General features: G+C 62.8%; 101 protein-coding genes and 1 pseudogene. 54 read left to right on the top strand and 48 right to left on the bottom strand.

The window, feature by feature from the left end:
• Window positions 1–119 (bottom strand): annotated as a pseudogene (locus tag WBF69_RS07330) (acetyl-CoA carboxylase biotin carboxyl carrier protein); the annotation flags it as partial.
• Between the two features lie 263 nt (window positions 120–382).
• Window positions 383–883, bottom strand: a complete 501-nt coding sequence (locus WBF69_RS07325) for a redoxin domain-containing protein (RefSeq protein WP_424262715.1) — start codon at window positions 881–883, stop codon at window positions 383–385.
• A 73-nt stretch (window positions 884–956) separates the two neighbouring features.
• Between WBF69_RS07325 and mpl the strand changes: the two genes are divergently transcribed.
• Genes mpl through WBF69_RS07295 form a run of 6 tightly spaced genes read left to right on the top strand, consistent with a single transcriptional unit; the run spans window position 957 to window position 7,905 of the window.
• Entirely contained in the window at window positions 957–2,366 is a 1,410-nt protein-coding gene (mpl, locus tag WBF69_RS07320; RefSeq protein WP_424262713.1) for a UDP-N-acetylmuramate:L-alanyl-gamma-D-glutamyl-meso-diaminopimelate ligase, read from the top strand.
• A gap of 16 nt (window positions 2,367–2,382) precedes the next feature.
• Complete coding sequence (locus WBF69_RS07315; protein WP_424262711.1) at window positions 2,383–4,263, top strand: ribonuclease catalytic domain-containing protein; 1,881 nt, start codon at window positions 2,383–2,385, stop codon at window positions 4,261–4,263.
• A 5-nt stretch (window positions 4,264–4,268) separates the two neighbouring features.
• Window positions 4,269–5,159, top strand: coding sequence for an energy transducer TonB (locus WBF69_RS07310; RefSeq protein ID WP_424262709.1), 891 nt, complete (start codon window positions 4,269–4,271; stop codon window positions 5,157–5,159).
• Window positions 5,156–5,860, top strand: a complete 705-nt coding sequence (mtgA, locus tag WBF69_RS07305; RefSeq protein ID WP_424262707.1) for a monofunctional biosynthetic peptidoglycan transglycosylase — start codon at window positions 5,156–5,158, stop codon at window positions 5,858–5,860. The genes WBF69_RS07310 and mtgA overlap by 4 nt, the downstream gene beginning before the upstream one ends.
• Before the next feature lie 54 nt (window positions 5,861–5,914).
• Window positions 5,915–7,090 carry an LPS export ABC transporter permease LptG gene (gene lptG, locus WBF69_RS07300; protein ID WP_424262705.1) on the top strand — a complete coding sequence of 392 codons (1,176 nt, stop codon included), beginning with the start codon at window positions 5,915–5,917 and terminating at the stop codon, window positions 7,088–7,090.
• A complete protein-coding gene (locus tag WBF69_RS07295; protein WP_424262703.1) occupies window positions 7,087–7,905 on the top strand; it encodes a symmetrical bis(5'-nucleosyl)-tetraphosphatase in 819 nt (272 codons plus the stop codon). Before lptG ends, WBF69_RS07295 begins: the two co-directional genes overlap by 4 nt.
• Here the strand turns inward: WBF69_RS07295 and WBF69_RS07290 are convergent.
• Genes WBF69_RS07290 through WBF69_RS07275 form a run of 4 tightly spaced genes read right to left on the bottom strand, consistent with a single transcriptional unit; the run spans window position 7,902 to window position 9,880 of the window.
• Window positions 7,902–8,645, bottom strand: a complete 744-nt coding sequence (locus WBF69_RS07290; protein ID WP_424262727.1) for a lysophospholipid acyltransferase family protein — start codon at window positions 8,643–8,645, stop codon at window positions 7,902–7,904. The genes WBF69_RS07295 and WBF69_RS07290 overlap by 4 nt on opposite strands.
• Window positions 8,646–8,685: 40 nt before the next feature.
• A complete protein-coding gene (gene ruvX / locus WBF69_RS07285; protein ID WP_424262701.1) occupies window positions 8,686–9,081 on the bottom strand; it encodes a Holliday junction resolvase RuvX in 396 nt (131 codons plus the stop codon).
• A complete protein-coding gene (locus WBF69_RS07280; protein WP_424262699.1) occupies window positions 9,074–9,670 on the bottom strand; it encodes a YqgE/AlgH family protein in 597 nt (198 codons plus the stop codon). Before WBF69_RS07280 ends, ruvX begins: the two co-directional genes overlap by 8 nt.
• 45 nt (window positions 9,671–9,715) lie before the next feature.
• Window positions 9,716–9,880 carry a rubredoxin gene (locus WBF69_RS07275; RefSeq protein ID WP_043685094.1) on the bottom strand — a complete coding sequence of 55 codons (165 nt, stop codon included), beginning with the start codon at window positions 9,878–9,880 and terminating at the stop codon, window positions 9,716–9,718.
• A gap of 113 nt (window positions 9,881–9,993) precedes the next feature.
• On the opposite strand from WBF69_RS07275, the gene thiD reads away from it, so the two are divergent.
• The 9 genes from thiD to proB all read left to right on the top strand — a co-directional run bounded on the left by thiD (window position 9,994) and on the right by proB (window position 17,943).
• On the top strand, window positions 9,994–10,803 hold the full coding sequence (gene thiD / locus WBF69_RS07270; protein ID WP_424262697.1) for a bifunctional hydroxymethylpyrimidine kinase/phosphomethylpyrimidine kinase: 810 nt from the start codon (window positions 9,994–9,996) through the stop codon (window positions 10,801–10,803).
• Window positions 10,800–11,441 carry a thiamine phosphate synthase gene (gene thiE / locus WBF69_RS07265; RefSeq protein WP_424262695.1) on the top strand — a complete coding sequence of 214 codons (642 nt, stop codon included), beginning with the start codon at window positions 10,800–10,802 and terminating at the stop codon, window positions 11,439–11,441. The genes thiD and thiE overlap by 4 nt, the downstream gene beginning before the upstream one ends.
• A 23-nt stretch (window positions 11,442–11,464) precedes the next feature.
• Window positions 11,465–12,751 (top strand): glutamate-1-semialdehyde 2,1-aminomutase, encoded by a 1,287-nt coding sequence (gene hemL, locus WBF69_RS07260; protein ID WP_424262693.1) that lies wholly within the window; start codon window positions 11,465–11,467, stop codon window positions 12,749–12,751.
• A gap of 107 nt (window positions 12,752–12,858) precedes the next feature.
• Window positions 12,859–13,389: a MarR family winged helix-turn-helix transcriptional regulator gene (locus tag WBF69_RS07255; RefSeq protein ID WP_424262691.1), complete on the top strand. Its 531-nt coding sequence runs from the start codon at window positions 12,859–12,861 to the stop codon at window positions 13,387–13,389.
• Window positions 13,390–13,492: 103 nt separating this feature from the next.
• Window positions 13,493–14,719 carry a bifunctional glutamate N-acetyltransferase/amino-acid acetyltransferase ArgJ gene (gene argJ / locus WBF69_RS07250; protein WP_424262689.1) on the top strand — a complete coding sequence of 409 codons (1,227 nt, stop codon included), beginning with the start codon at window positions 13,493–13,495 and terminating at the stop codon, window positions 14,717–14,719.
• A 185-nt stretch (window positions 14,720–14,904) separates the two neighbouring features.
• Window positions 14,905–15,216: a 50S ribosomal protein L21 gene (rplU, locus tag WBF69_RS07245; protein ID WP_424262687.1), complete on the top strand. Its 312-nt coding sequence runs from the start codon at window positions 14,905–14,907 to the stop codon at window positions 15,214–15,216.
• Window positions 15,217–15,236: 20 nt separating this feature from the next.
• The gene (rpmA, locus tag WBF69_RS07240) at window positions 15,237–15,497 is read left to right on the top strand and encodes a 50S ribosomal protein L27 (protein WP_298014471.1); all 261 of its coding nucleotides are present in this window, start codon (window positions 15,237–15,239) and stop codon (window positions 15,495–15,497) included.
• 68 nt (window positions 15,498–15,565) lie between these two features.
• Complete coding sequence (gene obgE, locus WBF69_RS07235; protein ID WP_424262685.1) at window positions 15,566–16,678, top strand: GTPase ObgE; 1,113 nt, start codon at window positions 15,566–15,568, stop codon at window positions 16,676–16,678.
• A gap of 98 nt (window positions 16,679–16,776) precedes the next feature.
• Window positions 16,777–17,943 (top strand): glutamate 5-kinase, encoded by a 1,167-nt coding sequence (gene proB / locus WBF69_RS07230; RefSeq protein ID WP_424262683.1) that lies wholly within the window; start codon window positions 16,777–16,779, stop codon window positions 17,941–17,943.
• Here proB and WBF69_RS07225 read toward each other — a convergent pair.
• The gene (locus WBF69_RS07225) at window positions 17,924–18,412 is read right to left on the bottom strand and encodes an Lrp/AsnC ligand binding domain-containing protein (protein WP_424262681.1); all 489 of its coding nucleotides are present in this window, start codon (window positions 18,410–18,412) and stop codon (window positions 17,924–17,926) included. The genes proB and WBF69_RS07225 overlap by 20 nt on opposite strands.
• A 276-nt stretch (window positions 18,413–18,688) precedes the next feature.
• Between WBF69_RS07225 and WBF69_RS07220 the strand changes: the two genes are divergently transcribed.
• Entirely contained in the window at window positions 18,689–19,942 is a 1,254-nt protein-coding gene (locus WBF69_RS07220; RefSeq protein WP_424262679.1) for a D-amino acid dehydrogenase, read from the top strand.
• Between the two features lie 47 nt (window positions 19,943–19,989).
• On the opposite strand, the gene WBF69_RS07215 is transcribed toward WBF69_RS07220, so the two are convergent.
• On the bottom strand, window positions 19,990–20,724 hold the full coding sequence (locus WBF69_RS07215) for a helix-turn-helix domain-containing protein (protein WP_424262677.1): 735 nt from the start codon (window positions 20,722–20,724) through the stop codon (window positions 19,990–19,992).
• 162 nt (window positions 20,725–20,886) lie between these two features.
• Between WBF69_RS07215 and WBF69_RS07210 the strand changes: the two genes are divergently transcribed.
• On the top strand, window positions 20,887–21,258 hold the full coding sequence (locus tag WBF69_RS07210) for a helix-turn-helix domain-containing protein (protein WP_424262675.1): 372 nt from the start codon (window positions 20,887–20,889) through the stop codon (window positions 21,256–21,258).
• A 226-nt stretch (window positions 21,259–21,484) separates the two neighbouring features.
• The gene (thiC, locus tag WBF69_RS07205; RefSeq protein WP_424262673.1) at window positions 21,485–23,398 is read left to right on the top strand and encodes a phosphomethylpyrimidine synthase ThiC; all 1,914 of its coding nucleotides are present in this window, start codon (window positions 21,485–21,487) and stop codon (window positions 23,396–23,398) included.
• Window positions 23,399–23,482: 84 nt separating this feature from the next.
• Here thiC and WBF69_RS07200 read toward each other — a convergent pair whose 3' ends face one another.
• Window positions 23,483–24,091, bottom strand: coding sequence for an OmpA family protein (locus tag WBF69_RS07200; RefSeq protein ID WP_424262671.1), 609 nt, complete (start codon window positions 24,089–24,091; stop codon window positions 23,483–23,485).
• A gap of 219 nt (window positions 24,092–24,310) precedes the next feature.
• Here WBF69_RS07200 and WBF69_RS07195 point away from each other — a divergent pair, with 219 nt between their 5' ends.
• From WBF69_RS07195 to mutY, 3 genes are read left to right on the top strand one after another with little or no spacing between them, the layout of a single operon-like run.
• On the top strand, window positions 24,311–24,982 hold the full coding sequence (locus WBF69_RS07195) for a cell division ATP-binding protein FtsE (protein ID WP_424262669.1): 672 nt from the start codon (window positions 24,311–24,313) through the stop codon (window positions 24,980–24,982).
• The gene (locus WBF69_RS07190; RefSeq protein WP_424262667.1) at window positions 24,979–25,887 is read left to right on the top strand and encodes a cell division protein FtsX; all 909 of its coding nucleotides are present in this window, start codon (window positions 24,979–24,981) and stop codon (window positions 25,885–25,887) included. Before WBF69_RS07195 ends, WBF69_RS07190 begins: the two co-directional genes overlap by 4 nt.
• Window positions 25,887–27,023, top strand: coding sequence for an A/G-specific adenine glycosylase (gene mutY / locus WBF69_RS07185; RefSeq protein WP_424262665.1), 1,137 nt, complete (start codon window positions 25,887–25,889; stop codon window positions 27,021–27,023). The genes WBF69_RS07190 and mutY overlap by 1 nt, the downstream gene beginning before the upstream one ends.
• Before the next feature lie 27 nt (window positions 27,024–27,050).
• Here mutY and rodA read toward each other — a convergent pair whose 3' ends face one another.
• From rodA to WBF69_RS07160, 5 genes are read right to left on the bottom strand one after another with little or no spacing between them, the layout of a single operon-like run.
• Window positions 27,051–28,193 (bottom strand): rod shape-determining protein RodA, encoded by a 1,143-nt coding sequence (rodA, locus tag WBF69_RS07180; protein ID WP_424262663.1) that lies wholly within the window; start codon window positions 28,191–28,193, stop codon window positions 27,051–27,053.
• Window positions 28,190–30,226 (bottom strand): penicillin-binding protein 2, encoded by a 2,037-nt coding sequence (mrdA, locus tag WBF69_RS07175; RefSeq protein ID WP_424262661.1) that lies wholly within the window; start codon window positions 30,224–30,226, stop codon window positions 28,190–28,192. The genes rodA and mrdA overlap by 4 nt, the downstream gene beginning before the upstream one ends.
• A 9-nt stretch (window positions 30,227–30,235) precedes the next feature.
• The gene (mreD, locus tag WBF69_RS07170; protein ID WP_424262659.1) at window positions 30,236–30,802 is read right to left on the bottom strand and encodes a rod shape-determining protein MreD; all 567 of its coding nucleotides are present in this window, start codon (window positions 30,800–30,802) and stop codon (window positions 30,236–30,238) included.
• A complete protein-coding gene (mreC, locus tag WBF69_RS07165) occupies window positions 30,783–31,667 on the bottom strand; it encodes a rod shape-determining protein MreC (RefSeq protein WP_424262725.1) in 885 nt (294 codons plus the stop codon). Before mreC ends, mreD begins: the two co-directional genes overlap by 20 nt.
• A 27-nt stretch (window positions 31,668–31,694) precedes the next feature.
• Window positions 31,695–32,738 carry a rod shape-determining protein gene (locus WBF69_RS07160; RefSeq protein WP_043685149.1) on the bottom strand — a complete coding sequence of 348 codons (1,044 nt, stop codon included), beginning with the start codon at window positions 32,736–32,738 and terminating at the stop codon, window positions 31,695–31,697.
• A gap of 254 nt (window positions 32,739–32,992) precedes the next feature.
• On the opposite strand from WBF69_RS07160, the gene gatC reads away from it, so the two are divergent.
• The 5 genes from gatC (at window position 32,993) to WBF69_RS07135 (ending at window position 38,381) form a co-directional block, all read left to right on the top strand.
• Window positions 32,993–33,301 carry an Asp-tRNA(Asn)/Glu-tRNA(Gln) amidotransferase subunit GatC gene (gene gatC / locus WBF69_RS07155; protein ID WP_424262657.1) on the top strand — a complete coding sequence of 103 codons (309 nt, stop codon included), beginning with the start codon at window positions 32,993–32,995 and terminating at the stop codon, window positions 33,299–33,301.
• Between the two features lie 4 nt (window positions 33,302–33,305).
• Window positions 33,306–34,829, top strand: a complete 1,524-nt coding sequence (gene gatA, locus WBF69_RS07150; RefSeq protein ID WP_424262655.1) for an Asp-tRNA(Asn)/Glu-tRNA(Gln) amidotransferase subunit GatA — start codon at window positions 33,306–33,308, stop codon at window positions 34,827–34,829.
• The gene (gene gatB / locus WBF69_RS07145; protein ID WP_424262653.1) at window positions 34,829–36,286 is read left to right on the top strand and encodes an Asp-tRNA(Asn)/Glu-tRNA(Gln) amidotransferase subunit GatB; all 1,458 of its coding nucleotides are present in this window, start codon (window positions 34,829–34,831) and stop codon (window positions 36,284–36,286) included. Before gatA ends, gatB begins: the two co-directional genes overlap by 1 nt.
• 366 nt (window positions 36,287–36,652) lie before the next feature.
• The gene (locus tag WBF69_RS07140) at window positions 36,653–37,405 is read left to right on the top strand and encodes a TSUP family transporter (protein WP_424262651.1); all 753 of its coding nucleotides are present in this window, start codon (window positions 36,653–36,655) and stop codon (window positions 37,403–37,405) included.
• A 112-nt stretch (window positions 37,406–37,517) separates the two neighbouring features.
• Complete coding sequence (locus WBF69_RS07135) at window positions 37,518–38,381, top strand: aldo/keto reductase (protein ID WP_424262649.1); 864 nt, start codon at window positions 37,518–37,520, stop codon at window positions 38,379–38,381.
• A gap of 62 nt (window positions 38,382–38,443) precedes the next feature.
• Here WBF69_RS07135 and WBF69_RS07130 read toward each other — a convergent pair whose 3' ends face one another.
• The 6 genes from WBF69_RS07130 to xdhA all read right to left on the bottom strand — a co-directional run bounded on the left by WBF69_RS07130 (window position 38,444) and on the right by xdhA (window position 46,871).
• On the bottom strand, window positions 38,444–38,992 hold the full coding sequence (locus tag WBF69_RS07130; RefSeq protein WP_424262647.1) for a YaeQ family protein: 549 nt from the start codon (window positions 38,990–38,992) through the stop codon (window positions 38,444–38,446).
• A 20-nt stretch (window positions 38,993–39,012) separates the two neighbouring features.
• A complete protein-coding gene (locus WBF69_RS07125; RefSeq protein WP_424262645.1) occupies window positions 39,013–40,497 on the bottom strand; it encodes an AMP nucleosidase in 1,485 nt (494 codons plus the stop codon).
• Window positions 40,498–40,558: 61 nt separating this feature from the next.
• Window positions 40,559–41,884 (bottom strand): guanine deaminase, encoded by a 1,326-nt coding sequence (guaD, locus tag WBF69_RS07120; RefSeq protein WP_424262643.1) that lies wholly within the window; start codon window positions 41,882–41,884, stop codon window positions 40,559–40,561.
• 56 nt (window positions 41,885–41,940) lie between these two features.
• Window positions 41,941–42,984 (bottom strand): xanthine dehydrogenase accessory protein XdhC, encoded by a 1,044-nt coding sequence (gene xdhC / locus WBF69_RS07115; protein WP_424262641.1) that lies wholly within the window; start codon window positions 42,982–42,984, stop codon window positions 41,941–41,943.
• Window positions 42,985–42,994: 10 nt separating this feature from the next.
• The gene (xdhB, locus tag WBF69_RS07110) at window positions 42,995–45,370 is read right to left on the bottom strand and encodes a xanthine dehydrogenase molybdopterin binding subunit (protein WP_424262723.1); all 2,376 of its coding nucleotides are present in this window, start codon (window positions 45,368–45,370) and stop codon (window positions 42,995–42,997) included.
• Between the two features lie 16 nt (window positions 45,371–45,386).
• A complete protein-coding gene (gene xdhA, locus WBF69_RS07105) occupies window positions 45,387–46,871 on the bottom strand; it encodes a xanthine dehydrogenase small subunit (protein ID WP_424262639.1) in 1,485 nt (494 codons plus the stop codon).
• Window positions 46,872–47,014: 143 nt separating this feature from the next.
• On the opposite strand from xdhA, the gene WBF69_RS07100 reads away from it, so the two are divergent.
• Both WBF69_RS07100 and WBF69_RS07095 read left to right on the top strand, forming a co-directional pair.
• Window positions 47,015–47,962, top strand: a complete 948-nt coding sequence (locus WBF69_RS07100) for a LysR family transcriptional regulator (protein WP_424262637.1) — start codon at window positions 47,015–47,017, stop codon at window positions 47,960–47,962.
• 196 nt (window positions 47,963–48,158) lie between these two features.
• On the top strand, window positions 48,159–49,544 hold the full coding sequence (locus WBF69_RS07095) for an NCS2 family permease (protein WP_424262635.1): 1,386 nt from the start codon (window positions 48,159–48,161) through the stop codon (window positions 49,542–49,544).
• Window positions 49,545–49,574: 30 nt separating this feature from the next.
• On the opposite strand, the gene WBF69_RS07090 is transcribed toward WBF69_RS07095, so the two are convergent.
• The gene (locus WBF69_RS07090; RefSeq protein WP_424262633.1) at window positions 49,575–50,510 is read right to left on the bottom strand and encodes a LysR family transcriptional regulator; all 936 of its coding nucleotides are present in this window, start codon (window positions 50,508–50,510) and stop codon (window positions 49,575–49,577) included.
• Between the two features lie 98 nt (window positions 50,511–50,608).
• Between WBF69_RS07090 and uraD the strand changes: the two genes are divergently transcribed.
• Complete coding sequence (gene uraD / locus WBF69_RS07085; RefSeq protein WP_424262631.1) at window positions 50,609–51,136, top strand: 2-oxo-4-hydroxy-4-carboxy-5-ureidoimidazoline decarboxylase; 528 nt, start codon at window positions 50,609–50,611, stop codon at window positions 51,134–51,136.
• Between the two features lie 18 nt (window positions 51,137–51,154).
• On the top strand, window positions 51,155–51,667 hold the full coding sequence (locus WBF69_RS07080) for an ureidoglycolate lyase (RefSeq protein ID WP_424262629.1): 513 nt from the start codon (window positions 51,155–51,157) through the stop codon (window positions 51,665–51,667).
• A gap of 56 nt (window positions 51,668–51,723) precedes the next feature.
• Here WBF69_RS07080 and WBF69_RS07075 read toward each other — a convergent pair whose 3' ends face one another.
• From WBF69_RS07075 to WBF69_RS07045, 7 genes are all read right to left on the bottom strand, one after another.
• Window positions 51,724–52,437, bottom strand: coding sequence for an ABC transporter ATP-binding protein (locus WBF69_RS07075; RefSeq protein WP_424262627.1), 714 nt, complete (start codon window positions 52,435–52,437; stop codon window positions 51,724–51,726).
• The gene (locus tag WBF69_RS07070) at window positions 52,434–53,195 is read right to left on the bottom strand and encodes an ABC transporter ATP-binding protein (RefSeq protein ID WP_424262625.1); all 762 of its coding nucleotides are present in this window, start codon (window positions 53,193–53,195) and stop codon (window positions 52,434–52,436) included. Before WBF69_RS07070 ends, WBF69_RS07075 begins: the two co-directional genes overlap by 4 nt.
• A gap of 1 nt (window position 53,196) precedes the next feature.
• Entirely contained in the window at window positions 53,197–54,177 is a 981-nt protein-coding gene (locus WBF69_RS07065) for a branched-chain amino acid ABC transporter permease (RefSeq protein ID WP_424262623.1), read from the bottom strand.
• 13 nt (window positions 54,178–54,190) lie between these two features.
• Entirely contained in the window at window positions 54,191–55,111 is a 921-nt protein-coding gene (locus WBF69_RS07060) for a branched-chain amino acid ABC transporter permease (RefSeq protein WP_424262621.1), read from the bottom strand.
• Between the two features lie 59 nt (window positions 55,112–55,170).
• The gene (locus WBF69_RS07055; protein ID WP_424262619.1) at window positions 55,171–56,340 is read right to left on the bottom strand and encodes an ABC transporter substrate-binding protein; all 1,170 of its coding nucleotides are present in this window, start codon (window positions 56,338–56,340) and stop codon (window positions 55,171–55,173) included.
• 99 nt (window positions 56,341–56,439) lie between these two features.
• A complete protein-coding gene (locus WBF69_RS07050) occupies window positions 56,440–57,333 on the bottom strand; it encodes a DMT family transporter (protein WP_424262617.1) in 894 nt (297 codons plus the stop codon).
• Window positions 57,330–58,247: a LysR family transcriptional regulator gene (locus tag WBF69_RS07045; RefSeq protein WP_424262615.1), complete on the bottom strand. Its 918-nt coding sequence runs from the start codon at window positions 58,245–58,247 to the stop codon at window positions 57,330–57,332. The genes WBF69_RS07050 and WBF69_RS07045 overlap by 4 nt, the downstream gene beginning before the upstream one ends.
• Before the next feature lie 166 nt (window positions 58,248–58,413).
• Here WBF69_RS07045 and gcl point away from each other — a divergent pair, with 166 nt between their 5' ends.
• From gcl to WBF69_RS07010, 7 genes are all read left to right on the top strand, one after another.
• A complete protein-coding gene (gcl, locus tag WBF69_RS07040) occupies window positions 58,414–60,195 on the top strand; it encodes a glyoxylate carboligase (RefSeq protein WP_424262613.1) in 1,782 nt (593 codons plus the stop codon).
• A 61-nt stretch (window positions 60,196–60,256) separates the two neighbouring features.
• Window positions 60,257–61,033: a hydroxypyruvate isomerase gene (hyi, locus tag WBF69_RS07035; RefSeq protein ID WP_424262611.1), complete on the top strand. Its 777-nt coding sequence runs from the start codon at window positions 60,257–60,259 to the stop codon at window positions 61,031–61,033.
• Window positions 61,034–61,062: 29 nt separating this feature from the next.
• Complete coding sequence (gene glxR, locus WBF69_RS07030; protein WP_424262609.1) at window positions 61,063–61,947, top strand: 2-hydroxy-3-oxopropionate reductase; 885 nt, start codon at window positions 61,063–61,065, stop codon at window positions 61,945–61,947.
• A 54-nt stretch (window positions 61,948–62,001) separates the two neighbouring features.
• A complete protein-coding gene (locus WBF69_RS07025) occupies window positions 62,002–63,261 on the top strand; it encodes a glycerate kinase type-2 family protein (RefSeq protein WP_424262607.1) in 1,260 nt (419 codons plus the stop codon).
• 28 nt (window positions 63,262–63,289) lie between these two features.
• Window positions 63,290–63,721: a GlcG/HbpS family heme-binding protein gene (locus WBF69_RS07020; protein ID WP_424262605.1), complete on the top strand. Its 432-nt coding sequence runs from the start codon at window positions 63,290–63,292 to the stop codon at window positions 63,719–63,721.
• Window positions 63,718–65,142, top strand: coding sequence for a pyruvate kinase (gene pyk, locus WBF69_RS07015; RefSeq protein WP_424262604.1), 1,425 nt, complete (start codon window positions 63,718–63,720; stop codon window positions 65,140–65,142). Before WBF69_RS07020 ends, pyk begins: the two co-directional genes overlap by 4 nt.
• A gap of 177 nt (window positions 65,143–65,319) precedes the next feature.
• Entirely contained in the window at window positions 65,320–67,494 is a 2,175-nt protein-coding gene (locus WBF69_RS07010; protein WP_424262603.1) for a malate synthase G, read from the top strand.
• Window positions 67,495–67,592: 98 nt separating this feature from the next.
• On the opposite strand, the gene WBF69_RS07005 is transcribed toward WBF69_RS07010, so the two are convergent.
• Together WBF69_RS07005 and WBF69_RS07000 are read right to left on the bottom strand one after the other, a co-directional pair.
• Window positions 67,593–68,783, bottom strand: a complete 1,191-nt coding sequence (locus tag WBF69_RS07005; protein ID WP_424262601.1) for an acetylornithine transaminase — start codon at window positions 68,781–68,783, stop codon at window positions 67,593–67,595.
• A gap of 66 nt (window positions 68,784–68,849) precedes the next feature.
• Window positions 68,850–69,734: an EamA family transporter gene (locus WBF69_RS07000; RefSeq protein ID WP_424262599.1), complete on the bottom strand. Its 885-nt coding sequence runs from the start codon at window positions 69,732–69,734 to the stop codon at window positions 68,850–68,852.
• 121 nt (window positions 69,735–69,855) lie between these two features.
• Between WBF69_RS07000 and WBF69_RS06995 the strand changes: the two genes are divergently transcribed.
• Window positions 69,856–70,728 (top strand): MOSC domain-containing protein, encoded by an 873-nt coding sequence (locus tag WBF69_RS06995; protein WP_424262597.1) that lies wholly within the window; start codon window positions 69,856–69,858, stop codon window positions 70,726–70,728.
• Here the strand turns inward: WBF69_RS06995 and WBF69_RS06990 are convergent.
• From WBF69_RS06990 to dinB, 6 genes are all read right to left on the bottom strand, one after another.
• Complete coding sequence (locus WBF69_RS06990) at window positions 70,680–71,642, bottom strand: NAD(P)-dependent oxidoreductase (protein WP_424262595.1); 963 nt, start codon at window positions 71,640–71,642, stop codon at window positions 70,680–70,682. The genes WBF69_RS06995 and WBF69_RS06990 overlap by 49 nt on opposite strands.
• The gene (gene cobA, locus WBF69_RS06985; protein ID WP_424262593.1) at window positions 71,639–72,466 is read right to left on the bottom strand and encodes a uroporphyrinogen-III C-methyltransferase; all 828 of its coding nucleotides are present in this window, start codon (window positions 72,464–72,466) and stop codon (window positions 71,639–71,641) included. The genes WBF69_RS06990 and cobA overlap by 4 nt, the downstream gene beginning before the upstream one ends.
• The gene (gene nirD / locus WBF69_RS06980; RefSeq protein WP_424262591.1) at window positions 72,456–72,860 is read right to left on the bottom strand and encodes a nitrite reductase small subunit NirD; all 405 of its coding nucleotides are present in this window, start codon (window positions 72,858–72,860) and stop codon (window positions 72,456–72,458) included. Before nirD ends, cobA begins: the two co-directional genes overlap by 11 nt.
• Before the next feature lie 7 nt (window positions 72,861–72,867).
• A complete protein-coding gene (gene nirB, locus WBF69_RS06975; protein WP_424262589.1) occupies window positions 72,868–75,441 on the bottom strand; it encodes a nitrite reductase large subunit NirB in 2,574 nt (857 codons plus the stop codon).
• Entirely contained in the window at window positions 75,438–76,247 is an 810-nt protein-coding gene (locus tag WBF69_RS06970; RefSeq protein ID WP_424262587.1) for a formate/nitrite transporter family protein, read from the bottom strand. The genes nirB and WBF69_RS06970 overlap by 4 nt, the downstream gene beginning before the upstream one ends.
• 161 nt (window positions 76,248–76,408) lie before the next feature.
• Entirely contained in the window at window positions 76,409–77,542 is a 1,134-nt protein-coding gene (gene dinB, locus WBF69_RS06965; protein ID WP_424262585.1) for a DNA polymerase IV, read from the bottom strand.
• Between the two features lie 122 nt (window positions 77,543–77,664).
• On the opposite strand from dinB, the gene WBF69_RS06960 reads away from it, so the two are divergent.
• The gene (locus tag WBF69_RS06960; RefSeq protein WP_424262583.1) at window positions 77,665–77,949 is read left to right on the top strand and encodes a heavy-metal-associated domain-containing protein; all 285 of its coding nucleotides are present in this window, start codon (window positions 77,665–77,667) and stop codon (window positions 77,947–77,949) included.
• A 156-nt stretch (window positions 77,950–78,105) separates the two neighbouring features.
• On the opposite strand, the gene WBF69_RS06955 is transcribed toward WBF69_RS06960, so the two are convergent.
• From WBF69_RS06955 to WBF69_RS06945, 3 genes are all read right to left on the bottom strand, one after another.
• Entirely contained in the window at window positions 78,106–79,377 is a 1,272-nt protein-coding gene (locus WBF69_RS06955) for an MFS transporter (RefSeq protein ID WP_424262581.1), read from the bottom strand.
• A 195-nt stretch (window positions 79,378–79,572) separates the two neighbouring features.
• Window positions 79,573–79,998 carry an organic hydroperoxide resistance protein gene (locus tag WBF69_RS06950; protein WP_424262579.1) on the bottom strand — a complete coding sequence of 142 codons (426 nt, stop codon included), beginning with the start codon at window positions 79,996–79,998 and terminating at the stop codon, window positions 79,573–79,575.
• A gap of 119 nt (window positions 79,999–80,117) precedes the next feature.
• Window positions 80,118–80,582 carry a MarR family winged helix-turn-helix transcriptional regulator gene (locus tag WBF69_RS06945; RefSeq protein ID WP_424262577.1) on the bottom strand — a complete coding sequence of 155 codons (465 nt, stop codon included), beginning with the start codon at window positions 80,580–80,582 and terminating at the stop codon, window positions 80,118–80,120.
• A gap of 193 nt (window positions 80,583–80,775) precedes the next feature.
• Between WBF69_RS06945 and WBF69_RS06940 the strand changes: the two genes are divergently transcribed.
• Complete coding sequence (locus tag WBF69_RS06940) at window positions 80,776–81,900, top strand: NAD(P)/FAD-dependent oxidoreductase (RefSeq protein ID WP_424262576.1); 1,125 nt, start codon at window positions 80,776–80,778, stop codon at window positions 81,898–81,900.
• A gap of 104 nt (window positions 81,901–82,004) precedes the next feature.
• Window positions 82,005–82,301: an antibiotic biosynthesis monooxygenase family protein gene (locus WBF69_RS06935; protein WP_424262574.1), complete on the top strand. Its 297-nt coding sequence runs from the start codon at window positions 82,005–82,007 to the stop codon at window positions 82,299–82,301.
• A gap of 7 nt (window positions 82,302–82,308) precedes the next feature.
• Here the strand turns inward: WBF69_RS06935 and mnmE are convergent, their stop codons facing one another.
• The 5 genes from mnmE to rpmH all read right to left on the bottom strand — a co-directional run bounded on the left by mnmE (window position 82,309) and on the right by rpmH (window position 86,700).
• Window positions 82,309–83,700 (bottom strand): tRNA uridine-5-carboxymethylaminomethyl(34) synthesis GTPase MnmE, encoded by a 1,392-nt coding sequence (gene mnmE, locus WBF69_RS06930; RefSeq protein ID WP_424262572.1) that lies wholly within the window; start codon window positions 83,698–83,700, stop codon window positions 82,309–82,311.
• Window positions 83,701–84,094: 394 nt separating this feature from the next.
• Window positions 84,095–85,822, bottom strand: a complete 1,728-nt coding sequence (gene yidC, locus WBF69_RS06925; protein WP_424262570.1) for a membrane protein insertase YidC — start codon at window positions 85,820–85,822, stop codon at window positions 84,095–84,097.
• A gap of 97 nt (window positions 85,823–85,919) precedes the next feature.
• Window positions 85,920–86,153, bottom strand: coding sequence for a membrane protein insertion efficiency factor YidD (gene yidD, locus WBF69_RS06920; protein ID WP_424262721.1), 234 nt, complete (start codon window positions 86,151–86,153; stop codon window positions 85,920–85,922).
• Window positions 86,154–86,155: 2 nt separating this feature from the next.
• The gene (locus tag WBF69_RS06915; protein WP_424262568.1) at window positions 86,156–86,515 is read right to left on the bottom strand and encodes a ribonuclease P protein component; all 360 of its coding nucleotides are present in this window, start codon (window positions 86,513–86,515) and stop codon (window positions 86,156–86,158) included.
• 50 nt (window positions 86,516–86,565) lie between these two features.
• Complete coding sequence (rpmH, locus tag WBF69_RS06910; RefSeq protein WP_043679136.1) at window positions 86,566–86,700, bottom strand: 50S ribosomal protein L34; 135 nt, start codon at window positions 86,698–86,700, stop codon at window positions 86,566–86,568.
• A 183-nt stretch (window positions 86,701–86,883) separates the two neighbouring features.
• Between rpmH and dnaA the strand changes: the two genes are divergently transcribed.
• From dnaA to WBF69_RS06880, 6 genes are all read left to right on the top strand, one after another.
• Window positions 86,884–88,290: a chromosomal replication initiator protein DnaA gene (dnaA, locus tag WBF69_RS06905; RefSeq protein ID WP_424262566.1), complete on the top strand. Its 1,407-nt coding sequence runs from the start codon at window positions 86,884–86,886 to the stop codon at window positions 88,288–88,290.
• A gap of 4 nt (window positions 88,291–88,294) precedes the next feature.
• Window positions 88,295–89,404: a DNA polymerase III subunit beta gene (gene dnaN, locus WBF69_RS06900; RefSeq protein WP_424262564.1), complete on the top strand. Its 1,110-nt coding sequence runs from the start codon at window positions 88,295–88,297 to the stop codon at window positions 89,402–89,404.
• A gap of 39 nt (window positions 89,405–89,443) precedes the next feature.
• Complete coding sequence (gene gyrB, locus WBF69_RS06895; protein WP_424262562.1) at window positions 89,444–91,897, top strand: DNA topoisomerase (ATP-hydrolyzing) subunit B; 2,454 nt, start codon at window positions 89,444–89,446, stop codon at window positions 91,895–91,897.
• Between the two features lie 61 nt (window positions 91,898–91,958).
• Window positions 91,959–92,528 (top strand): PIN domain-containing protein, encoded by a 570-nt coding sequence (locus WBF69_RS06890; RefSeq protein ID WP_424262719.1) that lies wholly within the window; start codon window positions 91,959–91,961, stop codon window positions 92,526–92,528.
• Window positions 92,513–93,178: a response regulator gene (locus WBF69_RS06885; RefSeq protein ID WP_424262560.1), complete on the top strand. Its 666-nt coding sequence runs from the start codon at window positions 92,513–92,515 to the stop codon at window positions 93,176–93,178. Before WBF69_RS06890 ends, WBF69_RS06885 begins: the two co-directional genes overlap by 16 nt.
• Complete coding sequence (locus tag WBF69_RS06880) at window positions 93,154–94,515, top strand: sensor histidine kinase (RefSeq protein WP_424262558.1); 1,362 nt, start codon at window positions 93,154–93,156, stop codon at window positions 94,513–94,515. Before WBF69_RS06885 ends, WBF69_RS06880 begins: the two co-directional genes overlap by 25 nt.
• Here WBF69_RS06880 and WBF69_RS06875 read toward each other — a convergent pair.
• The gene (locus WBF69_RS06875; RefSeq protein ID WP_424262717.1) at window positions 94,481–95,080 is read right to left on the bottom strand and encodes a class I SAM-dependent methyltransferase; all 600 of its coding nucleotides are present in this window, start codon (window positions 95,078–95,080) and stop codon (window positions 94,481–94,483) included. The genes WBF69_RS06880 and WBF69_RS06875 overlap by 35 nt on opposite strands.
• 137 nt (window positions 95,081–95,217) lie before the next feature.
• A complete protein-coding gene (locus tag WBF69_RS06870) occupies window positions 95,218–95,898 on the bottom strand; it encodes a methyltransferase family protein (RefSeq protein ID WP_424262557.1) in 681 nt (226 codons plus the stop codon).
• A gap of 237 nt (window positions 95,899–96,135) precedes the next feature.
• Between WBF69_RS06870 and WBF69_RS06865 the strand changes: the two genes are divergently transcribed.
• Entirely contained in the window at window positions 96,136–96,330 is a 195-nt protein-coding gene (locus tag WBF69_RS06865) for a hypothetical protein (RefSeq protein ID WP_424262555.1), read from the top strand.
• On the opposite strand, the gene WBF69_RS06860 is transcribed toward WBF69_RS06865, so the two are convergent.
• Entirely contained in the window at window positions 96,301–97,023 is a 723-nt protein-coding gene (locus tag WBF69_RS06860; RefSeq protein WP_424262553.1) for a Fic/DOC family protein, read from the bottom strand. The genes WBF69_RS06865 and WBF69_RS06860 overlap by 30 nt on opposite strands.
• Between WBF69_RS06860 and WBF69_RS06855 the strand changes: the two genes are divergently transcribed.
• Window positions 97,022–98,071, top strand: coding sequence for a metallophosphoesterase family protein (locus tag WBF69_RS06855; protein ID WP_424262551.1), 1,050 nt, complete (start codon window positions 97,022–97,024; stop codon window positions 98,069–98,071). The genes WBF69_RS06860 and WBF69_RS06855 overlap by 2 nt on opposite strands.
• A gap of 326 nt (window positions 98,072–98,397) precedes the next feature.
• Here WBF69_RS06855 and WBF69_RS06850 read toward each other — a convergent pair whose 3' ends face one another.
• Window positions 98,398–99,570: a methionine aminotransferase gene (locus WBF69_RS06850; protein WP_424262549.1), complete on the bottom strand. Its 1,173-nt coding sequence runs from the start codon at window positions 99,568–99,570 to the stop codon at window positions 98,398–98,400.
• Window positions 99,571–99,840: 270 nt separating this feature from the next.
• Here WBF69_RS06850 and WBF69_RS06845 point away from each other — a divergent pair, with 270 nt between their 5' ends.
• The 5 genes from WBF69_RS06845 to WBF69_RS06825 all read left to right on the top strand — a co-directional run bounded on the left by WBF69_RS06845 (window position 99,841) and on the right by WBF69_RS06825 (window position 104,717).
• A complete protein-coding gene (locus WBF69_RS06845; RefSeq protein WP_323018703.1) occupies window positions 99,841–100,047 on the top strand; it encodes a cold-shock protein in 207 nt (68 codons plus the stop codon).
• Window positions 100,048–100,359: 312 nt separating this feature from the next.
• Entirely contained in the window at window positions 100,360–102,276 is a 1,917-nt protein-coding gene (mnmG, locus tag WBF69_RS06840) for a tRNA uridine-5-carboxymethylaminomethyl(34) synthesis enzyme MnmG (protein WP_424262547.1), read from the top strand.
• Window positions 102,273–102,950 (top strand): 16S rRNA (guanine(527)-N(7))-methyltransferase RsmG, encoded by a 678-nt coding sequence (gene rsmG, locus WBF69_RS06835; protein WP_424262546.1) that lies wholly within the window; start codon window positions 102,273–102,275, stop codon window positions 102,948–102,950. Before mnmG ends, rsmG begins: the two co-directional genes overlap by 4 nt.
• Window positions 102,937–103,746 (top strand): ParA family protein, encoded by an 810-nt coding sequence (locus WBF69_RS06830; RefSeq protein ID WP_424262544.1) that lies wholly within the window; start codon window positions 102,937–102,939, stop codon window positions 103,744–103,746. The genes rsmG and WBF69_RS06830 overlap by 14 nt, the downstream gene beginning before the upstream one ends.
• Before the next feature lie 29 nt (window positions 103,747–103,775).
• Window positions 103,776–104,717: a ParB/RepB/Spo0J family partition protein gene (locus WBF69_RS06825; protein ID WP_424262542.1), complete on the top strand. Its 942-nt coding sequence runs from the start codon at window positions 103,776–103,778 to the stop codon at window positions 104,715–104,717.
• Window positions 104,718–104,781: the final 64 nt, after the last annotated feature.

The raw sequence follows: 104,781 nt of genomic DNA, 5'->3' as shown, positions 1-104,781 counted from the left end.
ACCGGCGTCTGGGAAAACTTCACGATACGGACCTTGCCCTCGCCCTCGGTGATTTCGAGTTCGGCAATCCCCGAATCGGCCACCAGGTCGATCAATGTTTTCAGCTTTCTGAGATCCATGAGAAATGATTCCTGTATGCAGGCCTGAATCGGCAGGCCATTCATGATGAAAAGCGGGCAGCAGAAACAAATATGCCGTCGGTCTGCCCTGCCCAACACAGGGAGAATCTACGACGGCCGCATCTGACGTGACATCCAGGGGTCTGCCGGAAATGCAGCCACAGCCTGAACGCATCAGCCCTTAAAGCGCCTTTTTACGCTAAAACCATCGATTTGTCCATTAAATAAGGGCCGGACAGGCCTGACGACAAGAAGTTTGAAACCTATCGTATCCGGGCGACCTGCGCCTGCAGATCATCGTGTTTCAGTTCGCCCAGGACGGTCGCGTCTGCGCGCCCCCGGCGATCAAAAAAGACCGTAAAAGGCAGACCGCCGCCCTTATTGCCCAGTTCACGCATCAAAGGAATGCCCTGTGTGCCCGTCAGCAGCAGGGGATAGGACACCTGGACCTTATCCAGAAACCGCAGCACATTGGCGCGGGTATCCACGGCCAGCCCCAATATGGTCAAATCGGGATGCTGTTGATGCAGGGATTCGAGCAGCGGCATTTCACGCACACAAGGCGCGCACCAGCTGGCCCAGAAATTCATCATCAAAGGACGCCCCACATACGCGGATAAGGCTTGTGCAGTCCCCTGCAAATCGTCGAAGGAACGCCCGAATACCGGATCTGCCGGCAACATGGCGGCCCCAGCCTGCCCCACCCCTGTCGTGATGCTCAGCGCAGCCCCCGAGGCCGCCCGTAGAAATGAGCGTCTGTTCATGAAATCATCCACTACGTAAATCCTTGCCGGACCATCATAGCATTGCGCCCTACAATACAGCCCGGAGGATACGATGCACGTACACATACTGGGAATCTGCGGCACGTTCATGGGCGGCCTGGCGCTGATCGCCCGATCAGCGGGGCATCAGGTCACCGGCTGCGACGCCGGCGTCTATCCCCCCATGAGCACGCAGTTGCGAGAACAGGGTATCGACCTGGTCGAAGGCTTCGATGCCGACCAGACAGGGTTGGGTGCAGACCTGTACATCATCGGCAATGTCGTCAGCCGGGGCAATCCGCTGATGGAAGCCATTTTGGACCAAGGCCTGCCCTATATCTCCGGCCCGCAATGGCTGGCTGAACACATCCTGCCCGGCCAGCATGTGCTGGCCGTGGCCGGCACCCACGGCAAGACCACCACCAGCGCCTTGCTGGCCTGGATTTTCGAGCATGCAGGCCAACCGGCCAATTTCCTGATCGGCGGCGTCGCTCCGGATCTGCAGGTCTCGGCACGCTATCAGGCGCAGCGCCGCCATTTCGTCATCGAGGCGGATGAATATGACACGGCCTTTTTCGACAAGCGGTCCAAGTTCGTCCACTACCGCCCTCGCACGGCGATTCTGAACAACCTGGAATTCGATCATGCCGACATCTTTCCGGACCTGAGCGCCATCGAAACCCAGTTCCATCACCTGGTGCGCACGATCCCCGCCACCGGCAGGATCATCCGCCCCGTCACCAACGAGGCGCTGGACCGGGTGCTGGCCAAAGGCTGCTGGACGCCAGTCGAAACCTTCGGGTCGGGCGGCCTCTGGCAGGCTCAGGCAGACACCGATGACGACCGACGCTGCCAGATCCTGCGCGATGGGCAGCCGCAAGGCTGGCTGGACTGGTCGATGACAGGCCTGCATAACCAGTTCAACGCGCTGGCCGCCGTGGCCGCCGCCCGCCACGCAGGCATCCCGGTGCCTGCCGCACTGGCCGCTTTGAACGCCTTTCAAGGTGTGCGCCGACGGCTGGAACTGCGCGGCACCGTGGACGGAATCGCCGTCTATGACGATTTCGCCCACCATCCCAGCGCCATCGCCACCACCATCGACGGCCTGAGGCGGCGCATCGGCGCCGGGCCGCGCATTCTGGCGGTCCTGGAACCCAGGTCGAACACCATGAAACTGGGCGCCATGGCGGCCCGGCTGCCGGACGCCCTGGCGCAGGCCGATCAGGTGTACTGCTATGGCGAAGCCACCGGCAAACAAGCGCTGGGCTGGGATGCCGCTCAAGTCCTGGCGCCCCTAGGCAGCCGTCTGGCCTGGACAGGCAGCGATCTGCCCGCCCTGATCGACACCCTGAGCCGCCAGGCGCGGGCGGGCGATCAAATTCTCATCATGAGCAACGGCGGCTTTGGCGGCATCCACCTGAAATTGCTGGATGCATTGGCACGGCGCGCCTCGGATGTCTCACCGAACCAGCACCCTCACTGATCACACTCATTCTTTTATGCACGTTCTCTACGAAGACGCCGGCAAGCTCAAGGCCGAAACGATTTTTTCCGAAGCCGATACGTCCCTGCAAGTGGAATCGGCCTCTGGCAAGCGCAGCAAGATCAAGCGCAACAATGTGCTGTTCACCTTCGAGCAGCCCGCTCCCGACACCCTGCTGCCTAGCGCAGAAACGCTGGCCGCCACGCTGGAACCTGATTTTTTGTGGGAATTCGCGCCCCAGCAGGAGTTCGAGGCGGCGGCCCTGGCGGAAGACTATTTCGGCCACGCGCCGAACGCCGTGGAAAAGACGGCCCTGATCCTGGCCCTGTCGGCTGCGCCGGCCTACTTCCATCGGCGCGGGCGCGGCCTCTTTCGCCCCGCCCCGCCCGACATTCTGCAAGCCGCCCTGGCAGCGATTGAAAAGAAACGCCTGCAAGCCGAACAGCAGCAGCAATGGACCGAGGCGCTGGTCGCCGGCCAATTGCCCGACGCGCTGCGCGCCGTCGCCCAGACGTTCCTGGATCAGCCGGATAAAAACACGCTGGAATGGAAGGCCTTTGACGCCGCCGTGCAGCAATTGGGCATCAGCCCGGAAAAACTGCTGCTGTCGCTGCAGGTCTGGCCCAATCCCCTGGCGATGATGCGCCAGCGGTTTCTGGCAACGCATTTCCCCAAAGGCACCGACTGGCCGCCCGTGGCTGTCGAGCCCTGGGGCGCCGAGCTGCCGGAAGCCGAGATCGAGGCCTATTCGGTGGACGATTCCAGCACGACGGAAATCGACGACGCCCTGTCCATCACGCAGCCGGATGCCGAGACCATCCGGGTCGGCATCCATATCGCCGTGCCCGCCCTCGCCATCCCGCGCGGCAGCGCTTTTGACGACATGGCCCGCAGCCGCATGTCCACTGTCTACATGCCGGGCGATAAAATCCCCATGTTGCCGCAAGAATTGATCTCTGCCTTTTCTCTGGACGAAGGCCAATGGCGCCCGGCTCTGTCGCTGTATGTGACGGCGCGGCCACAGGACGGCGAAATCCTGGCGACCGAGACCCGCCTGGAACGCATTCGCGTGACGGCCAATCTGCGCCATGACATGATCGGCGACGGCATCACGACCGAGGCCCTGGCCGACCCGGACAGCGATATCCCCTACGGCCACTGGCTGCGGCCCCTATGGCAGTTCGCCCTGCAGCTGTGCGCCGCCCGGGATCGCGTGCGCGGCAAGCCCGAAAACAACGACCGCATCGAATACAGCTTCGAGATCGACGGGCCGCCTGATTCGCCGGATTCCACGATCCGCCTGATCCCCCGTCAGCGCAACGCCCCGCTGGAGCGGCTGGTGGCGGAATACATGATCCTGACCAACACTCAATGGGGCGGCTTGCTAGCCAAGCACGGAGTGCCGGGCATCTATCGCTCGCAGCAGATGGGACGCACACGCATGTCCACCCAGGCCCTGCCGCACGAATCCATCGCGGTGCCGCAATACATCTGGTCGACTTCGCCGCTGCGCCGCTATGTGGACCTGATCAACCAGGGGCAGATCCTGGCCGCCGCCGAACACGGGGTGTCCGCGCGGCTGGTCGCCCCCTTCAAGCCCAAAGACGCCGACCTGTATGCCCTGATCGGCGCCTTCGACTCGCAATACACGCTGTGGGGCGACTTCCAATCGTCGCTGGAACGCTACTGGTGCATCCGCTGGCTGCAGCAACAGGGCCTGAAAGAGGTCCGCGCCCATGTGTTGCGCGAAAATCTGGTGCGGCTGGCCTGCGCGCCCCTGGTGACCCGCATCAACGGCCTGCCCGCCTTCGAACGCGGCCAGGAGATCATGTTGGACATTCTGGGCTACGATGAGCTGGGACTGGAAATCGAGTGCCGCCTGCGCGAGGCGCTCTGAACGACATGACACAGCCGGAGAGCCCGCTGCCGCTGCAGTTGCTGGAACCCCGCCGCGAGAGCCGCAGCCGCATGGCGCTGGCTGTACTCCTGTCGCTGTGCGCGCACGCGCTGCTGCTGGCCTGGCAGGTGCACACACCGACCACCAGTCCTCTGGACTCTCCGCTGGAAATCACCCTGGTCAATAGCCGCAGCGAACAGGCTCCGCTGGCGCCTCAGGCGCTGGCCCAGCAAAATCTGGATGGCGGCGGCGAACAACAGCAGGGCATGGCGGCCTCGCCCTTGCCGCGCACCAGCGACGGCAACGCAGACGAGATCGTCCTGGAAGCCCTGCGCCGCCGACAGGCGGAACTGGAAGCCGAACAGCGCCGCCTGCTGACGCTGCTGGATTCCGCCGATACCGTCCCCGCCGCCACGCCCGCCCCCCAGCTGCTGGGACAAAGCACAGAACCAGGCGACGACGACCGCCAGCAGGACAGCGTGGTGCTCGCCGCCCGCATCGCGGCTTTAAAGGCCCGGATCGAGCACTACAACGCATTGCCCCGGCAGACCTTCGTCGCGCCGTCGACACAGGCCGCCGATTACGCTCAATACGTCGAAGCCTGGCGTCAGCGTATCGAATTGATCGGTACGCAGCACTATCCGCCCGAAGCCCGCGGACGCATCTATGGCGACCTGCAACTGACTGTCTACATCCGCCGCGATGGCCAGCTGGACCACCTGACCTTTGACCGGCCATCCAGCCAAGCGGTCCTGAACAGCGCAGCCCGCCGCATCGTCGAGCTGGCGGCGCCCTTTCCCCCCCTGCCCGCCCAATTGGCGGAGCGTACCGATATCCTGGCCATCACGCGGACTTGGCACTTTACCCATGCAGGGCTGGACACGGACTCCCCATGAGCCTGCGCCGCCTGATCGCCACGATCGCCCTCGCGGCGCTATGTGCCGGCTTTCTCTATCAGATCGGCCTGCTGGGCATGGTGGTCTGGTTCAATTTCCGCGACCCCGCCAATACGCCGGTCATGCAGGACACGCTCAACGGGCTGCGCGCACATGACGCCGATGCCCGTCTGGCCTATGAGTGGGTGCCCTACGACCGCATCAGCGCCAACCTGAAACGGGCCGTGATCGCCTCCGAGGATTCCGGCTTTATGGAACACGACGGGGTGGAATGGGATGCCATCCGCAAAGCCTGGCGCTACAACCAGCGCCAGGAATCCCTGGGCCACAGCCGCCGACGCGGCGGATCGACGATCACTCAGCAACTGGCGAAGAATCTGTTTCTGTCGAACTCACGCAATTACTTCCGCAAGGGACAGGAACTGATTCTGACCTATATGATCGAGGGCGTCATGAGCAAACGCCGGATCCTGGAGCTCTATCTGAACATCGCCCAATGGGGCGCCGGCACATTCGGGGCGCAGGCGGCCGCCCGCCACTATTTCAAGACCGATGCGGCGCGCCTGTCCAGCGCCCAGGCCGCGCAGCTGGCCGCCATGCTGCCCAACCCGGCGTATTACGATACGCGAGGCGTCACGCAATACCTGAGGTCCCGCGCCGCAACCGTGCACGCCCGCATGCGCCACGTCGCGCCGCCCTGATTCGGCCCCCAAACGGATCGGGGTACTATTGAGGTTTTCCCCGCAGTCCAAGCCATGCGCACGGCCCGACACTATCTTGCCCGCGAAATCTACCGCTCGACGACCATCGTGCTGGTGGCGCTCGTGGGTCTGTTCATGTTCTTTGCCCTGATCGAAGGCCTGGACAAGGTGGGCGAGCGGCTATCGTTGCTGAATCTGTTCTACCTGCAAGCCCTGGACCTGCCCAACCACCTATACGAACTGCTGCCGATCGGACTGCTGATCGGCGCCGTCCTGGCCCTGGCCAGTCTGGCTCAGCGCAATGAATTGACCATCCTGCGGGCATCGGGCGTCAGCGGCCTGAAACTCTTGACCACGCTGTGGTTGATCACCATCCCCATGGTCCTGGGGGCCTACATTCTGTCAGAATACATCACACCGGCTGCTGAACTTCGCGGCAGCGAGTCCCGTCTGTCGCTGCTGGGGCGCACCGACGGCGGTCGCCTATCCAGCGGCTACTGGTTCAAGGAATCCGATGCTGGCGGCGGCACACGCATCATCAACATCCACCAATTGAGCGGTCAGGGCCAGGTAGAGGGCGTCACCCTGTATGAATTCCGCCCGGACGATACGCTCCAAGCCTACGTCCAGGCCAAGACCGGGCAATTCGAGCAGGGCACGCTGACCCTGCAGGATGTGACGGAAACCCGGACACTGCCCCAATCGACTAGCGCGCTGGCCGATGCCCGCATTCCCAAATCGCCGGTGGCCGAAGTCCTGCACCTGGAACGCCGCAGCATCCCCACATCGCTCAGCCCGGAACGCCTGATCGCCCGCATTCTGACACCGGAACGCATGGCGATCTCCGATTTGCTGGACTATATCCAGTATCTGCACAACAACAATCTGCAAACCGACCGCCAGGAAGTCGCCCTGTGGCGCAAGGTCGCCTACCCCTTCACGCTGCTGGTCATGATGACCATTGCAGCGCCGATCAGCTTCATGCAGACCCGGCGCGGCGGCATCGGCCCCAAGGTCTTTCTGGGCATCATTCTGGGGGTGGGATTTTTCATGCTGAATCAGCTGGCGCTGAACGCCGGCATGCTGGGCGACTGGCCACCCTGGGCCACTGCCCTGGTGCCCAGCCTGCTGGGCTTGGGGCTGGCGCTACTCACCCTGCTGGCGATGGAACACCGGCACCCGCTAGCTCTCTGGTGGCAGCACCGCCGCCCGGAGAAAAAGCCCGCATGACCGCTGTTCGCGACGTCTGGGTGATCGGCGATGTACAAGGCTGCGCGGGCGCATTGCGGGCGCTGCTGGCGCGGCCCGAACTGGCCGATCCCGATACGGAGATCTGGTTCGCCGGGGACTTGGTCAACCGGGGCCCGGATTCCCTGGGCGCCTTGCGCCTGATCCGCAGCCTGGGGGCAAAGGCCCGCGCCATTCTGGGCAATCACGACCTGCACCTGCTGGCGGTGGTCTCCGGGGTGCGCAAACAGGGCAAATCCGACACCTTGCAGGATATCCTGCACGCGCCGGACCGGGACGAACTGATCACCTGGCTGCGCCATCGCCCCTTGATGGTGCGCGATTGCGGCCACACCATGGTTCATGCCGGCATCCTGCCGGCCTGGACACTGGATCAGGCCCAAGCCCTGGCCCAGGAAATCGAAACGGCCCTGCGCCAGGATGACTGGCCCCGCGCGGTGCATGATCTATACGGCGAAGAACCCCTGCAATGGGACGACGCCCTGCGCGGGCCGGACCGCATGCGGGTGATCGTCAATGCGCTCACCCGCATGCGGGTGTGCCGCGCCGACGGCAGCATGGAATTCCGCTACAAGGGCGGCCCCGATGCGGGACCGGATCTGCACCCCTGGTTCGATCTGCCTGGTCGGCGCAACCTGAACGAGACGGTGGTGTTCGGCCACTGGTCGGCGCTGGGCCTGCATATCCGGCCTGACAGCATCTGCCTGGATACAGGCTGCGTCTGGGGGCGATCCCTGACCGCGCTGCGCCTGCGCGACCACCGTCTGATCCAGCAAGACTGCGCGGATTGTCGCTAGTGTGCCGCGCCTGTCACGGCGCGGCGCACGGCAGCGTGCGCGCGATGCGCCAATTGGCTGCGATCCAGGCCCGCCGCAGGGGCGATCGGCGGCAGGAATTCGCACTCGACCACCACGCCCCGTGCGCTGAGCAGGAACCATAGATTCCCAGCCAGCGTCTGATCTCCCACGAAGGCCAGCTCAGGCGCACGACGACCGCGCTGCAAAAACCGCAAAGCCACCGGCTGCACGGGCACGGCTGCCTGCACGGCGGCTTCGAACAGGCCGACGTGAAACGGCAGAATATCCAGACCATCCGTGGTCGTGCCCTCGGGGAACAGACCGACCACGTCGCCCTGCTGAAAGCAGGCGGTGATCTGCCGCCCCGCTTCGCGCACCGCCTGACGATGCCGACGATCGATAAACAAGGTGCCGGCCCAAGCAACCAGCAGGCCGATCACCGGCCAGCGGCGGATATCGCTTTTGGCGACGAAAGAGGTGGTCCGCACATGATTCAGCACGAAGACATCCACCCAGGACACATGATTCGCCACCCACAGGACAGCGCCCTGAAGCACCGGGGCGCCCTGGACACGTACCCGCACACCGCACAAGGCCAGCAGGCAACCGGACCAGCCACTGACAACCGCCCGCCGCCGCGTTCGGCTCAGCAATGGGAAGATCAGCAATTCCGTGAGCAGGCCCAACACGATCCAGGACAGCACCAGCGTCAATCGGAACAGGAACAGCACTAACGCCACAGGCATCCCCACGCCCGGCCAGCCCGGGCGACGCCGCACATCATACCTGCTGATCCAGGTAACGCTGCAGGATGACGGCGGCTGCCATCGCGTCGTCCGGGGCATGTGAACCCAGAATCCGCTGGGCTTCCAGGCTGGAGCCGCGCTCATCGACCAGTTCCACCCGCACACGAAAGCGCCCTTCCAACTGATGGGCGAAACGGCGGCTATGCTGCGAGGCGGGCTGCTCGCCGCCGTCCAGCGTCAAGGGCAGGCCGACCACCACGCGGTCGGGCTGCCACTCGTCCAGCAGCGCCTGAACCTGAGCGAAACGCTGTTCGCGTGTGGACGGCGTCAGGATGCACAGGGGCCGGGCATGTCCCGTCAGGGTATTGCCCAGCGCCACGCCGATTTTCTTGAGCCCGAAATCGAAAGCCAGCAGGACGTCTTCAGGCATGGCCGACATCGCTGGCCAGCATGGACGAGCGTATGCCCAGCTGAGCCAGCGCGGCGTCGTAACGCTGCTCGGCCGGCGTATCGAACAGAATATCGTTGGAGGCCAGGACATTGAGCCAGGCATTGCGAGAGAGCTCGTCTTCCAGCTGCCCCGCCCCCCATCCCGCATACCCCAGCGTCACCAGCAGGTGCGCCGGACCATGCCCGGCGGCGACGTCCTGCAATACATCGCGCGAGGTGGTCAGCGCGACATCGTCGCCCAAAGGAATGCTGGAGTTGTATTGCCCCCTGGGCACGTGCAGCACAAAACCCCGGTCGGTCTGCACCGGCCCGCCGAAAAAGACGGGCGCCTCGCGCACGGGGCCGATTTCCAGCGAGAGCGGCAGGTCGATGCGCTGCAACAAATCGCCGATGGTCAAGTCGGTAGGACGGTTCACCACCAGCCCCAGCGCCCCGTGTTCGGTGTGCTCGCAGACATAGATCACGGTATTGGCCAATTCACCCGACACCATGCCCGGCATGGCCAGCAAGAACTGCCGGGACAGATCGATCCGCGAACGGGTGTCAGAATCATGCGTTTCCGTCTTCATGGCAGTCTCCTGATGACCGGCTATCGAGCCCATGTGACTAGAGTATCAGATCTCGATCAGTTCGAAGTCTTCTTTACGCGCTCCACATTCCGGGCACACCCAGTTTGGCGGCACATCTTCCCACCGGGTGCCCGGCGCGATGCCGTCCTCCGGGAAGCCGGCTGCCTCGTCGTAGATCCAGCCGCAAATCAGACACATCCAGGTCCGCATGACAATCCCAACCTTGCAACAGGCCCAACCGATCACCGGCAGGCCGCATCCATTAGAATGGATGCCATAGTACCTAATCCGCCGGCCCCCTTGCCGGCCAGTCGTTCGCATCCATGGCCCCGCCCCTCGTCTCCACCCTTTCCCTGCCTCTGATTTTCGGCTCGTTCGACCCCAGCGGCGCCAGTAACCTGCCGGTCGACGCGGTCATCTGCGCCCGTTTGGGGATGCATGCCGGCTCGGTCGTGACGGCCATTCATGTCCAGGATACGAGCGGCATCGAATCCATCCAGCGCCTGTCGCCCGAACTCATCGACGACCAAGCCCGCTGCCTGCTGGAAGACATGGCCATCGGCGCCCTGAAAATCGGCCCGCAATACGACCCGGAAACCATCGCCGTGCTGGCGCAGATCGCCGCCGACTACAGCACGCTGCCCCTGGTGCTGCATCTGGCCGCCCCGCCGCCCGTCCCGGATCTGGATGACCTGGACCCCGAAGACACGCTTGGCGCGCTGCTGGACCTGCTGGTGCCCCAGGCCCGCATGGTGATCGTCGACGCGGCGTTGCCGGAACAATGGGCCAGCCAGGGCCTGCTGTCGTCTACCGGGGCGGACGACCCCATCCAGGCCCTGCTGGAACTGGGCGCCGACCACGTGCTGTGCAGCAATACCGCCCTCAGCCCCGACCTGAACGGCCTGTCGCTGCATTCCCAGGACCAGGCCAGCCGCCGCTGGCCGTGGGCGCCGCCGCTTATCCGGGCCCATGACAGCGACAGTCTGCTGGCGACCATCCTGACCTGTCGGTTGGCGCAGGGCCTGGACCCCGTCATGGCCGTCCAACAGGCCATCGCCACGGCCACTACCATGACCGAACACAGCTTCCATCCCGGTATGGGCCAGCACATCCTGCACCACGCCGCCTTATGAACCCGACACGATTCCCCCGCGGCCTGTATGGCATCACGCCTGACTGGGCCGACACCGACCGCCTGCTAAACGCCATCGAACAGGCCCATGCCGGCGGCATGCAGGTGCTGCAATGGCGGCGCAAGCACGGCACGCCCGACGAGCGTCGCGCACAGGCCGCCGCCGTGCGCGATCTGTGCCGGCGCCTGCATCTGCCGCTGATCATCAATGACGACTGGCGGCTGGCCGCTGAGCTCGGCGCCGATGGCGTGCATCTGGGCAAAGACGACGGCGCCATCGCGCCGGTCCGCCAGACCCTGGGGCCGGACGCGCTGATCGGCTGCTCCTGTTACGATCAGCCCGAATTGGCCCGCCGGCATCTGCAAGACGGGGTAGACTACATCGCCTTTGGCGCGCTATACCCATCCGCCATCAAGCCCGACGCGGTCCGCGCCACGCTGGACCATATCCGCGCCGGACGGCTGCTGGCGGACCAAACCACGCCGCGCCCCGCCCTCGTGGCGATCGGCGGCATCGGTCCCGGCAATGCCGGCCCGGTCATCCAGGCGGGGGCCGACAGCATCGCTGTCATCAGCGCCCTGTTCGACGCCGCCGACATCCGCGACGCCGCGCGCCGCTGCAGCGCGCTGTTTTCTTGACCTTTTTATTCCGGAACCCACTCATGTCCCGCAATACCGAACTGTTTGAACGCGCCTGCCGCGCCATCCCCGGCGGCGTCAATTCCCCCGTGCGCGCCTTCCGCTCGGTGGGCGGCACCCCGCCTTTCATCCAGCGGGCGCAAGGCCCCTATCTGTGGGATGCCGACGACGTCCGTTACATCGATTACGTCGGCTCCTGGGGGCCGGCCATCCTGGGCCACGCCGACCCCGAAGTCGTCCGCGCCGTGCAAGCCGCCGCCGAAGGCGGCCTGTCCTTCGGCGCCCCGACCGAGGCCGAAATCCAGATCGCCGAAGCAATCATCGACCGCATCCCGTCCATCGAGCAGGTGCGGCTGGTCAGTTCCGGCACCGAAGCCACCATGTCCGCCATCCGCCTGGCGCGAGGCCACACGGGCCGCCACAAAATCGTCAAATTCGAAGGCTGCTACCACGGCCATTCCGACAGCCTGCTGGTCAAAGCCGGATCGGGCATGCTGACCTTCGGCAATCCGTCCTCGGCGGGTGTGCCACCGGAATTCGTGCAGCACACCCTGGTGCTGGACTACAACGACCTGGCCGCCGTCGAGGCCGCCTTCGCGCAATATCCAGACGAGATCGCCTGCATCATCGTCGAACCCATCGCCGGCAACATGAACCTGGTGCGCCCTGCGCCGGGCTTCCTGGAAGGCCTGCGTTCGCTGTGCACACAGTACGGCGCCCTGCTGATTTTTGACGAGGTCATGACCGGCCTGCGCGTCGGGCCGCAAGGGGTGCAAGGTCTGTCGGGCGTGACGCCGGACCTGACGACGCTGGCCAAGATCATCGGCGGCGGCATGCCGGTGGGCGCCTTTGGCGGTCGCGCCGACGTCATGGCCGACATCGCCCCCCTGGGCGGGGTCTATCAGGCCGGCACCTTGTCGGGCAATCCGGTCGCCGTGGCAGCCGGCCTGGTGACGCTGCGCCGCCTGACGGAACCCGGCCTCTACGACCGGCTGCATGCGCAAACAGGCAAGCTCATCCAAGGCCTGGTCGACTGCGCCCGCCGCCACGGGGTGCCGTTCAGCGGCGATTGGCAGGGCGGGCTGTTCGGGATCTATTTCCGCGACAGCATTCCCACCAGCCTGGCCGAGGTCTCCGCCTGCGACCAGGACGCCTTCAAGCGCTTCTTCCACGGCATGCTGGATGCGGGCGTGCACTTTGCGCCGTCCGCATTCGAGGCCGGTTTCGTCTCCATCACCCATGACGACGCCATCATCCAGGAAACCCTGGCCGCAGCGGATCGCGTCTTTGCGAAGCTGGCGGCGAAATAGTACGAACTTCAAATCCCTTGACCCAGAACAAAGACGCGCAGGCATTCGACCCCTAAACTAAGTTCATCATTCACAGAAGAGGCCGCCAGGCGGCCCAAGGGCGCGTCATGACTGACTACACCAACTACGCCGCCACGCAGCACCCTGCCGTTGCACTGGACTTTCCCGATCTGGAAACGCGCGCCACCGGCCAGGAACCTGCTGACATTCGCCTGTGGCTGCGCATGCTCAGTTGCTGCACACTGATCGAAAACGAAGTGCGCAGCCGCCTGCGCAGCGAATTTCAGACGACGCTGCCGCGCTTCGACCTGATGTCGCAGCTGACGCATGCCCCAAAGGGCCTGAAAATGAGCGAACTCTCGCGCCTGATGATGGTCACCAACGGCAACATCACCGGCATCACCGACCAGCTGGAAAAAGACGGCCTGGTGGAACGCCTGAAAGACGATGGCGACCGGCGCAGTTCCCTGATCCGCCTGACCCTCAAAGGCCGTCGTCATCACCGCCGCATGCAGCGCGCGCACGAATCCTGGATCCAGTCGCTGCTGGGCGGCATGGCGCCGGCAGCGCGCGGCACGCTGTTCGAACTGCTGGGCGACCTGAAACAGACCACCTACGCGCGCCTGCCCGCCGTCTGAGTCGGGCATCCGCAGGGACGGCGTCTAGGTCTGCCCACCGCATTCGTCATAGAATGGGAGTTTGTTTTTTGACCCCTGCGAATAACCCAGACCCTCGATCCCCATGGCCATCAATCTGCATATCCCGGCGCGTGACGCCATTTTTCCGGTCGCCGGCATTCGTATCGGCATCGCCGAAGCTGGTATCCGCAAGGCGGATCGCCGCGATCTGACCGTGCTGCTGCTGGACGCGGGGACCTCCGTGGCGGGCGTGTTCACGCGCAATCGCTTTCGCGCCGCCCCGGTCCAGGTCTGCGAAGCCCACCTGGCCGCCGGCCAGGGCATCCGCGCCCTGGTGATCAATACGGGCAATGCCAATGCCGGCACCGGCGCACCGGGCTTGCAGGCCGCCAACGACACCTGCGCCGCCCTGGCCAGCCAGCTGCACCTGCGGGCCGATCAGATCCTGCCCTTTTCCACCGGCGTCATCCTGGAACCGCTGCCGGTGGACCGCCTGATCGCCGCGCTGCCCGCCGCCATTGCGAATGCGCAGGAAGACCACTGGTTCGACGCCGCGCACAGCATCATGACGACCGATACCCAGCCCAAGATCCATTCGCGCCGGGTCGACCTGGACGGCGCGACCGTCACCATCACGGGCATCAGCAAAGGCGCCGGCATGATCCGCCCCAATATGGCGACCATGCTGGGCTTCCTGGGTACGGACGCCGGCCTGGCGCCCCAGTTGCTGCAGACGCTGGCCCGCCAGATCGCCGATCAGTCCTTCAATCGCATCACGGTCGACGGCGACACGTCCACCAATGATTCCTTCATCATCCTGGCCACCGGCGCCAGCGGCGTGCGCATCGAATCCGAACAGGACCCGCGCTACGCTTCCCTGGCCCAGGCCCTGACAGACGCCGCCCGCGATCTGGCTCAGAAAATCGTACGCGATGCCGAAGGCGCGACGAAATTCATGACCATCCGCGTGGAACAGGCCGCCACCACCGAAGAAGCCCTGAAAGTCGCCTATGCAATCGCGCATTCCCCTCTGGTCAAGACCGCTTTTTATGCATCCGATCCCAATCTGGGGCGCATCCTGGCCGCCATCGGCTACGCCGGCATCGACGATCTGGATGTCTCCAAGCTGACCTTGTGGTTGGGCGATGTGCAGGTCGCATCCCAAGGCGGACGCGACCCCGGCTACCGCGAAGCAGACGGCCAGCGCATCATGGCTGAGGCCGAAATCCTGGTACGGGTCGCCCTGGGGCGCGGTACGGTCGCCGATACGGTGTACACCTGCGACTTTTCGCACGAATACGTCACCATCAATGCGGATTACCGGTCATAGCACCCGTTTACCCAGATCCCCTTGATTTACAAACGGAATTCTGCAAAAATAACAAGCTTGGTCCAGCTTTTAGCGAAGTTGGGCCGTTTTTGGCATCCCCGGCATCATGAATCGGGCTTTGCGTGTCACCCTTGAAAACAGGGGCGCGCGCCGTTCTCGCCGGTCATTTTTAACAGGGAATCCCCATGTACGCGGTCATAAAAACCGGCGGCAAACAGTATCGTGTTTGCGCTGGTCAAAAATTGAAAATCGAACAGATACCGGCTGACATTGGGCAAGAAATCTCGCTGGACCAGGTATTGTCGGTCGGCGAAGGCGATACGCTGAAGATCGGCACGCCCTTCGTTGCCGGCGCTGCGGTCAAAGCCACCGTTCTTGCACAAGGCCGTCACGACAAGATCAAAATCTTCAAGATGCGCCGTCGCAAGCACTATCAGAAGCATCAAGGTCATCGTCAGAACTACACCGAAATCCGCATCGACGCCGTTGCGGCCTGATCCGGTAAGGAGCACAACTCATGGCACACAAAAAGGGCGGCGGCTCGACTCGCAACGGCCGCGATTCAGAATCGAAACGACTGGGCGTGAAAGTCTACGGTGGCCAGGCGATCCTGGCTGGCGGCATCATCGTCCGTCAACGCGGTACGCAGTTTCACCCCGGCGTGAACGTCGGCATCGGCAAGGACCACACGCTGTTTTCCCTGGTGGACGGCACCGTGCAGTTCTCGATCAAAGGGGCGCTGAACAAGCGCACCGTCTCGGTCGAAGCGGTGAACTAATCATCCTGGATTAGTGTAAAGACCCTGCTATCCAGCAGGGTCTTTTTTTTCATTAGAATGTATTTATCATGAAATTCGTAGACGAAGCCACCATCGAAGTCGTTGCCGGTAAAGGCGGCAACGGCGTAGCCAGCTTCCGCCGGGAAAAATTCATCCCGATGGGAGGTCCCGATGGCGGCGACGGCGGGCGCGGCGGTTCCATCCTGGCCATCGCCGACCGCAACATCAACACCCTGATCGATTACCGTTATGCCCGCCTGCATCGGGCGAAAAACGGCGAAAACGGTCGGGGATCGGATCAATACGGGGCCGGCGCGCCGGACATCGTCCTGCGCATGCCGGTGGGCACCGTGGTGCACGACGCCGATACGGGCGAACAGCTGTTCGACCTGAACCGGCACGGCGAACAGGTCACACTGGCCGCCGGCGGCAACGGCGGCCTGGGCAATCTGCACTTCAAATCCAGCACCAACCGGGCGCCGCGCCAATGCACCCCTGGGCGCGAAGGCGAACAACGCCGCCTGCGACTGGAATTGAAAGTCCTGGCCGACGTCGGCCTGCTGGGTATGCCCAATGCCGGCAAATCCACGCTGATCGCGCGCGTCTCCAATGCCAAGCCCAAGATCGCCGACTACCCCTTCACCACGCTGCACCCGAATCTGGGCGTGGTGCGCACGTCTCCGGCCCACAGCTTCGTCATCGCCGATATCCCCGGCCTGATCGAGGGCGCCTCCGAAGGCGCCGGGCTGGGTCATCAGTTCCTGCGGCACCTCAGCCGCACACGGGTGCTGCTGCACCTGCTGGACGTGTATTCGCCCGATCCTGACATCGACGCCTGCGGCCAGGCCATCCAGGACGCCCGGGCCATCGTGCGCGAACTCGAACGCTACAGCCCCGAACTGGCGGCCAAGCCGCGCTGGCTGGTGCTGAACAAACTGGACATGATCGAGGACCCCGCCGCCATCCAGGACCGCATCTGTCGCGAACTGAAGTGGACCGGCCCGGTATTCTGCATTTCCGCCTTGACCGGATCGGGCGCACCGGCGCTGATGGGCGCCATCCAGTCCTGGCTGGACGCGCAACAGCAGGCCGCGCACGCGCAAGACGACGACCCCCGCTTTACCGGGAATCCGGCGCACCGCGGACGCCACGATCCCGACCAGGAACCGACGCCATCCTGAGCCGGGCTGCGCTACACTGCATCACACTCGCCTGACGGGCTGATTGCACCATCAGGCGAGCCTCTGATCGCCACCTTTTGCTGCTGCGCGCCGCCCGTATGTCTACGCCTGCCCTGCCTTCTTCAGTCGCCCGAGACGCTCATCGTCTGGTTCTCAAGGTCGGCTCGTCTCTGGTCACCAATGAAGGCCGGGGCATCGACCTGCAGGCCGTGGCGCAATGGGCGGAACAAATCGCCGATCTGCACGCCGCAGGGCGCCAGATCGTGCTGGTCTCCAGCGGCGCCATTGCCGAAGGCATGGCCCGCCTGGGCTGGCCGCGCCGGCCCAAGGCCATGTCCGAGCTGCAGGCGGCGGCAGCCGTCGGACAGATGGGCCTGATCCAGGCTTACGAGGCCGCCTTTGCCCGCCACGGCATCCGCACGGCCCAGATTCTGCTGACCCACGAAGACCTGTCTGACCGGCGCCGCTACCTGAACGCCCGCAGCACCCTGGTGACGCTGCTGAACCTGGGCGTGGTCCCCATCGTCAATGAAAACGACACCGTCGTCACCGACGAAATTCGCGTTGGCGACAACGACACACTGGGCGCCCTGGTGACCAATCTGGTCGAAGCCAGCGTGCTGATCATCCTGACCGACCAGGCGGGACTGTACAGCGCCGATCCGCGCAAGCACGCCGATGCGCAATTCATCCACCGAGGCCAGGCAGGCGATCCCGCTCTGGAAGCCATGGCAGGTGGATCAGGCAGCGCCATCGGCACGGGCGGCATGCTGACCAAGGTCCTGGCTGCCCGACGCGCCGCCAACAGCGGCGGCCACACCATCATTGCGTCCGGGCGCGAACCGGCGGTGCTGCAGCGTCTGGCATCCGGCGAGGCCATCGGCACCGAATTACAGGCCGTGCTGCCGGTCCGGTCCGCCCGCCAGCGCTGGATGGCGAATCACCTGCGCCTGCGCGGGCGCGTCACCCTGGATGCCGGAGCCGTGCGGGCCCTGACGCAGGGACACCGCAGCCTGCTGCCGATCGGCGTGACGCATGTGGAAGGCGATTTCGAACGCGGCGACGTCGTGGCCTGTGTCGACGAGCATGGCGTGGAATGCGGTCGCGGACTGATCAACTATTCCGCTGCCGATACGGCCCGTATCCTGCGCCAGCCCAGCGCCCGCATCGCGGACATCCTGGGGCACCTGTCCGACCCCGAACTGATCCACCGCGACAATATGGTGGTGGTCCGGGCGCGCACCGCTACTTCTGCGCAGGAATAAACAGCGTTTCCTTGACTTCTTCCATGACCACGCAGCTTTTGGTCTGTGTGACCCCCGGCAGGCGCAGCAGGATATTGCCCAGCAGATTGCGGTACTGGCTGATTTCCTTGATGCGCGCCTTGACCATGTAGTCGAAGTCGCCCGACACCAGATGGCATTCCAGGACCTGGGGCACGCATAGCACTTCGCGGCGGAATTCCTCGAAAGTGCGTTCGGATTTGCTGGACATGCTGATTTCCACGAACACCAGCAAACCGGCATCCAGCGCGGCAGGAGACACGCGGGCATGGTAGCCTGTGATCGTGCCATCCCGTTCCAGACGTCGCACGCGTTCGATGCAAGGGGTGACGGTCAAGCCGACGGCATCGGCCAACTCGGTCATCGACAGGCGACCATTCTGCTGCAACATGTCCAGAATGCGGCGATCGATCTTATCCAGCGTATGCACCGATTCTTTCTGTATACGCACGATATTTTCTCCTAAAGGCGCTACCCGGATTCACCGCAAAAAGCCGCACCCCGCGCCGGTTACAAAGGCCGGCGCGCGCAGGCTAAAGTCGGTGCGAAACAGGGTGAAAACCGCCACTGCAGCAGCGGCATTCCATACAAGCAGCATTTTGTACTACTGCGCAAGGTTTGACCAGCCGGCACAGTGTGTATTTCATGGAAACTCATTTTTTTCATGAAAAATAACCTGATGATATTGCCTATCATGACTAAAATTTAATTTAATCGAGGTTCGACCATGAAGGTTCTCGTTTTAGGGGCCGGCGTCGTGGGTGTCACGAGCGCCTATTACCTGGCACGCCAGGGGCACGAAGTGACCGTGATTGACCGGGAATCGGGCACCGCGGAAGAGACCAGCTTCGGCAACGCAGGGCAGCTGTCCTTCGGCTATTCTTCGCCCTGGGCAGCCCCCGGCATCCCCCTGAAAGCCCTGAAATGGCTATTCACCCAGCATGCTCCGCTGACCATCCGGCCCGATGGCAGCCTGTTCCAGTTGCGCTGGATGTTCGACATGTGGCGCAACTGCACCCCGGCCCGCTATGCCGTCAACAAAGACCGCATGCTGCGCCTGTCGGCCTATAGCCGTCAGTGCCTGCACGAACTGCAATCCGATACCGGCATCCAGTTCGAGGGCCGCCGCCAGGGGACGCTGCAAGTTTTCCGTACCCAGAAACAGATGGACGCCGCCCAGCTCGACGTGCAGGCCTTGAGCGATGCGGGCGTCGCCTACGAGATGATCGATGGGGATCGCCTGGTCGACTATGAACCCGCGCTGCATCAGGTCCGCCACAAGCTGGTCGGCGGCCTGCGCACACCGGACGACGAGACCGGAGATTGCCGTCTGTTCACCCACGAGTTGACCCGGCTGGCCGAAGCCCAGGGCGTGCAGTTCCGCTATGGGGAAACCATCCAGGCCCTGCACCAGGCGGGCGGGCGCATCAGCAGCGTGCAGTGCGCGTCGGGTCTGATGCAGGCCGACGCCTACGTCGTGGCGCTGGGCTCGTATTCCCCGCTGCTGCTGCGCGGTATCCTGGATCTGCCGATCTATCCGATGAAGGGCTATTCCATCACTGTGGATATCGCCGACCCGGCACGGGCGCCGGTATCCACCTTGCTGGACGAAACCTACAAGATCGCGCTGACTCGCTTTGATCAACGCATCCGGGTGGGCGGCATGGCCGAAGTCGTGGGCTACGACACGCATCTGGACCCGCGCCGCCAGCGCACGCTGGAAATGGTCCTGAACGATCTCTTCCCCGGCAGCTACACGCCCGGCGACGTGCACTTCTGGACCGGCCTGCGTCCCAAGACACCGGACAGCACCCCCATCATCGGTCGTTCACGGCTGGACAATCTGTTCTTGAACACCGGCCACGGCACGCTGGGCTGGACGATGGCCTGCGGCAGCGGTCGCCTGATCGCCGACATCGTGTCCTCGCAGCCCACTGCCATCCGCAGCGACGACCTGGACGCCAAGCGCTACAACAGCTAAGCCCGTCCAGACCCGGCGGCGTTACCACGACGCCGCCGGCGGGCGCATCACAGCGCCCAGGCATAGCCAAAATCCCGCAATGACTCGACAGGTGGCGCCGGCATGCCGGCGTCGCAAGCTCGCAGCCGCAAGCGGCTGATGATGCTGCGGCAGCGGGGGTCGCGGATGCGGGCTCTTTGGCGCGGTTGCCAGACCTGCAGCACGGCGGCGATCAGATCCGCATGACTGGCCACATGGCCGGGCGCCTCGAATAGGCATAACAGAAGGGCGCGTTCCGATACCGTCAGATGCAGCGCCCCCGCGCCCTCGTACCCCAGGCTCCATCCCTGATCCATCAGACGCCACGGCCCGATATGCAGATCTGCGCCCGCCTGGCTCAGCTGCGCAAAGGGACGGGGCTGGACATCCGGGCCGAAGCGCGCGCGCCGATAATCCAGCGCCAACAGCACCGAGACCAGCAGCGTGTGAGGATCATCCGGACGCAAGACATAATCCACCCCACAGGCCAACAAGGCGGCTTGTTCGGGCCCCACCGGCTGGCCATGCCAGGCCACCATGATCAGGTCTGGCCACACCGCGCGGGTGGATTGCGCACCCCGGCAGTTGGAGGCCACATCCGCCAGCAGCACCAGCGCGTCGGGTGGCTGGCCCCCCTGAATCAACCGCTTCTGCAAAGCAGCGGATTCGGGAAACAGCTGCATCCGGCAAACGCTGGAGGCCAGACATCGTGTCCAATCGCTGTCTGTCGGCGCCAATACCCAGACGGCCTTGTCAGTCATCACGATGTATTCTCCTGTGGCAAATCGACATGCAACGGCGATCTCGACAGCATCATCCATGATGCCTTGGGCTGCAATGTGTTCAGCATTGATTTAGTGCTTATTATTACATTAGTAATCAATCATGATCACCAATGTACTGGTCGTTTTTAGTCCAATGGGTGCGTGAAGACCTTTGGCGAACGATTGCGACAGACCCGGATCAAGCGCGGCCTATCCCAGGCTCAGCTGGCGCACGCTTGCGGCCTGTCGCAAAGCGCCATTTCCAGCTACGAAAATGGCAGCCGCCAATCCCCCAAGAAATTGCTGAATCTGGCCCAGACCCTGTCCGTGGACATCTATTGGCTCAGCCGCGGCGAAGGCACTGCGGAACCGGCGCCCAGCGACCTGGCGACCATGCACGAACACGCGGCGCCCTGGCCATTTCCCTCGATAGAACCTCATGTGTTCTGGTCGCTGAAGCCCAAGGACAGGCAGACCGTGGAAACCACGGTCTCAGCCCTGATCGACAGCCTGATGGCTTCCCCCAAATACTGATTATTCCAGGATCGGCACTGGCCGGCCTGCAATCATCCCCTTATACTGCAAGTCTTCGCAGGGGTACTCGACGGCACAGCCGTCAGGTTGAGAAACACCCTTCGTACCAGTACGGATAATGCCGATGCTGGGAGCGTGCGCGGTGTCCAGCCTTTCCCCGGAACGCGCTTTCCGTCCTCCCCGATTCGGCTCCATTTCCGAAATTTTTCGAACCTGGAGCTTCCTCTTGACTACCAATCCTCAGTTTTTCGCCACTCAGGCCACGGTCGACAACGCCGCCATCCAGCCCTTGCCGGCTTCCCGCAAGATCTATGAAACGGGCTCCCGCCCGGACATCCGCGTCCCGTTCCGGGAAATCCAGCAGGACGACACGCCCACGCTGTTCGGGGGTGAAAGCAATCCGCCCCTGACGGTCTACGATACCAGCGGCCCCTACACCGACCCGGACGTCACCATCGACATCCGGCAGGGCCTTGATACCCCCCGCCTGCCCTGGATTCTGGAGCGCCAGGATACGGAAACGCTAGATGGCCTGAGCAGCCAATACGGCCGCGCCCGCCAATCCGATCCAGAGCTCGACGCCCTGCGCTTTACCCGCACCCGCGCCCCGCGCCGCGCCCGCCCCGGCGCCAATGTGACGCAGATGCACTATGCGCGACGCGGCATCGTGACGCCCGAAATGGAATTCGTCGCCATCCGCGAAAACCTGCGCCGCGCGCACTACGTGGAAAGCTTGCGCGACAGCGGCCCGGAAGGAAACCGCCTGGCCGAGCGCCTGACCCGCCAGCATCCTGGGCAATCTTTCGGCGCAGCCATCCCGCACACCATCACCGCAGACTTCGTACGCCAGGAGATCGCGCTGGGCCGCGCCATCATTCCCGCCAACATCAACCACCCCGAAGTGGAACCCATGGCCATTGGCCGCAACTTCCTGGTCAAGGTCAATGCCAATATCGGCAATTCGGCGATCCGCTCTGACATCAGCGAAGAAGTCGAGAAAATGACCTGGGCGATCCGCTGGGGCGGCGACACGGTGATGGACCTGTCCACCGGCAAGCACATTCACGAAACGCGCGAATGGATCATCCGCAATTCGCCGGTGCCCATCGGCACGGTGCCGATCTACCAGGCCCTGGAAAAGGTCGGTGGGGTTGCCGAGGAACTGAACTGGGAGATCTTCCGCGACACCCTGATCGAACAGGCCGAGCAGGGTGTGGACTATTTCACCATCCACGCCGGGGTGCGTCTGCCCTTCGTGCCGATGACGGCCAGCCGCATGACCGGGATCGTGTCACGCGGCGGTTCGATCATGGCCAAATGGTGCCTGGCACACCACAAGGAAAGTTTCCTGTACGAGCGCTTCGAAGATATCTGCGAGATCATGAAGGCCTACGACGTCAGCTTTTCCCTGGGAGACGGTCTGCGCCCTGGCTCGGGTTACGACGCCAACGACGAAGCCCAATTCGCGGAACTGCGCACCCTGGGCGAGCTGACCCAGGTGGCCTGGAAACACGATGTGCAGGTGATGATCGAAGGCCCCGGCCACGTGCCAATGCAGATGATCCGCGAAAACATGGATCTGCAGCTGAAGCACTGCCATGAGGCGCCGTTCTACACCCTGGGGCCGCTGACCACGGACATCGCCCCCGGCTACGACCACATCACATCAGGCATCGGCGCGGCGCTGATCGGCTGGTACGGCACGGCGATGCTGTGCTACGTGACGCCCAAGGAACACCTGGGCTTGCCCAACAAGCAGGACGTGAAGGACGGGATCATCACGTACAAGATCGCGGCGCACGCAGCCGATCTGGCCAAGGGTCATCCAGGCGCGGCGATCCGTGACAATGCGCTGTCCAAGGCGCGTTTCGAGTTCCGCTGGGAAGATCAGTTCAATCTGGGCCTGGACCCGGACACGGCCCGCGCCTTTCACGACGAGACGCTGCCCAAGGATTCGATGAAGGTGGCGCACTTTTGTTCGATGTGCGGGCCGAAGTTCTGCAGCATGAAGATTTCGCAGGATGTGCGGGATTATGCGAAGGAAAACGGCCTGGACGAGGCCACCGCCTTAGCGCAGGGAATGGCAGCAAAATCAGCAGAGTTCATTGCGCAGGGGGCGGAGGTGTATCAGAAGGCGTGATGGCTCTGGTATTTCTTTGAAGGGGCCGCCTGGCACAGTCGGCAGAGGGGGCATGGCCCCCCCCAGGCGACTTAAGAACCAGCCTTACTTCACCGCGTACAGGAACAATTCCACCCGCCGGTTCAGCGCCTTGCCCGCCGCCGTATTATTGTCGCCCACCGGATTCGCCGACCCCTGGCCTTCCGCCGTCAAACGACCCGGCGCGACGCCTTGGCCCGCCAGATATTGCGTGACCGCGCCCGCCCGGCGCTGCGACAAAGGCATATTGATCGCATCCGACCCTGAAGCATCCGTATAACCAATCGCCTTGGCCCTCAGTTCCGGGTGCTGGTTCAAAGCACGCGCCACACTGTCGAGCACCGGCAGCAATTCCGGTTTCAGCACGGACTTGTTCGTATCGAACGACACATTGCTGGGAATATTGACCTTCAGCGTGCCATCAGGCATTTCGATCACCGCTACCCCCAAACCGGATGCACCGGACTTTTCCACATCTCCTTTGATGGCCTTCCAGTTGTAGCCAACCACCCCGCCCACAACGGAACCGATCCCCGCACCGACCAACGCACCGTGGCTGCTGCCCCCGATCAAAGCCCCCAGCCCTGCGCCGATGGCCGCCCCGGCTCCCGCTCCCACCGCTGTGTTTTGGCCTTGCGGAGTCACATTGGCGCAAGCCGTTAACATGGCCAGCATCCCGACCGCCGCTACGCGGGTAGCAAAATACCTTGTTGTCGCCATAGCATCCTCCTGATTATTGATGGTTCAACTAGCGTAGCAGGATGTATCTGCTCGGTTGTAAGTGTTCGTTGCAAATCTGGCTTTTCGTCGCTCAGGCAGAGAACCCGCCATCCAGGCCGGCGACACGGAATACAATCGGGACCAACAAGCGCCGGGACCAGGCACAGAGACCCCATGATCGAATTCCAGCACGTCTTCAAATCCTACGGACGAGGCCGCAACATCCTGGCCGACGTCAACTTCCGCATCGAAGCGGGAGAATTCATTTTCGTCTCTGGCCCGTCCGGGGCGGGTAAATCCACCCTGCTGAAACTGATGGGCGGCCTGGAACCAGCCAGCCGAGGCGCGGTCACAGTCAACGGTCACCGCATCGACCGGCTGTCCTCTCGTACCCTGCCCTATCTGCGCCGCACCGTCGGCCTGATTCTGCAGGACGCCCATCTGCTGTTCGACCGTCATGCCTTCGACAATGTCCTGCTGCCCCTGGCCGTGCAGGGCCTGGAATCCGACAGGGCCACCACGCGGGCTCGCGCCGCTTTGGAAAAAGTCGGCCTGCGCGGCAAGGAAACCATGCTACCCATCGAATTGTCCGGCGGCGAACAGCAGCGGCTGGCCATCGCACGCGCCATCGTCGGGCGACCGGCGATCCTGATCGCCGACGAACCCACCGCCAATCTGGACCATGACAGCGCCACACACATCATGGATGTCTTTCGCGACTTCAATCAGGTGGGGGTCACAACGCTGATCGCCTCGCACGATACCGCGCTGATGGCGCGCTACGCCCAACGCACTCTGCACATCGAGGGCGGTCGCTTCACGGATCTGCCCGGAGTTCCCACATGACACGCTGGCTGCGCCACCATCGTTATGCGCTGCAAGTCGCCCTGCGCCGACTGCGCCTGCACCCTTTTTCGTCCCTGGCGAACATCGTCGTCATCGCCCTGATGCTGGCTGTCCCCATCCTGGGCGCGGCGGTGCTGCAATCCAGCCAACCCCTGGCCAAAGAACTGGCGGTCGCCCCGGAACTGACCCTGTTCCTGGCGCCCGGCACATCCGCAGATCAACAGCAGGCACTGCTCAAGCGCCTGCAGGATCAAGCCAGCGACCACATTGCGGACGCCCGGCTGCTGCCGCGCGACCAGGCCATGACTCAACTGCGGGCCGACCCCGCCTGGGCGCAGGCGCTGGACGCCTTGGCGGACAACCCGCTGCCCGATGCCCTGATCGTGACGCTGAAGGATTCCGAGGCCCCTGCTCAACAAGCGCGCGCACTCGCCGATGCCTGGCGGCAATGGCCGGGCGTAGACCACGTCCAGCTCGACAGCGAATGGGTGCGGCGCCTGGAATCCCTGCTGTCCTTCGTCCGGGTCGGTCTGGGTTTACTGGCCATCGCCGTCATCGTGGTGGTGCTGGCCACCGTGTTCAATACCGTCCGTTTGCAAGCCCTGACCCTGCGCGAGGAAATTGCGGTAGCCCGCCTGGTGGGCGCCACGGAATCCTTCGTGCGGCGCCCTTTTCTGTATCTGGGCGCCCTGACCGGCCTGGCCGCCAGTCTGCTGGCCCTGCTGCTGGCCTGGCTGACCATGACGCCCCTGAATGCCCTGTTGGGGCGGTTCGCCCAAAGCTACGGCATTTCCTGGTCTCTACACCTGCCTGCCGCCTCTGATCTGCTGCTGTCCGGCATTCTGATCATTTTGCTGGGGGCCATCGCTGCCCGTCTGTCGGTGACCCGACATACCCAATTCTGATGCACGCGTCAGATCCAGCATCCCGTATCGCGGCCTGGCAGAAACAATCGGGCCGTCACGGACTGCCCTGGCAGCATACGCGCGACCCATACCGAATCTGGCTGTCGGAAGTCATGCTGCAACAAACCCAGGCAGCGACCGTCATTCCGTATTTCCTGCGCTTCCTGGAAAAATTCCCGACGGTGACCGCGCTGGCCGATGCGCCTGCCGACGCCGTGCTGCAGGCTTGGGCCGGGCTGGGCTACTATGCCCGCGCCCGGAATCTGCACCGCTGCGCTCAGCTGGTGCGCGATGCGCACGGCGGTCAATTCCCGCCCGACGCCGCTTCGCTGGAAACGCTACCCGGCATCGGTCGATCCACGGCAGCCGCCATCGCTGCTTTTGCCCATGGCGAGCGCGCGCCCATTCTGGACGGCAATGTCCGCCGCGTCCTGATCCGCTATCTGGCATTGGCCGGAGACCCCGGCAGCACCGCCATGACCCGCGCGCTCTGGACGCATGCCCAAGCCTGGCTGGACCAGGCGCCCGATCATCTGGACATGCGGGCGTATACCCAGGGGCAGATGGACCTGGGGGCCGCCATCTGCACCCGATCCCGACCAGACTGCCTGCGCTGCCCGCTGACGGCGGATTGCGCCGCCCGGCAACAAGGCCTGCAAGACACCCTGCCCAACCCTCGTCCTCGGCGCACTCAGGCCCTGCATAGCTGCTGGATGCCGATCATCGAATGCGAAGACCATCTCTGGTTGCAACGCCGGCCCGCAGACGGTATCTGGGGCAGCCTGTGGGCGCTGCCGACCTTTGACGACCGCGCCACGCTGGACACGCTCTGCCCACAACGCCCCGCCGCCAGTCAAATACAGACACTGGCGACGATCGAACACGTCTTCACGCATTTCCGCCTGCTGATCCAGCCGGTGCGCATCCAACTGCAGGGACCGCTATCGGCCCACCCAATCCCGATCACGGCAGCGCCTGATCCCGCGCCAGGCAAGCCGGCGCGAACGCGCAACCCAGCCGTGATTCCGAACCAGTCGGGCGAGTCCACCTGGGTACCGCTGACGCAGCTACCGAACATCGGCCAACCCGCTCCGCTGTCACGCCTGCTGCTGGGCCTGTACCCGCCCCACCTTTGAGCGGTGCGGCCTCTGCGTGCTGTTACGTCATCCAGGCGAGCGCGGCTGATGCCCGCCGATGCCCATCAGCAGGCCGCAGGCCACCCCCAGCGTCATCAGGGCCGTCCCGCCGTAGCTCATGAAAGGCAACGGCACCCCGACCACGGGCAGTACGCCCGTCACCATCCCGATGTTCACGAAGACGTAGACGAACATCATCATGGACATGGCCCCGCCCAGCAGACGCCCGAACTGGGTTGGGGCACGCACCGTGATCGTCAGACCGCGCAAGACCATCAGGGCATACAGCAGCAACAGCATCACGCCGCCATACAGGCCAAATTCCTCGGCGAACACTGCAAAGATGAAGTCGGTCGTGCGTTCAGGAATGAAATCCAGGTGCGTCTGCGTGCCCTGCATATAGCCCTTGCCATACACCCCGCCCGAGCCGACGGCGATCATCGACTGGATGGTGTGAAACCCCTTGCCCAGGGGATCGGACCCCGGGTTCAACAGCACGCAGACCCGGTATTTCTGATAGTCGTGCAGCACCACCCAGTCCACATCCGGCTGGCAGATCTGGTCTTCGTAGGCCACCAACGTCCCCAGACCCAATATCACTACCAGCGCCACGGGCACCAGCAGTTTGAAGGGCAGCCCGGCGAAATAAATGACGCAGAATCCCGAGGCCAGCACCAGCAAGGCCGTCCCAAGATCCGGCTGTTCGATGATCAGCGCGGCGGGGATCAGCAACAGCACCCCGGCCACCAGAAAGTCCGCCACCCGGAACTGCCCGCTGGACTGGCGCTGAAAATACCAGGCCAGCATCAGCGGCACGGCGATCTTCATCATTTCCGAGGGCTGAATGCGCCCTATCCCGAGATCCAGCCAGCGCGTCGCCCCCTTGCTGGTGACGCCAAACAACATCACGGCCACCAGGAGCAACACGCCGGCCACATACAGGACGGGCGCCATGCGCATGATAAAACTCGGGCGCATCAAGGCAACGGCCCACATGGCGACAAAGGCAATCAGAAAATTGCGCAGCTGATCGGCGAAACGCCAATCTGTGTTGCCGACGGCGGAATGCATGGTCGCCATCCCGACCACGGCCATCACCACCAGCAGAATCAACAAAGGCCAGTCCAGGACCGACAGCATGCGGCGCACGGCCAGCACGATGAATTTCATGGAGTGTTCTCCGGGGCGCCGTCCTCTGGCGGAGTATCCGCATCTGGCGGGGGCGCGGGTTCTGGCGCCGCATCGTCATCCGGCGCGGGAGCCGCCTCCGGCATCCCTCGGACGGGCGGCGCGACGGCATTCATCGTTTGATACGCAGCCTGCTCCGCCTGCCGCTGCAAGGTGCGCTGAGCCACGCGCGTCGGGTTCAACCAATAATCAAAGGCGGTCCGCGCAATCGGCGCGGCCACCGAAGCCCCCCAACCGCCGTTCTCCACGATCAGCGCGATGGCAATCTGCGGATCGTCCACCGGCGCGTAGGCCATGAACAAGGCATGATCGCGCAAACGCTCGTCCACGGCATGCGCCTTGTATTTGGCGCCTCTCAGACTGAAGACCTGCGCCGTGCCGGTCTTGCCTGCCGCCTGGTAGGGCGCCCCTTCGAAAGCGCGCCGCGCCGTGCCCTTGTTGATCACATCGACCATCGCATCGCGCACCACTTTCAGATTGGCGGGCTGGAGCGGAATCGTGTATTGCGGCGTCTGCACCGGATAAGAGAACCGCCCCGTCAGAGGATCGATGATACGTCGCACCAGGTGCGGTCGCATATAGACCCCGTCGTTGGCCAGCACCGAGGTCGCCTGCGCCAGCTGCAGCAGCGTGAACGCGTTGTAGCCCTGACCTACCGTCACCGACACCGTCTCGCCCTGATACCAGTGCTGCTGTTCCGGCTTCTTGTAGGTCTTGCGCTTCCAGGCTCGCGAGGGCAGGACGCCGCGCCGCTCGCCATCCAGGTCGATACCGGTGATCTGGCCAAAGCCGAATTGCTGGCTGAAATCATGCAAGGCGTCGATATCCATCTGCGCGCCCAATGAAAAGAAATAGGTATCCGACGACACGGCAATCGCCCGACGCATATTGGTCGGCCCGTAGACCGCGCCGCCCGCATTGCGGAACCGCTGCCCCGCCAATTCGAAATAGCCCGGATCGGGAATCAGGTCCTGAGCCCCGCGCAAGCCCATTTCCAGAGCGGCCATTGCCACAAACGGCTTATAGGTCGAGCCAATGGGATAGGTGCCGTACAGGGGCCGGTTGATCAGCGGATGATCCGGCGAGTCATTGAGCTTGCGCCAGTTTTCCACATCGATGCCATCGATGAACAGATTGGGGTCGAAAGAGGGCGAAGACACGAAGGCCAGGACCTCGCCGGTGTGCGGCGCAATGGCCACCAGCGCCCCCCGCCTGCCCGCGAACTGCGCCTCGGCCAGTTGCTGCAACCCCGTGTCCAGGGACAGTTCCAGGTTGGCGCCGGGAATCGGATCCGTGCGATTGAGTTCGCGCACGGGCCTGCCGGTGGCCGTGACTTCCAGTTCTTCGACCCCGGTGCGGCCATGCAGCATGCTTTCCCAGGTCTTTTCGATGCCTTTCTTGCCCATCACCAGAGTACCCCGGTAATTGCCTTCCTGGCCGGTTTCCTCTAGGTGCTGTTGATCTTCTTCCGATATCCGCCCCACGAAACCCAGGACATGCGCCGCCGATTCATGCTGAGGGTAAGCGCGCACCCAACGAGCCTCCAGGCTGACCCCTGGGAACTCAAAGGCATGCACGGCAAACCAGGACGCCTCGACATCATTCAGATTGTTGCGCAACAACACCGGCGCATAACGACCACTTTGCTGATAGGCACGTAAAAATTTACGTTCATCGCCGTCGCTGATGTAGACCAATTCCCGCAAACGATCCAGCAAGTCTTCGACTTTCCCCTGAATCTGCGCCCGCGTCACCAGCAGTGTGTAGTCCCGCAGATTGGTGGCCATGATTTCACCATGGCGGTCAGTGACCTGGCCGCGCCGGGGAGGAATCGGCACGATCGTGATACGGTTCTGGTCGGCGCGCGCCGCCAGATTGTCATACCGCACCACCTGCAAATGCCACAAACGGCCAACCAGCAGCAGCAGGCACACCAGGGCGAATATTCCGGCCACCCAGGCGCGCAGCAATACGATCTGGCGCTGATGTTGGCCGGTCTTGCGAAACTCAAACATGCCGGACCATCACACCGATCCGCCATCATCGCCGTCCAGTCGGCGCTGGGGCAGCAGGAGCAGCACATCCGCCAGGGGCAGGAGAGCGCCGGTGATCAGCGCCGTCCATAGCCAGTCCCAGCCCACCCATTCCCCATTGAGCCAAGCCCCCAGCAGGCGCGACACCAGGGCGGCGACGACGAAAATCGGCATCAGGTGCACCGTCTGAACCCAGACATTGAAATGGTGCAGTCGCCCGTGCAGCCGCAGGATTCCGTAGGCGCACAGAACATAATTCAGGGCATGCAGGCCCAGCAGATCGGCATCATGCACATCCATCAGCAACCCCAGCACGAAGGCCGTCAGCAGCCCCACGCGACTGGGTTCATACAGACACCAGAAGGCCAGCACCAGCAGCAGCATGTCGGGGACCGGCTGCCACAGCCGCCAGGGCAACAGAGACGCCAGCCAGACCAGGATCAAGGACCCCCAAACCAGCCAGGCAGAAGAAGGCCGATGGAAAGGCGCCGCATCCACCGGCTGCAGGGACATCAGCGAGGATCTGCCGGCAGACGACTTAGGGCTGGCCACGGGCATGTTCGACCTCCTCGGTTTTGGGCACTTTCGACACATCGACGCGCAGCACCAGGAAATGGCGGTAGCGTTCGGGATGCGATAAAGGCTCGGCCAGCGCCATGGCAAAACCCGTGCCGGGATCCCGGTCGACCTTTTCGACCTTGCCGACGGACAGGCCCGCCGGGAACAGGCCGCCAATCCCGCTGGTGACCAGAATATCACCGGGTTGCACATCCATATTGGCAGTCAGGTAGCGGACTTCGAGTTTGCCGACTTCGTCGCTGCCAAAGGCAATCAGACGCAGCCCGTTGCGCAAGACCTGAACGGGGATGGACACCTGGTCGTCAATCAGCAAAGCGGCTTCGGAGGTAAAAGGCGTCACGCGGATGATCTGCCCCACGACCCCGCCTTCGTCGATGACCGGCATGCCCGGCTCAATGCCTGCCTGGGAACCCTTATTGAACACCAGCCGGTGGCTGAAGGCATTGGGCGGCACATAGAAGACTTCGACCGCCACCGACCGTTGCGAAATGGATTCGGAAACCTTCAGCAGACGACGCAATTGCTCGTTTTCGGTGGTCAGCTGGGCGGCGTGCATGACCAGCTGCGCCATCTCGATCTGCTGACGGCGCAGCGCGTCTTGTTCCTCGCGGGCCAGCGCAGCCGCATGCGACCAGCTGTCCACATAGTCCATCGCCTCGCGCGGCGCCTGGACCAGTCGCTGGAATGGGTAAATAGCCGTTGCCAGCGCCTGGCGCACGGGGCTGAGGACAGACCAATGCGCATCCGTCACAATCAGCGACAGACAGACAAGCAGCAGCAAGGCCAGACGGACCTCGACGCTGGGTCCCCGTTTGAAAAGTCTGAGCGTCCCAGGTTCACGCATGACGGACAAAGAGCGGATGCCGCTCGATCAATCGTAGATGAACACCCCGCCCAGACGCTCGAGATGTTCCAGCGCCTCGCCGCAGCCACGCACCACGCAGGTCAGCGGGTCTTCGGCCACAACCACGGGCAGGCCGGTTTCTTCTTGAAGCAGGCGATCCAGATCGTGCAGCAAGGCACCACCGCCCGTCAAGGCGATGCCCTTGTCGGTGATGTCTGCGCCCAGTTCGGGCGGCGTCTGTTCCAGGGCGGTCTTGACCGCCGACACGATCTGGTTGAGCGGGTCGGTCAGGGATTCCAGGATTTCGTTCGACGACACCGTGAAGCTGCGCGGTACGCCTTCGGACAGGTTGCGGCCCTTGACTTCGATTTCGCGGATTTCGGATCCCGGGAAGGCCGAGCCGATTTCCTTTTTGATCAGTTCGGCGGTGGGTTCGCCGATCAACATGCCGTAGTTGCGGCGGATGTAGTTGATGATGGCCTCGTCGAACTTATCGCCGCCGACGCGCACCGAGCCTTTGTAGACCATCCCGCCCAGGGAGATCACAGCGACTTCGGTGGTGCCGCCGCCGATGTCCACGACCATGGAGCCGCTGGCGTCCGACACGGCCAAGCCGGCGCCGATGGCTGCAGCCATGGGTTCCTCGATCAGGTAGACCTGGCTGGCGCCCGCACCCAGAGCGGATTCACGGATGGCGCGGCGTTCGACCTGGGTCGAGCCGCAGGGGACGCAAACGATGATGCGCGGGCTGGGGGCCAACATGCTGCGCGGATGCACCATGCGGATGAACTGCTTGAGCATCTGTTCGGTGACGGTGAAGTCGGCGATCACACCGTCTTTCATCGGGCGGATGGCCTCGATGTTGCCCGGCACCCGGCCCAGCATCTGCTTGGCCTCGTGACCGACGGCCTGGATGATTTTTTTTCCGTTGGGTCCGCCGTCATGGCGGATGGCGACGACCGAGGGTTCGTCAAGCACAATGCCCTTGCTGCGGACATAAATCAGCGTATTGGCCGTACCAAGGTCAATCGCCATATCGCTGGAAAAATAGCTGCGTAGGAATCCGAACATGGGCGCACTAATGAAAAGGGGTGGAATGTGATTTGCTCACGTAGGGCCCAGTGTTACCGACGATCAACCGCCAGCACGGCGGGCACAGGCCAGGCAAGCCGCATAGAATCGGTAATGATAACTTATAATCCTATAGGGACACGCTCGGAATTAAGTGGAAAGTTTTGCAAAACATCCGCTTTCCGCATTTTCGGACACATCCTCACACACTCATCCGGCTGCCGCATTGGCGACGGCCTCTCCGGCAAGACGACATGGCACTGACCGAACAGGACATCGCCCGGCTCGCACGGCTTTCGGGCTTGCGACTGGACTCCAATGACCAATCCCGCGCGCACCAGGAATTGAACCGCATCCTGGGCCTGATCGAAGAACTGCAGGCCGTGGATACCGCCGGCATCGAACCCATGGCCCACCCGCTGGCGGCCCACCAGGATATCGCCCTGCGCTTGCGCGACGACACGGCCAGTCCGGCGCAATCGGCGGCCCAGCGCGATGCCTTCCTGGCAAACGCGCCGGCGGCCCACCAGGGCCTGTTCCTCGTGCCTACCGTCATTGAATGATGCCATGAACCAGCTTTCAGAATTCCACAGCATCCAGGCACTGAGCGATGCCCTGCACAAGCGGCAGATCAGCGCCACCGAACTGGCCACCGACGCTCTGCGTGCCGCGCGCGGCCATTCCGACCAGAATGTCTTTCTGCACATCGATGACGATCTGACCCTGGCCCAAGCCCGCGACGCCGATCAGGCGCTGGCCGGCGGCCAGGCGGGGCCGCTGACCGGCATCCCCATCGCTCACAAAGACTTGTTCGTCACGCGCGGATGGCGCACCACGGCGGCCAGCCGCATGCTGGCCAACTACGTCAGCCCGTTTGACGCCACTGTCGTGGATCATCTGCGTCAGGCAGGTGCCGTGTCGCTGGGCAAACTGAGCTGCGACGAATTCGCCATGGGCTCGGGCAATGAAAATTCCGCCTTTGGCCCGGTGCGCAACCCCTGGGACGCCGACCGCATCCCCGGCGGCTCGTCGGGCGGCTCCGCCGCCGCCGTGGCGGCAGGCCTGGTCCTGGGCGCCACCGGCACCGACACCGGCGGCTCGGTGCGCCAGCCCGCCGCCTACTGCGGCGTCAGCGGCATCAAACCCACCTACGGCACCGTGTCGCGCTACGGCATCATCGCCTATGCCTCCAGCCTGGACCAAGCCGGCCCACTGGCGCGCAGCGCCCAGGATCTGGTGCCGCTGCTCGATGCCATGAGCGGTTTCGACCCCCAGGATTCCACCAGCCTGGAATCCTGCGACGGGCAAGCCAACACCGCCGGTCGCATCCAGGCTGCGTTCGCCGCCAGCCAGACCGCCTTCCAGGCCAACGGCGACCGCCCCCTGCAAGGCTTGCGCATCGGCGTGCCGCGCGAATTCTTCAACGAAGGCCTGGCCGCCGATGTCGGCGCCGCCATTGAATCCGCCCTGCAGGTCTTCGAATCGCTGGGCGCGACCCGTGTGGATGTTTCCCTGCCCCGCACCCGCCTGTCGATTCCGGCGTATTACGTCATCGCCCCTGCAGAAGCATCCAGCAATCTGTCGCGCTACGACGGGGTGCGCTACGGCCACCGGGCAGCCCAATACACAGACCTGGCCGACATGACCAGCCGCTCACGCTCGGAAGGCTTCGGCGACGAAGTCCGCCGCCGCATTCTGGTCGGTACCTATGTGCTGTCACACGGCTACTACGACGCCTATTACCTGCAGGCCCAGCGTGTGCGCCGCATGATCGTCGATGACTTCCAGCGTGTCCTGTCCCAGGACTGCGACGTCATCATGGGTCCGGTCACACCCGGCACCGCTCGCCGCATCGGCGACAACCGCCAGGACCCCATCGCCGACTGGCTGGGCGACATCTACACCCTGGGCGTCAGCCTGGCCGGCCTGCCCGGCATGTCCATCCCCTGCGGCTTTGGCGGGGAATCAGGCCGTCTGCCCATCGGTCTGCAGATCGTCGGTCGCTATTTCGACGAAGGCCGCCTGCTGGCCCTGGCCGATCGCTATCAGCAAGCCACCGACTGGCACCAACGCACACCGGAACACGCATAATGGATTGGGAAATCGTCATCGGGCTGGAAACCCACGCCCAACTGTCCACGCAGTCAAAGATCTTTTCACACAGCAGCACACGCTTTGGCGCCGAACCCAACACCCAGGCCAATGCTGTGGATATGGCCCTGCCGGGTTCGCTGCCCGCCATGAACCGGGGCGCGGTCGAACGCGCCATCCAGTTCGGCCTGGCCGTCAACGCGCAGGTGGCGCATCGGTCTGTGTTCGCGCGTAAAAATTATTTCTATCCAGACCTGCCGAAAAACTACCAGATCAGCCAGTTCGAACTGCCCATCGTGGTGGGCGGTCAGCTGTCGTTCTTCGTGGGTGAACAGGAACACACGGTCAACCTGACACGCGCCCACCTGGAAGAAGACGCGGGCAAATCCCTGCACGAACACTTCACCGGGCCGCACGGCGAATCGTCCAGCGGCATCGACCTGAACCGCGCCGGTACGCCGCTGCTGGAAATCGTCACCGAACCGGAAATGCGCTCCGCCGCCGAGGCGGTGGCCTACGCCCGCACCCTGCACGGCCTGGTCGTCTGGCTGGGCATCTGCGATGGCAATATGCAGGAAGGTTCTTTCCGCTGCGATGCCAACGTCTCGGTGCGCCCGCGCGGGCAGGCCGAATTCGGCACGCGCTGCGAGATCAAGAACCTGAATTCCTTCCGCTTCCTGGAACGCGCCATCCAGTACGAGGTCCGCCGTCAGATCGAACTGATCGAGGACGGCGGCAAGGTCATCCAGCAGACTCGGCTGTACGACCCGGACCGGGACGAAACCCGCGCCATGCGCACGAAAGAAGATTCCGACGACTACCGGTATTTCCCCGATCCCGACCTGCCGCCGCTGATGGTGGAGACTGAATGGATCGAGCAGGTGCGCGCATCCCTGCCGGAACTGCCGGCGGCGAAACGCGCCCGATTCGAATCGGACATGGGCCTGACGGCCTACGACGCGGCACAACTGACGCTGCACCGCGCCGTGGCGGACTATTTCGAATCGACCGCCGCCGCCCTGCCCGCCGATCAGGCAAAACAGGCGGCCAATTGGATCCTGGGCGAGCTGTCGGCTTCGCTGAACCGCGACGGGCTGGATATCGCGCAGTCGCCGGTGTCTCCGGCGCAACTGGCGGCGCTGATCACGCGCATCCTGGACGGCACGATTTCGACGAAGATCGCGCGCGACGTGTTCGCAGCGATGTGGGCCGGGGAATCGGGCGGCGACGCGGACGCGATCATCGAATCGAAAGGTCTGCGCCAGATCAGCGATACGGGGGCGATCGAAGCGATGATCGACCAAGTGCTGGCGGCCAACCCGGCGATTGTCGAGGAATACCACGCGGGCAAGCAAAAAGCGTTCAATTCGCTGGTGGGCCAGGTGATGAAGGCCGCCAAGGGCAAGGCGAATCCGCAGCAGGTGAATACGGTGCTGAAGCAGCGGCTGGACAGGTAGTTTTCTGTTTGCCTCCATGGCTACAGGCCTTGGTTGCTCTCACCGCCCTGCCAATCCCTCAGGCTGGATGGTGCCGGGTCTTCCCGGCGCTGTTGGAGGCCGTCGGTCATTGCATGGAAATCGGGGAGGCAAGCGAGCCACCGTTCAAGCGGGACGCTTGTGATTCGTCCAGTGGACGAATCACCCCGCGCGTTTGGCGAGCGCCCCGATGGTGGTCTGGAAGGAGGGCAGTCCCGGCAAAGCCGGGACCGGGCGACGTAAACCGGATGAAGGGGGTATGCCCCGGCCCACCCGGTTTCGTAAGAAATCCCCCGCCCACACGCGTATGATGTGACCGCCTGCCTTCGGGATCTGCATCCGGTCATCATGGAAATCACTTTTGACATCGTCGCCCTGCTGTTCATCGTCGCCCTGGTCGCGGGCATCATCGATGCCATTGCGGGCGGCGGCGGGCTGATCACGATCCCTGCGCTGCTGGCCGTGGGCCTGCCGCCGGGGGCAGCGATCGCCACCAACAAGATCGGCGGGATTGCCGGGTCCACGGCAGCAACGCTGCATTTTCTGCGCATGCGGCAGATCGATTTGAAACGCAGCCGCTGGATGATGCTGGGGACATTTCTGGGATCGCTGGCGGGCGGTATCGCGCTGACCCGCATCGACAGCAGCATCCTGAAGCAGATCATCCCCGTGCTGCTGATCGGATTCGCCCTGTATTTCCTGCTGTCGCCCAGAGTCGGGGCGCAGGACCGGGCGCAACGTATCTCGATGGCTCTGTACGCTGCCACCCTGGCGCCGCTGATCGGGTTTTATGACGGCTTCTTCGGGCCGGGCACCGGCACGTTTCTGGCGATCTCATTCGTTGTCCTGCTGGGCATGAATTTGGTCAAAGCGACTGCGCACGCCAAACTGCTGAACCTGTGCAGCAATCTGGCTGCGGTCCTCTTCTTTGCCTGGCATGGCAGCATCATCTGGTCCTATGGGTTGCCGATGCTGGCGGGGCAATGGGTGGGCGGCACCATTGGCGCCCGGCTGGTGGTCACGCGCGGTCACCAGCTGATCCGCGTCCTGATGGTGACGATGGCCGTCATCGTATCGGTGAAGATGATTCTGGAACAGTAGGCGTCCTGCAGCGCCCCTGGCGCATCAGCCCGGCGCACGACGCACTCTGGCGCGCGTGCAGACACCGTCCTATCATGAATCTTCCAACACCCTTCATGATGAGGCGGTTTTCATGTCCACAGCACCCAATGCAGCCGCATCCGGCACATTTCTGATTGGCGGCGACATTCCCGTTCACCGGCTGGGCTACGGGGCGATGCGCATCACCGGGCCAGGCATCTGGAGCATGCCGGCAAACCCGGCAGCCGCCCTGGCCACCTTGCGACGTCTGCCCGAACTGGGCGTGAATTTCATCGATACGGCCGACAGCTACGGGCCATTCGTCAGCGAAACCCTGATCCACGACGCCCTGCACCCATATAAAGGGCTGCTCATCGCCACCAAAGGCGGTCTGCTGCGCCACGGCCCCGATCAGTGGGTACCACTGGGCCAGCCCGACTATCTGCGCCAGTGCGTGCTGATGAGCCTGCGCCGGCTGGGCGTGGATCGCATCGACCTGTGGCAGCTGCACCGCCTGGACCACGGCACATCACGCCAGGCACAGTTGCAGATCATCGCCGACATGCGCCAGGAAGGCCTGATCCGCCATGTGGGGCTGAGCGAAGTCCACCCCGCCGATATCGAAGAAGCCCAGCAATATTTTCCCGTCGCCACGGTCCAGAACCAGTACAACCTGGGGGAACGCAAAAGCGAGGCGGTGCTGGACTACTGCACCGCACACAATATCGGCTTCATTCCCTGGTATCCGCTGAACGCAGGCAAACTGGCGCAGCCCGATTCCGTCCTGGGTGATATTGCACGGCATCACGACGTCAGTGTCAGCGCCATCGCTCTGGCTTGGCTGCTCAAACGGTCCCCGGTGATGCTGCCGATCCCCGGCACCGGCAATCCCGATCATCTGGCTCAGAACGTAGCAGGCGCCCAGGTCGTCCTGAGCGATCAGGAATTCGACGCGCTGGACAAGGCTGGCGTCTGACCCGCTACAACAGCGCGACGCGCGGTGCTCGCGATAAGCACACCGCCGCTGCCGGCGGCGCGTCAGACCAGTTCGCGCAGGCTGCGCACATCCAGACTGACATCACCACGGTCGCAGGATACCCAGGCGTTGCGGTCGGTGATGTTGATGCTCAAGTCCATATTGCGATCCGCCAGCAGGGACAGGGCTTTGGTCTCCTCGGCATCCAGGGCGAATACCTGCAGATTGCCGGCGCGGGTGGTCTTGTTCTGGACCCCTGCCCACCAGACATCGACGCCGCGCCCATACGCCAGGACAAGCACTTGGTCGGCGCGACCGCAGGCCTTCAGCAGGCGACGCTCATCGGGCAAGCCGATTTCGACCCACTGCTGCACGGCCCCTGTCAGATCCAGATTCCACAGGTCGGGCTCGTCGGTGTCGCTCAGCCCGCGTGTAAACACCAGCCGTTCATCGGCCTGTACCCACAGGGCATAGGCCAGCAAGCGCACCATCAGGCGCTCGTCGGTTTCCGAGGGATGACGCGCCACCGTCACGGTGTGGCTGCCGTAATAGCCGCGATCGTTGTCGGCAACGTTGATTGCCGCTTTGTAGATGGTAGCGCGCAGGGCCATGATGATTCCTGGATAAAACTCTACTTGAAGGCCGTCTCGATGAAGCTGCGCAGCTTGCGAGAATGCAGACGTTCGCTGGGCATATCGCGCAGGCGTTCCAGCGCCCGGATGCCGATATGCAGATGTTGATTGACCTGGGTGCGATAGAACGCACTGGCCATGCCGGGCAATTTCAGTTCGCCGTGCAGGGGTTTGTCGGACACGCACAGCAGTGTTCCGTAGGGGACCCGGAAGCGAAAGCCATTGGCAGCGATCGTGGCGGATTCCATATCCAGAGCGATCGCCCGTGACTGCGACAGGCGCTGCACCGGTTCCTGCTGATCACGCAGTTCCCAGTTGCGGTTGTCGATGGTGGCGACCGTGCCGGTGCGCATGATCTTTTTCAGTTCCCAGCCCGACAGGCCGGCGACCTCGGCCACGGCGTCTTCCAGGGCCACCTGGACTTCGGCCAGCGGCGGCACCGGCACCCAGATGGGCAGATCGTCGTCCAGCACGTGATCCTGGCGCACATAGCCGTGGGCCAGCACATAGTCGCCCAACCGCTGTGTCGTGCGCAAACCTGCGCAATGGCCCAGCATCAGCCAGGCGGATGGGCGCAGCACCGCCACGTGGTCCGTGATGGTCTTGGCGTTGGACGGCCCCACGCCGATATTGATCAGGGTGATGCCGGTATGACCTTCGCGCTTCAGGTGATAGGTGGGCATCTGCGGGTTGAAAGCCATCGGCGGCGCAGGCTGCGAGGCCGTTTCCCGGGTGACGATATGATTGCCGGGCTGTACCAGCGCGGTATAACCGCCCGAGCCGGCCGCCAGCGAATCCCGCGCCCATTTGACGAACTCATCCACGTAGAACTGGTAGTTCGTGAACAGCACGAAGTCCTGAAAATGCGACGGCGATGTGCCGGTGTAATGCTGCAGGCGCTGCAGCGAATAATCGATGCGCGGCCCGGTAAAGGGCGCCAGCGGTCGCGGCTGGTTCGAACGGCCACGCCAGGTCCCGTTGACGATGGCATCGTCCGTGACCGCCAGATCGGGCACATCGAAATGATCCCGCAGCGCATGGCCGGGAGCCTCGGAATATTCCCCTTGGGCATATTCGCCTTCCGGGAAGGCAAAGTGCAGGGGGATCGGCAGGTCCGATTCGCCGATTTCGATCGGCACCCGGTGATTGCGCAACAGCAAGCGCACCTGCTCGCGCAGGTAATCATGGAACAATTCCGGGCGCGTCACCGTGGTCATGTAGACGCCGGGTTCGACCAAATGGCCGTAGGACAGGCGGCTGTCGACGTCGGGATACGTGTTGATGCGAATGCGGATGGCCGGATAACAGGCGCGCACACGCTGACCGACTTCCAGCGTGCCGGCGTTGTATTCCCGAAAGGCATCGCGGATAAAGGCGGTGTTGCGCCGATACAAGGTGATCAGCTGATCGACGGCGGCATCGGCATCGTCATAGCTGGCAAACGGCACCAGCGGCGGCAGACGGGTCGGGCGGGTAGCATCCATGAATGTGTTCATGCGCCTGATTATGGCAGGTCTTTATGACACATGGAGGACGCTACCGCCATCACCCCCTTCGATGCACCTCTTTGCCTGCGGCATAGGTTGCGGCAATCGCACGGTCATCGCCCAGCATGGCCAGGGCGAACAGCAGTTCTTCCAGGGACTCGGCGTGGCCGGTGCGGCGTTCCAACAGCGGCGTTGTCTGAGGGTCCAGGACGATGAAATCGGCTTCGGCTCCGGCTTCCAGCGTACCGATCTGCCCAGTCAGGCCCAGATGCTTGGCAGCCCCCTGCGTGGCCTGCCAGAACATGCGCCGCGCGGTCAGGTAGTACCCCGACAAGCGCGCGACCTTGTGGGCTTCGTTCATGGTCTGCAACATGGAAAAAGACGAGCCCCCGCCGACGTCGGTGGCCAGGGTCACGGGCATGCCGAAGTCCTTGGCGGCGGCGAAATCGAACAGACCGCTGCCCAGGAACTGATTGGACGTGGGGCAGTGCGCCGCCACCGCGCCGGCATCGCGCATGCGGCGCCGGTCGTCATCGTCCAGCCAGACGCAGTGGCCGTACACCGAGCGCGGGCGCAGCAGGCCATAGTCGTCGTAAATATCCAGATAGCTGCGATGGCCGGGAAACAGGGACATCACCCATTTCACTTCATCCTGGTTTTCCGACACATGGGACTGGATGAAGACATCCTGATAACGTTGCGCCAGCTCGCGGCAGCGACCCAGCTGTTCTGGGGTGGAGGTGGGCGCAAAACGCGGCGTCAGCGCATACAGCTGGCGGCCCGTGCCGTGCCAGCGCTGCAGCAGCATCTCGCTGTCGCGCGCGCCGGATTCCGCCGTGTCGCGCAAGTATTCCGGGCAGTTGCGGTCCATCATGACCTTGCCGGCCACCATGCGCAGATTGCGCGCATGGCTTTCCTCGAAGAAGGCCTGAGCCGATCCCGGATGCACCGTGCAATACACCAACGCCGTGGTCGTGCCGCAGCGCAGCAGCTCGTCCAGGAAAAACCTGGCCACGTCCTGCGCATAATCGGGGTTCTCGAAACGCCGTTCGGTGGGAAACGTGTAGGTTTCCAGCCAGGGCAGCAAACCGGGCGCGGGCGAGGCGATCATGTCGGTCTGCGGATAATGGATATGTGTGTCGATGAAGCCCGGCGTAATCAGGCGCTTGCGCCAGTCGTGCACTGCCGTGCCAGCCGGCAGCTGGCGCACCAGCTGGGCGTAATCACCGCATTGCTCGATACGACCGTCGCGCACCACCAGCAGACCGTCCTGGATCCACTCGCAGGCCTCGTCCTCGGCCTTCGGCGTATCGCGGAAATACAGCAGTTGAGCGCGATAGGCTTGGAGGTCAGGCACAGCCTGAGCATTCGACGTCGAGGTCATGGGGGAAGTCTCCTGAATCTTGTAGGTGCCGGCGCCAATGCCGGAAGTAAAGGCTGCTAGTGCGTCAGTGCGACATCGGTCGGCGCGGATGCCGACGCGACGTTCTGATGCATCAGGCGGGTGCGCAAGCGCATCAGCTGCGCCGCCACCGATACCGCGATCACGGCGGGCTGCTTGCCTTCGATGCCGGGTTCGCCGATCGGGCAGGTGATCAGCGCATGGCGTTCCGGCGGGATGCCGCGAGCGGTAAAACGCTGTTGGAATTTATGCCATTTGGTGGCCGAACCGATCAGCCCGACATAAGCGGCATCGCCGCGCTTCATCAGCTGTTCGCACAGATGCTGATCCAGCGCATGATCATGCGTCATGATCAGATAGCAGCCGCCCGCCGGCGCCTGGTCGATGATGGCCTCGGGGGTGTCGGTCGCCTCGATGGTGACGTTCGGCGCGACCGAATCGGGGAACAGATCGTCTCTGGCGTCGACCCAGGTGACGCGACAAGGCAGCGTCCCCAGGATATTCACCAGGGCATGGCCCACATGGCCGGCGCCAAAGACCACCACATGCAGTGCATCCGGCACCAGGGGTTCGGTCAGGACCGGGCAGCCGCGCGGATCCTGCGGATCGAGCAGGCGGCTGGCCTGAAATCGATTGCCGGGGCGCGACGCGGCGGACGGCGCCTGCAAGCGGACCCAGGGGGCCAGGCCGGGCCCGCCGATGCCGACCTCGCGCTCAAAGGATTCCTGGCCCCGCAGGCGATCCCGCGCCCGCAGCAGCCAGTCGCGATCCCCTTCCCGCAACTGTTCGAACAGCAAGGTGACCAAGCCGCCGCAGCATTGCCCCAGCGATGCCGCCAAGGGCATGTCCCGCACCCATCGGTCGGGCTGATCGTCGCGGTCTTGCAGATGCGCCCTGGCCACATGCGTGGCCTGCCATTCCAGCTGGCCGCCGCCGATCGTCAGCCACTGGTGGGCCGCCGACACCAGCATCTTGGCGCCGGCTTCCCGCGGCGCGGATCCGCGCACGGCAGCGACGCTGATCAGCACCACAGGCTGCTGGCGGTCCAGGCACCACAGGGCCTGATCGATCCAGGCAGTCATCGCCGTCTCCTCAGGCCGTCGCGGCGTGCCGCTGCCGCAGGCCCTCTGCCGCCATCAGAATCGCTTCGGGGGTCGCCGGGGCGTTCAAATCGGGCGAGACATGCCCATCGCCCAGGGCTGACAGCGCATCAGCGATGGCGTTGAACACGCTGACGCCATGCACCAGCGGCGGCTCGCCGACGGCTTTGGAATGGTGGACGGAATCCGCGTGATTGCGGGCCTTGAACAGCTTCACGCGGAAGTCGCGCGGGCAGTCGCTGATCGCCGGGATCTTGTAGGTGGACGGCGCATGCGTGGTCAGGCGACCGTCATCGCGCCAGACCAGCTCTTCCGTGGTCAGCCAGCCCATGCCCTGGATGTAACCACCCTCGACCTGACCGATGTCGATGGCCGGATTGATGGAGGCCCCCGCGTCGTGCAGGATGTCGGCCCGCAGCAGTTTCCATTCGCCCGTCAGGGTATCGACGACGACTTCGGACACGGCTGCGCCAAAGGCATAGTAGAAGAACGGATTGCCGCGGCAGGTGGCCTTGTCCCAGCTGATGCCGGGGGTTTTGTAGAACCCGTCGGACCAGAGCTGCACCCGGTCCCAGTAGGCTTCTTCGACCAGTTGCGCAAATGGCAGCGTCTTGCCGTTGACGCTGACCTGGCGCCAGGCGAAGGTCACGTCTTCGGCCTTGCCGCCGTATTTGCGGACGGCGAAATCCGCCAGCCGGGTCCGCAAGGTCAAGGCGGCATCCTCGGCTGCCTTGCCGTTCAAGTCGGACCCGGTCGACGCCGCCGTCGCCGACGTGTTGACGACCTTATAGGTGTCGGTGGCGGTGACGCGCACGCATTCCAGATCCAGGCCCAGCGTGTTGGCCACGATCTGCGCGACCTTGGTATTCAGGCCCTGACCCATTTCAATACCGCCGTGGTTCAGCAGCACCGACCCGTCGCGGTAAATATGCACCAGCGCGCCCGCCTGGTTGAAGGCCGGCACGTTGAAGGAAATGCCGAATTTCACCGGCGTCAACGCCAGGCCTTTTTTCAGGATGGGACTGTGGGCGTTGAATTCACGCACGGCCTGGCGGCGGGCGCGATAGTCGGAACTATCTTCCAGTTCGCTGATGATGGGATGCAGCAGATTGCCCTGGACGACCTCGCCATACGGCGTGACGTTGCGCGTATCGGTACCGTACAGATTCAGGTAGCGTACGTCCAGCGGATCTTTGCCCAGCTGGCGGGCCACACGATCGATCAGGACTTCCGTGACCAGCGCGCCTTGCGGAGCGCCAAAGCCGCGAAAGGCGGTGGCCGACTGGGTGTTGAGCTTGCCGCACATCGTATGGATGTCAGCCGCCGGGATGTAATAGGCATTGTCGAAGTGGGCCAGCGCGCGGCTGGCGACCGCTTCGGACAGGTCCGCCGAAAACCCGGAATGCAGCGTCATATCCAGCCGCACGCCCAGGATCAGACCTTCGGCATCGAAGCCCACGTCGTATTCAAAATAGAAACCGTGACGTTTGCCGGTGATCATCATGTCATCGTCGCGGTCGGCCCGCAGCTTCACCGGGCGCTGCAAGCGCACGGCGCAGATGGACGCCACGCAGGCGAACAGCGCGGATTGGGATTCCTTGCCGCCAAACCCGCCGCCCAAGCGCCGGCATTCGATCTCGACTTGATGGCGCTGCCAACCCAGGGCGTGCGACACCGCGTGCTGCATTTCTGTGGGGTGCTGGGTGGAACACAAGACCTGCAGGCCGTCTTTTTCGCGCGGAATGGCATAGGCGATCTGGCCTTCCAGGTAGAACTGTTCCTGGCCGCCGCAGGAAAACACACCGGTCAGGCGCACCGGGGCGCCATCCAGCGCCTTTTGCACGTCGCCCTGAATCAGGCGCAATTCGTCCGTGGTGCTGGCGCCGGCGTCCTTGGCTTGTTTAGGGGTCAGCAGAAAAGGCAGCTCTTCGTAGGTGATTTTCCCCAGGCGGGCGGCGCGACGGGCCTGGTCTACGGTCTTGGCGACCACCGCGAACATGGGCTGGCCGACGTACTGCACCAGACCATCTGCCAGGATGGGGTCATCCTGAATCACCGGGCCGCAATCGTTCACGCCCGGAATGTCCTTGGCCGTCAACACATACAGCACGCCGGGCGCGCGGCGCACGGCATCCAGATCCATCGCGACGATGCGGGCGTGGGGCTTGTCGGACAGGCCCAGCGCCGCATACACGGTATTGCGCAACTCGGGGATGTCGTCGGTATAGACGGCTTCGCCGCTGACGTGCAGCGTCGCGGATTCGTGCGGACTGGATGCGCCTGCAGCCGGTTCGCCCACCACGGGCCGCGGGATGCTGTCGTTGCCGACTGCCAACCGGTCCAGTTCGACCGGGATATTGACACGCATGTTCATATTGGCCTCCTCAAGCAAGTTCGGCCAGATTGGCCGTATTCACCTGATGCGTCGCCAACGGCGCCCCAGGGGCGGTTTCCAGATAAAAGCGATACAGCAGATTCTGCGATGCCAACAGACGGTAAGCGCTGCTGGCGCGCATGTCGGTCAGGGGTTTGAAATCCTGGGCTATCGCCTGCATGGCGGCGCGCACATGGGTTTCGTCCCAGACCTGGCCCTGCAAGGCGGCCTCCACTGCCCGCGCCCGGCAGGGCGTGGCAGCCACGCCGCCAAAGCCGGTGCGCAATTGCTGGACCTGTCCGGCATCGTCCAGCACCACGGCGAACGCGGCACAGACGGCGGAAATATCCTGGTCGAATCGCTTGGACAATTTGTACGCCCGGAACTGCCGCCCCTCGACCCGCACCGGCACCCGCAAGCCCTGCACGAATTCACCCGGTTCAGCGGCGTTTTTCTGATAGGCCAGATAGAAGTCTTCCAGGGGCATTTCCCGGACCCGGTCGCCCAGGCGCAGGATGATCCTGGTATTCAGGGCGATCAACGCCGGCATGGAATCGCCGATGGGCGAGCCATTGGCCACATTGCCGCCCAGCGTGCCCGCGTTGCGGATCGGAAAGGACGCGAAGCGCTGGCGCAATTCGGCCAGTTCGGGGATATGCGCCACCAGGGCGTCGTAGGCGTCATTCAACAAGGCGCCCGCGCCGATCAACAGGTCGTCGCCTTCCAGGTGGATGTCGCGCAGTTCGGCTACCTGACCGATGTAGATCAGGTGCGGCAGATCGCGCTGCTGTTTTGTCACCCACAGACCGACGTCGGTGCTGCCGGCCAGGATGCGCGCATCGGGATAATCCTGTCGCAGCTGCGCCAGCTGGGCCAAGGTGCGCGGCGCATGAAAGGTATGCCCGTCATGAGTGTAGGAAAATACCTCGTCGCGCTGCAGCGTGTTCAGGACTTTCGCCAGCGCGGCGCGGTCGAATTCGACGGCGGGATGTTGATACATCTCGCCCGCCGCCCTCACAATGGGCTGATAGCCCGTGCAACGGCACAGATTGCCCGACAGGGCGTCGTCGATCTGCGTGCGGGTGGGGGCGGGGTCCTGCGGGCCGTGGGCCAGATACATGCCCCATAGGGACATGATGAAACCCGGCGTGCAAAAACCGCATTGCGAGCCATGACAGTCCACCATCGCCTGCTGCACCGGATGCAGCGAACCATCGGGTTGGCGCAGGTCTTCGACGGTGTACAACGCCTTGCCGTCCAGTGTGGGCAGGAACTGGATACAGGAATTGACTGCGCGCATGGTCACGCCGCCCTGGCCGTCTGGTTCGGCGACCATGACGGTGCAGGCGCCGCAATCGCCTTCGGCGCAGCCTTCTTTGGTGCCCATGCAGCCCAGGTCTTCGCGCAGATACTGCAACACGGTGCGGGTCGTGGGCTGATCCGTGACTTCGTGGATTTCGCCACGATAATGAAAGCGAATGGCGGTTGTCTCCATCGTGGTACCTTTTTATGTTCTAGCCGGGTGTTATGGTCCAAGATAGCACTAAGCCGCAAGCCCCGGCATTCGCAAACGATGATGGCGCTTATCAGGGTCGCTGATCATGGACGCCGACGCCAGCCCCGTGAATAATGGACCGCATGAGCAAAACCCGTGATTCCATGGATACCCACCTGTTGCGTATCCTGCAGATTCTGCTGACCGAGCAAAGCGTCTCGCGTGCGGCGATCAAACTGGGCCTGTCCCAGCCGGCCATCAGCAATTCCTTGCGACGACTGCGCGAGATCACCGGCGACCCGGTGCTGGTGCGCAGCAAGACCGGCATGGTGGCCACTGAACGCGGCCTGGAACTGCTGGCCCACGCCAACGACGCGCTGTCCGCCATCGAACGCATCACCCAGCCGCCGGGAGCTTTCGACCCCGCGCATTCGACGCGCGAATTTCATCTGGGCGCGCCCGACTACCTGGATGCGATGTTTCTGCCGAACATCGCGGAAATTCTGCGTCGCGAAGCGCCTCATGCCAAATTCATCGTACACCCGATCAATGCGGATTACGACTATGCCGGCGGCCTGGAAGACGGCGGCCTGGACGTGGTCATCGGCAACTGGCTGGAACCGCCGCCGCAGATGCACATGGCGCGATTGTTCGACGACGAAGTCGTCTGCATGGTGGGCAGCCAGAACCCCATCGCGCGACGGGATTTAAGCCTGAAGCAATACCTGGAATTGCCCCATCTGGCGCCCTTCCCCTACGTGTCCGAACGGCAAAGCTTCATCGACGGCTACCTGGCCGCCCAGGGCCTGCGGCGCAACATCCAGATGACCATCCCCTATTTCGGCCAGGTGGCCGGCATGCTGCTGCGCACCGACCTGGTGTTCACGACAGGCCGCCAATTCGCCCAGCACTACGCCCGCTATCTGCCCATCACCATCCTGCCCTCGCCCTTCCCCTTTCCGGCGATGCGTTTTTACCTGCTGTGGCATCGCCGCTGCCACGGCGCGCCCGAGGTCATCTGGCTGCGCCAGTGCATCGTCCGGGTGGCGTCGATGCTGCAGGCCAGCCTGGGGGAGCACGGCGGCTCATAAGGCCCTGACAGGGCCTATCGACAGCGTCAACCGCTGCCGTAGCCACATCAGCGCAGCTTGATAATTGTCATCAGCGCTGCGCGCGCACAGCGCAAAACCTTGTCCCTAGAATAAATCGGGCCGGTTGCATTTGCAGCCGCGCGCCCCTCACACAAAGCCGGCCCATGAGCCGGCGGATCACCAGGAGACAAGGCTCATGAGCAAGCAGGAAACCGTTTTACCTGCGGGGTTCAAGACCTCCGCTGCACCCGGCATCACCCCCACCACCTGGCTGGAACAACGCTTCCAGCTGACGGCGCGCGGCACCAACGTGCGCCAGGAGACCCTGGCCGGCCTGACGACCTTTCTGGCGATGGTCTATTCGGTCTTCGTCGTCCCGGCCATGTTGGGCAAGGCCGGCTTCGATACCTCGTCGGTCTTCATCGCCGTCTGTCTGACCAGCGCCTTCGGGTCGCTGCTGATGGGCCTGTGGGCCAACTTGCCGATCGCCGTGGGCTGCGCCATTTCCCTGACGGCCTTCACCGCCTTCGACCTGGTGCTGGGCCAAGGCCTGTCGCCGGCGGTCGCGCTGGGGGCGATCTTCCTGATGGGGGTGATCTTCACCGCCATTTCCGTCACCGGCGTACGGACCTGGATCCTGCGCAATCTGCCGATCGGCATCGCGCACGGCACCGGTATCGGCATCGGCCTGTTCCTGCTGCTGATCGCCGCCAATGAAGTCGGCCTGGTGGTGAAGAACCCCGGCCCCGGCCTGCCTGTTTCCCTGGGCGCGCTCAACGCCATGCCGGCGCTGCTGTCCGTCATCGGTCTGGCCGCGATCTTCGGCCTGGAGCGCCGCCGCATTCCCGGCGGCATCCTGCTGGTCATCCTGGCCCTGTCCGGCGTCGGCCTGATCTGGGACCCCGCCGTCACCTTCAAGGGCCTGTTCGCCCTGCCGTCCTTTGGCGGCGAGCACTCGCTGATCGGCGCCATGGACATCGGCGGCGCCCTCAACGCGCTGGTCATCCCCAGCGTGCTGGCTCTGGTCATGACGGCGGTGTTTGACGCCACCGGCACCATCCGGGCCGTGGCCGGTCAGGCCGGTCAGCTGGATGAAAACGGCCAGATCATCAATGGCGGTCGGGCCCTGACGTCCGATTCGGTCAGCTCCATCGTCTCGGCCGGCCTGGGCGGCGCGCCCGCTGCCGCCTACATCGAATCGGCGGCAGGCACGGCGGCGGGCGGCAAGACCGGCCTGACCGCCACCATCGTCGGCCTGGGCTTTTTGGCGCTGATCTTTCTGTCGCCGCTGGCGTCCCTGGTGCCAGCCTATGCCACCGCGCCTGCCCTGATGTACGTGGGCCTGCTGATGCTGGGCGGTGTGCGCAAGCTGAACCTGGACGATACCGTGGACACGATGGCCGGCATGGTCTGCGCCGTCTTCATCGTGCTGACCTGCAACATCGTCACCGGCATCATGCTGGGCTTTACCACGCTGGTGATCGGCCGGGTCTTCGCCGGCGAATGGCAAAAACTGAACATCGGCACCCTGGCCATCGCCGTGGCTCTGGCGGTGTTCTATCTGGGCGGCTGGGCGATCTAAGCCCCGCAGCCCAGGCACACGAGAGACTGATCATGACCGGGCCAACAGCGCCCGGCCACAGTCCCCCAGCAAATGCCTCAGCCACCGATGGGAGGACGCATGGTGATTGCGCGCATGCCACAGCTGATAAAACCGCATCGGCGGGAAGTCGATGGGCGATTCCACGATCGTCAGCGGCAGCAAGCCCGCATAGTACTGGGCGAAATGCCGGGTCGTGGTGAAGACCAGGTCGGTGCCCGGCAACAGATACGGCGCCAGCATGAAAGACTGCGCCTCGACACATTCCTCGCGCTGGATGCGCAGCGACGTCAGCACGGTGTCGATCATGCCGCGCTGCGTCATGGAATAGGGCGTGGGCACGACGTGCTGAAGACGGCGGAAATCATCCTGTGTCAGGCGCCGCGAAGCCAGCGGATGATCCTCCGACATCAGGCAGACGATTTCGTCTTCCAGCAACATCGACAGATGCATGCGATCAGGCGGTTCAGGCCAGTTGCCGATCACCACATCCAGATTGCCCTCGGCCAGCGAATGCTCGAAATCGAAATCCGGCCCCAGCGCATGCAGCACCAGCCGCGCGTGGGGCGCTTCGCGTCGAAAGCGCGTCACCACCGACGCAGCGAAGGCGGGGGCCAGATAGTCGGGCGAACCAATGCGAAACACCTGATGGCTGCTGGCCGGATCGAAGTCCTCGTCGGTTTCCAGCATGGTGTCGATGGATGCCAGCGCCGATTTGGCATGTTCCAGAATCGCCAGCGCCCGGTCGGTGGGCACCATGCCGCCCTTTTCGCGCACCAGCAACTGATCCTGAAAAATCAGCCGCAGGTTCTTCAGGGCCACGCTGATGGCCGGCTGGGACTGATTCAATTTCAAAGCCGTGCGCGACACGCTGCGTTCGGCCATCAGGATGCAGAACACCTTGAGCAAATAAGTATCCAGCATGGCGCTGCTGCGTCGCGTCGACATCGAGGTGACTCCTTGTTCTGGAAATGCGGTTCTGCTTATACCACTTATACGCTGCCAGGCCCTTCATTTGGGACGGGATACCCCGTAGACTTTCCATCATGACATATTTGACGACACCGACCATGACCCTGAGCGAACTTTCCGCACTGCAGCAATCCGAGTTCTCCCAGGCGCTCGGGGCGATCTTCGAGCATTCCCCCTGGATTCCGGAACGCGCCTGGGCCGCGCGGCCGTTTGCCGACATCGATACCCTGCACCAGGCCATGGTGCGCGTCGTACAGCAGGCGGCCCCGTCCGAACAACTGGCGCTGATCACCGCCCACCCCGAACTGGCGGGCAAGGAAGCCGCCGCCGGCACGCTGACCGATGCCTCGACCGGCGAGCAACGCGGCGCCGGCCTGGATCAATGCAGCGCCGAGGAACTGCAGCGTTTGCGCGCCCTGAACGCCCGCTACCGCGAACATTTCGGCTTTCCCTTCGTCATTGCTGTCAAAGGCCGCAATCGCTACCAGATCATGGACGCTATCGAAGAACGGCTGCACAATGACCGGGATACTGAATTCGCCACCTGCCTGGATCAGATCGGGCAAATCGCCCGCTTTCGTCTGGATGCGCAGTTCGCCTGACTGTACGGAATCCTACTCATGAACACGAGCACGCCCATCCGCCTGACCATCGAACCTCTGACCCGCAAGGCCTTTGCGCCGTTTGGCGACGTGATCCAGGCCGATGACACGGTCAGGCACTTCACCATCAACGAAGGCAACACCGAACGCTATCACGACTTGGCGCACATCGAACCGGGCACCGACGGTCGCGCCATCGTCTCGATCTTTCGCGGTCAGCCGCGCAGTCTGCCGTTCACCATCACCATGATGGAACGCCACCCCCAGGCCAGCCAGGCATTCATCCCGCTATCCGGTCGCCCCTACCTGGTGGTGGTGGCCAAACCCGAATCCACGCCCACGGTGGATGATCTCCGGGTGTTTCTGTGCACTGGCCAGCAGGGCGTGAACTACGCGAAAGGCGTGTGGCACCATCCGCTGCTGGGCCTGGATGCCGTGTCCGATTTCCTGGTCATCGATCGCGCCGGCCCTGGCGACAACTGCGATATCGTGCAGATGGAAGCCCCCAGCGTGATTTCCGCCCTCAGCTAAGCCACATCATGCGTAGCGCCGCCCAGCGGCAACTGTCGGGACGGCGCTGAACCGCCTCAGGCTCCCAGGTAATTTTGCCGAGCGTCCGGGTCGGCTTTCAAGGCATCTGAATCGCCTTCCCACGCGATCCGCCCCTTGTCCACGATGTAATGGCGATCGGCCAGTTGCAGCAGCGGCGCCAGATTCTTGTCGATCACCAGAATCGCCATGCCCTCGCCGCGCAACACGGCCAGCGCCGCCCAGATTTCCTGACGCACCAGGGGGGACAGGCCCTCGGTGGCCTCATCCAAAATCAGCAGATCGGGATTGGTCATCAGCGCCCGACCGATCGCCAGCATCTGCTGCTCTCCGCCGGACAGCTGATTGCCGAAATTGCCGGCGCGTTCTTGCAGACGCGGAAACAAATCATAGATGCGCGGCAGTATCCAGGGATGCGCTTTGCGATGCCGATCCGCCGCCGTGGCGATCAGATTTTCCTCGACCGACAGATTGGGAAACACCTGGCGGCCTTCCGGCACCAGGCCGATCCCCTGTTGCGCCACCCGGTAACTCGGCAGATGCTGGATCGGCGCGCCCTTGAAGCGCACCTGGCCCTGCCAGGCCGGATGCATGCCCATGATGTTTTTGACGGTCGTGGTCTTGCCCATGCCATTGCGGCCCAACAGGGTCACACACTGCCCGGCGTCGATCTGCAGATGCATGCCGTACAGCACCTGGCTGCGTCCGTAACCAGAGACCAAGCCTTCGACCTGCAGCAATGGCGCCGTCATGCCGGTATCTCCTCGTCGCCCAGATAGGCCTCGCGAACATCGGGGCTCTGGCGAATGGTCTGCGCATCGCCGCAACAGATGATCCGGCCATAGGACAGCACGCTGATCCGGTCGGCCAGCGAAAACACCGCATCCATATCGTGTTCAATCAGCAAAATAGCGTACTGGTCTTTCAAGCGCCGCAACAGATCCACCATCATGGCCGAGCCGGTATCCCCATGCCCCATGCCGGCCATGGGCTCGTCCAACAACAGGACTTTGGGGTTGGACGCCAGCGCCATCGCCATTTCCAACTGACGCTGCTGCCCATAGGACAGAGATGCCGCCAAGGCGTCCCGCTGGCGGGACAGCCCCATCAAGTCGATCAGTTCGTCCGCCCGGTCTTTCAGGGCAGGAGTTTCCACCGCCGGCGTCCAGAAATGAAAGCCATGCCCCCGAGCGCCCTGCACGGCCAGGACGGCATTTTCCAGCACCGTCAACCGCTGGATCACCGACGTGAGCTGATAGGATCGCCCGATGCCGGCGCGCACCCGCTGCGGCATGGGCAGCCGATCAATGGACTGCCCGTTCAGGCTGATGTGCCCCTCGTCACTGGGAATTTCCCCCATGATCTGGCCGATCAAGGTGGTTTTTCCCGCCCCATTGGGGCCGATCACCGCATGGATTTCACCGGGCAGGATGTCCAGATCCACATGGTCGGTGACCAGCAGGCCGCCGTAGCGTTTCACCAGACCGCGGATTGACAGCAAGGGCTGCATGTCAGCGCCCTCCCTTGGACGGACTGACCATGCCCCACAGCCCGTTGCGCAGGCACAGCACAATGAGCACGATCACCGGCCCCATGATGATCATCCAGTGCTCTGTCAGCCCCTTTAAGACCTCTTCCAGCAACAGGAACCCCGCCGCCCCGATCACCGGCCCGAACAGCGTGCCGGCGCCGCCCAGCAGCACCATGACGATGAGCTCGCCCGATACGGTCCACGCCATGTAGGCGGGCGAGGCGAAAGACGTCAGGTTGGCCAGAAAAAACCCCGCCAGCGCGCACAGTTCGGCGGACAGCACATAAGCCAGCAATTGATACCCCAGCGGCGACGTGCCGACCGCCTGTACGCGTCTGGCATCCAGGCTGCTGGCCCGCAGAATCAGGCCAAAGCGCGAGCGGATCACCCGACGCAACAGCAGCAGGCTCAATCCCAGGCTCGCCAGCAGGGACAGATACAGACCGACATGACTGCCCGTCAGCGACCAGAAATGACTCAGTTGCCGGATCGGCAGGCCTTCGTCCCCGCCGTACTGCTTGAGCCCCACCGCCAGAAAATAGAACATCTGCGCCAGGGCCAGCGTGATCATGATGAAGGCGATGCCGCGGGTGCGCAACGCAATCAAGCCCACCGGCGCGGCCACCAGCGCCGTCACCAGCACGACCAGCAGCAGATGCACAACGCCGCTGTCGGCGCCATGGTAAGACGCAATGGCGACGCAATACGCGCCGATGCCGATGTACATGGCATGCCCAAAGCTCACCAGGCCGCCATAACCCAGCGCCAGGTTCAAACCGACCGCCGCCAGAGCGAACACCAGAATGCGGCTGAACTGCAGCAGCACGTAAGGACTGTCGCTCAGGACGGCGTAGACCGGCACCAGCAACAGCAAGACAAACACCAGGACCGTCAGCACGGTCGGCAAGGACCGGGCGGCGACGCGGCGCGAGGCGCCCGGTTCGAGGATCGAGGATGCCATCGTCAGCCGGCCCTTAACGCTTCTTCACGGGGAACAGGCCTTCGGGCTTGATGACGAGCACGACCACCATCAGGATATAGACCGCCATAGACGACAGCGCGGCGCCCAGCGTACTGGCCAGGTCCTGCGCCAGCGCCTGTCTGAGCAAGCCCGGCAGGATCGTGCGCCCCAGCGTGTCGACCAGCCCCACCACCAGCGCCCCCAGAAAGGCACCGCGAATCGAGCCGATGCCGCCGATGACGATCACCACCAGCGTCATGATCAGGATGGAATCGCCCATGCCCGGCTGCACCGACAGAATCGGCCCCATCAGCGCGCCGCCCAGGCCGGCCAGGCCGGCGCCCAGGGCAAAAATAAAGGTATTCAGCCAGCCGATGTTCACCCCCAGCGCCGACACCATGGCGCGATTGCTGGCGCCGGCGCGGATCAGCATTCCGATACGGGTACGCTCGATCAGCAGGTACAGACCCAGCGCGACCAACAGGCCCGCCAGAATGATCAGCAGACGGTACAAGGGATAAGGCGTGCCCAGCACCATGACCGTGTTGCCCAGCGCATCGGGCAGGCTCATGAAGATCGGCGCCGAGCCCCAGATCATGCGCACGGCCTCGTTGAAAAACAGCATCAGGCCGAACGTCGCCAGCACCTGATCCAGGTGCTGGCGGGGATACAAACGGCAAAACCCGCTGCGATCCAGCAGCACGCCCAGCAGCGTGGCGCCCCCCAGACCGGCAATGATCGCCAGCCCAAACGAACCCGTATAGCCAAAGGCCGCCGCTGCGAAATAGGCCCCCATCATATACAGCGCGCCATGCGCCAGATTGATGAAGCTCATGATGCCGAAGACCAGGGTCAGGCCCGCCGCCAGCAAAAACAACAAAATCCCATATTGCAGGCCGTTCAAGGCCTGCATGAACACCAGCTGCGGACTCATGTCCGTTCTCCGTGAGGAGCGGCAATCACCGCCCGCCTGTCAGGGCTCGCAGACACGCATCAATATTTGCAGTTGCCGGCATAGGCGTCGGCATGATCCGTCAGGGGCTGGGCGATGGTCTTCAGAGAGACTCGGCCCTGCGCATCCTTGGCGACTTCAAAAGCATAGAAGTTTTCGATCGGGAAGCCGTTGACGTTGAATTTGTAGGCGCCGCGCACGGAGGCATAGTCAGCGGCCCGCAGCGCATCGCGAAACGCCTGTTTATCGTCGATCTTGCCGCCGGTTTTCTGCAAGGCGCTGTCGATCAGCAAGGCCGAATCGTAGGACTGCGCCGCATACTGCGACGGGATGCGATTGTATTTTTTCTCGAAGGCGGCGACGAAGGCCTGGCTGACCGGGTTCTGGAAATCCGGCCCCCAGAAAGTGCCGGCATAGACGCCCAGCGCGGTCTCGCCCAGTGCCGGCAAGGTGCTGCCATCCACGGTGGACGCTGCCAGCAGCGGAATCTTGCCCATCAGGCCGAACTGCTTGTACTGTTTGACGAAATTCACGCCCATGCCACCGGGCAGAAACACCCAGACGGCAGATGGGTTGGCGGCCTGCAGCGCCAGCAATTCCGCGGAATAATCCTGCTGGCCCAGCTGGGTGTAGACCTCGCCGGAAATGCGGCCTTTATAGAAGCGCGTGAAACCCTTCACCTGATCGCGGCCCGACTGATAGTTGGGGGTGATCAGGTAGACGTCTTCGTATTTCCGGTCCGTGGCGAACTGACCCAACACTTCGGCCTGCCCGTCGTTCTGCCAGGCGGCGAAAAAGAAGCCCGGATTGCATTGCGCGCCCGCCAGCGGCGCCGGGCCGGCGTTGGATCCGACAAAGGTCATGCCGGCATCCGCCAACGGCTTGGCGATGGCCATCATGACGTTGGAAAACGTGACCCCGGCCACCAGGTCGACCTTGTCCTTTTCCAGGAATTTCTGCACCGCCTGCACGCCGACGTCGGGCTTGAGCTGATCGTCTTCCTTCAGCAGAACGATGTCCTGCCCGCCCAGCTTGCCACCGCGTTCTTCCAGCGCCAGGTTGAAACCATCGACCATGTCCTGACCCAGCGCCGCGCCCGAACCGGACAGGGTGGCCAGAAAACCGATCTTGACCTCTGCCTGCGCCGGCCCAGCCGACACCCCCAAGGACAGGGCCAGAGCCGCTGCCAGCAGCGTTTTGCGAAATGCCATGCTTGTCTCCCGTAGGATCTGATGATTTAGTTTTAAAATTTCGCCGATGTTACACGAAAGCCCGCGCGGCGATCCCTGACGCGCGCGACGGCTTTCCGATCATTTGCCCGACGAACGCAGGCCGATCACCGCCAACGCGACCGCTATCAGGATCATGCCGGTCAATTCCAGCGCACCGGGCTGTTCGCCCAACTGCAGCCAGCCGCCCAGCACACCCACCACCGGCACGCCCAGCGTGGACATGCTGGCGACGCCCGCCGACAGATGCTGCAGGGCAAACAGCCACAAAAACCAGGCCAGCGCCGTGGCGATGACGATGTTGTAGATCAAGGCGCCGTAAAAATACGGTGCAGGATCGATCGGCTTTTCAGGCACGATCCAGGCCGCCAGGCACAGGGCCAGAGCGCCGAACAGCATCTGCCAGGCAGTCAGCGGCAAGGCTTCCATGGGATAGTCGCGCTTGATCCATTTGGCGACGATGATCGCCACGGCCCAGCACAGGCCCGCCAATACCGCCAGCCCTTCGCTCATGACGTCAGCGTGCAGGGTCCAGGGTTCCAGAATCAGGATCAGCCCTGCTGCGGCCAGCGCCAGCGCCAGCCATTGCAGGCCGCGCACACGTTCCCCAAAGGCCAGCCAAGCCATGGGAATGACCCAGAAGGGCATGGTGTAGACCAGAATGGATGTCTTGCCCGCCCCGCCCTGCAACAGGGCAATCTGGATCAGCGCGGAAAACACCCCCGTCTGCAACACCCCCAGCAAAATCACCCGCCCCCAGGCCTGAACACGCATCGGGCGACGCAACACCGCCAGCACAGCCAGCAGCAACAAAGCGCCGAACAGGGTGCGCAAAGCGGAAAAATCGAATGGCCCGACATACGCCAGCACCGATTTCATGATCACCCAGTTGTAGCCCCAGCCCAGCGCCATGCCGGCTAGCGCCAGCAAGGCCAAGCGTTCGTTACGGCGGGCTGTCCTTTGCGCGGGTGTCATGGTGTTCCCTGTCCTTCCCAATATCCAGGCTCATGATAATGGTTTCTAAGATCGTCAATAAAATAACGCACCTTGGCCGGCAGGTAGCGTTGCTGGGGGTACACCGCCTGGATATCGTAGGCAGGCAGGGCGAACTCATCCAACACGGTCACGAGTTCGCCGCGCTTTAATTCGCGCTGGATTTCCCAGGTGGATCGCCAGCCGATGCCCAACCCCTGGCGCACCCAGTCATAGAGCAGTTCGCCGTCGTTGCACGCCAGATCGCCCCGCACCCGCACGGCAAACGGCTTGCCATCGCGCACAAACGTCCAGCCCCGATGTTGTCCGCCCTGCAGATTGAAGGCCAGGCAATTGTGCCGCACCAGATCCTCGGGCACCCTGGGCACGCCGTGCGAATCGAAATACGCCGGGGTGCCGCAGACCACGCGCTGGTTGGGAAACAGCCGCACCGCCACATAGTTCGGATCCGTGACCTCGCCGATGCGGATCGCCATGTCGTAGCCTTCGCGCACCAGGTCCACCACGCTGTCGGTGAAATTGAAGGACAACGCCAGATCGGGATAGCGGCGGCGAAACGCCAAGGCATGGGGCGCGACATGCTGGCGCCCGAAAGACGCCGGCGCCGAAACCACCAGATGGCCGCTGAGCGTGCGCCGCCGGGCCATGACGCTGGCATCGGCATCGCCGAAATCCTGGATCAGTTGCTGGCACAGTTCCAGATAGTGTTCACCCAGTTCCGTCAGCACCAGACCCCGGGTCGAACGGTGCATCAGCTGTACGCCCAGGCGCTTTTCCAGCGCCGTCAGACGCCGCCCCATGACCACGGGCGTCACACCCTCGATCAAGGCGGCCGAGGCAAAGCTGCCTTTTTCGGCAATCAATACAAAACTGCTGATGTCGGTATAGCGCCCCACAGCGGCCTCCGTTCGGTGATCGTGTGGAAATTCTACCCCAGCACCAGCTCACCACATACTTATAGTATCGACAGAAACGAGAGCCACAGGGATTCCGGTCCCGGACGCCAGTCTTTATGCTGATCCCAACCTCGCAGACCTATCGGATCACACCAAGGAGTAATTCATGGCCCGGATGAGAGCAGTGGACGCCGCCGCGGCAGTCCTGCAAAAAGAAGGCATCACCACATTATTCGGCGTGCCTGGCGCCGCCATCAACCCGCTGTACTCGGCGCTGCGCAAAAACGGCGGCTTCAAGCACGTGCTGGCGCGCCACGTCGAAGGCGCTTCACACATGGCCGAAGGCTACACTCGGGCCAACCCCGGCAACATCGGCGTGTGCCTGGGCACGTCCGGCCCCGCCGGCACCGACATGATTACCGGCCTGTATTCCGCCTCCGGCGACTCCATCCCCATTCTGTGCATCACCGGCCAGGCGCCGCGCTCGCAGCTGCATAAAGAAAGCTTCCAGGCCGTGGACATCGAAACCATCGCCAAGCCGGTCACCAAGTGGGCCGTGATGGCGCGCGAGCCGGAACTGGTGCCGCGCATCCTGCAGCAGGCCTTCCACGTCATGCGCTCCGGTCGTCCCGGCCCGGTGCTGGTGGATCTGCCCTTTGACGTGCAGATGGCCGAAATCGAATTCGATATCGACACCTACGAACCGCTGGATGTCTACAAACCCTCGGCCACCCAGGCCCAGGCCGCCCGCGCTGTGGCCATGCTGAATGCGTCCGAGCGCCCGCTGCTGGTCGCCGGCGGCGGGATCTTCAGCGCCGATGCCGCCGATCTGCTGAAAGAATTCGCCGAACTGACCAGTGTGCCGGTCATCCCGACCCTGATGGGTTGGGGCGTGATTCCCGACGACCACCCGCTGATGGCTGGCATGGTCGGCCTGCAGACGGCGCACCGCTACGGCAACGCCAGTCTGCTGGCCTCGGACTTCGTCATGGGTATCGGCAACCGCTGGGCCAACCGCCACACCGGTTCCACCTCCGTCTACACCGAGGGCCGCACCTTTGTGCATATCGACGTGGACCCCACGCAAATCGGCAAAGTCTTCGGCCCGGATTACGGCATCGCCTCTGATGCGGGCGTCGCCCTGCGCCTGATGATCGAGGAAGCCAAGCGCCTGAAGGCCGCCGGCCAGCTGCGCGACCGCAGCGCCTGGGCGCAGGAATGCCGCGCACGCAAGGGCGAAAAATCCATGCAGCGCAAAACGCATTTCGACCAGACACCGCTGAAACCGCAACGCGTGTACGAGGAAATGAACAAGGCCTTTGGCCGCAACACCCGCTACGTGACCACCATCGGCCTGTCGCAGATTGCCGCCGCTCAGCTGCTGCACGTCTATGGCCCGCGCCACTGGATCAATGCCGGCCAGGCAGGTCCCCTGGGCTGGACCGTACCCGCCGCCCTGGGCGTGGTGGCCGCCAACACCGGCGACGAGATCGTGGCCCTGTCGGGCGACTACGACTTTCAATTCATGATCGAAGAGCTGGCCGTCGGCGCGCAATTCAATCTGCCCTACATCCACGTCGTGGTCAATAATGCCTATCTGGGCTTGATTCGCCAATCGCAGCGCGGCTTCGACATGGACTACTGCGTGCAACTGGCCTTCGACAATATCAACGCGCCGGAAACCGACGGCTATGGCGTGGATCACGTCAAAGTCGCCGAAGGTCTGGGCTGCAAGGCGATCCGCGTGAAAAAGGTCGAGGACATCCAGCCTGCCATCGCGCAAGCCCGCGCCTGGATCCAGGAATTCAAGGTGCCCGTCGTGGTGGAATTCATTCTCGAGCGCGTCACGAATATCTCGATGGGCAACGACATCAACGCCATCAACGAATTCGAGGAATTGGCCGAGAGCGGCGAAGACGCCCCGACCGCCATCACGCTGCTGGACTGACGCCAGACACCGCAGCCCTTCCCCCGGAAGGGCCGCCAGGAAGCATTTCAAGGAGCCATCTATGCCGAAATTTGCCGCTAATCTCTCGATGCTGTTCACCGAGATCGACTTTCTGGACCGCTTCGAAGCAGCCGCCAACGCCGGTTTCAAAGGCGTCGAATACCTGTTCCCCTACGCCTACCCCAAAGAAGACCTGGCCCGGCGTCTGAAGGACAACGGCCTGGTCCAGGTGCTGCACAACCTGCCCGCAGGCGACTGGGACGCCGGCGAGCGCGGCATCGCCTGCCATCCCGAACGCGTCGAGGAATTCAAACAGGGCGTGGGCCTGGCCATCCAGTATGCCCAGGCGCTGGGCTGCACCCAGGTCAATTGTCTGGCCGGGAAGCTGCCAGCCGGCGTCGACCAGGCCAGCGCGCACAAGACCTTCGTGGACAATCTGCGCTTTGCCGCCGCCGAGCTGAAAAAAGCCGGCATCCGGCTACTGATCGAGCCGATCAATACCTTCGACATCCCCGGCTTTTTCCTGAGCCGCACGGACCAGGCCCTGGCCATCATCGCCGAAGTCGGTTCCGACAATCTGCACGTGCAGTACGACATCTACCACGCCCAGCGCATGGAAGGCGAACTGGGCAACACCATCCGCCAGCATCTGGGGTCCATCGGCCATATTCAGCTGGCCGACAACCCTGGGCGCAACGAACCCGGCACCGGCGAAATCAACTATCGCTGGCTGCTGCGCCACATCGACCAGGTCGGCTACACCGGCTGGATCGGCTGCGAATACAAACCCGCCGCCCGCACCGAAGACGGTTTGGGCTGGATCCAGGCGCTGGCCTGACCTTCATAAACATCATCAGGAGCATCCTCATGGCTAATATCGGCTTCATCGGTCTGGGCATCATGGGCACCCCCATGGCGGCCAATCTCATCAAAGGCGGCCATTCCCTGGTCACCTTCACCCAAGGCAAGACCCCGCAAAGCCTGCTGGACGCCGGCGCCAAGGCCGTCGCCAGCAGCACGGCAGTCGCCCAGGCATCCGACATCATCATCGTCATGGTGCCCGACACCCCGGACGTCGACGCCGTGCTGTTCGGTGAAAACGGCGTGGCCGCCGGCCTGTCCAAGGGCAAGATCGTGATCGACATGAGCTCGATCTCGCCCGTGGCGACCAAAGAATTCGCCAATAAGATCAACGCCCTGGGCTGCGAATACCTGGACGCCCCGGTGTCCGGCGGCGAAGTCGGCGCCAAAGCCGCCAGCCTGACCATCATGATCGGCGGCAGCCAGGCAGCCTTTGAGCAATGCCGGCCCATCTTCGAACTGATGGGCAAAAACATCACCCTGGTCGGCGGCAACGGCGACGGCCAGACCACCAAGGTCGCCAATCAGATCATCGTCGCCCTGACCATCGAGGCCGTGGGCGAAGCCCTGCTGCTGGCCTCCAAGGCCGGCGCCGATCCGGCCAAGGTCCGTCAGGCCCTGATGGGCGGTTTCGCCAGCTCGCGCATCCTGGAGGTACACGGCGAACGCATGGTCAAGCGCACCTTCGATCCGGGCTTCCGCATCAATCTGCACCAAAAGGACCTGAACCTGGCCCTGAGCACCGCCCGCCAACTGGGGCTGTCCCTGCCCAGCACCGCCGTCGCCCAGGAACTGTTCAACGCCTGCGTCGCCCACGGCGGCGCGGCATGGGATCATTCCGGCATGGTGCGCGCCCTGGAAATCATGGCCAACCACGAAATCGGCCAGTAAGCTGTGTGCGGTGCGCCGGCCTGCGGCGCACCGTTCCCTTTGCACGGATGCCCCATGACAGAACCCCGCGATCTTCTGACCCGCATGTTCCAGGCCGCCGTGCGCGCCGCCCAGCCGGAATACTGCATCCCCGCTTTTCTGCCCCCGCCCCCCAAAGGCCGCACCATCGTCATCGGCGCGGGTAAAGCCTCCGCCGCCATGGCGCAGGCGTTCGAAAAACACTGGCCCGGCCCTCTGGAAGGCGTCGTAGTCACGCGCTACGGTTATGCCGTACCCTGCGAACGCCTGGACATCCTGGAGGCCGCCCACCCCGTCCCCGACGAAGCCGGCGAACGCGCCGCCCAATGCCTGTTCGATCAGGTGCGGGGTTTGAGCGCCGATGACCTGGTGATCTGCCTGATTTCCGGCGGCGGGTCTTCGCTGCTGCCCGTCCCGGGTGTCGGGGTCACGCTGGCCGACAAGCAGGCGATCAACCGCGCTCTGCTGACGTCCGGCGCGACAATTTCCGAGATGAACTGTGTGCGCCGCCACCTGTCCGGCATCAAGGGCGGTCGCCTGGCCGCCGCCAGCGCGCCGGCCCGCGTCATCAATCTGCTGATTTCCGATGTGCCCGGCGACCAACCCAGCGACATCGCATCCGGCCCCACGGTGGCCGACCCCAGCACCTGCGCCGATGCGCTGGACATCGTGCGCCGCTACGGCATCGACCTGCCCGCCGGCGCGCGCGCCCTGCTGGAAACCGGCAAGGGCGAAACCCTGAAACCCGGTGACCCGCGGCTGGCCCGCGTGGAAACCCACCTGATCGCCACGCCGCAGATGGCGCTGGAGGCCGCCGCCGCCGTCGCCCGCGAGGCCGTCGTCACCCCCGTGCTGTTGGGTGACCGCATCGAAGGCGAAGCGCGCGACGTGGGCAAGGTGCTGGCAGGCATCGCCTTGCAGGTCCGCGCCCACGGCCAACCCGCGCCCGCGCCCTGCGTGCTGCTGTCGGGCGGCGAAACCACCGTCACCGTGCGGGGTCAGGGCCGTGGCGGACGCAATGTGGAATGCCTGCTGTCCACGGCCATCGCGCTGGACGGCGCCGACGGCATCCACGCGCTGGCGGGCGACACCGACGGCGTGGACGGCCAGGAGGAAATCGCCGGCGCCCTGATCGGCCCCGATACCCTGGCGCGCGCCTGGGCGGTGGGCATGCCGCCGCGTGCGCATCTGGACGACAACGACGGCCACGGCTTTTTTGAACGGCTGGGCGATTCTCTGATCACCGGCCCCACCCTGACCAACGTCAATGATTTTCGCGCCATCCTGATCCTGTGACAGGGTGACGCCCCAAGGAGACATCCCCATGAAAACAATGCGAGTCCTGGCCCTGGAAGACGCCCGCCGCATGGCCGCCGCCGCCGAGTCCGAAGCCCGTCAGAACGGCTGGAACGTCAGCATCGCCATCTGCGATGCGGGCGGGTATCCGATCTGGCTGCAGCGCATGGACGCCGCGCCGATCATGAGCGCCATGGTCGCGCCGGACAAGGCGCGCGCCTGCGTGCTCAGCGGCAAGCCCAGCAAGGTCTACGAGGATATGGTCAATCAGGGCCGCATCGCCGCGCTGTCCATGCCAGTCGTCCCCCTGGAAGGCGGCGAACCCATCTACGACGACCAGCAAGTCATCGGCGCAGTCGGTGTGTCCGGCGTGCAAGCAGGCCAGGATGCACAGGTCGCCCGCGCCGGAGTCGCCGCCCTGGACGGCGCAGACCACCTGCACAAAGGCAGACAAGCATGAACCACGAACGCCGCGCCCGCATCCTGGCGACCCTGGGGCCCGCCAGTTCCACCGCCGGACAGATCCGCGCCCTGGTCGAGGCCGGCGCCAATGTGTTCCGCCTGAATTTCAGCCACGGCAGCCATGAAGACCACGCCGAACGCTACCGCATCATCCGTCAGGTCGAACAGGATGTGGGCCGCCCCATCGGTATTCTGATGGACCTGCAGGGTCCCAAGCTGCGGATCGGCAAAATCGGCGGCGGCAAAATCACGCTGCAGACGGGTCAGCCCTTCCGTCTGGATCTGGACCCGGCCGAAGGCGGCGCCCAGCGCGCCAACCTGCCGCATCCGGAAATTTTCGCCGCCCTGGAAGACGGCACCGATCTGCTGCTGGACGACGGCAAGCTGCGCCTGCGGGTCGACCGCCACGGTCCGGATTTCGCGGACACCACCGTCATGGTGGGCGGCCCGCTATCCGACCGCAAAGGCGTCAACGTGCCAGGCGTCATCCTGCCAATTTCACCGCTGACCCCGAAGGACCGCGACGATCTGGCTTTCGGTCTGTCGCTGGGTGTGGACTGGGTGGCGCTGTCCTTTGTGCAACGCCCGGAAGACATCGTCGAAGCCCGCAGCCTGATCGGCGACCAGGCCTGGATCATGGCCAAACTGGAGAAACCCGCCGCCATCGAGCACCTGGACGCCATCGTGGCGCAAGCCGATGGCATCATGGTGGCGCGTGGCGATCTGGGCGTAGAACTGCCCCCGCAGCGCGTGCCGGTGCTGCAGCAGCGCATCGTGCGCCGGGCACGCGCCGCCGGCAAGCCGGTGGTGGTCGCCACGCAAATGCTGGAATCCATGATCACATCGCCCGTGCCCACCCGGGCCGAAGCATCCGACGTCGCCACCGCGATCTACAGCGGGGCGGACGCCGTCATGCTGTCGGCGGAATCGGCTTCGGGCCAGTATCCGGTCGAGGCGGTCACCATCATGGAACATATCATCCGCGAAGTGGAGTCCGACCCATCCTGGCGCGCCAACCTGGACGCGACCCACAGCCCCGCCAAAGCCAATATCCCGGATGCCATCTGCTGCGCCCTGCGCCGCGTGGCCGATCTGCTGGAACCTGCGGCCACCGTGGCCTACACCGCATCAGGCTTCAGCGCCCTGCGCGCCAGCCGCGAACGCCCCATCACCCCGATTCTGGCGCTGACCCCGGAACTGCGCACCGCCCGCCGCCTGGCCTTGGCCTGGGGCGTGCGCCCGGTGCATTTCCCGGAACAACTGCAGGAATCCAGCGAAATGATCCACTGCGCCACGGATGCCGCCCGGCAAGCCGGCCTGGCAGCCGCGGGCGACTCGCTGATCGTCATCGCCGGCCTGCCGTTCGGGCGCAGCGGCAGCACCAATCTGCTGCACATCGCGCAAGTGCCAGAGAAATAAGCAGTATCTACCCTGGCATATGACTGGCCCGCCTCTCAGGATGCGGGCTTTTTTCTTTTTGGTGACAATGCCTTAGCCGATGCTCAACAACATACGGCGTACCGCGCGCACCCTTTAACTCTTATAGAAGACTGCCTATAATCGACGGATTGACTTTCAGATTAGCCAAGGACCATCATGACCGATCGCATTTCCAGCCACGGACTCCAGGTCGCAGCCGTACTGCACCAGTTCCTCGAACAGGAAGCACTGCCCGGCACAGGCGTACAAGCCGCCGCCTTCTGGGAAGGACTGGCTGCCATCGTGCATGATCTGGCCCCGAAAAACCGCGCGCTGCTGGCCGAACGCGACCGCCTCCAGGCCGCACTGGATGACTGGTACGCCCAGCACCCTGGTCCCGTCGCCGACCCAGCTGCCTATCGCGCCTTCCTGAAAGACATCGGCTACCTGAAAGAAATCCCGGCCAAGGTCACCGTCACCACGGCCAACGTCGATACGGAAATCAGCGAACAAGCCGGCCCGCAGCTGGTCGTGCCGGTGATGAACGCCCGCTACGCCCTGAACGCCGCCAATGCGCGTTGGGGCAGTCTGTACGATGCCTTGTACGGCACCGATGCCATTCCCGACACCGACGGTGCGGCACGCAGCGGCGGCTACAACCCGGTGCGCGGAGCGCGTGTCATCGCCTTCGCCCGCCACTTCCTGGACGACAGCATCCCCCTCGCCCAGGGCTCGCACCGCGACGCTACCGGCTACGCCGTCGTCAAAGGCGAACTGCAGGTCACGCTGAAAGACGGCTCCGTCACCCGCCTGGCCGATGTCCAGGCCTTGCTGGGCCATCGCGGCAATGCCGCATCCCCTGACGCCCTGATCTTGCGTCATCACGGTCTGCGCTTCGAAATCCAATTCGACGCCCAGCACCCCATCGGCAAGACCGACGCCGCCCACATCAAGGACGTGGTCGTCGAATCCGCCCTGACCACCATCATGGACTGCGAAGACTCGATCGCCGCCGTCGATGCCGATGACAAGGTCGTCGCCTATCGCAACTGGCTGGGCCTGATGAAGGGCAACCTGACCGAAGACCTGGTCAAAGGCGGCAAGACCATCACCCGCCGCTTGAATCCGGACCGCGAATACACGGCGCGCGACGGCAGCGCCGCGACCCTGCACGGCCGTTCCCTGATGTTCGTGCGCAATGTCGGCCACCTGATGACGAACCCGGCCATCCTCGACCGCGACGGTCAGGAAATCCCCGAAGGCATTCTGGATGCCGTCTGCACGTCGCTGATCGCCATCCACGACCTGCAGGCCCGCAAAAACTCCCGCACCGGGTCCATCTACATCGTCAAGCCCAAAATGCACGGCCCCGACGAGGTCGCCTTCGCCAGCGAAGTCTTTGGCCGCGTGGAACAGCTGCTGGGCCTGGCGCCCAACACGATCAAGATGGGCATCATGGACGAAGAGCGCCGCACCAGCGTCAACCTGAAGGCCTGCATTGCCGCCGCCACCGCGCGCGTGGCGTTCATCAACACCGGCTTCCTGGATCGCACCGGCGACGAGCTGCATACGTCCATGCGCGCCGGCGCCATGGTGCGCAAGGGCGACATGAAGACCCAGGACTGGATCCAGGCCTACGAACTGAACAACGTGCAGACCGGCCTGGAATGCGGGCTGCGCGGTCACGCCCAGATCGGCAAGGGCATGTGGGCCATGCCCGACCTGATGGCCGCCATGCTGGAACAGAAGATCGCCCACGTAAAGGCCGGCGGCAACACCGCCTGGGTGCCTTCGCCGACCGCCGCCACGCTGCATGCCCTGCACTATCACCAGGTCGATGTGGTCGAGGTGCAAAAGTCCCTGGAAGGCCGCCACGAGGACTACACCGACCGCATCCTGACCGTGCCGGTGGCGAAAGACACGAATTGGACGGCGGAACAGATCCAGCAGGAACTGGATAACAACTGCCAGGGCATCCTGGGCTACGTGGTGCGCTGGATCGACCAGGGCGTGGGCTGCTCGAAAGTCCCCGACATCCATGATGTCGGTCTGATGGAAGACCGCGCCACCCTGCGGATTTCCAGTCAGCACATCGCCAACTGGCTGCTGCACGGCGTCACCAACCGCGCTCAGGTCGAACAGACCCTGCGCCGCATGGCCGCCGTCGTGGACCAGCAAAACGCCGGCGACGACGCCTACGAACCCATGGACGGCCACTTCGACACGTCCTGCGCCTTCAAGGCTGCCAGCGACCTGGTCTTCAAGGGCCTGGAACAACCCAACGGCTACACCGAACCGCTGCTGCACCATTGGCGCCAGGTGAAAAAGGCGGAACTGACCGCTAAGGCCTGATGCCACCATGCGGCACCCCCTGGCGGCTCGTACCGCCGCCAGGCACCCAAGAAAAAGCCCTGACCGTCGATCAGGGCTTTTTTCACATCCAAGCTGGATTAACCGCGTACCTGCGCGATCAGCTCGTCCAGCCAGGCCAGCATCGTGTCGATTTCGCCGTCGGTCACGTTCAGGGCCGGCATGAAGCGCAGCAAATTGCCGCGCGGGGCATTCAGCAACAGACCTTCCGGGGTCCGTTCGCGAGCGGCGGTCACCAGGGCCGGGCCGTCATCGCGATCCATGACCAGCGCGCGCAGCAGGCCGACACCGCGTTCACCCTTCATTCCCCACTTGGCCGACAGCGCCGCCAAGCCGTCCGACAGATGGCGCGCGCGCGCATTGACGGACTCCATGAACCCAGGCGCCGCCAGGGTATCGAACACCGCCACCCCGACTGCCGTCATCAGCGGATTGCCGTTATACGTGCCACCCTGATCGCCGTGTTCAAAGCAGCAGACCGCCTCGCGGGCGCACAGCGCGGCCAGCGGCACACCGCCGCCGATGCCCTTGCCCAGGGTCATGATGTCGGGTTCGATACCCGCATGCTGATAGGCGAACATCCGCCCGGTGCGGCCCATGCCGGTCTGCACTTCGTCCACGATCAGCAGCAGGCCCATGTCACGGGTCAGCGTCCGCAGCGCCTGCAGAAATTCGGGCGTGGCGGGGATGACGCCGGCTTCGCCCTGGACGGGTTCCAGCATTACAGCCACGGTCTGATCGTCGATCAGGGCGCGGACGGAATCCAGGTTGTTCAGATCGGCCTTGGGGAAACCATCGACCTGCGGGGCGAATTTCGTATCCCAGCCCGCTTTGCCCGATGCCGACATGGTCGCCAGCGTGCGACCATGGAAACTGTGGTCGAAAGTAATGATCTTGTAGGCGCCCTTGCGGTGCAACTGCCCCCATTTGCGGGCCAGCTTGATGGCGCCCTCGTTGGCTTCGGCGCCGCTGTTGGCGAAGAACACCCGGTCAAAGCAGGACGCATCCACGATGCGCTTGGCCAGGTCGATGGACGGCTGGTTGTAGAACGCGGGGGACGGATTGATCAAGGCATGCGACTGATGCGTCAGGGCGTCAATCATCGGGGCCGGATTATGCCCCAGGCAGTTCACCGCCCAGCCCTGGATGAAATCCAGATAGCGTTTGCCCGCGCTGTCCTGCAGCCAGGACCCTTGCCCGCCGACGAATACCAGTTCAGGACGCGATGTAATTTCCATCAGGGCATTGATCCCTGCACGATCGATGGTCATGAGTATGAATTCCAGTAAAAACGATGGCCTGACGCCCCAGGCGTCAAAGCGCCCATTTTAGGTCGCTTACGAACGGTTCCGAAGCAAAGCGGCCCAGCGGGCGCCAAACAGATTGAGCGTCAGTCCCATCAATACCACAACGCCGCCCAGCCACTGCCACATTCCCAGTTTTTCATCCAGGATCCAGTCCGCGCACAACAGGCCCACCACCGGAATCAGCAGGCTGAGCGGCGCGATGCGGGCCACCGGATGACGCGACAACAGCCGCCCCCACAGCACGTACCCCACCAGCGTCGCCACGCCCGACAAATAGGCCACGACCGCCACGGCGCGCCAGCTGATGTGCGTCAGGCTGTCCAGCATGCGGTCAGGACCCTCGAACACTGCCGAGAGCAGCAGAAACGGTATCGGCGGCAGCAGCGCCCCCCAGACGACCATGGACAGCATGCGCACCTGTCCCGCGCATTTCAGAACGATATTGCCGCAGGCCCAGCTAAAAGCCGCCAGCAGCGTCAATAGAAAACCCACCAGCGGCACCATGGTCGAATCCGCCCCGGCATCCAGCATCACCAGCCCCACCACGGCCAGCCCCATGCCCAGCACATGATGCGCGCGGATAGATTCGTGCAACACCAACGCGGCGATGGTCACGGTAAAAAATGCCTGCGCCTGCAGCACCAGAGATGCCAGCCCCGCCGGCATGCCCAGATAAATGGCCAGAAACAGAAAAACAAACTGCCCCAGACAGATGGTGAGCCCGTAGCCCACGACATAGCGCCAGGCAATCGCCGGTCGGGGCACGAAAAAGACCGCTGGAAACGCCACGAACAAAAACCGCAGGGCGCCCAGCAGCATGGGTGGAATCTCGTCCACACCGAATTTGATGACGACGAAATTCGCCCCCCAGACCACGATGACGACCAGGGCAGCCAGGATATCTTTCAAGGGCATGAGGGTTCCTGCGGGACAAGGGATGCAGCAGCACGTGCAAACAACGCCATGCTACGGCATTTTTGCATGCCATCTGCCGCTAGAATATTTGTCTTGTTTCTGGTGTCTTCGCCTTGTGATCATGTCCCAGACCATCCACAGTCTCTACAGCTATCCCGTCAAATCCTGCGCGGGCATCCGCCACGAGCGCATCCGCATCAGCGGCGCCGGGCTGGAATACGATCGCCACTGGGTGATCGTCGATGATCAGGGCATCTTTCTGACCCAGCGCCAGCGCCCCCGCATGGTGCTGATCCAGCCGGACCCACGCCCCGACGGCGTGTGGCTGAAAGCTCCAGGCCAGCAAGACTGCTACGCGCCGGTGATCGGCGGCGAACTGCCCGCCGTCCCCGTCGCCATCTGGGGAACCGCGACCATCGGCGCGGACCAGGGCGACGACGTTGCGCGCTGGCTCAGCAGCTTTCTGGGCATCCCTTGCCGGCTGCTGCATGTTCATCCCCACGCCCACCGCCTGGCCAGCATGCGCCACGTGACGCAATGGATACAGACCCACCCCGACTGGCCGCAGTCCTTTTTGCCGGTGGACCGCCACGCCTTTGCCTTCGCCGACGGCTTTCCATTCCTGGTCACGAACCAGCAGTCTCTGGACGAGCTGAACGGCCAGCTGACAAGCGGCGGTCACGCCGCGGTGGACATGATCCGCTTTCGGCCCAACATCGTGCTGCAAGGGATGGAGCCCTACGACGAGGATCACCTGGCGGGGTTTCGCACCGGTGGACTGGGATTCGCCTTCGTGAAGGCCTGCGCCCGCTGCCCCATCCCGAACGTTGATCCCGGAACAGGGGAAAGCGCCCCCGAACCTGGCCGCACCCTGGCACAGCATCGGCAATTCGAACAGGGCGTGCTGTTCGGCATGAACGCTATTGCCGCCCTGCCGGACGGCGATCACTGGCTGCGGGTGGGCGATGCGATCGAACCGGAATTCGATTTCTGATCCCGCTCCGGCCCTCGATCGGCCAGCAGGATGACCGCGCGACGATAGCCCGCGCATGCCGCCAAGGCCTGGGGGGTCAGGGCCCCCGCAAGCCGGGTGATGACGCGGCGATCCACATCCCGCCGCGCCATGTCCAGCAATGCCTCGGGCAGGCTGCATTCATGCACCAGCACATCGGCCTCGTTCATCGCCCGTAGTTCATCAAGCGTCAGGCGCCCTGGCTGATCCGGAAAGGCCGTGATCCACGTGACACGGTGTTCCCATGCGGCATCCTCGGTTGCCGCTACCGCCAGACGGCTGCGCACGCGCTGCTCCGCACCCACCAGGTCGCCTTGACGCAGCTGCGCCAGCACAGGGCCGTCATACAGCCAGTCATAGAACTGGCAGCGATCACCGGGCTCCGGATAGGCTTGGCGAATGGCCTGGCGATATCGTCCCGCCAGTGCCGCCAGGGTCCCCAGGGAGGCATCGAACAGCGCCTCCATCCGTTCCCGCACACGCCGCGCCAGGACCGGGGCTGCGCCCGACGAGGAGATGGCAATCACCACTGGCGACCGATCGACCACGGCTGGCACCTGGAACGAGGACAACGCCGGATCATCCACAACGTTGGCCAGCACGCTGCGCTCATCCGCAGCGGCCTTCACCCGCGCATTGACCCGGCGGTCCCCGGTTGCCGCAATGACCAACCAGACGGCGCTCAACCAGCCAGGATCGAACGGCCCCGGCAAGTAAGCCAGACTGCCGTCATCCACCCAGCGCTGCAGCCTGATCGTCAGGCGGGGGGCGCCCACCAGAACCCGCGCGCCGCATTTCATCAAGGACCGCACCTTGCGCTCCGCAACGGCGCCGCCCCCCACCACCAGGACCCGGCGCCCCTCCAGATTGGCGAACAGCGGATAGAGCGGCTTCATATCGTACCGACCGGCACAGGCTCCCGGCAGAGCCGGGCCCATGCAACGAGATCCGGGTCGGCGAGCGCAACCACCTGGCCTACCATGATCAGGCACGGCGACACCAGACCGCACTGGAGCGCAACCCCCCCCAGATCCGCCAGAAGACACCGGACCGCACGCTGCGCCGGCGTCGTTCCACACGCGATGAGCGCGACCGGTGTCGTCCCGGACAGGCCATGCAGCATCAATTCCATCCCGACATGGTCCGCCTGGGCCAGACCCATGTAGAAAACCAGTGTGCGCTGCCGGTCCGCCGCCAAGGCCGCCCAATCCAGATCGACCGCATTTTCCTGCCGATGCGCGGTCACCAGGCTGACACCCGCCGCCAGATCACGGTGCGTGAGCGGAATGCCCGTCGCCGCCGCGCAACCGGCCGCCGCCGTCACCCCAGGGATGATCGACACCGGAACCCCCTGCTGCCGCAAGGCGATCATCTCCTCTCCCCCCCGCCCGAAAATGAACGGGTCGCCGCCCTTCAGGCGGACGACGCGACGGCCCGCCCGCGCATGAGCGATCAGCAAGGCATGGATGCCACCCTGGGAAACGCTGTGCAGCCCTGCTTGCTTGCCCACGGAAACGCGCACGGCATCCGGACGGCAGTGCGCCAGCAAGTCCGTGCAGGCCAATCGGTCGTAGACCACCACATCGGCTGCCTGCAAGGCATGCAGCCCTTTCACCGTGATCAGCTCGGGATCTCCCGGCCCCGCCCCTACCAGCCAGACGTGACCCATCCGTCCCGAGGGCGCGGAATGCGCGGCGTTCATCATGACATCAGGCGGCATGATCAGCATCCTTCAAGGCATCCGCCGGACGGCCCAGGCGCAGGACTCCATCCTCGCCCAAGCGCACGGGCCAGCAGCGGACGCGCACACCGGCATCTTCCAGGCATTCCCCCGTATCCAGGAAAAAATGCTGCTTGTACATAGGCGAGGCCACGACCGGTCTCCCCCGCAGCTCGCCGACGATGCCACGGGCCAGCACGGCTGCGCCGCAGAACGGATCGACATGATCGATGGCGAACAGCCCCGTCCCGGTCACGAACACGGCGACCTGCTCGCCATGCGCCCGAACGGCCACCCCGGCCTCGTTGATCAGCTCATCGCCCCTGCAGACCACCTGCCACCCAGAAGGCTCCACCAGTCCGCCCTGACGGCGGGAACGCCCTGTTTTCATCATCCTGCCCTCACTCGATCTCTGCCTTGACCGCCAATTCCCGGCGTTCCCGCACCGTGGCCGGACGGATCTGGCCGCGTTCCCGCACATGGACAATATGCTCGTCCGGCGCACTGTCGTTGATGAGCGACCGAAAGCGCCGCAGCGCCTGCTCATCCTTAAGGGTTGCCGCCCATTCGCATTCATACCGATCGACCAGCCGCTGCATCTGGGCCTCCAGTTCCGCGCCCAGACCCAGACTGTCGTTCACTACGACTGCTTTCAGGTAGTCGAGGCCGCCTTCCAGGCTTTCGCGCCAGGCCGCCGTGCGCTGCAGCTTGTCCGCCGTGCGGATGTAGAACATCAGAAATCGGTCGATGTACCGGATCAGCGTCTCGTCGTCCAGATCCACGGCCAGCAATTCCGCGTGCCGGGGCCGCATGCCGCCGTTGCCGCACACATACAAGTTCCAGCCCTTGTCCGTGGCGATGACCCCGACATCCTTGCTCTGCGCCTCGGCGCACTCGCGTGTGCAGCCGGACGCAGCCATCTTGATCTTATGGGGCGCGCGCACCCCTCGGTAGCGCTGCTCCAGGCGGATGGCCAGGCCCACCGAATCGCGCACACCAAATCGGCACCAGGTGCTGCCAACGCACGACTTTGCCGTGCGCAAGGCCTTGCCATAGGCATGCCCGGATTCGAAGCCGGCATCGATCAGTTCCCGCCAGATCAGGGGCAGCTGTTCCAGGCGCGCGCCGAACAGATCGATCCGCTGGCCGCCGGTGATCTTGGTGTACAGCCCGTACTTGCGGGCGACTTCACCGATAACGATCAATTTCTCCGGCAGGATCTCACCGCCGGGAATACGCGGCACCACAGAATAGGTGCCGTCCTTTTGCAGATTGCCCAGATAGGCGTCATTGCTGTCCTGCAGCGGGGCGTGTTCGGGGGTCAGCACGAAATCATTCCAGCACGACGCAAAGATCGACGCGGCCACCGGCTTGCAAAGGTCGCAACCCTTGCCCGCGCCATGACGGGCGATCAGCGTCTTGAAATCGCGGATCTCGTTGACGCGGACCAGGTGGTAGAGTTCCTGCCGGCTGTAGCGGAAATGCTCGCACAGGCCATGATCGACGGCGATCCCCCGCCGTTCCAGTTCCAGATCCAGGATCTGTTTCACCAACGGCACGCAGCCGCCGCAGGTCGTACCCGCTCGGGTCCTGGCCTTCAAGTCGCCCAGGGTGGCGCACCCGTCTTCAATCGCGCGGCACAGGGCCCCTTTGCTCACCTGGTTGCAGGAACAGATCTGCGCGGTATCCGGCAAAGCGTTCACCCCCAGCGCGGGGACCGCGTCCGCCGCTGGCGCAATCAGCGCAGCGGGCCGAGCCGGCAAGTCCAGACCATTGGTGCAATACTGGTCCAACATACCAAACGAGGCCGTATCCCCCACCAGGACGGCGCCCAACAGGCGCTTCCCGTCCGCATCCATCACCAGCTTTTTATAGACGCCCGCCAGCGCATCTTCGAACACGCAGCACACACTGCCCTGCGTACGGCCCTGGGCGTCGCCGATCGATCCGACGTCCACCCCCAGCAGCTTCAACTTGGTGCTGGGCTGCCCGCCCTGGAAGACCACGCTCTCGTCACCCCGCAAGTGAGCCGCGCAGACCCGTGCCATCTCATAGCCTGGCGCTACCAGACCGTAGGTGGCACCCCGCCAACTGGCGACTTCGCCAATCGCATAGATGGCCGGGTCGGAGCTGCGGCAGCGATCATCGATCACGACGCCGCCGCGCGGCCCGATCACCAGGCCGCAGCTGTGCGCCAGCCGGTCGCACGGTCGGATGCCTGCCGAAAAGACCACCATGTCGGCTTCCAGCAGACCGCCATCCGAGAACTTCAGGCGCAAGGGCGAACGCAGGCCCGCGCCGATGGACGACGTGGTCTTCGCCGTGTGCACATGGATGCCCAGCGCTTCGATCTTGCCACGCAGCAAGCGGCCACCGGACTCATCCAGCTGCGTGGCCATCAGCCACGGCGAGAACTCGACGACATGAGTATCCAGGCCCAGACCATGCAAGGCGCGCGCGGCCTCCAGCCCCAGCAATCCGCCGCCGATGACAACACCTCGCCGGGCGCCGGCTGCGCGCGCCCGGATCGCCGCGACATCATCAAGCGTCCGGTAAAGCAGGCATTCCGGTCGATCCACCCCTTCGATCGGGGGCACGAACGGCACGGACCCCGTCGCCAGCACCAGCCGGTCATAAGGATAGAATTCCTCGTCCGTGACATGGACGCGGCGCTGCTTGCGGTCGATCCAGACCGCTTTTTTGTCACGCAGCACCGTGATGCCGTGCGTCTCGAAGAACCCCTCATCGGCCAAGGCCAAATCTTGGGGCTCCGCCCCGACAAAGCACTGACTCAGCTGCACACGGTCATAGGCCAGCCGAGGCTCGCCGGCAAGTACCGTGATGCCGTCGCCGCCCCGCCCATGCCGGACCAGTTCCTCCAGCAGGCGGTGACCGACCATGCCGTTACCGATGACCACCAGGCGCGTCCCGTCGTCCGGGCCCGGCTCCGCCGCATCCAATCGCGCGGGATTCATGCCGGCTCCTTGAAAGCGACCTCGTCCCGCGCGGCGCGCCCGGCGGCAGGCGACGAGGCGACCCGATAAGCGCCCGCCACAAACACCGCACCGCCCACGATATTGCCCAGCGTCACCCAGCCCAGGTTCCAGGCCATGCCGCCCAGACTCACCGCGTCGGGATGATGGCCGGCCAGCGCCAGCAGCAGCAGGGTCATATTGGCCACGCTGTGCTCGTAGCCGCTGCCGATGAAGGCCAGCAGACACCAGAAAATCACCATGCAGCGAGCGCTGTCGGACGACACCCGGGCCGACATCCAGACCGCCAGACACACCAGCCAATTGCACAGAACGGCGCGGGCGAACAGGCTGGCGCCACCGGCCGTCATCTTGTGCGCAGCAGCCGTCATCACTAGCCCCTGCGGATCATCCAGCAAACCGCCTCCGCCCCCCATCACGAACAGACCAACCAACACCAGTGCGCCGCACAGATTGCCGACCCAGCTCGCGCACAGCACGGCCACCGCCTCGGCCCAGGTTCCCCGCCCACAGTAGCGCCGCAGCGCCATCACCATGGTGTGACCGGTAAAAAGTTCGGCGCCGGCGATCACGACCAAGATCAGGGCAATTCCAAACGTCGCACCCATCACCAGCGGGCGAAAGGCCGGCGGGACAAAACTGCCCAGCGAAAAGATCAGGATGATGCCCAATCCGATATAGGCGCCAGCCAGCATGCTGGCGACCAAAAAGCCCTGCGGATTCCCGCGCAGTTGGTGGAGTTTGGCGTCGGCTGCGCGCGCAAAGCCATTGATCGTGTCGTCGTACATGAGATTCTCCCGTATGTATCCGTGGACACAGAGGGAAAAGCAAACAGCATGCCAACTGCTTACTGCAGTTCCCACAGGAGAGAGCCGCCTGTCTGCCAGGCGGAGTTGATGGCGCCGCGTGCGTCAAGACGGTGCAGTGCGCACCAAAGTCGTAGCCCGGATCAGTACAGGGAAAGCTGCACCGGATGGTGCCCAGATGGCGAATCGCCAGCCGGCTCCAGCTTGCTGGCCCGCACACCCAGCAGGCGCAGGCGGCGGTCCAGGACGACCCGTTTCAAACATTGCCCAGCGGCTCGGTGAATGGCGTCGGCGTCCCCGATGGCTTCGTCCAGCGTCAGATCACGCGTCACGATCCGGAAGTCGTCAAAACGCAGCTTGATCCCGATGGTGGATCCATAGACCCGCTTGCGGGCCAGATCCTGGGCCAGGTGATCGCACAATTCCCGGAAGATCCCCGACAGCAGCTCCCGATCCCGCACCACGTGCAGATCGCGCTCGAACGTCGTTTCCCGGCTGATCGAGCGCGGTTCGGACACCGTCACCACCGGTCGCTCATCGATGCCGTGAGCGACGTCCAGCAGCCAGCGCGCCATCCCCAGGCCGAATGCCTCTTGCAGGCGGTCGGGCGCGGCGGCGGCCAGCTGCGCAATCGTCTCGATCCCCATGCCCTGCAGGCGGCGGGTGGCCTTGGGGCCGATGCCATTGACCTTTGATACCGGCAGCGGCCAGATGCGGCGCTGCAGATCGCCGGGACCGATCAGTGTCAGACCATCGGGCTTGTCCAGATCCGAGGCGATCTTGGATAACAGCTTATTGGGTGAAATACCGATGGAGCAGACCAGGCCCGTCGCATCGCGCACGGCCTGCTTCAGCTGGCGCCCCAGGATTGTGGAATCCTGGGGCAGGTCAGTCAGGTCGATATAGATTTCATCGATCCCGCGGTCTTCCACCTGCGGGGCAATGGCGGCCACCGCCGCCTTGAACAGCCGCGAATAATGGCGATAGGCGGGGAAGTTCACCGGCAGCAGCACCGCATCCGGGGCCAGGCGTGCCGCCTTCATCATGCCCATCGCCGAATGCACCCCAAAGGCCCGCGCCTCGTAGGTTGCCGTGGTGATGACCCCGCGCCCGACGTAATCGCGCAGGCGCGCATAACGGCCATCGCGGGGGGCCTCGCCCCGCCCTCCGATCACGACCGGCTGCCCGCGCAGGTCGGGATAGCGCAACAATTCCACGGACGCGAAAAACGCATCCATATCCAGATGAGCGATACGACGGGCAGGGGATCCAGACATTTTTGACATCCTGACGCCAAAAGCGGACAGGCACTGCTATACTAGCCGACATCTTAAGATATATTTAAAATGTATCTATAACCCCGCCCTATCCAGGGGCATTTCCCCGTTCGCGAGGACCTATGCAAGCTGAAACCCTGAAACGATCTTCCCAGAAAACCGAGACGCTGCGCCTCGTGGGTCTGCGCGGCCCCGAATGCGCCGACAAGCTGGATCGCGTTCTGTCCGCACTGCCTGGCGTATCTCAAGTCAGCGTGTCGCTGGCCGACGAGAAGGCCACCATCACTTTCGATACGGCGCAGGCATCCACACAGCGTATCCAGGTGGCGGTCGCCGACGCCGGCTACGAAGCCATGAAGCCCGTCCACGGCGAAGACGGCAACTGCTGCGGCGGGTGCGGGGGATAATTCCAGACACATGACAGCCCCTGCGGGCTGTCATGCGCAGGAATTATCCGAGGCGCTTGCAAGCGCCGAGGTGGGACGGCGCCACATCCTGCGGACTGTGCTCTGCCAAATTTATCCGAGCGGCCTGCAGGCCGTGAGGTGGACGGCGCCACACCCTCACGCCGGCTCCACCAGTTCCGTCCCGGCGCGCGGCGCGCGGCGGTACGAATAGTGCATGAAGATCAGCGACACGCAGACTGATCCATACAGCAGCATGAAGGCACTGGAATACACGCCGGTGATATCCAGCAGCGCACCGAACATGATCGGCAGAATGAAGCCGCCCAATCCCCCCGCCAGGCCCACGACGCCGGACACCGCGCCGATATTGTCCGAGTAATCATCGCTGATGAACTTGAATACCGATGCCTTGCCGATCGCCATCGCCACCCCGACGATGAACAGCAGGATCGTGAACACCGTGGCGTTCAAGCCGATGTCCAGGGACACAGGCCCGCTCAAGGTCTGAATCGTCATCTGCGTCTGTGGATAAGACAACAGAAAGAAACACACCCAGCACACCCACATGACCCACCAGGTCACGGTGTAGGCGCCGAAACGATCCGAAAACCAGCCCCCCAGGGCCCGCAACACCCCGCCCGGCAGGGAAAAGATCATCGCCAGAAACGCCGCCAGCGTCAGATCGAAACCATATTCGGCCACATAGTATTTGGTGATCCACAGGGCCAGCGCCACATAGCCGCCAAACACCACGGAATAATATTGGCAGTACCGCCAGACACGCGGGTCCTTCAGCACGCTGAGCTGCCGCAAAATCCCCGTATCAGTCGAGACACGATGCGCCGGGTCCGTATGGCTGAATAGCCAGAACAAGATGGCCGTCCCCAGCATCAGCGCAGCGTAGACCTTCGGCAACATGGTCCAGCCAAAAGCGCCGATGATCAGGGGCGCGACAAACATGTTCAGGGCTGAACCCGAATTACCCGCCCCGAATACGCCCATGGCGAAGCCCCGGCGCTCTGGCACAAACCAGCGGGCCACATAAGGCGTGCCCACGGAAAACGTCCCGCCCGCCAGCCCGACAAACAAGGCCAGCACCAGGAACTGGGTATAGCTGGTGGCATGCGCCATCAGATACAGCGGCGGCACACACACCAACAGGACCAGAAAGAAAACGATCCGCCCCCCAAAACGATCCGTCAGCATCCCCAAAGGCACCCGGATCAGCGACCCCGTCAGCACCGGCGTGGCGATCAGCAAACCAAACTGGGTTTCATTCAGGCTCAGCTCGGCTTTTAGCGGCACCCCCAGGACGGAGAACATGGTCCAGATAGCGAAACAGATCGTGAACGCGAAGGTGCTGGAAAACAGGACGGACAGCGCTTGGCGCGATGCGCCGCCGCCTTGAGTCTGTGTCTCAAATGACATATGGGCTCCCCTGGCGAAATGTTTTCGCCCAGAAAGCGATCATATCCCTATTACCTGTGCCGTTATTTGACCTGAATCATCCGAGTCTCCCGCTGGCCGAAGCTCATCACCATGACAGAGGGCTCCGTTCAACTCAACGGAGCCCTCTGTCATTCAGACGCTGGCAAGCTGCCCGTCAGGCAGGCGCCAACCGCCCTATTGCACGGTCAGCGTGACCTTGATGTTGTTGCGCGTGGCGTTGGAATACGGGCACACCACGTGGGCTTTTTGCACCAGATCATTCAGCTTGGCATGATCCACGCCGGGTGCGGAAATTTTCAGTTCCACGGCAATGCCAAAGCCCGTGGGGATGGGACCGACGCCCACGGAACCCGCGATCTGAGTCGTATCCGGCAGCGCAACGCCTTCTTTGCCGGCGACCAGCTTCAGGGCGCCCAGAAAGCAAGCCGAATAGCCCGCCGCAAACAACTGTTCCGGATTGGTGCCGGGGCCGGCATCGCCGCCCAGTTCCTTGGGGACGGACAATTTGATGTCCAGACGGCCATCCGAGGATTTGGCACTGCCGGCGCGCCCACCCGTGGCGGTGGCATGAGCGGTGTAGAGAACGTTTTCGACTGTCATGGTTGGACTCCTGGTGGTGCGATTGAAAAAGAAAGCCTCGGCACCACAAACGGCGACTTCCCCAGCAGCAAAGCAGATAAGTCCTCGTCCCCGACCGCATGCGGTCGGAAACGCCGTTCCTATCGTATTGCCGTATGTTCCTGCATCAGCTGCGCGTGTTGCAGATGCGTACGCAGCGCTTCCAGATCGGCCTTCAAGGTCAGCGCCTGATCCGGCCTACAGCCGGTCGCGCACATCACCTCTTGCGGAATGGCATGCGCCCGTTTCTGCAGCGCACGCCCCGCCGACGTCAACGTGACCAACACCTGGCGTTGGTCGGCGTGATCGCGGTCGCGGTGCAGCAGTCCCAGCATCTGAAGGCGTTTCAGCAAAGGGGTCAGCGTGGCCGAATCCAGATACAGCCGGCCCCCCAACGCGGTCACCGTCAAGTTATCCGATTCCCACAGCACCAGCATGACCAGATATTGCGGATAGGTCAGCCCCAGATCGCGCAAATGGTGGCGATAGACCTTGCCCATCGCCAGGTGCGCCGAATACAGCGCAAAGCAGAGTTGCGCGTCCAGCGCGAGAGAGGCAGGTGTCATATCCGCTTGATCGCCAGATTTTGGATACATGCTCCCATATTAAATAGCTCGCTATTTAATTGCAAGCTATTTAATTGCGGACATATGGCTGACATGCCTTGCCCCAGCCGCCTTCGCTGTCACGCGTCACACAGGGTCGCCCGCCGACGCCACAGTACACTGAAGCATTGCATCAGCCTTGATAGGAATCCCCATGACCGATACCGTCGATTGCCTGGTCATCGGCGCGGGCGTCGTCGGCCTGGCGGTTGCCCGCGCTTGCGCCCGATCCGGCCTGGAAACCCTGCTGGTCGAGTCCGAATCCACCATCGGCACCGGCACCAGCTCACGCAATAGCGAAGTCATCCATGCAGGCATCTACTATCCCCGTGGATCGCTGAAAGCGCGGCTATGCGTGCTAGGCCGCCAGGCTCTGTACGACTACTGCACGGATCATGGCGTGGCGCACCAGCGCTGCGGCAAACTGATCGTCGCCACGCACGATGCGCAACAAGATCGTCTGCAAGAGATCGCCGCTGCGGCTGCCGCCAACGGCGTGCACGACCTGCGCTGGCTGGACCGCCACCAGGCGCAAACCCGCGAACCCGCGCTGCAATGCGTCGCTGCCCTGGAATCGCCCTCTACCGGCATTATCGATAGCCACGGCCTGATGCTGGCGCTGCTGGGCGACCTGGAACACGCCGGCGGCCTGCTGGCCCTGCGATCCCCTGTCATAGGCGGCGCTGTGCAGACCGCCGGCGGACCAGGCATCGTGCTGCGCATCGGCGGCGATGAACCCATGGAAATCATGGCCCGCCGCGTCGTCAATTGCGCCGGCCTGCACGCCCAGGACATCGCAGCCCGCATTCAGGGCATACCGCCCGCCACCATCCCCGCCGGTCGCTACGCCAAAGGCAATTACTATGCCCTGTCCGGCAAGGCGCCCTTTTCCCGCCTGATCTACCCGGTGCCCGAACCCAGCGGGCTGGGTGTGCATCTGACCCTGGACCTGGCCGGGCAGGCGCGCTTCGGCCCTGATGTCGAATGGGTGGATGCCATCGACTATCACGTGGATCCCGCCCGGGCAGACAATTTCTACGCCGCCATCCGCCGCTACTGGCCCGAGCTGCCCGATGAGGCCCTGCACCCCAGCTACGCCGGCATCCGGCCCAAACTGGTGATGGCTGATGGGCAGGATGCGGATTTCCTGATCCAGGACGCCCACACACACGGCGTGCCAGGCCTGATCAATCTGTACGGCATCGAATCGCCGGGGCTGACGTCCTGCCTGGCCATCGCCGACGAAGTGATGCGGCGCTTGACTCACCAGACGGATTGACGAGGCTTACCCGGACGACACGACCGTCTGTTGCCAACCCCGCTGGCGGTCAGCGCAACGGTGCATAATCACAGGCATCGTCACTCACCCCCAAGGAACCCGACATGATCCGCGAAATGGCCCATATCACCGTCAAACCCGGTGCCCAGGCCGACTTTGAGGCTGGCGTGCAAAAAGCCCTGCCCCTGTTCCAGCGGGCACGCGGCTTTCACCGCCTGGAACTGCACCACATCATCGAGCACCCCGAACAATACGTGCTGCAGATCCACTGGCAGACCCTGGAAGACCATATGAAGCATTTCCGCGAATCCGAAGACTTCCAGGCCTGGCGCGGCATCGTCGGCGGCTTCTTCGCCAAGGCGCCGGACGTCGTGCATACGGAAGTTGTGGTCGGGGAATAGGCGGGCGTCACTTCCCGATGCAGAACCGCGAAAAGATCTCGCCCAGCAGATCGTCGCTGGTGAACTGCCCGGTGATCTCGCACAAAGACTCATGCGCCAGGCGCAGCTCTTCGGCAAACAGATCCAGCACCTGATCGCTGTGCGCAGCGTGTTCTCGGGCCAGCAGCAAATGCTGCCGCGCCGCTTCCAGCGCCAGGACATGGCGCTCGCGTGCCAGCCAGGGCGATTCCGTCCCCGGCGTCCAGCCCGCGATGCTCAGCAAACGAGCGCGCAGCTCGTCCAGACCCGCCCCCGTGCGGGCGGAAATACGGATCCGCTCCGATGTATCCAACCTGTCCGTCCCGCTGTGCTCACGCTGCGCTTGAGCGGACTCATTCAAGAGATCCACCTTGTTCAACACCCGCAGCATCGGCGTGCCCGCCGGCAGACGCCGCACGATGTCCGCATCCAGCGGATCATCCGGGTGCCGCGCATCCTGCAGATGCACGATCACCTGGGCGCGGGCGATTTCCGACCAACTGCGCTCGACGCCGATCTGCTCCACAGTGTCCTCGGTATGGCGCAGCCCTGCCGTATCCACGATGTGCAGCGGAATCCCGTCGACATGAATCTGCTGAATCACCCGATCACGCGTCGTGCCGGCAATGGGCGTCACGATGGCCACGTCCTCGCCCGCCAGCGCATTGAGCAGACTGGACTTGCCCACGTTCGGCTGCCCCGCCAGCACCACGTGCAGGCCCTCGCGCAGCACCATGCCCTGACGCGCCGTGCGCAGCACCCCGTCCAGCGCCGCCGTCACCGTATCCAAGCGGTCCGCCGCCTGGTACTTTTCCAGGAAATCGATTTCCTCTTCCGGGAAATCCAGCGTCGCCTCGACCAGCATGCGCAGTTGCACGATGCGTTCGCTCAGGCCATCGATCTCGGCTGAAAACGCCCCCGACAAGGACGCCATCGCACTGCGGGCCGCCGCGGCGGAGCTGGCTTCGATCAGATCCGCCACCGCTTCCGCCTGCGCCAGATCCAGCCGCTCATTCAAAAAAGCCCGCTGGGTAAATTCCCCCGGCTGCGCCAGCCGCAAACCGATATCGGCGCCTCGCGCCAAACAGTCGTCCAGCACCCGCCGCAACACAGCCGGCCCGCCGTGCCCCTGCAGTTCCAGCACGTCCTCGCCCGTATAAGAATGCGGGCCGGGAAAGAACAGCGCCAGCCCCTCGTCCATCACCTCGCCCTCGCGATTGCGAAATGGCAGGTAATGCGCATGCCGGGACCGCAGCGCCTGGCCGCACAGCGCATCCGCCCAGGCCCGCAGGTCCGGCCCCGACGCCCGAATCACGCCAATACCCCCCCGGCCAGGGGCAGTGGCAATGGCGATGATGGGGTCTGTCTGCGATACGCTCATATCAAAAGTCGTTCAAAAATCCACGAACAGGAAGTGCGGCGAGATCCGCGCACAGCCAACATAATCCATCTGCATGATATCGGGAAATCACGCCAGGCAACGCGCGACGGCCCGGGAGCGCTGATCAAGAAGGGCCTGGCGCTCGCAGTCGGCCGGTGCCGGGTGCTACCGTAGGGAATCGGGGAGCTTTCGGCGGACGTGTTTGAGGCCGAAGGCCGAGTTCGTCCGCCGCCCCGATGGACGAGGTAGACCCGGGAAGCCCGTAGGGCCACCGGCTGGTGAGCGCCAGGCCCTTCTTGATCAGCGTTCCCCTTAAGAACCTAAACTGCGACTCCCCACCAAAAAAACGGCGCTCCAAAAAGAGCGCCGTTTCATCATGCCGACATCCAGACCATCAACTGGACGCCGACGCCGCCTTTTCCCGATCCAGGCGATTCATGATCACCCGCTGCTGAATGATCGACACCGTGTTGTTCACGCACCAGTACAGCACCAACCCGGCCGGGAACATGAACATCATCCCGCCGAACACCAGCGGCATGATCATCATCACCCTGGCCTGCATCGGATCCGGCGGCGTCGGATTCAGCTTGATCTGCAGGAACATCGTCAACATCATGAACGCCGGCAGAATGAACCAGGGATCGCTGACCGACAGATCGTGAATCCACAACAGCCACGGCGCCCCGCGCATCTCCACGCTGCCCAGCAACACCCAGTACAGCGCAATGAACACCGGAATCTGCACCACCATCGGCAAGCACCCGCCCAGCGGATTGATCTTTTCCGTGCGGTACATTTCCATCATGGCGGCATTCATCTTCGCCTTGTCGTCGCCGAATTTTTCCTTCAACTGCTTCAGGCGCGGCGCGACCAGCTTCATCTTGGCCATGGACCGGTAGCTGGCCGCCGACAGCGGATAGAACACCAGCTTGATCAGCAGCGTCAACAGCACGATGGTCCAGCCCCAGTTGCCCACCAGGCCGTGCAGCCAGATCATCAGCTTGAACATCGGCTTGGCGATGATCGTCACCCAGCCGTAATCCACCACCAGATCCAGACCGGGCGCCACTTCGCTCATGGCCTCCTGATCTTGCGGGCCGACCCACAGCTGCGCATCCACGGATTTGCTCGCCCCCGGTGCGATTTCGCCCAGGGATTCGATCGTACGGACGGCGAACAGATCGCCCGGCAGCGCCAGGGCCTGATTCGTGCGCACCACGCCCTGCTGAGGCACCCAGGCCGTCGCAAAATAGTGCTGCACCATGCCGACCCAGCCATTGTCGGCCTGCTGGGTATAGCTGGCCTTGTTCTTGGTGATGTCTTCGAACGTCACCTTCTGGAACTTGTCTTCCGCCGAATAGACCACCGGACCCGTGAAGGTGCTGTAAAAGCCCGACAGGCTGGACGGCTCGTGCCCATCGCGCGTCAATTGCAGGTACAGGGACGGACTGACGGGCTGATCGCCCAGATTGGTGACGTCATTGCGCACGCGAATGTCATAACTGTCGCGCGACAGGATGAAGGTCTTGACCACCCGCACCTGAGCAGACACGGCCTCGAACGAGATCTCGGTCGTATCGCCCTTGACCACCGGCCCGTCGCCCACCAGCGCAAACGGCGTCAGATGCGTGGGATAGCTCTGGCCCTGCGGCGCGCCCACCAAGCCCGTCTGGGCGACATACGTATCGCCAGGCTGGTTGTTCAGCAGGTACAGGATGCTGCCCGCATCCTGCGGCGGCTTTTTACCGATCAGGCTCTTGAACCAGGGGATGATGCCCGTAGTGGCTTCCTCGTTCCTGTAGTCCAGCAGCTCGGCGCGCACCAACTGCGCCCCCAGCGTATCGAACGTCAGGTTGAACACCCCGGTCCTTACCTGCACCGGCTGCCCCTGGGGGGGCGCATCGGACACAGGAACCTTGGTCTGCGCCGCGCCGCCCTGGTGAGCCACGTCGGGCACACCCCCCTGGCCAGCGGGCGCCTCTGGGGCCTTGGCCGGTTCCGCAGCGGGCGGCGGCGCGGAAAACAGGGATGGCTGCCCCTGGTATACCTGCCAGTTGTTCCACAGCAGCAGCAGCGAAAAAGAAAAGATCATCCAGAGGATGGTGCGTCGAATGTCCATTGGCGCCTGTTTTCGAATAAGGTCAGAGCAAAAGCCCACCAGTTTAACGCAGGGAGGCTGACAAAGACTTGATCAGACATCCCCGCGCTCTCATGACTCACCCCCGCCTGTCCGCAGGGGGCGGCACAGGATCATGTCCGCCGGGACAACCGGGGTGGCAGCGGGCGATACGGCGAATCCCCAACCAGATGCCGCGCGGCACGCCGTGCGTTTCAATCGCCTCGATCGTATAGGCGGAGCAGGTCGGGGTAAAACGGCACTGCTGCCCCACCCAGGGGCTCAGGAAGTACCGGTAAAAGCGAATCGGCGCGATGAATAAAGACCGGATCAGGCTCATGCCGAACTGATCTTGCCCAGCAGGGCATCGACTTCCGCGCGCACCTGGCGTTTCAGCACCGTCAGGCTGGCCGGATCCGGCCGATTGACCAATCGGAACACCAGGTCGCCTTCCGGCAGGTCGGAACGGCGCAAACGAAAAGCCTCGCGGATGACACGCTTGATCGCGTTGCGCGTGACCGCCAGCGGCGCATACCGTTTAGGAACGACCAGCCCTAGCCGGACAGGAGTCCCCTCGGGTTGTCTGGGGCTGGATACGACGAACAACGCCCCTCTGGCGACACGTCGGCCTTTCAGGGCCGCAGCATATTCCGAGGGGCGATGCAGCCGAGCCGCCGAAGGAAAATCGGAAGGCATGGCGGATGATTTCAATGCCGGCCAGAAAGACCCGCAAAGGAAATGCCGAATTAGACGGCCAGGCGCTTGCGGCCCTTGGCGCGGCGGGCGCTAAGAACAGCGCGACCGGCACGCGTCTTCATGCGGACACGAAACCCATGGGTACGCTTGCGGCGGGTAACAGAAGGCTGGAAAGTGCGTTTCATGGCGAATCCAAAAGAGCTTGGGGGGGTAAAAGTGTACAGAAAAGCCCACTATTTCAACAAATTTTTGAAGCGGAGTCAATCACTTGAGAACTTATCCCCTGCTCTGTCGCGCTGACCATCCGGCCATCTGTGGATAACTTACCACGGGAAAGGGTAGAATCGAGGTTTCGCACGATGGCACCTATGAATGAATTCTGGCAGGCCTGTCTCCAGCAACTGGGGCAGGAACTCCCCCCCCAACAAATCAGCGCCTGGATCAAACCTCTGGTCCCGCTTGGCTACGACGAGGAACTCGCGGTCCTGAGGATCGGTGCGCCCAACCGCTTCAAACTGGACTGGGTGCGCAAGAACTTCTCCACACGGCTTGAAGCTTTGGCGACCGACTGGTTTTCCCAGGCCGTCCAGGTACAGTTCGAACTCAACGCGGCGCCGGCACGGCAGACCGCCGGACGCTCGGGCGCCGCGCCTGCGCTCGCGCCTGTACCGGCCAACAACGCCATCAGCCAGCCAGCCACTGCCGCAGCACCCTCGCCCGCACACATCGCGACCGACGAAGCCGTCCAGGATCGTTCGCGTCTGAACCTGGACCTCACCTTTGACAATTTCGTCATCGGCAAGGCCAACCAGCTGGCGCGCGCCGCTGCCTTGCAGGTCGCGGAAAACCCGGGCATATCCTATAACCCGCTCTTCCTCTATGGCGGCGTGGGCCTGGGCAAGACCCACCTGATCCACGCCATCGGCAATGCAATGCTGGCCAGCGGCAACAACCCGCGCATCCGCTATGTACATGCTGACCAATACGTATCAGACGTGGTCAAGGCCTACCAGCGCCGCGCCTTCGACGATTTCAAGCGCTATTACCATTCTCTGGATCTGCTGCTGATCGACGATATCCAGTTTTTCGCCGGCAAGAACCGTACGCAAGAAGAATTCTTCTACGCCTTCGAAGCCATGGTGGCCCAGCGCAAGCAGATCATCATCACGTCGGACACCTATCCAAAAGAACTGGCCAACATCGACAGCCGCCTGATCTCGCGCTTCGATTCCGGGCTGACCGTCGCCATCGAGCCGCCCGAACTGGAAATGCGCGTCGCCATCCTGCTGCGCAAGGCGCACACCGAAGGCATCACCATGCCCGAGGAAGTCGCGTTCTTCATCGCAAAACATCTGCGCAGCAACGTGCGCGAACTGGAAGGCGCCCTGCGCAAGGTATCCGCCTATGCCCGCTTCCACGGTCGCGAAGTCCTGACCGTCGAAGTCTGCAAAGAAGCCCTGAAAGACCTGCTGTCCGTTTCCAACAGCCAGATCACGGTCGAGAACATCCAAAAAACCGTGGCCGATTTCTATAAAATCAAGGTCGCCGACATGTACTCGAAGCGTCGGCCGGCCAATATCGCGCTGCCGCGTCAGATCGCCATGTACCTGGCAAAGGAACTGACCCAGAAAAGCCTGCCCGAAATCGGAGACCTGTTCGGCGGACGCGATCACACCACCGTGCTGCACGCGGTCCGCAAGATCACCGATCTGCGAGCCAAACAAACCGAACTGAATCACGCACTTCACGTACTCGAGCAAACCCTCAAAGGATAATGACATGCTACTGATACAAGCAAGCCGCGATGCCGTGCTCAAGCCCTTGACGACCGTGGTGGGGATCGTCGAGCGGCGCAATACCTTGCCGATCCTGGCGAATGTCCTGATCCGCAAGCAAGGCACCCAGGTGGCGTTTGTCGCCAACGACCTGGAAGTCCAGATCACCACGCAGGCCGACTTCGGGGTGGGCGACGACGTTCAATCCACGACCGTGGCCGCCCGCAAATTCCTGGACATCCTGCGCGCCTTGCCCGAAGCCAGCGATGTTCGCCTGTCGCTGGAAGACGCAAAACTGTCCGTCCAGGCGCGCCGTAGCCGCTTTGCCCTGCAGACGCTGGACGCCGCCGATTACCCCACGGTGTCCCAGGCGGAACAATGGGCGGCGTCTTTTTCCGTGCCGCAAAAAGCCCTGAAGCAACTGTTCAATCAGGTGCACTTTTCCATGGCCCAGCAGGACATCCGCTACTACCTGAACGGCCTGCTGATGGTGCTGGAACCTGGCCGAGTCCGCGCGGTCTCGACCGACGGTCACCGTCTGGCCCACAGCAGCATCGCCGTCGAAGGCCTGGACGCGCAGGTGGATGCCATCATCCCGCGCAAGACCGTGCACGAAATGTTGCGTTTGCTGGCCGATGACGACACCCCCGTTCAGATCGACCTGGCCGCCGGCCAGATCCGCTTCCGTTTCGATCAGATCGAACTGGTCTCCAAGCTGGTCGAGGGCAAATTCCCCGACTACAAACGCGTCATCCCCACCGGCTACACGCGCCACATCCTGATCGCCCGCGAAGCCCTGCAGGCCAGCTTGCAGCGCGCCGCCATCCTGACGACCGACAAACTCAAAGGTGTGCGCCTGCAGTTGGGCGACAACCTGCTGCGCATCTCCTCGTCCAACGCCGAACAGGAAGAAGCGCGCGAAGAACTGGAAGTCGACTACGCCCAGGAAGCGCTGGATGTGGCCTTCAACGTCACCTATCTGCTCGACGTCCTGGCCAACATCAAAACGGAACAGGTCTGCTGGTCGGTGCAGCCGGACGTCAACGCCTCGGTGCTGATCACCGTGCCCGAAGACGACGAATTCAAGTACGTCGTCATGCCCATGCGCATCTGATCACCGACCGCGCCCGACTGATTCAATCACAGGATTTCCATGTCAGAACCCACTACCCCGAACACATCATCCACCGGCTATAGCGCCGATTCGATCAAGATGCTCAAGGGCCTGGAAGCGGTCCGCAAGCGTCCAGGCATGTACATCGGCGACACATCGGATGGCACCGGCCTGCACCACATGGTCTTCGAGGTGGTGGATAACGCCATTGACGAGGCGCTGGCCGGCTACTGCGACGATATCGTCGTCACCATCCACGCGGACAACAGCATTTCCGTCATGGATAATGGCCGTGGCATCCCCACCGCCATCCACAAAGACGACGAACATCACCGCAGCGCGGCTGAAATCGTCATGACGGAACTGCATGCCGGCGGCAAGTTCGACCAGAATTCCTACAAGGTCTCCGGCGGTCTGCACGGGGTGGGGGTGTCCTGCGTCAACGCCCTGTCCGAATGGCTGCGCCTGACCATCTGGCGCAACGGCCAGGAACACCAGATGGAATTCCGCCGGGGCGAACGCATGGCCCCGCTGGCCGTGACCGGCGACGCCGATCGTACCGGTACCCGGGTCCACTACCTGGCCGATGCGGAAATCTTCAATAACATCGACTACACCTACGAAATCCTGGCGCGCCGCCTGCGCGAACTGTCCTTCCTGAACAACGGCGTCAAGATCCGCCTGGTGGACGAACGCACCGGCCAGGACGAAAACCTGGCCTTCCTGGGCGGGGTCAAAGGCTTCGTCCAGTACATCAACCGCGCCAAGACCCCCCTGCACGAGAACATCTTCGCCGTCTCCACCGAATCGGATGCGGGCGGCGTGCGCGTGGCCGTCGAAGTCGCCATGCAGTGGAACGACAGCTACGCCGAAACCGTGCTGTGCTTCACCAACAACATCCCGCAGCGCGACGGCGGCACCCACCTGACCGGCCTGCGCGCCGCCATGACCCGGGTGCTGAACAAATATATCGCCGACAACGACCTGGCTAAAAAAGCCAAGGTCGACACCGCCGGCGACGATATGCGCGAAGGCCTGGCCTGCGTACTGTCGGTCAAGACTCCGGAACCGAAATTCAGCAGCCAGACCAAAGATAAACTGGTTTCCAGCGAAGTCCGCCCCGCCGTCGAAGACGCCGTCAGCCGCACCCTGGAAACCTGGCTGCTCGAAAACCCCAATGACGCCCGCGCCCTGTGCGCCAAAATCGTCGAAGCCGCCCGCGCCCGCGAAGCCGCCCGCAAGGCCCGCGAAATGACGCGCCGCAAAAGCGTGCTGGAAGGCGCCGGTCTGCCGGGCAAACTGGCCGACTGCCAGGAAAAAGACCCGGCCCTGTCCGAACTCTATATTGTCGAGGGCGATTCCGCCGGCGGTTCGGCCAAACAAGGTCGCGATCGCAAATTCCAGGCCATCCTGCCGCTGCGCGGCAAGGTGCTGAACGTCGAAAAGGCCCGCTTCGACCGCCTGCTGTCCAGCGAACAGATCACCACGCTGATCACCGCGCTGGGCACCAGCATCGGGCCCGATTTCAACATCGAAAAGCTGCGCTACCACCGCATCATCATCATGACTGACGCGGACGTGGACGGCGCTCACATCCGCACCCTGCTGCTGACCCTGTTCTACCGCCAGATGCGCGAATTGGTCGAGCGCGGCTACATCTACATCGCCCAACCGCCGCTCTACAAGGTCAAGGTCGGACGCGAAGAACGCTACCTGAAGGACGACGGCGAAGAAGCCCAGTTCATGCTGCAGCTGGCCCTGAAGGACACCGAACTGGTGACCCGTACCGGCGCCACGCCCATCCGCGACGATGCGCTGATGGACCTGGCTCGCCAGTACGTGCTGGCAGATCACGTGATCGCCCGCCTGTCGCGCATCATGGATACCGAAGCCTTGTCGGCCATGGCCGAAGGCGTGCAGATCAGCCTGGTGGATGAAGCCGCCGCCCGCGCCAGCGCTGCCGCTCTGGAACAGACCCTGCGCGACCCGGAAGCCCCCGACGCCGTCCATGTCGAAGCCCAATACGACGAGATCGAAGAAGCCTGGCGCCTGGCCGTCATCCGCCCCCACTTCGGCAATATGCGTGTCAGCCTGTTCGACCGCAGCTTCGTGCGCGGCGGCGATTACGCCGTGCTGTCCCGCACGGCCAAGATCTTCCTGGATCTGCTGGGCGAAGGCGCCGTCGTGCGCCGAGGCGTCGGCGACAAGGCCAAGGAAAAATCCGTCTCCGACTTCCGCGAAGTCATGCAGTGGCTGCGCACCGAAGCCGAACGCGGCATCAGTAAACAACGCTACAAGGGCCTGGGTGAAATGAATCCCGCACAGCTCTGGGAAACCACCATGGATCCGTCCGTGCGCCGCCTGCTGCGCGTGGAAATCGCAGACGCCATCGCCGCCGACGAAATCTTCGTCACCCTGATGGGCGACAACGTCGAACCACGCCGCGCCTTTATTGAAAAGCACGCACTGCAGGCGGGCAATATCGACGTGTGATGATGTGTTGGATTTCGGAAAAGAGGTCCCACCCTTCATCGTCCTGGACGCCTGCGTGCTGATGTCCACGCTGCAGCGGCAATTGCTGCTGCGCGTGGCCGACCAGGGCGTCTTCCAGCCGGTCTGGACCGAACGCCTCGGCGAGGAATGGCGCCGCAACGCGGCGCGCTTGTGGCAGATTCCACCGGAAACGCTGGCGGAACAATGGGCCGTCATGAACCAACGCTTCCCGGGCGCCCTGGAAACCAACACCGCCCCCTACGAAGTCGGCTTGCGCTACAGCGACCCAAAAGATCTTCACGTGATTGCCGCCGGCCTGGCGCGCAAAGCGCGCTGCGGCTTGCAGCCGCCGCCCGCAGTGCGCGTGATGACCTGGAACCTGAAGGATTTCAATCGATCCGAGTTACGGCGCCAGGGGCTGGATGTGCATACCCCGGATCAATTGCTGGCCGACTGGTGGCGGGCAGAACCTTCGCGCCTGGACGCCGCCGTGCAGGCTGTGGTGGCCGATGCGGCGGCGCTGGGCCGTGCCCCCGAGCCGCTGGCCGATATCCTGCAGCGCGAACGGCTGCTTCGCCTCGCACGGCTGTTGCCCAAGACACAATCGGCCCAACCATGCGCGTCCTGCTGATCGAAGACGACCGCATGATCGGCCAGATCGTCCGCGATGGCCTGCAGGACGCCGCCTACGCCGCCGATTGGGTGCAAAACGGCCAGACCGCGCTCGATACCCTGGCCATGCAGCACTACGATGTGGTGCTGCTGGATCTGGGTCTGCCTGGCAAAGATGGACTGGACGTCCTGGCATCCCTGCGCGCGCACCAGAATCCGGTTCCGGTCCTGATCATCACGGCGCGCGACGCGCTGGACGACCGCCTGCGCGGTCTGGACGCCGGCGCGGATGACTACGTGCTCAAACCCTTTGAGATGGCCGAATTGCTGGCCCGGATGCGCGCCGTCATCCGGCGCCAAAGCGGACAGCCCAGCTCCTCACTCAGCAACGGTATCGTCACGCTGGATCTGCGCACCAAACAGGCAAGCGTCCAAGGCAGCGCATCCCTGCAGCTTTCCGGTCGCGAATTTTCCCTGCTGCAGGCCCTGCTGGCGCAACCCGGCGCCATTCTGTCACGGGCCGAACTCGAGGACCGCCTGTATGGCTGGGGAGAAGAAGTCGAAAGCAACGCCATCGAATTCCTGATTCACGCCTTGCGGCGCAAACTGGGACACGACGTGATCCGTAACGTCAGGGGGGTAGGATGGATGGTCTCAAGAAACGGCTGAATGGTTCTCTGCAATTTCGCCTGTCCTTCACGCTGTCGATCGTCATCGCTGTCATCGCCCTCATCACGGGGGTTTTTTCCTTTTCCTCGACCCTGGAAGAAACCAACGAATTGCAGGACGAGGCGCTCTACCAGATCGCCGAACTGATGGATCAACAGCACCTGATCCTGGCGCCGGACAGCCCATCGACTCGCCTGAGCGACGATGACGACGACTCCCACATCATCATCCAACGCCTGGCGCCATCTGGCAGCACAAATGCCCTGGCGCAGGATCAACATGCCCTGTCATTGCCGCCGGATCTGAATGAGGGGCTGCACACCCTGGTATCGCATGACGATACGTACCGGGTGCTGGTCAAGACATACCCCACGGGCGAACGCATCGCCATCGCTCAGGACACAGATTTTCGCAACAAGATCGCGCGCGAAAGCGCCCTGCGGACCTTGATGCCATTTCTGATTCTGATGCCGATCCTGCTGCTGATCGTCACTTACCTGGTGCGCACGACGTTCACGCCGATTGCCGGACTATCCAGTGAAATTGATCACCGCTCGTTCGAAGACCTGCGCCCTGTGCCGGATCACAGCCTGCCCACGGAAATACGCTCTTTCACCATCGCCATCAATCGCCTGCTGGGCCGGCTGGCCCGGTCCCGCGAAGCTCAGCGCCGCTTCGTTGCCGATGCCGCCCACGAACTGCGATCGCCCATGACGGCGCTGTCGCTTCAGGCCGAACGATTGAACGAATCCACTTTGCCGCCGGACGCCCGCGCGCGGCTGGCGGTCCTGCGACAAGGCATCGAGAGAGGTCGCAAGCTGCTTGATCAGCTGCTTAGCCTGGCCAAGGCGCAATCCGCCGCCGAACCGGCGCCCGCCCCGGTCGCCATCGCCACGCTATACCGCCACGTGCTGGAAGATCTGATTCCACAGGCGCAGGCCAAGCAGGTCGATCTGGGCGTCACGCACATCCCCGATGTCCGAATTCAAGCCAGCGCACTGGACTTGGGCACGCTGATCAGAAACCTGGTCGACAACGCCATCCGCTACACCCCCGCGGGTGGGCGCATTGACCTGTCGGCTCGCATCACAGGCGACATCATCGAATTATGCGTTGCCGATACAGGCCCCGGCATCCCGATCGAAGAAAGAAATCGGGTATTTGATCCCTTCTACCGGATACTGGGCACGGAACAGCTTGGGTCCGGTCTGGGATTGGCCATCGTCAAGACAATCGCCACCCGTCTGGGCGCCGATATCGTATTGGACTTTTCGGATGCTGCCGCCCGGACGGGGCTGACAGTCACGATACGCCTGCAGCAGAAAACACCCGTCTGAACGTTCGCACCCTGGCCGGCGGCAAGTTCAGCCAGGCGTAATGGCTGGGTTCTTCGACAAAACCGGTAAACAGGTCCGCATCGCCGCCCCACAAGGCATACGTGAATTGCACCAGCCGGCCATCCACTGCCAGGCACTGCCGCCATTGCGCCAGGACCGCCTGCACCACATCGGCAGGCAAGGATCTTAACGGCAGACTGGACACCACCGCATCGATGGTTTTGTTGGCCGGCAGCAAGGATTCCAGCTCGACCGCATCGCCGCCAATAATCGTCAAGGCGGGAAAACGGTGCCGCAGATGCTGCACAAAGGAAGGAGACCGTTCCACAATCCACAGACGCCTGGCGGGAATGCCCCGATCCAGCAGCGCCTGCGTCACCGCCCCCGTGCCCGCGCCCAATTCAAGCACCAAGCCATCGCCGGACAAAGGGACTTGTGCCGCCATCTGGCAGGCCAATTGCCGGGAACTCGGCCAGACCGCCCCGACGGATTCAGGATTGTTGAGCAGTTCTTTCAGGAAGAGGCCTGGCGAGACTGTCTGCACCAGCCCCGCCAGCTTGTGCATGTCCGCCTGATAACGAGCCTGGTACTGGCGCAAATTTTGCACCAGCGGAATGGCGCCGATATTTCTGTTCTTTCGCATGCAGGTCCTTGGTGTCCAACGATCAAGAGACTACTCAAGCAAATCTGGCTACAGCTTAGTCAGAACAGAAAAAAGTATACATGCACCCAACCGGCTTGTTGCGCAGCTTCGATGGCTTCAAACACCGGAATCGATAAAAAGTATGGCAGCGCATCTCGCACGGTTTTCCAGACGCCGTGCAGATCCACCGTGACGTGCCCAGGCGATTGCCACAGAGACCATCTGGGCAGGAATTTGGGGACTTGCTTGCAATACGTTGCATAGCGGTCACCAAAGGCCTGCCGCAATAGGATTTCTTCCTCGCCTACGATCCAATGGAAGATCAGCCCCGCCGCTGCTGCCAGGACCAGCCCCACGACCAGGCTGCCGGTCTGCAGACCCATGCCGAAAACAGCCACCATGGAAAAGACATACAAAGGGTTACGGCTGACCGAATACGGGCCTTCGGCCACCAGATCGGCGCCTTTGCGTCCCCCCAGGTAAAGCATGCAGGCGCAGCGCCCCAATACCGCCAGCACCAGCAAGGCAAGCCCCGCCCATTCCAGCCCCTCGTTCACCCAACCGGTCTGCGGCCAGGCAGAACCGATCCAGGGCAGCGCCGCCACGGCCAGGACAGCCAACCCACCCAAGGCGCGCCGACGCTTTACCTGCGCGCCGGCCAGATGCGCCCAACACGCATCCAGCAACGCTTTACCCGCATCGTCCTGATGCAAGCCGGCACTCACGGAAACACTCTTCATCTCGACATCCTGCTCAAACCGGCCAAAACAGCCTATGGCTGACCACAGTACACCGCGATGCTTAGTTGAGCCTTAGAGTAGTCAGGATCGAGACGCTGGCATGATCGGCATAAGCCAAATTGCCGTTCAGAATTCACAGATATTCTGGTGTCTCAAAATGCCTGCATCTAAACGCTTTGAATACAAATTTTCCATCTTAAATCAGGCACTTCAGCATGTCTTGCAGTATAATGGGACATGCTCTCCAGCACCTTTTCCCCTGTCCCTGATCTCTTGTCTGCGGCGCCTGCCGTAGATCTGCGCCGCATCCTTCGCGCTGTCGCCAGTTCGACAGCCATCGAAACCGGCCAGACCATCCAGGAACTCGAATTCCAGCTGCAATCCGACAGCCGCTACTCCGCGCTAGAACTGGCTGCCCCCATTTCCGCCTGATTCCGGCACAATGCGTTCCACCCAGCTTTTCATCGGCTGGTAGTCCCCAGCCAGTCCTCTTTGAATCGCCTGGATATACTGGACTCTGTTCGATTCCAGAACACTGTAATCCAAAGGACCAAATTCTGCCTGAACCGACATGACGTCGGCCAATAAGCGCGATATCCTGCCGTTGCCCTCGCGAAACGGGTGAATCAAAATGAATTCCACATGGGTCAGGGCAATCGCGTCGATCAGATCAGAACGCCGCATGCCAAAGCATGGGGTATAACGAGCCAGATAGCGTCTGTCAAAATCCTCTAACAAGGCAGGGATACGATCCGCCGCCGCAAAGGGAAACCCATCTTTGCTCATGTTGACGGACCGCTCGTAGCCTGCCCAGGCGTAAACGTTTCCCAGCCAGCGCCGGTGCCATTCCCGGATCAGACGGACGGTAATCTGCCCCTGCGGCAGCTGCTGCAAAACATACAAATACAGTTTGCGCAGCAACATCAGTTCCGCATGATTCATATCATCGCGCGCCACGATGCCCAGCTTGTTTCTCAGGACCTCTTCGTCAGATCCTTCCTGGTAGCTGTTCTGCCATCCACTGACCTGATACCTGTTCATCAGACCGTCTCCTGCAACGCACATAAGGCAACCCAGAATATTGCCCATTGTCCTCAATCCCCGCAGGAAGGAAAATAGGGACATGAACCCAACACTTGTCCACACCCTCGCCGAGCAACCTCTGGCCATCATCGGCGACATCCACGGCGAATTCCAGGCCTTGGAAGCCCTGCTGGATCAGCTGGACCAACATCCCCTGCAAAAGAACAGACGTCTGGTCTTCATAGGGGATCTCTGCGACAGGGGTCCCGACAGCGTGGCCGTCATCACGCGAGTACGCGAACTCATCGACCAAGGACGGGCGCTAGCCATCCTGGGCAACCATGAAATCAATCTGCTGGCCAATGACGCCAAAGATGGCTCAGGGTGGTTCTTCGACAGCCGCGAGGCATCCGATATTCCCTACTATGCCCCCTTTAACAGGGCGACCGCCACTCAACGCCCAGAAGTTCGTGATTTCTTTTGCAGCCTTCCACTGGCCATACGCATGCCGGGTCTCAGGATTGTCCATGCGGCCTGGGATCCCGTGGCCATCGATGCCATTGCTCAGGTGCCTTGTGGAAATATCCTGGCGCTCATCCACGAATGGGATCTGCGCATCAAAAAAATGGCGGAAGAAAGCGACTTGAGAGCCCGCTATATAGCCGAACGCGAACGCTGGTCCAAAGAGCTAGAGGATCCGAACAACCCTCCGCCCTATCTGGATGCCGTCGCGGATTTCGAATTCCTGCAGCAGCGCTTCAACCCCATCAAGCGCATGACATCCGGCATCGAATCGCGCAGTGCCCAACCCTTCTATTCCGGTCACCGGTGGCGCTATTCGGATCGCATCGCCTGGTGGGACCAGGATCCAGATCCCACCCCTGTCATCATCGGCCACTACTGGCGGCTGTTCCACCCCCCAAAGAACCCGGACGCCTGGCGATACAGCCGTTTATTCCGGCATATCGCCCCCACCGCCTGGCACGGCGCTCACCGTCAGGCCTACTGCATCGACTATTCCGTGGGCGCCCGCTGGAACGAGCGACGCCAACAGCAAGACGGCAGCGCTACCCAATATCGTCTGGCCGCTCTGCTGTGGCCTGAACGGCAATTAGTCTTTGACGACGGTCAGCAGCTTCCGACGATCTGAAATCCCCGCTCTACTCCCTCCAAAGCCCCCAAAACAGCCTGCACAGACAAGAAAACTACCTGTGGATAAGCAGAGGGAACGCTTCCTGTGCATGTTCTGTGGATAGGCCTTGCACAAACCTGGGTTTCGGAGCAAGGCCGAAAAGTATCCCCAATCGGTTCTCATGCTGAACACAGGGTGGTCCACTCGGAATTTCATCCTAATGCATTGATTTAAAACACAAAATCAACTTATTCCAGTTATCCACAGGCACCCATTAGTCTTATCAGTTAGATATAGAAGATAGAAATAAACATAAGACCTGTCAGCCAACGGGCTAGCGCCGTCTACAAACCCGACAGCCTTTCTACTGCCGCATCCAGGGTGGTATCCTGCTTGGCGAAACACAGCCTCAGCAGATGATGGTTGGCGTTTGGTGACTGGGAATCTGCATAAAACGCGGAAACCGGGATGGTGGCTACGCCTGCTTGCCGCGTCAGGAAAACGGCAAGTTCCTTTTCAGAGAAACCCCCTAGTTCACGCGCATCCACCAGTAGAAAAAAAGTGCCCTCGGCATGTAAAGGCTTCAATTTTGTGGAATGCAGGCCGGAGACCAGACGATCCCGTTTTTTCTGATAGAAAGCAGACAAAGAACGAATGGCTTGTGTCTGTTTCAGATAAGCAGCGATCCCCATTTGAATCGGTGTATTGACGGAATACACGGCGTATTGGTGAACTTTGCGGATTTCTTTGGATATGTCAGTCGGCGCGCAGCAATAACCTATTTTCCATGCAGTGGCGTGCAAGGTTTTAGCGAAGGACGAAACCAGCACGCACCGTGTCGCCAGCATGGGTCTGGATGCCGGACTGACATGACGTTCTCCCTCGAAGACGATATGTTCATATGCCTCATCAGACAAGATCAGGAAATCATGACGCGAAGCAATCTGTTCCAATGCGTCCAGATCTTTTTCCTGCAATATCACACCGGTCGGATTATGCGGAAAATTCAATATCAACAATCGCGTCTTCGAATTGATGGCATCGGAAATGGCGTCCCAGTCGATGGAGAAACTATGTTTTTTCTCTGTCGGGGGAATCATGCCTACCCGGATTGACTGCCCTCCGGCCAATGTCACGACCGGTTCGTATAGATCGTAGGCAGGATCAATCAGAACAACCTCGTCTCCTGGATGAACCAGGGCTAGGATGGTGCTGGTCAATGCTTCTGTTGCGCCAGAGGTCACCGTGATATCCGTATCGACGTCGTAATGACAAGCCTGGTGGGCAATTACCTTGTCGTGGATGACTTGCCGTAGCGCTGGTACCCCTGTCATCGGAGCATATTGATTAGGACCTGACTGAATGGCCTGGCAGACTGCATTCAATAATTCCTGATCTGGCTGATAGTCCGGGAAGCCCTGCCCCAGATTGATTGCCTTGGATTGTTGAGCCAGGTGACTCATTTCGCTGAAGATGGTGTCTCTTACCAAAGGCAGTTTTGATTTTGTATTGGTCATGAATGTTGGATTTAAAATACTGTTTAAGAAAAATCAATAATTTTCTCTGCATCGGATAGCAGTCACGGATACAATCTCTACTAGGGAAAACTATGATTTGACTTTTAATCAAGCGTGGTTATTCTCCCTGTTGCAATGCAATTCAAGCAGCACGCATGTCTCGCAGTAGACTTGCCCTGTCGCTCAGAGCTACTCAGGCACGATCTGTTTCGTTTCGCGTTCTTGATTCATTGTTGTTTTCTTTCTTTTATATTTAGGACGTACCTGATCATGGCTCAAACGGGCAAAGTCAAATGGTTTAATGCTGAAAAAGGTTTCGGCTTCATTACTCCGGATGCTGGCGGTTCTGACGTGTTTGCGCACTTCTCCGCTATCGAAGGCCGCGGCTACCGCAGCCTGAACGAAGGACAAGTTGTTGAATTCGAAGTCAAGGACGGCCCCAAAGGCCCCCAGGCAGCTGAAATCCGACCGCTGTAAGTTTCAATAGCGTTAGGTTTTCAATAAGGCACTCACTGAGTGCCTTTTTCTTTTCCCGGGCAAAGAAGTTGTACGCGGTTTTCCCATACTTGTCCACAGACTTATCCTTCCTAGGGAAATATTTGTTCCACGTGAAACAATGTTATTTGTGGGTGTCTAGAGATCTGGATTCCGGTGATGATGTTTCACGTGGAACATCACTTTATGCGTGAACACTCAACTACTAATATAAAGTTGTTCCACGTGAAACAATGGTCGTTCTCAAAGAGGTGAAGACGTATAATGTCTTCGAGTTCTCCTCTATCTTTCCCCATGAATTACTCCAAAGAATTTGATGTTCTTGTGATTGGCGGCGGCCATGCAGGAACCGAGGCTGCATTGGCAGCTGCTCGTATGGGAGCATCCACGCTTTTGTTGACTCATAACATGGATACGCTGGGTCAGATGTCCTGCAATCCGTCCATTGGTGGGATTGGCAAAGGCCATCTGGTTAAAGAGGTCGATGCCTTGGGCGGAGCGATGGCTTGGGCCACTGATCAAGCAGGCATTCAATTTCGAATTCTGAATCGTTCAAAAGGACCCGCAGTTCGGGCTACCCGTGCTCAGGCAGATCGATCCCTGTATCGCCGGACGATTCGCATGCTATTGCAGAGTCAAAGAAATTTGATGATTTTCCAGCAGTCTGTGGATGATTTGATTCTGGAAGGAGATCGGGTTGTCGGGGCGAAGACGCAGATCGGCCTGGTATTTCGTGCCAAAACCGTCGTGCTGACAGCAGGAACATTTTTAAATGGTCTGATGCATGTAGGTTTGTCACACTATGCGGCTGGCCGGGCAGGGGATCCGCCGGCGACGAGCCTGGGTCAACGACTGAAAGAGTTGCGCTTGCCTCAGGGGCGCTTGAAAACAGGCACGCCGCCGCGGATCGATGCCAAGACCATCGACTTTTCGAAAACGGAAGTTCAGCCAGGGGATCTGGACCCTGTGCCAGTATTCTCGTTTCTAGGTAGTGCAGATATGCACCCGGAACAAGTACCGTGCTGGATTACCCACACCACAGAACAGTCGCATGACATTGTACGTTCCGGCCTGGATCGCTCACCCATGTACAGCGATCAGGGAACGATCGAGGGTATCGGTCCAAGATATTGTCCCTCGATTGAAGATAAGATCCATCGCTTCGCGGATAAAACCAGTCATCAAGTTTTCCTGGAACCAGAAGGGTCGTCTTCGTGTGAGATCTATCCGAATGGGATCTCGACCAGCTTGCCCTTTGATATTCAATATGCTTTGGTCAGAAGTCTTCCGGGTCTGGAGAATGCGCAGATCATGCGCCCAGGCTATGCCATCGAATACGATTATTTCGACCCTCGGCATTTGCATGCCTGGCTAGAGACCAAGGCCATCCGCAATCTATTTTTTGCTGGTCAGATTAACGGCACGACAGGCTATGAAGAAGCGGCTGCCCAGGGTTTGCTGGCCGGCGCCAATGCGGCACTACGTTGCAGAGAACAAGATCCTTGGATCGTGCCTCGGCAGGAAGCCTACCTGGGTGTGCTGGTGGATGATCTAATAACACAAGGTGTTACAGAACCATACAGAATGTTTACGTCGCGGGCGGAATATCGTCTGAGCCTGCGAGAGGACAACGCCGACCAGCGTTTAACGGAAATCGGCCGCAACCTAGGGCTGGTTGACGATACGCGCTGGGATGCTTTCAGCCGCAAACGCGATGCGGTTGCCGCTGAAATTCAGCGTTTGCAGAACACCAGAATCAATCCGACCGTCCTGGGTGCCCATGATCGGGAACGTTTGTCCCTGGTGCATCAGGATCGGCATCCCAGTCTGCTGGATCTGCTAAAGCGCCCGGACGTCAATTACGACCAGCTGATGGCTCTTCACGATGAAAACGGAACAGCGCTAGCCGGCCCCGGCCTGACGCACATGGACCAGATTGAACAGCTGGGCATCCAGGTCAAGTACGCCGGGTATGTAGAACGTCAGCGTGTGGAAATTCAGCGTCAGCGCACACAGGAAAATCAGCAGATCCCGGACGATTTCAATTATGAATTGATCCCTGGTCTGTCCACAGAGGTTCGCCAACGGCTGGAAACTGCACGACCGGCGACCATTGGGCAAGCCGGTCGGGTGTCGGGCGTCACGCCGGCGGCGATATCCTTGCTATTGGTGCATCTGAAGCGAGCTCATCAAGGCCGGAAAGCGGCATGAGTCCCGATTTTTCGCCGTTCAAGGACGATCTGGTCGCAGCCCTGCGGTCCCTTGGGATGTCACAGGACGAGGCGCGGGCGGATCAGTTATTGGCGTATTTGCAGCAACTGCATCGTTGGAACAAGGCCTACAACCTGACGGCGGTGCGCGATCCTGCGGACATGCTGGTGCAGCATGTCTTTGACAGCCTGGCGGTTGTGCCGGAACTGCGCCGCCGCTGCAATGGACGTGATATCAGGGTCGCGGATATGGGGTCCGGGGCTGGTTTACCGGGTATCATTCTGGGCATTTGCCAGCCGGATTGGACAATTTTCTGCGTAGACGCCGTGGGCAAGAAAACGGCCTTCGTCCGCCAGGCAGCCGGGGTGCTAGGTCTGAAAAACGTGCAGGCGGTTCATGGTCGGATCGAATCCTTGGACAGCCTTCAGGCCGATGTGGTGATTTCTCGCGCCTTTGCTTCACTGTGCGATTTCGTCCGGGTTGCAGGGCATCACCGGGCGCCGCAGGGGACGTTGTTGGCCATGAAGGGCCAGTATCCGCACGAGGAATGCCAGGCGCTGGAATCCACCACCGATTGGATCGTGAAATCTTGTATGACGCTGCATGTTCCGGATATGGATGCGCAGCGCTGTCTGCTGGAACTCGGATTGAAGGAATCCCATGACTGTCGATAGCCAGAAACCTGCTGCCCGCATCTTTTGCATCGCCAACCAGAAGGGCGGGGTGGGCAAGACCACCACCGCCATCAATCTATCTGCAGCTCTGGCCTTGCATGGACAGCGCGTCTTGCTGGTAGACCTGGATCCCCAAGGCAATGCGACCATGGGCAGCGGTATCGACAAAAATGCCGCCGCCATCAATCTGTATCAGGTCTTGATCGGCGAGGCCGGGGTTGCGGAAGCGCGGATCCGGTCGGAATCCGGCAATTACGATGTACTGCCTTCCAATCGGGAATTGTCCGGCGCCGAAATCGACCTGGTCGGCATGGATCATCGGGAAATCCAGCTGAAACTGGCTTTGGATCAGGTTGTTCAGGATTACGATTTCATTCTGATCGACTGCCCGCCTACCTTGTCGTTATTGACGCTGAACGGTTTGGCCGGCGCGCATGGGGTCATCATTCCCATGCAGTGTGAATATTTCGCGCTGGAAGGCCTGTCCGATCTGGTCAACACCATCAAGCGCATCTATCGCAATCTGAATCCGGGGCTGGAACTGATCGGCCTGTTGCGCGTCATGTTCGATACCCGGGTCACGCTGCAGCAACAGGTGTCTGAACAACTGGAATCGCATTTCGGCGACAAAGTATTTAAAACCGTCGTACCGCGTAATGTGCGTCTGGCCGAAGCCCCCAGCCACGGCATGCCGGGGGTGATCTACGACAAATCTTCGCGCGGGGCCAAGGCCTATCTGGAATTTGGCGAAGAGCTGATCCTCCGGGTGGGCGGGCGCATTCGCCGCGCTGCCTGACCCTGGCCCACATTGAAAAGGACATTCCCATGGCAACTCGAAAAAAAGGATTGGGCCGCGGCCTGGATGCTCTGCTAGGCGCCGATCGCGGCGCTCTGGACGCGGTCGGCAGTTCTGCTCCGTCCGATGCACCCAACCAGCTGCCGGTCGCTGTCCTGAGAGCCGGTCGTTATCAGCCGCGCACCCGGATGGATGAAGGGGCGCTCAATGACCTGGCCGATTCGATTCGCGTCCAGGGCATCATGCAGCCGATCCTGGTGCGACCGCTGGAATCAGATCCGGGACAGTATGAGATCATTGCCGGCGAGCGCCGTTTTCGCGCCGCTCAGATTGCGGGGCTGACAGAAATCCCCGTACTGGTGCGCCAGGTCGCTGATGAAAATGCGGCAGCCATGGCCTTGATCGAAAACATCCAGCGCGAGGATCTCAATCCCCTGGAAGAAGCCCACGGCGTGCGCCGTTTGCTGGACGAGTTCGGTCTGACGCACGAGCAGGCAGCGACTGCCATTGGCCGCTCGCGTTCCGCCACCAGCAATCTGCTGCGCTTGTTGAATCTGGCCGAACCGGTGCAGACCATGCTGCTGGCCGGTGACATCGACATGGGCCATGCCCGCGCCCTGTTGGCGACCGATGCGGCCCGCCAGATATTGCTGGCCCACGAGGTGATCGCCCGCCGTCTGTCGGTCCGTGAAACCGAAAAAAGAGTCGCTCGCGCCTTGCGCGAGGAAGACGAAGCCATCATTACGCCATCCGGACGCGCCGCCAAGGCAGCCCCGAAACCCGGCGCTGGCGACCTGGGGCGCCTGGAAAAGGCGCTGTCCGATCATCTGGCGACCAAAGTGCGGATCAAATCCGGCGCCCGCAAAGGCGGTCAGTTGGTTATCGACTTTTCCGATTGGGCGCACCTGGATGCTTTGCTGGAACGCCAGGGCTTGGGGCAGGTATTGTCCAACCAGGACCAGAGCGCTTGATGAGCTGATCTGGCCGCCGTTGTGCCGCAGGGGAGTCGTTGTGCCGCAGGTGGGGTAGTTCGTC

The sequence above is a fragment of the Castellaniella sp. genome (genome assembly GCF_049673105.1).
Taxonomy (GTDB): Bacteria; Pseudomonadota; Gammaproteobacteria; order Burkholderiales; family Burkholderiaceae_B; genus Castellaniella.
The sequence above is the reverse complement of the archived record's forward strand: the minus strand, read 5'-3'. Positions and strand labels throughout refer to the sequence as shown.

Bases quoted from the DNA above. Each gene is read 5' to 3' on its own strand.
- WBF69_RS07325 (WP_424262715.1), bottom strand. From the start codon at position 883: ATGAACAGACGCTCATTTCTACGGGCGGCCTCGGGGGCTGCGCTGAGC.
- mpl (WP_424262713.1), top strand. From the start codon at position 957: ATGCACGTACACATACTGGGAATCTGCGGCACGTTCATGGGCGGCCTG.
- WBF69_RS07315 (WP_424262711.1), top strand. From the start codon at position 2,383: ATGCACGTTCTCTACGAAGACGCCGGCAAGCTCAAGGCCGAAACGATT.
- WBF69_RS07310 (WP_424262709.1), top strand. From the start codon at position 4,269: ATGACACAGCCGGAGAGCCCGCTGCCGCTGCAGTTGCTGGAACCCCGC.
- mtgA (WP_424262707.1), top strand. From the start codon at position 5,156: ATGAGCCTGCGCCGCCTGATCGCCACGATCGCCCTCGCGGCGCTATGT.
- lptG (WP_424262705.1), top strand. From the start codon at position 5,915: ATGCGCACGGCCCGACACTATCTTGCCCGCGAAATCTACCGCTCGACG.
- WBF69_RS07295 (WP_424262703.1), top strand. From the start codon at position 7,087: ATGACCGCTGTTCGCGACGTCTGGGTGATCGGCGATGTACAAGGCTGC.
- ruvX (WP_424262701.1), bottom strand. From the start codon at position 9,081: ATGCCTGAAGACGTCCTGCTGGCTTTCGATTTCGGGCTCAAGAAAATC.
- WBF69_RS07280 (WP_424262699.1), bottom strand. From the start codon at position 9,670: ATGAAGACGGAAACGCATGATTCTGACACCCGTTCGCGGATCGATCTG.
- WBF69_RS07275 (WP_043685094.1), bottom strand. From the start codon at position 9,880: ATGCGGACCTGGATGTGTCTGATTTGCGGCTGGATCTACGACGAGGCA.
- thiD (WP_424262697.1), top strand. From the start codon at position 9,994: ATGGCCCCGCCCCTCGTCTCCACCCTTTCCCTGCCTCTGATTTTCGGC.
- thiE (WP_424262695.1), top strand. From the start codon at position 10,800: ATGAACCCGACACGATTCCCCCGCGGCCTGTATGGCATCACGCCTGAC.
- hemL (WP_424262693.1), top strand. From the start codon at position 11,465: ATGTCCCGCAATACCGAACTGTTTGAACGCGCCTGCCGCGCCATCCCC.
- WBF69_RS07255 (WP_424262691.1), top strand. From the start codon at position 12,859: ATGACTGACTACACCAACTACGCCGCCACGCAGCACCCTGCCGTTGCA.
- argJ (WP_424262689.1), top strand. From the start codon at position 13,493: ATGGCCATCAATCTGCATATCCCGGCGCGTGACGCCATTTTTCCGGTC.
- rplU (WP_424262687.1), top strand. From the start codon at position 14,905: ATGTACGCGGTCATAAAAACCGGCGGCAAACAGTATCGTGTTTGCGCT.
- rpmA (WP_298014471.1), top strand. From the start codon at position 15,237: ATGGCACACAAAAAGGGCGGCGGCTCGACTCGCAACGGCCGCGATTCA.
- obgE (WP_424262685.1), top strand. From the start codon at position 15,566: ATGAAATTCGTAGACGAAGCCACCATCGAAGTCGTTGCCGGTAAAGGC.
- proB (WP_424262683.1), top strand. From the start codon at position 16,777: ATGTCTACGCCTGCCCTGCCTTCTTCAGTCGCCCGAGACGCTCATCGT.
- WBF69_RS07220 (WP_424262679.1), top strand. From the start codon at position 18,689: ATGAAGGTTCTCGTTTTAGGGGCCGGCGTCGTGGGTGTCACGAGCGCC.
- WBF69_RS07200 (WP_424262671.1), bottom strand. From the start codon at position 24,091: ATGCTGGCCATGTTAACGGCTTGCGCCAATGTGACTCCGCAAGGCCAA.
- WBF69_RS07195 (WP_424262669.1), top strand. From the start codon at position 24,311: ATGATCGAATTCCAGCACGTCTTCAAATCCTACGGACGAGGCCGCAAC.
- WBF69_RS07190 (WP_424262667.1), top strand. From the start codon at position 24,979: ATGACACGCTGGCTGCGCCACCATCGTTATGCGCTGCAAGTCGCCCTG.
- mutY (WP_424262665.1), top strand. From the start codon at position 25,887: ATGCACGCGTCAGATCCAGCATCCCGTATCGCGGCCTGGCAGAAACAA.
- rodA (WP_424262663.1), bottom strand. From the start codon at position 28,193: ATGAAATTCATCGTGCTGGCCGTGCGCCGCATGCTGTCGGTCCTGGAC.
- mrdA (WP_424262661.1), bottom strand. From the start codon at position 30,226: ATGTTTGAGTTTCGCAAGACCGGCCAACATCAGCGCCAGATCGTATTG.
- mreD (WP_424262659.1), bottom strand. From the start codon at position 30,802: ATGCCCGTGGCCAGCCCTAAGTCGTCTGCCGGCAGATCCTCGCTGATG.
- mreC (WP_424262725.1), bottom strand. From the start codon at position 31,667: ATGCGTGAACCTGGGACGCTCAGACTTTTCAAACGGGGACCCAGCGTC.
- WBF69_RS07160 (WP_043685149.1), bottom strand. From the start codon at position 32,738: ATGTTCGGATTCCTACGCAGCTATTTTTCCAGCGATATGGCGATTGAC.
- gatC (WP_424262657.1), top strand. From the start codon at position 32,993: ATGGCACTGACCGAACAGGACATCGCCCGGCTCGCACGGCTTTCGGGC.
- gatA (WP_424262655.1), top strand. From the start codon at position 33,306: ATGAACCAGCTTTCAGAATTCCACAGCATCCAGGCACTGAGCGATGCC.
- gatB (WP_424262653.1), top strand. From the start codon at position 34,829: ATGGATTGGGAAATCGTCATCGGGCTGGAAACCCACGCCCAACTGTCC.
- WBF69_RS07140 (WP_424262651.1), top strand. From the start codon at position 36,653: ATGGAAATCACTTTTGACATCGTCGCCCTGCTGTTCATCGTCGCCCTG.
- WBF69_RS07135 (WP_424262649.1), top strand. From the start codon at position 37,518: ATGTCCACAGCACCCAATGCAGCCGCATCCGGCACATTTCTGATTGGC.
- WBF69_RS07130 (WP_424262647.1), bottom strand. From the start codon at position 38,992: ATGGCCCTGCGCGCTACCATCTACAAAGCGGCAATCAACGTTGCCGAC.
- WBF69_RS07125 (WP_424262645.1), bottom strand. From the start codon at position 40,497: ATGGATGCTACCCGCCCGACCCGTCTGCCGCCGCTGGTGCCGTTTGCC.
- guaD (WP_424262643.1), bottom strand. From the start codon at position 41,884: ATGACCTCGACGTCGAATGCTCAGGCTGTGCCTGACCTCCAAGCCTAT.
- xdhC (WP_424262641.1), bottom strand. From the start codon at position 42,984: ATGACTGCCTGGATCGATCAGGCCCTGTGGTGCCTGGACCGCCAGCAG.
- xdhB (WP_424262723.1), bottom strand. From the start codon at position 45,370: ATGCGTGTCAATATCCCGGTCGAACTGGACCGGTTGGCAGTCGGCAAC.
- xdhA (WP_424262639.1), bottom strand. From the start codon at position 46,871: ATGGAGACAACCGCCATTCGCTTTCATTATCGTGGCGAAATCCACGAA.
- WBF69_RS07100 (WP_424262637.1), top strand. From the start codon at position 47,015: ATGAGCAAAACCCGTGATTCCATGGATACCCACCTGTTGCGTATCCTG.
- WBF69_RS07095 (WP_424262635.1), top strand. From the start codon at position 48,159: ATGAGCAAGCAGGAAACCGTTTTACCTGCGGGGTTCAAGACCTCCGCT.
- WBF69_RS07090 (WP_424262633.1), bottom strand. From the start codon at position 50,510: ATGTCGACGCGACGCAGCAGCGCCATGCTGGATACTTATTTGCTCAAG.
- uraD (WP_424262631.1), top strand. From the start codon at position 50,609: ATGACATATTTGACGACACCGACCATGACCCTGAGCGAACTTTCCGCA.
- WBF69_RS07080 (WP_424262629.1), top strand. From the start codon at position 51,155: ATGAACACGAGCACGCCCATCCGCCTGACCATCGAACCTCTGACCCGC.
- WBF69_RS07075 (WP_424262627.1), bottom strand. From the start codon at position 52,437: ATGACGGCGCCATTGCTGCAGGTCGAAGGCTTGGTCTCTGGTTACGGA.
- WBF69_RS07070 (WP_424262625.1), bottom strand. From the start codon at position 53,195: ATGCAGCCCTTGCTGTCAATCCGCGGTCTGGTGAAACGCTACGGCGGC.
- WBF69_RS07065 (WP_424262623.1), bottom strand. From the start codon at position 54,177: ATGGCATCCTCGATCCTCGAACCGGGCGCCTCGCGCCGCGTCGCCGCC.
- WBF69_RS07060 (WP_424262621.1), bottom strand. From the start codon at position 55,111: ATGAGTCCGCAGCTGGTGTTCATGCAGGCCTTGAACGGCCTGCAATAT.
- WBF69_RS07055 (WP_424262619.1), bottom strand. From the start codon at position 56,340: ATGGCATTTCGCAAAACGCTGCTGGCAGCGGCTCTGGCCCTGTCCTTG.
- WBF69_RS07050 (WP_424262617.1), bottom strand. From the start codon at position 57,333: ATGACACCCGCGCAAAGGACAGCCCGCCGTAACGAACGCTTGGCCTTG.
- gcl (WP_424262613.1), top strand. From the start codon at position 58,414: ATGGCCCGGATGAGAGCAGTGGACGCCGCCGCGGCAGTCCTGCAAAAA.
- hyi (WP_424262611.1), top strand. From the start codon at position 60,257: ATGCCGAAATTTGCCGCTAATCTCTCGATGCTGTTCACCGAGATCGAC.
- glxR (WP_424262609.1), top strand. From the start codon at position 61,063: ATGGCTAATATCGGCTTCATCGGTCTGGGCATCATGGGCACCCCCATG.
- WBF69_RS07025 (WP_424262607.1), top strand. From the start codon at position 62,002: ATGACAGAACCCCGCGATCTTCTGACCCGCATGTTCCAGGCCGCCGTG.
- WBF69_RS07020 (WP_424262605.1), top strand. From the start codon at position 63,290: ATGAAAACAATGCGAGTCCTGGCCCTGGAAGACGCCCGCCGCATGGCC.
- pyk (WP_424262604.1), top strand. From the start codon at position 63,718: ATGAACCACGAACGCCGCGCCCGCATCCTGGCGACCCTGGGGCCCGCC.
- WBF69_RS07010 (WP_424262603.1), top strand. From the start codon at position 65,320: ATGACCGATCGCATTTCCAGCCACGGACTCCAGGTCGCAGCCGTACTG.
- WBF69_RS07005 (WP_424262601.1), bottom strand. From the start codon at position 68,783: ATGACCATCGATCGTGCAGGGATCAATGCCCTGATGGAAATTACATCG.
- WBF69_RS07000 (WP_424262599.1), bottom strand. From the start codon at position 69,734: ATGCCCTTGAAAGATATCCTGGCTGCCCTGGTCGTCATCGTGGTCTGG.
- WBF69_RS06995 (WP_424262597.1), top strand. From the start codon at position 69,856: ATGTCCCAGACCATCCACAGTCTCTACAGCTATCCCGTCAAATCCTGC.
- WBF69_RS06990 (WP_424262595.1), bottom strand. From the start codon at position 71,642: ATGAAGCCGCTCTATCCGCTGTTCGCCAATCTGGAGGGGCGCCGGGTC.
- cobA (WP_424262593.1), bottom strand. From the start codon at position 72,466: ATGCCGCCTGATGTCATGATGAACGCCGCGCATTCCGCGCCCTCGGGA.
- nirD (WP_424262591.1), bottom strand. From the start codon at position 72,860: ATGATGAAAACAGGGCGTTCCCGCCGTCAGGGCGGACTGGTGGAGCCT.
- nirB (WP_424262589.1), bottom strand. From the start codon at position 75,441: ATGAATCCCGCGCGATTGGATGCGGCGGAGCCGGGCCCGGACGACGGG.
- WBF69_RS06970 (WP_424262587.1), bottom strand. From the start codon at position 76,247: ATGTACGACGACACGATCAATGGCTTTGCGCGCGCAGCCGACGCCAAA.
- dinB (WP_424262585.1), bottom strand. From the start codon at position 77,542: ATGTCTGGATCCCCTGCCCGTCGTATCGCTCATCTGGATATGGATGCG.
- WBF69_RS06960 (WP_424262583.1), top strand. From the start codon at position 77,665: ATGCAAGCTGAAACCCTGAAACGATCTTCCCAGAAAACCGAGACGCTG.
- WBF69_RS06955 (WP_424262581.1), bottom strand. From the start codon at position 79,377: ATGTCATTTGAGACACAGACTCAAGGCGGCGGCGCATCGCGCCAAGCG.
- WBF69_RS06950 (WP_424262579.1), bottom strand. From the start codon at position 79,998: ATGACAGTCGAAAACGTTCTCTACACCGCTCATGCCACCGCCACGGGT.
- WBF69_RS06945 (WP_424262577.1), bottom strand. From the start codon at position 80,582: ATGACACCTGCCTCTCTCGCGCTGGACGCGCAACTCTGCTTTGCGCTG.
- WBF69_RS06940 (WP_424262576.1), top strand. From the start codon at position 80,776: ATGACCGATACCGTCGATTGCCTGGTCATCGGCGCGGGCGTCGTCGGC.
- WBF69_RS06935 (WP_424262574.1), top strand. From the start codon at position 82,005: ATGATCCGCGAAATGGCCCATATCACCGTCAAACCCGGTGCCCAGGCC.
- mnmE (WP_424262572.1), bottom strand. From the start codon at position 83,700: ATGAGCGTATCGCAGACAGACCCCATCATCGCCATTGCCACTGCCCCT.
- yidC (WP_424262570.1), bottom strand. From the start codon at position 85,822: ATGGACATTCGACGCACCATCCTCTGGATGATCTTTTCTTTTTCGCTG.
- WBF69_RS06915 (WP_424262568.1), bottom strand. From the start codon at position 86,515: ATGCCTTCCGATTTTCCTTCGGCGGCTCGGCTGCATCGCCCCTCGGAA.
- rpmH (WP_043679136.1), bottom strand. From the start codon at position 86,700: ATGAAACGCACTTTCCAGCCTTCTGTTACCCGCCGCAAGCGTACCCAT.
- dnaA (WP_424262566.1), top strand. From the start codon at position 86,884: ATGAATGAATTCTGGCAGGCCTGTCTCCAGCAACTGGGGCAGGAACTC.
- dnaN (WP_424262564.1), top strand. From the start codon at position 88,295: ATGCTACTGATACAAGCAAGCCGCGATGCCGTGCTCAAGCCCTTGACG.
- gyrB (WP_424262562.1), top strand. From the start codon at position 89,444: ATGTCAGAACCCACTACCCCGAACACATCATCCACCGGCTATAGCGCC.
- WBF69_RS06890 (WP_424262719.1), top strand. From the start codon at position 91,959: ATGTCCACGCTGCAGCGGCAATTGCTGCTGCGCGTGGCCGACCAGGGC.
- WBF69_RS06885 (WP_424262560.1), top strand. From the start codon at position 92,513: ATGCGCGTCCTGCTGATCGAAGACGACCGCATGATCGGCCAGATCGTC.
- WBF69_RS06880 (WP_424262558.1), top strand. From the start codon at position 93,154: ATGGATGGTCTCAAGAAACGGCTGAATGGTTCTCTGCAATTTCGCCTG.
- WBF69_RS06875 (WP_424262717.1), bottom strand. From the start codon at position 95,080: ATGCACAAGCTGGCGGGGCTGGTGCAGACAGTCTCGCCAGGCCTCTTC.
- WBF69_RS06870 (WP_424262557.1), bottom strand. From the start codon at position 95,898: ATGAAGAGTGTTTCCGTGAGTGCCGGCTTGCATCAGGACGATGCGGGT.
- WBF69_RS06865 (WP_424262555.1), top strand. From the start codon at position 96,136: ATGCTCTCCAGCACCTTTTCCCCTGTCCCTGATCTCTTGTCTGCGGCG.
- WBF69_RS06855 (WP_424262551.1), top strand. From the start codon at position 97,022: ATGAACCCAACACTTGTCCACACCCTCGCCGAGCAACCTCTGGCCATC.
- WBF69_RS06860 (WP_424262553.1), bottom strand. From the start codon at position 97,023: ATGTCCCTATTTTCCTTCCTGCGGGGATTGAGGACAATGGGCAATATT.
- WBF69_RS06850 (WP_424262549.1), bottom strand. From the start codon at position 99,570: ATGACCAATACAAAATCAAAACTGCCTTTGGTAAGAGACACCATCTTC.
- WBF69_RS06845 (WP_323018703.1), top strand. From the start codon at position 99,841: ATGGCTCAAACGGGCAAAGTCAAATGGTTTAATGCTGAAAAAGGTTTC.
- mnmG (WP_424262547.1), top strand. From the start codon at position 100,360: ATGAATTACTCCAAAGAATTTGATGTTCTTGTGATTGGCGGCGGCCAT.
- rsmG (WP_424262546.1), top strand. From the start codon at position 102,273: ATGAGTCCCGATTTTTCGCCGTTCAAGGACGATCTGGTCGCAGCCCTG.
- WBF69_RS06830 (WP_424262544.1), top strand. From the start codon at position 102,937: ATGACTGTCGATAGCCAGAAACCTGCTGCCCGCATCTTTTGCATCGCC.
- WBF69_RS06825 (WP_424262542.1), top strand. From the start codon at position 103,776: ATGGCAACTCGAAAAAAAGGATTGGGCCGCGGCCTGGATGCTCTGCTA.